This is a genomic window from Inquilinus sp. CA228 (assembly GCF_052078665.1).
Lineage (GTDB): Bacteria > Pseudomonadota > Alphaproteobacteria > DSM-16000 > Inquilinaceae > Inquilinus.
Genome location: NZ_JBQJIK010000002.1, coordinates 1 through 113,479, shown reverse-complemented (window position 1 = coordinate 113,479; position 113,479 = coordinate 1). Strand labels below are relative to the sequence as shown.

Annotated in this window: 99 protein-coding genes (1 of these 99 cut by a window edge); 44 read left to right on the top strand and 55 right to left on the bottom strand. The window is 70.0% G+C overall.

Annotation, left to right across the window (positions count from 1 at the left end; translation table 11 throughout):
* Window positions 1-1,307 carry the 5' portion of an alanine racemase gene (locus ACTOWL_RS01500; RefSeq protein ID WP_441319414.1) on the bottom strand. The gene continues 7 nt to the left of window position 1, outside the view, so the window shows 1,307 of its 1,314 coding nt (coding positions 1-1,307); its start codon is at window positions 1,305-1,307; its stop codon lies beyond the left edge, outside the window.
* 118 nt (window positions 1,308-1,425) lie between these two features.
* On the opposite strand from ACTOWL_RS01500, the gene ACTOWL_RS01495 reads away from it, so the two are divergent.
* Entirely contained in the window at window positions 1,426-2,331 is a 906-nt protein-coding gene (locus ACTOWL_RS01495; protein ID WP_441319413.1) for an amidohydrolase family protein, read from the top strand.
* Between the two features lie 16 nt (window positions 2,332-2,347).
* On the opposite strand, the gene ACTOWL_RS01490 is transcribed toward ACTOWL_RS01495, so the two are convergent.
* From ACTOWL_RS01490 to ACTOWL_RS01470, 5 genes are all read right to left on the bottom strand, one after another.
* The gene (locus ACTOWL_RS01490) at window positions 2,348-2,728 is read right to left on the bottom strand and encodes a RidA family protein (RefSeq protein WP_441319412.1); all 381 of its coding nucleotides are present in this window, start codon (window positions 2,726-2,728) and stop codon (window positions 2,348-2,350) included.
* A gap of 91 nt (window positions 2,729-2,819) precedes the next feature.
* Window positions 2,820-3,773: an ABC transporter permease gene (locus ACTOWL_RS01485; RefSeq protein WP_441319411.1), complete on the bottom strand. Its 954-nt coding sequence runs from the start codon at window positions 3,771-3,773 to the stop codon at window positions 2,820-2,822.
* Window positions 3,770-4,711, bottom strand: a complete 942-nt coding sequence (locus ACTOWL_RS01480; protein WP_441319410.1) for an ABC transporter permease — start codon at window positions 4,709-4,711, stop codon at window positions 3,770-3,772. The genes ACTOWL_RS01485 and ACTOWL_RS01480 overlap by 4 nt, the downstream gene beginning before the upstream one ends.
* The gene (locus ACTOWL_RS01475; RefSeq protein WP_441319409.1) at window positions 4,708-6,210 is read right to left on the bottom strand and encodes a sugar ABC transporter ATP-binding protein; all 1,503 of its coding nucleotides are present in this window, start codon (window positions 6,208-6,210) and stop codon (window positions 4,708-4,710) included. Before ACTOWL_RS01475 ends, ACTOWL_RS01480 begins: the two co-directional genes overlap by 4 nt.
* A gap of 23 nt (window positions 6,211-6,233) precedes the next feature.
* Window positions 6,234-7,286 (bottom strand): ABC transporter substrate-binding protein, encoded by a 1,053-nt coding sequence (locus ACTOWL_RS01470; RefSeq protein WP_441319408.1) that lies wholly within the window; start codon window positions 7,284-7,286, stop codon window positions 6,234-6,236.
* A gap of 186 nt (window positions 7,287-7,472) precedes the next feature.
* On the opposite strand from ACTOWL_RS01470, the gene ACTOWL_RS01465 reads away from it, so the two are divergent.
* Window positions 7,473-7,832, top strand: coding sequence for a hypothetical protein (locus ACTOWL_RS01465; RefSeq protein ID WP_441319407.1), 360 nt, complete (start codon window positions 7,473-7,475; stop codon window positions 7,830-7,832).
* A gap of 62 nt (window positions 7,833-7,894) precedes the next feature.
* Window positions 7,895-8,245: a hypothetical protein gene (locus ACTOWL_RS01460; protein WP_441319406.1), complete on the top strand. Its 351-nt coding sequence runs from the start codon at window positions 7,895-7,897 to the stop codon at window positions 8,243-8,245.
* Window positions 8,246-8,285: 40 nt separating this feature from the next.
* Here the strand turns inward: ACTOWL_RS01460 and ACTOWL_RS01455 are convergent, their stop codons facing one another.
* On the bottom strand, window positions 8,286-9,614 hold the full coding sequence (locus ACTOWL_RS01455) for a PAN domain-containing protein (RefSeq protein ID WP_441319405.1): 1,329 nt from the start codon (window positions 9,612-9,614) through the stop codon (window positions 8,286-8,288).
* Between the two features lie 568 nt (window positions 9,615-10,182).
* Window positions 10,183-11,148, bottom strand: coding sequence for a DUF2971 domain-containing protein (locus ACTOWL_RS01450; RefSeq protein ID WP_441319404.1), 966 nt, complete (start codon window positions 11,146-11,148; stop codon window positions 10,183-10,185).
* 274 nt (window positions 11,149-11,422) lie between these two features.
* Between ACTOWL_RS01450 and ACTOWL_RS01445 the strand changes: the two genes are divergently transcribed.
* Window positions 11,423-12,166: a hypothetical protein gene (locus ACTOWL_RS01445; protein WP_441319403.1), complete on the top strand. Its 744-nt coding sequence runs from the start codon at window positions 11,423-11,425 to the stop codon at window positions 12,164-12,166.
* An 18-nt stretch (window positions 12,167-12,184) separates the two neighbouring features.
* Here the strand turns inward: ACTOWL_RS01445 and ACTOWL_RS01440 are convergent, their stop codons facing one another.
* The 8 genes from ACTOWL_RS01440 to ACTOWL_RS01405 form a co-directional block, all read right to left on the bottom strand.
* On the bottom strand, window positions 12,185-14,047 hold the full coding sequence (locus tag ACTOWL_RS01440; protein ID WP_441319402.1) for a GH39 family glycosyl hydrolase: 1,863 nt from the start codon (window positions 14,045-14,047) through the stop codon (window positions 12,185-12,187).
* Window positions 14,048-14,284: 237 nt separating this feature from the next.
* Window positions 14,285-15,046 carry an SDR family oxidoreductase gene (locus ACTOWL_RS01435; protein WP_441319401.1) on the bottom strand — a complete coding sequence of 254 codons (762 nt, stop codon included), beginning with the start codon at window positions 15,044-15,046 and terminating at the stop codon, window positions 14,285-14,287.
* Complete coding sequence (locus tag ACTOWL_RS01430; protein ID WP_441319400.1) at window positions 15,043-15,891, bottom strand: 5-deoxy-glucuronate isomerase; 849 nt, start codon at window positions 15,889-15,891, stop codon at window positions 15,043-15,045. Before ACTOWL_RS01430 ends, ACTOWL_RS01435 begins: the two co-directional genes overlap by 4 nt.
* Window positions 15,884-16,939, bottom strand: a complete 1,056-nt coding sequence (locus tag ACTOWL_RS01425) for an ABC transporter ATP-binding protein (protein WP_441319399.1) — start codon at window positions 16,937-16,939, stop codon at window positions 15,884-15,886. Before ACTOWL_RS01425 ends, ACTOWL_RS01430 begins: the two co-directional genes overlap by 8 nt.
* Window positions 16,932-18,011: an ABC transporter ATP-binding protein gene (locus ACTOWL_RS01420; RefSeq protein WP_441319398.1), complete on the bottom strand. Its 1,080-nt coding sequence runs from the start codon at window positions 18,009-18,011 to the stop codon at window positions 16,932-16,934. The genes ACTOWL_RS01425 and ACTOWL_RS01420 overlap by 8 nt, the downstream gene beginning before the upstream one ends.
* The gene (locus tag ACTOWL_RS01415) at window positions 17,989-19,119 is read right to left on the bottom strand and encodes an ABC transporter permease (RefSeq protein WP_441319397.1); all 1,131 of its coding nucleotides are present in this window, start codon (window positions 19,117-19,119) and stop codon (window positions 17,989-17,991) included. Before ACTOWL_RS01415 ends, ACTOWL_RS01420 begins: the two co-directional genes overlap by 23 nt.
* Window positions 19,120-19,129: 10 nt before the next feature.
* The gene (locus ACTOWL_RS01410; protein WP_441319396.1) at window positions 19,130-20,116 is read right to left on the bottom strand and encodes an ABC transporter permease; all 987 of its coding nucleotides are present in this window, start codon (window positions 20,114-20,116) and stop codon (window positions 19,130-19,132) included.
* 31 nt (window positions 20,117-20,147) lie between these two features.
* Window positions 20,148-22,064, bottom strand: coding sequence for an ABC transporter substrate-binding protein (locus ACTOWL_RS01405; RefSeq protein ID WP_441319395.1), 1,917 nt, complete (start codon window positions 22,062-22,064; stop codon window positions 20,148-20,150).
* A gap of 146 nt (window positions 22,065-22,210) precedes the next feature.
* Between ACTOWL_RS01405 and ACTOWL_RS01400 the strand changes: the two genes are divergently transcribed.
* Window positions 22,211-23,239: a LacI family DNA-binding transcriptional regulator gene (locus ACTOWL_RS01400; RefSeq protein ID WP_441319394.1), complete on the top strand. Its 1,029-nt coding sequence runs from the start codon at window positions 22,211-22,213 to the stop codon at window positions 23,237-23,239.
* Window positions 23,240-23,275: 36 nt separating this feature from the next.
* Here ACTOWL_RS01400 and ACTOWL_RS01395 read toward each other — a convergent pair whose 3' ends face one another.
* Window positions 23,276-24,436 (bottom strand): alcohol dehydrogenase catalytic domain-containing protein, encoded by a 1,161-nt coding sequence (locus ACTOWL_RS01395; protein WP_441319393.1) that lies wholly within the window; start codon window positions 24,434-24,436, stop codon window positions 23,276-23,278.
* A gap of 91 nt (window positions 24,437-24,527) precedes the next feature.
* Between ACTOWL_RS01395 and ACTOWL_RS01390 the strand changes: the two genes are divergently transcribed.
* Entirely contained in the window at window positions 24,528-24,827 is a 300-nt protein-coding gene (locus ACTOWL_RS01390) for a putative quinol monooxygenase (RefSeq protein WP_441319392.1), read from the top strand.
* 4 nt (window positions 24,828-24,831) lie between these two features.
* Here ACTOWL_RS01390 and ACTOWL_RS01385 read toward each other — a convergent pair whose 3' ends face one another.
* Window positions 24,832-25,254, bottom strand: a complete 423-nt coding sequence (locus ACTOWL_RS01385) for a MarR family winged helix-turn-helix transcriptional regulator (protein WP_441319391.1) — start codon at window positions 25,252-25,254, stop codon at window positions 24,832-24,834.
* A gap of 295 nt (window positions 25,255-25,549) precedes the next feature.
* On the opposite strand from ACTOWL_RS01385, the gene ACTOWL_RS01380 reads away from it, so the two are divergent.
* The 7 genes from ACTOWL_RS01380 to ACTOWL_RS01350 all read left to right on the top strand — a co-directional run bounded on the left by ACTOWL_RS01380 (window position 25,550) and on the right by ACTOWL_RS01350 (window position 32,755).
* Window positions 25,550-26,497, top strand: coding sequence for a substrate-binding domain-containing protein (locus ACTOWL_RS01380; protein ID WP_441319390.1), 948 nt, complete (start codon window positions 25,550-25,552; stop codon window positions 26,495-26,497).
* 97 nt (window positions 26,498-26,594) lie between these two features.
* The gene (locus tag ACTOWL_RS01375) at window positions 26,595-27,836 is read left to right on the top strand and encodes an urea ABC transporter substrate-binding protein (protein WP_441319389.1); all 1,242 of its coding nucleotides are present in this window, start codon (window positions 26,595-26,597) and stop codon (window positions 27,834-27,836) included.
* A 14-nt stretch (window positions 27,837-27,850) separates the two neighbouring features.
* Complete coding sequence (locus ACTOWL_RS01370; RefSeq protein WP_441319388.1) at window positions 27,851-28,717, top strand: branched-chain amino acid ABC transporter permease; 867 nt, start codon at window positions 27,851-27,853, stop codon at window positions 28,715-28,717.
* A complete protein-coding gene (locus ACTOWL_RS01365) occupies window positions 28,714-29,763 on the top strand; it encodes an ABC transporter permease subunit (RefSeq protein WP_441319387.1) in 1,050 nt (349 codons plus the stop codon). The genes ACTOWL_RS01370 and ACTOWL_RS01365 overlap by 4 nt, the downstream gene beginning before the upstream one ends.
* On the top strand, window positions 29,763-30,491 hold the full coding sequence (locus ACTOWL_RS01360) for an ATP-binding cassette domain-containing protein (RefSeq protein WP_441319386.1): 729 nt from the start codon (window positions 29,763-29,765) through the stop codon (window positions 30,489-30,491). Before ACTOWL_RS01365 ends, ACTOWL_RS01360 begins: the two co-directional genes overlap by 1 nt.
* Entirely contained in the window at window positions 30,491-31,189 is a 699-nt protein-coding gene (locus ACTOWL_RS01355; protein ID WP_441319458.1) for an ABC transporter ATP-binding protein, read from the top strand. Before ACTOWL_RS01360 ends, ACTOWL_RS01355 begins: the two co-directional genes overlap by 1 nt.
* A 51-nt stretch (window positions 31,190-31,240) precedes the next feature.
* The gene (locus ACTOWL_RS01350) at window positions 31,241-32,755 is read left to right on the top strand and encodes an amidase (RefSeq protein ID WP_441319385.1); all 1,515 of its coding nucleotides are present in this window, start codon (window positions 31,241-31,243) and stop codon (window positions 32,753-32,755) included.
* Between the two features lie 9 nt (window positions 32,756-32,764).
* On the opposite strand, the gene ACTOWL_RS01345 is transcribed toward ACTOWL_RS01350, so the two are convergent.
* From ACTOWL_RS01345 to ACTOWL_RS01335, 3 genes are read right to left on the bottom strand one after another with little or no spacing between them, the layout of a single operon-like run.
* Entirely contained in the window at window positions 32,765-34,048 is a 1,284-nt protein-coding gene (locus ACTOWL_RS01345) for an aspartate aminotransferase family protein (RefSeq protein ID WP_441319384.1), read from the bottom strand.
* The gene (locus ACTOWL_RS01340; RefSeq protein ID WP_441319383.1) at window positions 34,041-35,075 is read right to left on the bottom strand and encodes a phosphotransferase; all 1,035 of its coding nucleotides are present in this window, start codon (window positions 35,073-35,075) and stop codon (window positions 34,041-34,043) included. Before ACTOWL_RS01340 ends, ACTOWL_RS01345 begins: the two co-directional genes overlap by 8 nt.
* Window positions 35,075-36,106 carry a histone deacetylase family protein gene (locus ACTOWL_RS01335; RefSeq protein ID WP_441319382.1) on the bottom strand — a complete coding sequence of 344 codons (1,032 nt, stop codon included), beginning with the start codon at window positions 36,104-36,106 and terminating at the stop codon, window positions 35,075-35,077. Before ACTOWL_RS01335 ends, ACTOWL_RS01340 begins: the two co-directional genes overlap by 1 nt.
* Before the next feature lie 143 nt (window positions 36,107-36,249).
* Between ACTOWL_RS01335 and ACTOWL_RS01330 the strand changes: the two genes are divergently transcribed.
* Complete coding sequence (locus ACTOWL_RS01330; RefSeq protein ID WP_441319381.1) at window positions 36,250-36,930, top strand: GntR family transcriptional regulator; 681 nt, start codon at window positions 36,250-36,252, stop codon at window positions 36,928-36,930.
* On the opposite strand, the gene ACTOWL_RS01325 is transcribed toward ACTOWL_RS01330, so the two are convergent.
* The 7 genes from ACTOWL_RS01325 to ACTOWL_RS01295 form a co-directional block, all read right to left on the bottom strand.
* The gene (locus tag ACTOWL_RS01325) at window positions 36,918-37,694 is read right to left on the bottom strand and encodes a class II aldolase/adducin family protein (RefSeq protein ID WP_441319380.1); all 777 of its coding nucleotides are present in this window, start codon (window positions 37,692-37,694) and stop codon (window positions 36,918-36,920) included. The two genes, ACTOWL_RS01330 and ACTOWL_RS01325, sit on opposite strands and share 13 nt — an antisense overlap.
* A gap of 26 nt (window positions 37,695-37,720) precedes the next feature.
* Complete coding sequence (locus tag ACTOWL_RS01320) at window positions 37,721-39,334, bottom strand: ABC transporter ATP-binding protein (RefSeq protein WP_441319379.1); 1,614 nt, start codon at window positions 39,332-39,334, stop codon at window positions 37,721-37,723.
* The gene (locus ACTOWL_RS01315; RefSeq protein WP_441319378.1) at window positions 39,331-40,158 is read right to left on the bottom strand and encodes an ABC transporter permease; all 828 of its coding nucleotides are present in this window, start codon (window positions 40,156-40,158) and stop codon (window positions 39,331-39,333) included. The genes ACTOWL_RS01320 and ACTOWL_RS01315 overlap by 4 nt, the downstream gene beginning before the upstream one ends.
* Entirely contained in the window at window positions 40,158-41,135 is a 978-nt protein-coding gene (locus tag ACTOWL_RS01310; RefSeq protein ID WP_441319377.1) for an ABC transporter permease, read from the bottom strand. The genes ACTOWL_RS01315 and ACTOWL_RS01310 overlap by 1 nt, the downstream gene beginning before the upstream one ends.
* Window positions 41,136-41,137: 2 nt before the next feature.
* Window positions 41,138-42,730 (bottom strand): ABC transporter substrate-binding protein, encoded by a 1,593-nt coding sequence (locus ACTOWL_RS01305; protein WP_441319376.1) that lies wholly within the window; start codon window positions 42,728-42,730, stop codon window positions 41,138-41,140.
* A 184-nt stretch (window positions 42,731-42,914) separates the two neighbouring features.
* Window positions 42,915-43,145: a DUF2783 domain-containing protein gene (locus ACTOWL_RS01300; protein ID WP_441319375.1), complete on the bottom strand. Its 231-nt coding sequence runs from the start codon at window positions 43,143-43,145 to the stop codon at window positions 42,915-42,917.
* A complete protein-coding gene (locus ACTOWL_RS01295; RefSeq protein ID WP_441319374.1) occupies window positions 43,142-44,716 on the bottom strand; it encodes an FAD-dependent oxidoreductase in 1,575 nt (524 codons plus the stop codon). The genes ACTOWL_RS01300 and ACTOWL_RS01295 overlap by 4 nt, the downstream gene beginning before the upstream one ends.
* A 130-nt stretch (window positions 44,717-44,846) precedes the next feature.
* Between ACTOWL_RS01295 and ACTOWL_RS01290 the strand changes: the two genes are divergently transcribed.
* Both ACTOWL_RS01290 and ACTOWL_RS01285 read left to right on the top strand, forming a co-directional pair.
* Window positions 44,847-45,797 (top strand): MBL fold metallo-hydrolase, encoded by a 951-nt coding sequence (locus tag ACTOWL_RS01290; RefSeq protein WP_441319373.1) that lies wholly within the window; start codon window positions 44,847-44,849, stop codon window positions 45,795-45,797.
* A 60-nt stretch (window positions 45,798-45,857) separates the two neighbouring features.
* Window positions 45,858-46,634: a helix-turn-helix transcriptional regulator gene (locus ACTOWL_RS01285; RefSeq protein WP_441319372.1), complete on the top strand. Its 777-nt coding sequence runs from the start codon at window positions 45,858-45,860 to the stop codon at window positions 46,632-46,634.
* Here ACTOWL_RS01285 and ACTOWL_RS01280 read toward each other — a convergent pair.
* Window positions 46,631-51,490, bottom strand: a complete 4,860-nt coding sequence (locus tag ACTOWL_RS01280; RefSeq protein ID WP_441319371.1) for a beta strand repeat-containing protein — start codon at window positions 51,488-51,490, stop codon at window positions 46,631-46,633. The genes ACTOWL_RS01285 and ACTOWL_RS01280 overlap by 4 nt on opposite strands.
* Before the next feature lie 260 nt (window positions 51,491-51,750).
* Between ACTOWL_RS01280 and ACTOWL_RS01275 the strand changes: the two genes are divergently transcribed.
* Window positions 51,751-52,392, top strand: coding sequence for a hypothetical protein (locus ACTOWL_RS01275; RefSeq protein ID WP_441319370.1), 642 nt, complete (start codon window positions 51,751-51,753; stop codon window positions 52,390-52,392).
* Between the two features lie 437 nt (window positions 52,393-52,829).
* Here the strand turns inward: ACTOWL_RS01275 and ACTOWL_RS01270 are convergent, their stop codons facing one another.
* Complete coding sequence (locus tag ACTOWL_RS01270) at window positions 52,830-57,008, bottom strand: beta strand repeat-containing protein (protein ID WP_441319369.1); 4,179 nt, start codon at window positions 57,006-57,008, stop codon at window positions 52,830-52,832.
* Window positions 57,009-57,260: 252 nt separating this feature from the next.
* On the opposite strand from ACTOWL_RS01270, the gene pdxR reads away from it, so the two are divergent.
* Complete coding sequence (gene pdxR, locus ACTOWL_RS01265; protein ID WP_441319368.1) at window positions 57,261-58,772, top strand: MocR-like pyridoxine biosynthesis transcription factor PdxR; 1,512 nt, start codon at window positions 57,261-57,263, stop codon at window positions 58,770-58,772.
* Window positions 58,773-58,779: 7 nt separating this feature from the next.
* Here the strand turns inward: pdxR and ACTOWL_RS01260 are convergent, their stop codons facing one another.
* Genes ACTOWL_RS01260 through ACTOWL_RS01225 form a run of 8 tightly spaced genes read right to left on the bottom strand, consistent with a single transcriptional unit; the run spans window position 58,780 to window position 66,858 of the window.
* Window positions 58,780-59,712: a dihydrodipicolinate synthase family protein gene (locus tag ACTOWL_RS01260; RefSeq protein ID WP_441319367.1), complete on the bottom strand. Its 933-nt coding sequence runs from the start codon at window positions 59,710-59,712 to the stop codon at window positions 58,780-58,782.
* On the bottom strand, window positions 59,709-60,677 hold the full coding sequence (locus ACTOWL_RS01255) for an ABC transporter ATP-binding protein (protein ID WP_441319366.1): 969 nt from the start codon (window positions 60,675-60,677) through the stop codon (window positions 59,709-59,711). Before ACTOWL_RS01255 ends, ACTOWL_RS01260 begins: the two co-directional genes overlap by 4 nt.
* A gap of 2 nt (window positions 60,678-60,679) precedes the next feature.
* Entirely contained in the window at window positions 60,680-61,696 is a 1,017-nt protein-coding gene (locus ACTOWL_RS01250; protein ID WP_441319365.1) for an ABC transporter ATP-binding protein, read from the bottom strand.
* Window positions 61,697-61,704: 8 nt separating this feature from the next.
* Complete coding sequence (locus ACTOWL_RS01245; RefSeq protein ID WP_441319364.1) at window positions 61,705-62,631, bottom strand: dihydrodipicolinate synthase family protein; 927 nt, start codon at window positions 62,629-62,631, stop codon at window positions 61,705-61,707.
* A gap of 15 nt (window positions 62,632-62,646) precedes the next feature.
* Window positions 62,647-63,531: an ABC transporter permease gene (locus ACTOWL_RS01240; RefSeq protein WP_441319363.1), complete on the bottom strand. Its 885-nt coding sequence runs from the start codon at window positions 63,529-63,531 to the stop codon at window positions 62,647-62,649.
* Between the two features lies 1 nt (window position 63,532).
* Window positions 63,533-64,492, bottom strand: coding sequence for an ABC transporter permease (locus tag ACTOWL_RS01235; protein ID WP_441319362.1), 960 nt, complete (start codon window positions 64,490-64,492; stop codon window positions 63,533-63,535).
* Between the two features lie 55 nt (window positions 64,493-64,547).
* A complete protein-coding gene (locus ACTOWL_RS01230; RefSeq protein ID WP_441319361.1) occupies window positions 64,548-66,116 on the bottom strand; it encodes an ABC transporter substrate-binding protein in 1,569 nt (522 codons plus the stop codon).
* A 25-nt stretch (window positions 66,117-66,141) separates the two neighbouring features.
* Window positions 66,142-66,858, bottom strand: coding sequence for a FadR/GntR family transcriptional regulator (locus ACTOWL_RS01225; RefSeq protein ID WP_441319360.1), 717 nt, complete (start codon window positions 66,856-66,858; stop codon window positions 66,142-66,144).
* Between the two features lie 85 nt (window positions 66,859-66,943).
* On the opposite strand from ACTOWL_RS01225, the gene ACTOWL_RS01220 reads away from it, so the two are divergent.
* A complete protein-coding gene (locus ACTOWL_RS01220; RefSeq protein ID WP_441319359.1) occupies window positions 66,944-67,915 on the top strand; it encodes a Gfo/Idh/MocA family protein in 972 nt (323 codons plus the stop codon).
* On the opposite strand, the gene ACTOWL_RS01215 is transcribed toward ACTOWL_RS01220, so the two are convergent.
* From ACTOWL_RS01215 to ACTOWL_RS01205, 3 genes are read right to left on the bottom strand one after another with little or no spacing between them, the layout of a single operon-like run.
* A complete protein-coding gene (locus tag ACTOWL_RS01215) occupies window positions 67,894-68,310 on the bottom strand; it encodes a DoxX family protein (protein ID WP_441319358.1) in 417 nt (138 codons plus the stop codon). The two genes, ACTOWL_RS01220 and ACTOWL_RS01215, sit on opposite strands and share 22 nt — an antisense overlap.
* On the bottom strand, window positions 68,307-68,744 hold the full coding sequence (locus ACTOWL_RS01210) for a tetratricopeptide repeat protein (RefSeq protein WP_441319357.1): 438 nt from the start codon (window positions 68,742-68,744) through the stop codon (window positions 68,307-68,309). The genes ACTOWL_RS01215 and ACTOWL_RS01210 overlap by 4 nt, the downstream gene beginning before the upstream one ends.
* 12 nt (window positions 68,745-68,756) lie before the next feature.
* Window positions 68,757-69,716 carry an MBL fold metallo-hydrolase gene (locus ACTOWL_RS01205; RefSeq protein WP_441319356.1) on the bottom strand — a complete coding sequence of 320 codons (960 nt, stop codon included), beginning with the start codon at window positions 69,714-69,716 and terminating at the stop codon, window positions 68,757-68,759.
* 127 nt (window positions 69,717-69,843) lie between these two features.
* Between ACTOWL_RS01205 and ACTOWL_RS01200 the strand changes: the two genes are divergently transcribed.
* From ACTOWL_RS01200 to ACTOWL_RS01140, 13 genes are all read left to right on the top strand, one after another.
* Window positions 69,844-70,401, top strand: coding sequence for a sigma-70 family RNA polymerase sigma factor (locus tag ACTOWL_RS01200; RefSeq protein ID WP_441319355.1), 558 nt, complete (start codon window positions 69,844-69,846; stop codon window positions 70,399-70,401).
* On the top strand, window positions 70,391-71,167 hold the full coding sequence (locus tag ACTOWL_RS01195) for an anti-sigma factor family protein (RefSeq protein WP_441319354.1): 777 nt from the start codon (window positions 70,391-70,393) through the stop codon (window positions 71,165-71,167). The genes ACTOWL_RS01200 and ACTOWL_RS01195 overlap by 11 nt, the downstream gene beginning before the upstream one ends.
* 27 nt (window positions 71,168-71,194) lie before the next feature.
* Window positions 71,195-71,569: a hypothetical protein gene (locus tag ACTOWL_RS01190; protein ID WP_441319353.1), complete on the top strand. Its 375-nt coding sequence runs from the start codon at window positions 71,195-71,197 to the stop codon at window positions 71,567-71,569.
* A 121-nt stretch (window positions 71,570-71,690) separates the two neighbouring features.
* Window positions 71,691-72,476 (top strand): GntR family transcriptional regulator, encoded by a 786-nt coding sequence (locus tag ACTOWL_RS01185; protein WP_441319352.1) that lies wholly within the window; start codon window positions 71,691-71,693, stop codon window positions 72,474-72,476.
* Window position 72,477: 1 nt separating this feature from the next.
* Window positions 72,478-73,977: an ABC transporter substrate-binding protein gene (locus ACTOWL_RS01180; RefSeq protein ID WP_441319351.1), complete on the top strand. Its 1,500-nt coding sequence runs from the start codon at window positions 72,478-72,480 to the stop codon at window positions 73,975-73,977.
* Window positions 73,978-73,979: 2 nt separating this feature from the next.
* Complete coding sequence (locus tag ACTOWL_RS01175; protein ID WP_441319350.1) at window positions 73,980-75,482, top strand: ABC transporter substrate-binding protein; 1,503 nt, start codon at window positions 73,980-73,982, stop codon at window positions 75,480-75,482.
* 19 nt (window positions 75,483-75,501) lie between these two features.
* On the top strand, window positions 75,502-76,428 hold the full coding sequence (locus ACTOWL_RS01170; protein WP_441319349.1) for an ABC transporter permease: 927 nt from the start codon (window positions 75,502-75,504) through the stop codon (window positions 76,426-76,428).
* Complete coding sequence (locus tag ACTOWL_RS01165) at window positions 76,425-77,279, top strand: ABC transporter permease (RefSeq protein ID WP_441319348.1); 855 nt, start codon at window positions 76,425-76,427, stop codon at window positions 77,277-77,279. Before ACTOWL_RS01170 ends, ACTOWL_RS01165 begins: the two co-directional genes overlap by 4 nt.
* Window positions 77,280-77,286: 7 nt before the next feature.
* Window positions 77,287-78,072: an SDR family NAD(P)-dependent oxidoreductase gene (locus ACTOWL_RS01160; protein WP_441319347.1), complete on the top strand. Its 786-nt coding sequence runs from the start codon at window positions 77,287-77,289 to the stop codon at window positions 78,070-78,072.
* Window positions 78,073-78,083: 11 nt separating this feature from the next.
* Entirely contained in the window at window positions 78,084-78,974 is an 891-nt protein-coding gene (locus ACTOWL_RS01155; RefSeq protein WP_441319346.1) for a polysaccharide deacetylase family protein, read from the top strand.
* A complete protein-coding gene (locus tag ACTOWL_RS01150) occupies window positions 78,971-80,524 on the top strand; it encodes a gamma-glutamyltransferase (RefSeq protein WP_441319345.1) in 1,554 nt (517 codons plus the stop codon). Before ACTOWL_RS01155 ends, ACTOWL_RS01150 begins: the two co-directional genes overlap by 4 nt.
* Entirely contained in the window at window positions 80,514-81,497 is a 984-nt protein-coding gene (locus ACTOWL_RS01145) for an ABC transporter ATP-binding protein (protein ID WP_441319344.1), read from the top strand. The genes ACTOWL_RS01150 and ACTOWL_RS01145 overlap by 11 nt, the downstream gene beginning before the upstream one ends.
* Complete coding sequence (locus ACTOWL_RS01140; RefSeq protein ID WP_441319343.1) at window positions 81,494-82,453, top strand: ABC transporter ATP-binding protein; 960 nt, start codon at window positions 81,494-81,496, stop codon at window positions 82,451-82,453. The genes ACTOWL_RS01145 and ACTOWL_RS01140 overlap by 4 nt, the downstream gene beginning before the upstream one ends.
* Before the next feature lie 28 nt (window positions 82,454-82,481).
* On the opposite strand, the gene ACTOWL_RS01135 is transcribed toward ACTOWL_RS01140, so the two are convergent.
* Window positions 82,482-83,834: an SLC13 family permease gene (locus ACTOWL_RS01135; RefSeq protein ID WP_441319342.1), complete on the bottom strand. Its 1,353-nt coding sequence runs from the start codon at window positions 83,832-83,834 to the stop codon at window positions 82,482-82,484.
* 55 nt (window positions 83,835-83,889) lie between these two features.
* A complete protein-coding gene (locus tag ACTOWL_RS01130; RefSeq protein WP_441319341.1) occupies window positions 83,890-84,573 on the bottom strand; it encodes a GntR family transcriptional regulator in 684 nt (227 codons plus the stop codon).
* Window positions 84,574-84,706: 133 nt separating this feature from the next.
* On the opposite strand from ACTOWL_RS01130, the gene mdcA reads away from it, so the two are divergent.
* The 8 genes from mdcA (at window position 84,707) to ACTOWL_RS01090 (ending at window position 92,184) form a co-directional block, all read left to right on the top strand.
* Window positions 84,707-86,347, top strand: a complete 1,641-nt coding sequence (gene mdcA / locus ACTOWL_RS01125) for a malonate decarboxylase subunit alpha (RefSeq protein ID WP_441319340.1) — start codon at window positions 84,707-84,709, stop codon at window positions 86,345-86,347.
* A 6-nt stretch (window positions 86,348-86,353) separates the two neighbouring features.
* Window positions 86,354-87,226 (top strand): triphosphoribosyl-dephospho-CoA synthase, encoded by an 873-nt coding sequence (locus tag ACTOWL_RS01120; protein WP_441319339.1) that lies wholly within the window; start codon window positions 86,354-86,356, stop codon window positions 87,224-87,226.
* Entirely contained in the window at window positions 87,214-87,507 is a 294-nt protein-coding gene (locus ACTOWL_RS01115) for a malonate decarboxylase subunit delta (protein WP_441319338.1), read from the top strand. Before ACTOWL_RS01120 ends, ACTOWL_RS01115 begins: the two co-directional genes overlap by 13 nt.
* Window positions 87,504-88,349 (top strand): biotin-independent malonate decarboxylase subunit beta, encoded by an 846-nt coding sequence (locus ACTOWL_RS01110; protein ID WP_441319337.1) that lies wholly within the window; start codon window positions 87,504-87,506, stop codon window positions 88,347-88,349. Before ACTOWL_RS01115 ends, ACTOWL_RS01110 begins: the two co-directional genes overlap by 4 nt.
* Window positions 88,346-89,176 carry a biotin-independent malonate decarboxylase subunit gamma gene (gene mdcE / locus ACTOWL_RS01105; RefSeq protein ID WP_441319336.1) on the top strand — a complete coding sequence of 277 codons (831 nt, stop codon included), beginning with the start codon at window positions 88,346-88,348 and terminating at the stop codon, window positions 89,174-89,176. Before ACTOWL_RS01110 ends, mdcE begins: the two co-directional genes overlap by 4 nt.
* 1 nt (window position 89,177) lies before the next feature.
* Entirely contained in the window at window positions 89,178-90,053 is an 876-nt protein-coding gene (locus ACTOWL_RS01100; RefSeq protein ID WP_441319335.1) for a malonate decarboxylase holo-ACP synthase, read from the top strand.
* Window positions 90,050-90,979 (top strand): malonate decarboxylase subunit epsilon, encoded by a 930-nt coding sequence (mdcH, locus tag ACTOWL_RS01095; protein WP_441319334.1) that lies wholly within the window; start codon window positions 90,050-90,052, stop codon window positions 90,977-90,979. Before ACTOWL_RS01100 ends, mdcH begins: the two co-directional genes overlap by 4 nt.
* A 272-nt stretch (window positions 90,980-91,251) precedes the next feature.
* Entirely contained in the window at window positions 91,252-92,184 is a 933-nt protein-coding gene (locus ACTOWL_RS01090) for a LysR substrate-binding domain-containing protein (protein WP_441319333.1), read from the top strand.
* Here the strand turns inward: ACTOWL_RS01090 and ACTOWL_RS01085 are convergent.
* The 12 genes from ACTOWL_RS01085 to ACTOWL_RS01030 all read right to left on the bottom strand — a co-directional run bounded on the left by ACTOWL_RS01085 (window position 92,079) and on the right by ACTOWL_RS01030 (window position 107,295).
* A complete protein-coding gene (locus ACTOWL_RS01085; protein ID WP_441319332.1) occupies window positions 92,079-93,542 on the bottom strand; it encodes an MmgE/PrpD family protein in 1,464 nt (487 codons plus the stop codon). The two genes, ACTOWL_RS01090 and ACTOWL_RS01085, sit on opposite strands and share 106 nt — an antisense overlap.
* Window positions 93,543-93,554: 12 nt before the next feature.
* Window positions 93,555-94,580, bottom strand: a complete 1,026-nt coding sequence (locus tag ACTOWL_RS01080; RefSeq protein ID WP_441319331.1) for a serine hydrolase domain-containing protein — start codon at window positions 94,578-94,580, stop codon at window positions 93,555-93,557.
* A 5-nt stretch (window positions 94,581-94,585) separates the two neighbouring features.
* Window positions 94,586-95,374: an ABC transporter ATP-binding protein gene (locus tag ACTOWL_RS01075; RefSeq protein WP_441319330.1), complete on the bottom strand. Its 789-nt coding sequence runs from the start codon at window positions 95,372-95,374 to the stop codon at window positions 94,586-94,588.
* Complete coding sequence (locus ACTOWL_RS01070; RefSeq protein ID WP_441319329.1) at window positions 95,371-96,237, bottom strand: ABC transporter ATP-binding protein; 867 nt, start codon at window positions 96,235-96,237, stop codon at window positions 95,371-95,373. Before ACTOWL_RS01070 ends, ACTOWL_RS01075 begins: the two co-directional genes overlap by 4 nt.
* The gene (nikC, locus tag ACTOWL_RS01065; protein WP_441319328.1) at window positions 96,230-97,150 is read right to left on the bottom strand and encodes a nickel transporter permease; all 921 of its coding nucleotides are present in this window, start codon (window positions 97,148-97,150) and stop codon (window positions 96,230-96,232) included. The genes ACTOWL_RS01070 and nikC overlap by 8 nt, the downstream gene beginning before the upstream one ends.
* Window positions 97,151-97,158: 8 nt before the next feature.
* Window positions 97,159-98,229: an ABC transporter permease gene (locus ACTOWL_RS01060; RefSeq protein WP_441319327.1), complete on the bottom strand. Its 1,071-nt coding sequence runs from the start codon at window positions 98,227-98,229 to the stop codon at window positions 97,159-97,161.
* Window positions 98,230-98,233: 4 nt separating this feature from the next.
* Window positions 98,234-99,868 carry an ABC transporter substrate-binding protein gene (locus tag ACTOWL_RS01055; RefSeq protein WP_441319326.1) on the bottom strand — a complete coding sequence of 545 codons (1,635 nt, stop codon included), beginning with the start codon at window positions 99,866-99,868 and terminating at the stop codon, window positions 98,234-98,236.
* Window positions 99,869-99,910: 42 nt separating this feature from the next.
* A complete protein-coding gene (locus ACTOWL_RS01050) occupies window positions 99,911-101,545 on the bottom strand; it encodes an ABC transporter substrate-binding protein (RefSeq protein WP_441319325.1) in 1,635 nt (544 codons plus the stop codon).
* Between the two features lie 102 nt (window positions 101,546-101,647).
* Window positions 101,648-103,075 (bottom strand): M20 family metallopeptidase, encoded by a 1,428-nt coding sequence (locus ACTOWL_RS01045; RefSeq protein WP_441319324.1) that lies wholly within the window; start codon window positions 103,073-103,075, stop codon window positions 101,648-101,650.
* Window positions 103,076-103,100: 25 nt separating this feature from the next.
* Entirely contained in the window at window positions 103,101-104,918 is a 1,818-nt protein-coding gene (locus tag ACTOWL_RS01040; protein ID WP_441319323.1) for a S9 family peptidase, read from the bottom strand.
* Window positions 104,919-105,088: 170 nt separating this feature from the next.
* Window positions 105,089-106,153, bottom strand: a complete 1,065-nt coding sequence (gene selD, locus ACTOWL_RS01035; protein WP_441319322.1) for a selenide, water dikinase SelD — start codon at window positions 106,151-106,153, stop codon at window positions 105,089-105,091.
* Window positions 106,154-106,173: 20 nt separating this feature from the next.
* The gene (locus ACTOWL_RS01030; protein ID WP_441319321.1) at window positions 106,174-107,295 is read right to left on the bottom strand and encodes a transglutaminase-like domain-containing protein; all 1,122 of its coding nucleotides are present in this window, start codon (window positions 107,293-107,295) and stop codon (window positions 106,174-106,176) included.
* 411 nt (window positions 107,296-107,706) lie between these two features.
* Between ACTOWL_RS01030 and fdnG the strand changes: the two genes are divergently transcribed.
* Genes fdnG through fdhE form a run of 4 tightly spaced genes read left to right on the top strand, consistent with a single transcriptional unit; the run spans window position 107,707 to window position 113,422 of the window.
* Window positions 107,707-110,796, top strand: a complete 3,090-nt coding sequence (gene fdnG / locus ACTOWL_RS01025; protein WP_441319320.1) for a formate dehydrogenase-N subunit alpha — start codon at window positions 107,707-107,709, stop codon at window positions 110,794-110,796.
* Window positions 110,797-110,809: 13 nt separating this feature from the next.
* Window positions 110,810-111,751, top strand: a complete 942-nt coding sequence (gene fdxH / locus ACTOWL_RS01020; protein ID WP_441319319.1) for a formate dehydrogenase subunit beta — start codon at window positions 110,810-110,812, stop codon at window positions 111,749-111,751.
* A complete protein-coding gene (locus ACTOWL_RS01015; protein ID WP_441319318.1) occupies window positions 111,748-112,452 on the top strand; it encodes a formate dehydrogenase subunit gamma in 705 nt (234 codons plus the stop codon). Before fdxH ends, ACTOWL_RS01015 begins: the two co-directional genes overlap by 4 nt.
* A 55-nt stretch (window positions 112,453-112,507) precedes the next feature.
* The gene (gene fdhE / locus ACTOWL_RS01010; protein ID WP_441319317.1) at window positions 112,508-113,422 is read left to right on the top strand and encodes a formate dehydrogenase accessory protein FdhE; all 915 of its coding nucleotides are present in this window, start codon (window positions 112,508-112,510) and stop codon (window positions 113,420-113,422) included.
* Window positions 113,423-113,479: the final 57 nt, after the last annotated feature.

Sequence of the window (113,479 nt, the reverse complement as noted above, 5' to 3'; positions counted from 1 at the left end):
AAGCAGGTGGGATAGGCGGCCTGGACGCGGCCCTGGCCGTCGATGCCCCAGATCACGCGCCAGCGGTCGAGGCAGGTGCAGGGGTGGGAGATGCCGAACTCGATCACGTCGCCGACCGCGACCGGGCTGCCGGCGCCGAGCGCCAGGAAGCAGTGCTGGTCGTTCAGCTTCATCACCCGCGCCTCCTCCGAACGAGCGAAGGCGGCCAGCGGGCGGCCGTCGCGGTGCAGCCGCAGCGGCGTCGGCAGGTCCTGGTCGGAGGAGACGTCGCGCATGCCCATGCCGCAGATGGCCAGGCCCGGCGCCGGGCGCGACAGCACCTCGGCCCAGATCCGCAGCGCCGGGCGGAACCCGTCCGACGCGCTCGCCGCCTCGCCGCCCAGGCGGAAGCCCTGGCGGGCGTCGAGCGCCGCCAGGCCGCGCCGGTAGAGGCCATGGTCGTGGAAGAAGATCGCGCCGCTGCGCAGCACCAGCCGGGCCTTGCCGTCGGCGGCGGCCACCGGGCCGAGATGCCGCACGACCAGGTCGAAATACACCGAGCCGCCGGCGGTCAGGATCAGCGGCGCCTGCGGCCCCGCGGCGGCGCGGACCTTACCGAAGGTCTCCGCCGCCAGCGCGGCGAGGTCGGCGATCGCCGTCCGCGTCCGCTCCGCATCCGCCGTCGCCGCCGCGCCCTCATAGGCGCCGACCCCGGCCAGGCGCAGCCGGCCCTCGCTGGCCTGGACCGCGGCGATCACCCGCTCCGCCGCCGCCAGGTCGCGGGCGCCGGCGCGGCCGGCCCCGACCTCGACCACCACCGGCAGCGGCGCCAGCCGCGCCTCGCGCCAGGCGGCGTCGAGCGCCGAAACGGCCTCGGGGGAATCGACGAAGGCGTAGATCTCGGCCCGGGGATAGGCCTCGTGCAGCCGGGCCAGGCGGCGGGCGCCGCCCGGGCCGCCGACCTGGTTGGCCAGGATCAGCCGGTTCAGCCCGGCGCGCAGCATCACCGCGGCCTGGCGGATGTCGGCCACCGTGGTGCCCCAGGCCCCGGCCGCGACCAGCGAGGCCGCCAGCGCCGGCGCCATCGGCGTCTTGGAATGCGGCGCGATCGCCGCCCCCTGCTCCGCCGCATAGCGCAGCATCAGCGCCCGGTTGCCGGCGAAGGCGTCCTCGTCCAGGGTCAGCACCGGCAGCGACATGGTGCCCTCGGCCGGGTGCCAGCCCTGCGCCGCCACCGCGTCCAGCGGGATCGGCCCGGCGCCCGGGGGCACGCCCCGGATGCCGTCATGCAGCATCTCCGCTTCCCGCACGATGATCCCGTCGGCCATGATCGCGCCGCTCCCCTTCCCTGTCCTTGGTCTTCCTTAAACGGCAGCGGCAGGCTATCTGTCAAGACAACGTTGTCATCGATCCGGCACAGGACGGACATCCTGCGGGAGAGCTTGCGTGACCCAGCCCTATGACGGCCCGATCGTCGACGCGCACCATCATCTCTGGGACCTCTCGATGGACCGCCATCCCTGGCTGCGCCCGGCACGGGGAGAGATGGTGTTCGGCGACAACGCGCCGTTGCGCCGCAACTATCTGCCGGCCGACTACCGGGCCGATGCGCGCAACCAGCCGGTGGTCGCGACCGTGCATATCGAGGCCAGCTGGGACCCCGCCGATCCGGTGGCCGAGACCGAGTGGCTGGAGACGCTGGACAAGGCGGACGGCATCGCCAGCCGTTACGTCGCCCATGTCCCGCTCGAGTCACCGGACGCGGCGGCGCTGCTCGAGCGCCAGGCGGCCTTTCCCTGCGTCGTCGGCATCCGCGACATCCTGAGCTGGCACCCCGACCCGGCGCGCAGCTTCGTCGCCCGGCCGGACCGGATGGACGACCCGGCCTGGCGCCGCGGCCTGGCCCTGCTGGCCGGGCATGGCCTGAGCTTCGACCTGATGATCTATCCGGGCCAGATGGCGGATGCGCTGCGGCTGGTGCGCGACTTTCCCGGCCAGGTCTTCATCCTGAACCATTGCGGCAGCCCGGCCGACCGCGACCCGGAGGGGATGGCCCGCTGGCGCGCCGGCCTGGCGGCACTGGGCCGCGAGCCGAACGTCCATCTCAAGATCTCCGACCTCGTGGCCTATGACCATGACTGGACGCCGGACAGCCTGCGCGACGTGGTGCTGGCCTGCCTGGACGCCTTCGGCCCCGGCCGGTCGCTCTTCGCCAGCGACTTCCCGGTGGCCGGGCTGCATGCCTCGTTCGACCAGGTCTGGGACGGCTTCAAGGCGTTCACCGCGGACCTGACCCCGGCCGAGCAGCGGGCCCTGTTCCACGACAACGCCCGCCGGCTGTATCGCCTTTGATATGTCTTGAAGGTCGCTACGCCTCGGCGATCATTGCGATCGAGACCTTGAGCCCGGGGATGCGGACAGGGAGCTTGGCTCCCTGTCGTGCCGGCGGGTCGGTCGGAAACCACCTCACCCATTCTTCGTTCATGCCTGGGAAGTCGTCCTCATCGGCGAGGATGACGGTGGCGCTGACAGCCTTGTCGAGCGTGGTTCCGGCGGCTTTCAGAATGGCTAAGATGTTCCGCAGGGCTTGCGCCGTCTGCTCCTGTATCGTCTCGCCGACGATCTTGCCCGTCGCCGCGTCGTAGGCGGCCGTCCCTGAGACGAACACCAGTCCCGCGCATGTGACCGCATGACTGTAAAAGGCTGGAGCCTTGGGAAGATCATCGGCGGAGACAATGGCCCGCGACATGTCGCTGCTCCTCATCCTCTGATGACTGTCTCCTCGCACCCGATTGCGGCGGAAATCCAGTCGATCGGAGAGCGCAGATCCTGACCGAATGCTAGCGCCGAGCCTCTCTGCCCGACAGCAGCAAGAGCCCCAGGATCAGCCCGCCGAACAGGATGCTGCGCCAGCCGGGCGAGGCGTTCACCACGGTGATCAGCGCGGTGATGGTGACCAGCAGGATCGCCCCCGGGATGGTGCCGGCATAGGTGCCGCGCCCGCCCAGGATCGAGGTGCCGCCCAGCACCACCGCGGCGATCGAGGTCAGCAGGTACGGGTCGCCGATGCCGACATAGCCCTGCCGGTTCATGCCCAGCACCAGCACCCCGGCGATGCCCGCCATCAGCCCGCTGAGGGTGTAGAGCAGCACCGTCGTCCGCCCGATATCGACGCCGGACAGCCGCGCCGCCAGCGGGCTGGTGCCGAGGGCGAAGATCCGGGCGCCCGCCGCGGTGCGGTGCAGCAGCACCAGCACCCCGGCCGAGACCACGAGCCACAGCAGGATGCCGACCGGCACCCCGGCCGGGCGGGCCGAGCCGAGCCATTCCACCACCGGGTTGCGCACGGTGATGGCGCTGCCGCCGGCGACGATCACCAAGAGGCCCTGCAGCAGCGTCGCCATCGCCAGCGTCATGATCAGCGGGGGCACCCGGAGAGCGGCGATGCCGAGCCCGTTGAGGAAACCGATGCCGGCCGCGACCAGCAGCGTCGCCGCCACCCCGACAAGGCCGGTCGGGTCCCAGGCCACCGACAGCAGCGGCAGCAGGATCGCCGTCACCGTGATCACCGCGCCGACCGCGAGGTCGATGCCGCCGCCGATCACCACCAGCGTCTGCCCGGCGGCGACCAGGCCGATCACGGCCGCCAGCTCCAGCAGGTAGCGCAGATGGCCATAGGCGCCGAAGCCGCGGGTCAGCAGGCTGGCGGCGATCCACACCGCGGCCACCACCAGCCAGGCCAGCACCACCTTGTGCCGCAGGATGGCGGGCAGCCTGGTCGCGAGTGCGCTCATGCCCGCCTCCAGCGGATCTGCGGCAGCGCCACGGCGCCGACGATGATCAGCCCCTGGGCGATGTATTGCGCCACGGGCGGAAAGCCCAGGAAGAACATGACGTTGATCATGACGCTGAGCAGCAGGCTGCCGGCGATGGCGCCGCGCATGGTGCCGGCCCCGCCGAGGAAGCCGACCCCGCCCAGCACCGCCGCGGCGATCGAGTTCAGGGTGAAGGGCGTGCCGATCACCGGGTCGCCCGATCCCGTCTGCGCCGCCACGAACAGCCCGGCCAGCGCCGCCAGCATGAAGCTGACCGCATAGGCTACGATCTTGGCGAGGTCGACCGGCACGCCGGAGCGGTAGGCGCCGACCGGGTTGTCGCCGGCGGCGTAAAGGCCGATGCCGATCGGCGTCGCCAGATACAGCTTCCAGCCGATCGCCAGCAGCACCAGCAGCAGCAGCGCCACCGGCTGGTTGCCCGCGAGAAGATCCGACAGCCAGTCCGGCACGTCGCCACCCGGCCGCGGCAGCACCAGCAGCGCCGCGCCGCCGAGGATGAAGGACCCGGCCAGGGTGACGATGATCGCCGGCAGCCGGAACAGCGCCACGATCGCGCCGGCCCCGGCCCCGACCGCGAGCCCGATCGCGGCCACGGCCAGCACGCCGCCGGGCACGCCGAGCAGCCCGTCGAAGCTGGTGGCGGCGACCACGGCGCCGAGGCTGACCATGGCGCCGACCGCGAGGTTGATGCCGCCGGTCAGCATGATCATCGCCTGGGCCATCGCCACCAGCGCCAGTGGGAACCAGTTCTGGGTGAATTTGGCGACGCCCTCGACGCTGACCAGCCCCGGGAACAGCGCGACATACAGCACCAGGAACAGCGCCACGATCAGGTACAGCCCGCGCAACCCCTGGTGCCGGCGGCCCTGGATCGCCCGATAGAGTGCGGTGCTCATGCCGCCAGCCCCGGCGCGGCGACGCCCATGGCGGCGCCGACGATCGCCTCCTCGCTGATCCCCGGCCGCTCCAGCGTCGCCACGGTGCGGCCGGCGAACATCACCGCCACCCGGTCGCAGAGATGGACCAGCTCGGGCGTGTCGGAGCTGAGCAGCACGATCGCCTTGCCCTGCGCCGCCAGCGCCCGCAGCATGACGTAGATCTCCCGCTTGGTCTCGACATCGACGCCGCGCGTCGGGTCGTTCAGCAGCAGCACGCGCGGCGCCAGCGGCAGCCACTTGGCCAGCGCCACCTTCTGCTGGTTGCCGCCGGACAGCGCCTGCACCGGCCGCGCCGTGTCGCCCTTGATGGTCAGGCGCTTGGCGAGGTCGGCCACCGTCGCCGCCTCCCCCGCCCGGTCACGCAAGCCACGCGAAGGCCGCGCCAGCGTCGGCAGCATCAGGTTGAAGGCGATGCTGTGCGGCAGCAGCAGCCCCTCCTTCTTGCGGTCGGCCGGCACATACGCCAGGCCGGCCGCCGTCGCCTCGGTCACCTTGCCGAAGGGCCGCTCGGCGCCGGCGATGCGCGCGGCAGCGGCCGCCGCCGGCAGGGCGCCGACGAGGCCGAGCAGCAGGTCCTCCAGCCCCTGCCCGACCAGCCCGCCGATGCCGACCACCTCGCCATAGCGCACGGTCAGATCGACCTCCCGCGCGGCCCCGGCGCGGAATCCCCGGATCTCGATCGCCGCCTCCTCCTGGGCGGCGGGCTGCCAGGCCGGGAACAGGTCGCCCGGGTCGCGCCCGACCATCAGCCGCACCAGCCCTTCCGGGTCGACGCCGGCCAGCGGCCGGTCGGCGGTGCGGCTGCCGTCCTTCAGCACGGTGGCGTAATCGCAGAGGTCCAGCACCTCGTTCAGCCGGTGCGAGATGTAGAGGATGGCCACGCCCTCGTCGCGCAGCCGCCGCACCAGCCGGGCCAGGGTCTGCGCCTCATGCGCCGACAGCGACGAGGTCGGCTCGTCCAGGATCAGCACCCGCGGCTTCCGGTACAGCGCCTTGGCGATCTCGACCATCTGCCGGCGGCCGAGCGACAGGGCGTCGACCGGCAGGTCCAGCGGCTCGTCCAGCCCGACCAGGTCGCAGGCCGCCCGGGCCCGCGCCACCAGCGCGCCGTAGTCGATCAGCCCGAGCCGCCGCGGATAGGCGCCGAGGCCGATATTCTCGGCGATCGACAGATGCGGCGCCAGGCTCAGCTCCTGCTGCACCACGGCGATGCCAGCACGCTGAGCCTCGCGCGGCGTCAGGTGGCTGGCGCCGCGGCCATCGACCGTCAGCGACCCGCCATCCGGCCGCAGCGCCCCGGACAGGATGTTGATCAGGGTCGACTTGCCGGCCCCGTTCTCGCCCAAGAGGGCATGGACCCGGCCGGGATGCAGCGCGATCGAGACGTTGCGCAGCACCGGATTGCCGAAGAAGGCCTTGGACACGCCCTCGGCAGCCAGGATGGGCGACGCCGTCACGGCGCCGCCCCCGCCCCCCAGGCTCACTTCGCCGCCAGCAGCGTGTCGAACAGCGCCGTGTCGTATTCCGAGAAGATGTAGCCATCGGCCGGGAACTTGTCGGCCCGCGCCAGATAGCCATCGATGCTGGCGTCGTCGATCACCGGCAGCGGCACTTTGACGAAGGCCGGCACGTCCTTGCCCGAAAGCGCCTGCACCGCGGTGTAGACCGCCAGCGCGCCCAGCCAGTTCGGCTGCATCGTCGCCCAGCCCTTCATCTCGTGCTGCTTCCACAGCTCGAGGAACTGGCGGTAGTTCTCGCCGGTGGTCGGCACGAAGGCGCGGCCCTGCCTGTCCATCGCCAGGATCGCGCCGGCCGACAGCGCGCCGCCCAGCGACAGGATGCCGTCGATCTCCGGGTTGGCGAACAGCAGGCTGGTCACCGCCTCCTGCGCCGGGGCGACGTTGTAGTCGGTGTTGGTCTCGGCCAGCACCTCGACCCCCGGATTGGCGGCCAGCACCGGCGTCGCGCCCTTGCGGCGGTCATCGCTGACCGAGATGCCGGCCGGGCCGTTCAGCACGATGATCTTGCCCTTGCCGCCGATCTGCTTGACCAGCCACTCGGCCGCCTGGCGGCCCCAGTCTGCTGAGTCGGTGTTGAGCTTGGCCGTCACCTTGTCGGTCTGCACCAGGCTGTCGAAGTTGATCACCGCGATGCCCTTGGCGCAGGCGTCGGCGACCACACGGTCCAGCGCCGTGGCCGAGCCGGCGATCAGGATGATCGCGTCGACATCGGCGTCGATCATCGACTGGACCTGCTGGATCTGGGTGTTGGCGTTGCCCTGGGCGTCGGTGATGACCAGCTTGTCGACCAGCCCCTTGCCCTTCAACTCGTCCACCATCGTGCTGATGGTGCCCTCGGTCTGCTTCATCCAGGTCGGCACGGAATAGATGTTGGCCCAGCCGACGGTGAAGGGCGGCTTGCGGTCGCCCTTGATGCAATTGGCGGCGGCATCGGCCGCGCCGGTGGCGGCGACCAGGGCCGCGATCGCGAGAACGGCACTGCCGACGGCGCGGCGCGCCAGAGTCTTCGTCATCATCCTCTCCCTGTTTGATCCGGACCGTCGCGGGCCGGTGCGTTGACGACTTCATCCCGCGCATAGAGAGACGGGCCGGCAAGACTCTGTCAAGACAACGTTGTCATCGGCAATGCGAGGCGGCAGATCTTGCCCCCTCGGCCGAAGGCGCGCATCACCATCGGGCCACAGCCGGGAGCCCGACTCATGCCCGCCAACGAACGCGACGACGAGCTGCGCTATGCGATGACCCAGCTGGAAGCCTGGCGGGTGCGATGGCTCGCGGGGCAGGCCCCGAACGGGCTCCAGCTGGCCGCGATCAAGCGGGCGGTCGGCGAGCTGCACATCGACGAGGGCGAGGTCCATGACGACGCCGAGCCCTCGGCGCATGAGGAGATCGCCAACCTGCTGGCCGCCGCGGACCCGGAGCATTCCGCCCTGATCGAGGCGGGCGATGCTGCCGCGGTCGACTACACCCTGCCGGAGTTCGAGCGCGACATGGAGCTGCTGCGACCGAAATACGAGTATCTGAGCTGGCACGGAGGCCGGCCCGTCGGGCACGCCTAGCGCCCTTGCCGGAAGGCCCGGCCGCCGCCATGTCCCTCGGGCGACCGAAGGGGAGAGAGGCGATGCCCGGCACCGACCGAGACGGCGAGCTGCGCTATGCGCTGGGCCAGCTCGAGCAGTGGCTGCAGCGCTGGCAGGCCGGCCACAAGATGACCTCGCGCGAGCGGTGGAACATCCGTTTCGCCGTCCAGCAGCTCCAGGCCGACGAGGGCGCGAGGCAGGCCCCGGACGTCGTCACCAAGGCGGACACCATGATCGACCCGATCCGGCGGATCGACCCGGCCCTGCCCGACCAGCCCGACGCCAGCGTTGCGCCCGAGATCGACTATCCCCTGGAGCAGTTCGAGCGCGACCTTATCCAACTGCGGCAGAAGTTCGCCTATCTCGGCGGCGATTTCGTCGGAAATGGCTGACGGACCAGCGGCGCGACGATGACCCGCTCGGAGCAGCGTGTTAACGCCTGACGCCCGACACGCAGCAGTCGTGGGCGACCGGAGCCGGGGCGGCGGATTTGAGCCAGCACCGGGCTTTGGGGCCTTGCACCCCGCCCCTGACATAGGTGTAGGCGACGCACATGTTGTCCGCCGCGCAGGCATCGCGGCACAGTTCCGGGATCTCCTGGATCAGGTCGAAATCCCTGAAGTCCAGACCGGGGCGATTGGTGTTCGGTTCAAGCGTGAATTCGACGCTGCCGTCACGGTGCGCGGTGCACCCGCCGGTCGCCGGGTTCCACAGGATGTAACCGCCCTCGAAGTCGCCGCGGCGACCACCCGCAACGTCGATCTCGTCGCTGACCGGCAAACCGAGCCAGGAGCCGGTTCCGCCCAAGCCCTGATAGGTCGCGCCGATGCAGCCATGCACTGCGAAGGATCTGCCGGCCAGGGGCCCGTCGCGGTGCCAGATGATGACGCCGCCCGTGAACGTCCCATAGCGCCCGGTCGTGCCGGATGGCGAACGGCCTGCCTCGTCCTCGTTGCCGGTCGCGCAGCCGAGGATTCCGGTCTCTCCCCCGAATTCCTGCCATTTGGCGAGGATGCCGGAGCCGAGCGTAAAGCCGCAGGCGCCGTCGCCGGTCACCACAGGCGGTTTGAAGGGCGTGTCGGTTCCGCCCTTGTAGAGATAGATGACCTGCAGCATCCCGGCACCGCGGAAGCCGAACTGAAGAACGAAATACGCATATGGGCGAGTATTGTTGTGATCGTAGACGTCGAGGCGGATGATCCGCGTCGTGCTCGTGCGGGCACCGCCGTCGTCGGCGCCGAAGGCAAAGCGGGTGTCTATCGTGTCGGGACCGGTATAGAACCGGTCCCCATCCGTGATCTTCATCTGCTCTTCGGACACGGCCGGGCTGCCGCCCTTGCTGCCGATGGCGGTCGTTCTGGCGTCCGCGGCGATCGCCCCGCCGCAGGGTGGCGTGATGTGCAGACGTTCGCCGTGCAAGCCCAGCTGCACGTCGGATCCTTCCGGCAGCTGCGAAACGTCTCCGAAAAAATCCCAGCTGAAGCGCACCTGCTCCGAGCCCCCCGGACAGCTGGACAACTGGTCGTCGCCGCTCAGTTGGAACTCGAGGAAGCCGCCCTTGCCGTCCAGGCGTTTGCTGATGACGGTCACGCTGCGGTAGAGCCTCTCGGTGTTGATCCTGATGTCCTGCAGCGTCCAGATGTCGTCTTTCGCGGCGAGCGCCGGGCCGCGCGGCCCGAGGCCGGCGAAAGCCGTCGCAAGGACGGCAAGAAGGACCGCTCTGAGCAGAAGATCGAATGCGCCGCGCGCTGACTGGATCATGATCCCCCTCCCGAGGATCATTCGCCGTTGCTATAATTGCATATTTCGAAGAAAAGCAACATGGCGTCCGAAGCAGTGAGCATTCGGAGGACAATCGCTGCGGGCAATCTGCCGCCAGCACATTGGCAGGATCATGAGAAATAAATCTCACGAGACTTTCGATCACATTATTGGGAATTACGGTGGACTGCACCTCTGGACTGAGACAGTGGAGTCTAGGAATTCCGGTGAGAGTCCACAATTGGCGTGGGTTGGTGAGCGTGAGACCTATTACGGTTCGACCTGGTCGGGCGAGGAATTTCCTCGATTGGCTGGGGCGTTGCGTGGGTTGAAGGGGCAATGGCTTCTCTCGATCAACGATACCGCCGAGATCCGCGCTTTGTTCGAATGGGCGAGAGTCGAGGCGGTTGCGACTGCCTGGTCGACCAATGGCAACGCTCGCGGTTGCGTCGGTGAGTTGATGATTCACAAGGTTTAAGGACGGGTCGACGGCGGCCCGCGGATCTTGAACAGGTGAATCGAAACGGAGGCGCGGTTCCTTCGCGCCGCGCCTCCGAGATTATGCACGTCAAGTCGCTCGGAACGGGATCTGAGATGCAACAACTCGATCGCACAGATGTGTTTTTCCGATCGACTCAAGCATTCTCTTTATTGATCGTATTGACAGGGCAGAGGAAATTGTTGGTCCAAGGATTATTTTGCGTACTAGATTGTCTATAGTAGCTTCTGGCGCGATTATTCCTTCCATTGGTGCAAGTTTTAGTTTGAGCTTCGGCTCAACTCCCCTATTGCCGATATGATAACTAAGCATATTGGTCAATTTATTTTCAGCATCCATTTCATTAAAGTAAGTAATCCTCCATTCTCTTTCTTCCTTAAATCCAGAATGCTTCGTATAGAGTGCAAATATTTTAATATGGTAAAATATAGCATACGCTGCGACGTATGCCTGATCTTCTGTAATTTGACATTCACTGATGATTTTTGCAAATATTGGTATCGCCTTTTTAGACCATCTAAGTCTACTATTTCCAGTTCCATAAATGACTTTTGACAGCTTCAATGGACTATGCTCTATCTCCGTCATATTTGAGGCATCGAAGATAAGGGCTGCTCCGTTTCCATTCGCCCCATATCCGCGCCACATGGATAGGAGCCCATCGTTGTTTGTTTTGCTGTGCTCCGAAAGGGAAAAAACGTATATATCAAACGCGTGCTTCGTGTGAAATTCGGCGAAATAGTGATCCAGCGAATCTAAAAATTTGTTGTAGACGCTCGCATTATCAAATGCCCTCTTTAACGCATCTGATTCTCTGCACAGTTTTGTCCCTTCAATGATCCCATACTTAACTTCTTCCAAATCATTCATGAATAGAGGGTTAGAAAACCACAATTCATCTCCAGATAGAATCTTCTCCAAACTCGAAATTGTAGTATAATGAGCCAAAAGCGGACGCTTGATAAAAAAATCTGCGCCGCCAGGTACATCGTAGGCCACAGACCCCAGCTTCGCCCACAAATCGTCGTTGTTCATATTCTCCCCCGAGCCAAACTTCTTCCTTCGGGGCCTTTCGCTCTTGTTCCATCCCAGGTGAGGCGACGCGAGGAGGTGCCGCGACAGACCGCACTGCACCCCGGCGGCTAAGTGGGAGGACGCACCAGCCGATGCCCCAATCGGTGCAGTCGGATGGTATCAGGTCCTCAAGCCATTTCGCGGCTCCAAATTGCGTCCCTTTGCCAGCTGCGATGCGGGTCACAATTTGTTGCGTGGCGATCCAAGTTTTTTGGCGCGCTACACCGAGATCGGCATGCAACTGGCCGAGGCCGCTGGTGCACGCGCCCTTGCCGCCGAGGCGGCAGAGGCTGAGGCCGAGCCCCAGGCTGCGGCTCCGGATCCTGGTCTCGCCTTCGCCCGCTACGCCCATCTGGTGCGCCAGACCCTGGCCCAGCGCGCCCGCGCCGTGCGGGACCTGAGCGTCCGCGACGGCGGCGGCGAGGCGCGCCGCGCCCGCCGCCGCCGCCGCCGTCGCCAGCAGGTCGTGACCCAGATCGACCATCTGGTCTGGGGCGATGTCGAGGATCGCGGCCGCGCCGCCGCCCTCGACCTGCAGGTCTCCCAGGCGTTTGCCGACCTCTATGGCGACCAGGAGGATCCGGTTGAGGACCGCCCGGTCGGCTCGGTCGTGGCCGGGCTCGTCTGCGGCCTCGGCTTGGCCGAAAAGTGGAGCCGCCGGGCGCCGCATCGTGTCAGCCGGCCGCGTCCGGGCCGGCCGGACGGCAGCCCGGACGAGATCCGGGCCGAGCACACCCGCCGCCGGGCCGCGGTCACCGCCTGCATCGACCACGCCATCGACGTCCACGCGGCGCCGGCCGTGGCCGCCGACATCCGGGCCGGGCTGGCTGTCCGGCTGCGGGAGCCCGATGTCGAGACGCTGCTCGACACCGAAAGCTTCGGCACCGTCGTGATCCGCCTCTGCCGCTCCCTCGGCTTCGACATCGAGAACGACCTCGACATTCCGCTCGATGACGACGACCCGCCCGACAGCAGTTGAGCGACCGAGCCTCGCCGGTCAGCCCGCCGCCACCGTCGCCGAGACCGAGAGCTCCCGGCCCGCCAGGTCGGTGGTGCGGATGCGGTAGAAGCCGCCCGGCCGCTCGACGGCGTGGAGATACATGCTGGACAGCAACCGGACCGGGTTGACCGGCTCGAACGGCCCCGCCTCCGAAGCGCTCCACAGCACGTCGAAGAGCTGAACGCCGCCGGCCGGCGGGTCCCAGAACAGCAGCTGGTTGGGGCCGTTCAGGCCGCGGTCGCGCCGCACCCGGAGGTTCGACGCCGGCGCGGACGCCGAGGCGTCCGCTTGCGCGGCCCCGTCCCGCACCAGCACGACCAGCGCCACCGAGGGCAGCAGCAGGTCGAGGTGGAGCGCCAGCCGGCCGTCGGCACCGACCTCGACCTCGCGCACGGTCAGCGCCGGCTCCTGCGCCTGGCGCATCGCCGTCAGCTGCCCGGCATTCGGCGTGCTCAGCGCCACCAGCTGGTCGGCATGGGTCGCGGTGGCGGCGGCCTGGGCTTCCCAGACCGAGAACGGGTCGCCCTTGTCCTGCGCGATCTCGAACAGGCCCAGCGTGTAGCGGCCGGGGGTGAGGCCCGCGACCTCCAGCTTCACCGGGCTGGTGCCCGACCGCCAGATCCGGTCGACGCTGTTGTACAGCAGCACCGTGGCGCCGTCGGCCGTCGGTGTGGCCATCACGCCGAGCCCGGTGCGGTCGGGGTCCAGCGCGCCCGGCGCATCGACCCGGCGGTCGCCGAGCAGGGCCAGCAGCTCCATCACCGTCAGCCCCGGCTTCTTGACGTAGTCGAAGGGCTCCGGGTTGGCGCGACGGTCCGCCAGCGCCGCCAGGTCGGTGACCCAGTCGCGCTGCGCCGCGTCGAACTGGCGGGCGCCGAAGAAGGCCAGGTGTGTGCGCTGGCCCCAGCGGCCGAGGAAGCCGTTGTCGTTGCTGAGGATGTCGTAGTCGACGCCCTCGGCCTCGACCAGCAGCCGCTGGTGCTGGTCGATCACCTTGGCGATCAGCCCGGCGAAATACGGCATGGCGTGCCAGCTGTGATAGTGCTCCCATCCGATCTGCGGGTCGCATTCATCGTTGATGAAGGGCAGGCTTGCGAAGCGCGGATGGTGCTCGCGGATATAGCTCACCGCCTCCATCTCGTGCCGGCAGATCCCGACCGTGTCCGGGGTCAGGTCCTCCGGATGCTTCACCGCCCCCTTCTCATGCACCGAGATGAAGTCGAGCCGCACCCCGGTCTCGCCGGTGAACCAGTTGGTGCCGGTGTCGCAATGGGCCAGGAAGCTGCGGAAGATCGGCGGCACCCGCCGCGCCACGCCCGGCCCGCCCAGGCGCAGCGCCGGGTCGACCGCCTTCAGCCCTTCCGAGCAGGCGTCGTAGTAGTTGTTGAAGCCGGTCTCGCCGCCCAGCTTCCACCAGATGTCCGGCTCGTTCCAGGTCTCGAAATACCAGGTGCGAACCTCCTCCGCGCCGTAACGCTCGACGCAGCGCCGCGCCAGGGCCTCGACCAGGTCGCGCCAGTGCCGCACCTGCGCATCCTGGTTGAGGTCGGTGAAGAGTTTGCCGGGGTTGCCCATCAGCTCGAAGAACGGCCGCAGCCGGTGGCTGACAATGGCGTCCAGCGCCTGGTCCAGCAGGGTCCAGTCATAGGCGCCGAGCCGCTCCGCCTTCACCAGGTCGAGCATGTAGTGGACCCGCAGATACTCGATGCCGCGGTTCGGCACGGCGCCGAGATGGGCCAGGGCCTGCTGCATCTCCGGCTCCAGCAGCAGCTCCGCCGGCGAGAAGCCGGTGCTGCGCCAGAAGCGCTTCCACGGGCGGGCGGGGCCGTTCAGGTCGACCCGGATCGGGGTGGCGGTCACGTGGTTCTCCCTCGTCTCTATTCTCGAGAATGGCTGGTTCACAAATCCACGGACGTTATCGGATTGCCTCTCCCGCTTGCGGGAGAGGTCGGAGACGCGAAGCGGCTCCGGGTGAGGGCTCTTTGTCGACGCCCGGGCCAGCCCTCACCCGGCCGTCCTGCGGACGTCCGACCTCTCCCGCCAGGCGGGAGAGGCAACGCAAATCAGCCGCCCGATCCCCTTGCTAAAGCCCGGGGACTAGACGGACGCCAGCAGGCCGCCATCGACATAGATGATCTGGCCGTTGACGAAGTCGGAGGCGCCGGAGGCCAGGAACACGGCGGCGCCGCCCAGCTCGTCCGGATGGCCCCAGCGGGCCGCCGGGGTGCGGCGCTTGACGAAGGCGTCGAACTCCGGGTCGTCCATCAAAGCGCGGTTCAGCTCGGTGGCGAAATAGCCGGGGCCGATGCCGTTGACCTGGATGTTGTGCCGCGCGAACTCGACCGCGAGGTTCCGGGTCAGCATGCGCAGCGCGCCCTTGGCCGAGGCGTAGGGGGCGATGGTCGGCCGGCCCAGCTCGCTCATCAGCGAGCAGATGTTGATGATCTTGCCGGCCTGGCGCTCGACCATCCCCGGCAGCACCGCCTTGGCGGCGACGACGCTGCCGATCAGGTGCACGTCGAGGATCATCCGCCAGTCCTCGAGCGCGAAGTCCAGAAACGGCTTGCGCAGCTGCACGCCGGCATTGTTGACCAGGATGTCGATCGCCCCGACCGACTGCGCCGCCTGGCCGATGGCGGCGGCGGCGGCCTCGGGCTCGGTCAAATCGAAGCGGGCGGCGTGGGCGTCGATGCCCTCGTCGCGCAGCTTGGCCACGGCCTGGCCCAGGGGCCCGTCGTCGCGGCCGTTCAGGATCACCGTGGCGCCGTGGCGGCCGAGCGCGGCGGCGACCGAGAAGCCGAGCCCGCGCGAGGAGCCGGTGACCAGGGCGCGCTTGCCGGTCAGGTCGAACAGAGTCATCGGAACTTCTCCCGCATCGCCTGGATGCCGGGGATCCGGTCCATCAGATGGGCGTGCGCGGGATCGAAATACTGCACCAGGCCGCGCTCCGTCTTCCCCACCATCACCGTGAAGATGTAGGCGCGGTGGCCCGGCGAGGTGACGGTCGGGTGATAGCCGCGGTCGACCGTGAAGGTGTCGCCGTCGCGGGTCAGCCAGGCCTTGGGCTCGCCGCTGTCCTCGTAGATCAGCTGGGCGCCGAAGCCGGAGGGCGGGTCGTAGCGGAAATGGTACAGCTCGTCATGCGCCGTCTCCTTCGGGCCGCCCTGGCCCGGCACGTCGGTGTCGTGCTTGTGCGGCGGATAGCCGTTCCAGCACCCGTCATCGGCATAGAGCTCGCTGACCAGCAGGCGCCCCGCCCGCCCCTGCCCGTTCTGGCCGAGGATGTGGAAGATCCGGCGATGGCTGTGGGTGTCGGACGAGCCGACATCGACCATCACCACCTCCTCCGGCGGGATGCGGAAGGCGGGGTGGCGCTCGCTGGTCACACCGCCGCCGATCGCGACCTCAGCCGGCTTCTCCCCCGCCGTGATGCGGATGGCGCTGCCGACCGGGGCGTAGACCGAATCCGCCGGGCCGAACCAGATGTCGGCGCGGCGGCCGACCGCGGCGAAGGCCTCGCCGTCGACCGCGATGTCGACCGTGCCGGACAGCACGGCGAGGATCGCCTCATGCTCCGGCAGCCGGGTCTCGAAGCTCTCGCCCGGTCCGAGCCTGACCAGGTTGAAATGCACGCTGGCCATGCGGGCGTCGTGATGCAGGATCGGCCGGTTGCCGTTGTCGTGGCGGCGGATGATGTCAGGCATGGGCAACCTGCGGGTTCGGGTCGGAGAGGACGCCGCGGAGATCGAGCTCCTCGGCGTAGTGGCAGGCGGCCGCATGGCCGCCGAAATGCTTGAGCGGCGGCGCCGTGGTGCGGCACAGCTCGGTGGCGAAGCGGCAGCGCGGATGGAAGGCGCAGCCGGAGGGCCGGTTGGCCGGGTCCGCCACCTCGCCCTTCAGCTGGATCCGCCGGCGCTGCCGCTGGCGCCGTGGGTCCGGCACCGGCAGGGCCGACAGCAGCGCCTCGGTGTAGGGGTGGCGCGGCCGGGCATAGAGCTCGTCGATCGGCGCGCTCTCGACGATCTGGCCGACATACATCACCACCACGCGGTCGCAGATGTACTGGATGACGCTGAGGTCGTGGCTGACGAACAGATAGGTCAGCCCGAACTCCTCCTGCAGATCCTTCAGCAGGTTCAGGGTCTGGGCCCGGACGCTGACGTCCAGCGCCGACACTGCCTCGTCCAGGATCACCAGCCGCGGCCGGGTGGCCAGCGCCCGGGCGATGCCGATGCGCTGGCGCTCGCCGCCGGAGAAGGCGTGCGGGTAGCGGTGGGCGTATTCGGGCCTGAGGCCGACCCTCTCCATCAGCCCGGCGACGATGCCGGGGATCTCGCGGCCGCTCGCCAGCCGGTTGACGCGCAGCACCTCGCCGACCAGGTCGACCACGGTCATCCGCGGGTCCAGCGAGGCCTGCGGGTCCTGGAACACGAAGCGCAGGTCGGTGCAGTAGGGCCGGCGCTGCTTCTCGCTCAGCGCCGCCAGGTCGACCACCCGCCCCTGCGGGTCGCGATAGGCGATGGTGCCGCCGGTCGGCTTGTAGGCGCCGAGGATGCAGCGGGTGACGGTCGACTTGCCGCAGCCGGATTCGCCGACCAGCCCCAGGGTCTCGCCGCGGCGGATATCGAAGGACACGCCGTCGACCGCGCGGACCGGGTTGGACATGCCGGAGCGGAACAGCCGCTTGCGCGGCGCGAACTCCATGCGCAGGTCGCGCAGCTCGACCAGGTTCTCGGGCGCGAGCTCAGGCATGCTGGACGCTCCTCGTCTGAACCTGCGGCCCGGCGGCGTCCTCCAGCAGAACGCAGCGCGCGCCGCGGCCGGGGCCGAGCGCCGTCTCCGGCGGGTCCTGCCGGTCACACAGCCCGGCCACCGCCTGGTCGCAGCGCGGGTGGAACGGGCAGCCGGGTGGCCGGTCGAAGGCCGACGGCACCATGCCGCGGATCGCCGCCAGCCGGTGCACGCGCTGGCGCGACAGGGTCGGCACCGACTGCAGCAGCGCCCGGGTGTAGGGGTGCTGCGGGTCGTAGAACAGCTGGTCGACCGATCCGCGCTCGACCACCCGGCCGAGATACATCACCGCCACCTGGTCGGCGACGTCGGCGACCACGCCCAGGTCGTGGGTGATGAACAGGATCGACAGGCCGTGCTCCGCCTGCAGCTTCTTGAACAGGTCGAGGATGTTGGCCTGGGTGGTGACGTCGAGCGCGGTGGTCGGCTCGTCGGCGATGATCAGGCGCGGACCGCAGGATAGCGCCAGGGCGATGCAGACCCGCTGGCGCATGCCGCCGGAGAACTCGAAGGGATAGCTGTCCAGCCGCTCGGCCGGCTTCGGGATGCCGACATCGGCCAGGCACTCCAGCGCCCGCTCGCGCCTCGCCTTGCGGCTCAGCCCCATATGCTGGCGGATCACGGCGTCGAGCTGCTGGCCGATGGTGTGGACCGGCGACAGCGCCGCCATCGGCTCCTGCGACACCAGCGCGATCTCGGCCCCGCGGATGGCGCGGATCGCCGGGCCGCGCGGCGGCAGGGCGGCGATGTCGACCACCGGGCCGGCCCCGGTGCGGTAGGCGATGCTGCCGCCGGCGATGTGCATCCGCTCCGGCAGCAGGTTCATCAGCGCCCGGCCGGTCATGCTCTTGCCCGAGCCGGATTCGCCGACGATGCACAGGGTCTTGCCTGCCGCCAGCTCGAAGCTGACGCCGTCGACCGGCCGGATCACCCCGTCATCGGTGCCGACCTGCACCCGCAAATCCTCGACCCGCAGCAGCAGGTCGGGGTCCAGACCCGCGGGCCGCGGCTCAGTTGTAGGGGTCGGCGGCATCGCGGATCCCATCCCCCAGGAAGTTGAGCGCCAGCACGGCGACGACGACGGCGATGCCCGGGATGAACAGCCAGGGCGCGGTGGTGACGGCCAGCAGGTTCTGCGCGTCCTTCAAGAGCACGCCCCAACTGATCACCGGCGGCTTGAGCCCGATGCCGAGGAAGCTCAGCGCGGTCTCGGCCAGGATCATCGCCGGGATCGCCAGCGTCACCGAGGCGATGATGTGGCTGGTGAAGGACGGCACCATGTGCCGCCAGATCACCCGCTGCTGCGAGCAGCCGTCGAGCCGCGCCGCCAGCACGAAATCCTCGGTCCGCAGCGACAGGAAGCGGCCGCGGACGACGCGCGCCAGGTCGGTCCAGCCGATCAGCGACAGGATCACCGTGATCCAGAAATAGACCATCAGCGGCGCGATGTTGGTCGGGATCGCGGCGGCGAAGCCCATCCACAGCGGCACGGTCGGGATCGACTTCAGCAGGTCGATGGTGCGCTGCACCACCTCGTCGATCCAGCCGCCGTAATAGCCGGACATGCCGCCGAGCAGGATGCCGAGGAACAGGCTGATCGCCACCCCGACCAGGCCGATCGACATCGACACCCGGGCGCCGTGGATGGTCAGGGACAGCACGTCGCGGCCCAGCCGGTCGGCGCCCCACAGGTAGAACGGCGCCTTCGGGTCGACCGGGCCGATCAGGTGCCGGTCCCAGGGGATCAGGCCGAGCAGATGGTACGGCTCGCCCTTCACGAACAGCCCGACCGGGATCACCGCCTTCGGGTCGCTGACATAGGTGCGCTGCACCGTCAGCGGGTCGACCGTGCTCTTGATGCCGTTGACATAGGCCAGCACGAAATTGCCCTGGGCGTCGCGGCCGCCGAACTTCAGCAGCTGCGGCGGCGCGTAGGTGTAGCGCGAGCTGTAGGTCTCCGGCCCGGTGGGCGCGACGAATTCGGCGAAGGCGGCGACGGCGTAGATCGCGATCACCACCACGCCGCTCCACCACGCCAGGCGGTGGCGGCGGAAGCGCCGGTAGATCAGCGCCCATTGCCCCTTCTCCGCGGTGGTGGCGCGGCGCGGGGCCGGGAGGGCGGTCGGGTCGGCGACGGTCATGACACCCTCCTCAGCCGTGCCGCACGCGCGGGTCGAGCCACGCCAGCAGCAGGTCGGAGATGAAGCTGCCGAGGATGGTCAGCGCGCTCAGCATCAGGATGAAGGATCCGGCCAGGTACATGTCCTGGGTCAGCAGCGCGCCGAGCAGCAGCGGCCCGGCCGTCGGCAGGCTGAGCACGACGCCGACGATGACGGTGCCGGAGACCAGGTTCGGCAGGATCCAGCCGATGGTGGAGACGAAGGGGTTGAGCGCGACCCGCACCGGATAGCGCAGCAGCACCGTCATCTCCGGCAGCCCGGCGGCGCGGGCGGTGGTGACATAGGGCTTGTTCAACTCGTCCAGCAGGTTGGCCCGCATGATCCGGACCAGCGAGGCGGTGCCGTGCACCGCCAGCACGAACACCGGCAGGTACAGATGCGCCGCCAGGTCGGCGACCTTGCCCCAGCTCCACGGCGCGTTGATGTATTCGGCCGAGAAGAAGCCGCCGACATCGGCCCCGAAGCTGCGCGACAGCACGAACATCAGCACCAGGGCCAGCAGGAAGCTGGGGACGGCGAGGCCGAGGAAGCTGAGGAAGGTGACCAGGTAGTCGAGCGTCGAGTAGCGCCGCACCGCGCTGTAGATGCCGATCGGCAGCGACACCGCCCAGGTCACGACCAGGGTGATGAAGGACAGCAGCAGGGTCATGCCCAGCCGGTCCCACAGCAGCACCGAGACCGGCCGGTTCCAGTCGAAGGACTGGCCGAAATCGCCCTCGAAGACGATGTTCGAGATCCAGCGCCAATACTGCACGTACCAGGGCTGGCCCAGCCCGTATTGCGCCCGCATCGACTCCAGCATCGCCGTGTCGACCGACCCGCCCTGTTCGGAATAGCGGGCGACGTAGCTGGTCAGGAAGTCGCCCGGCGGCAGCTGGATGACGATGAAGACGACGACCGAGACCGCGGCCAGCGTCACGGCCATGTAGGTCAGGCGGCGCAGCAGGAAGCGGAGCATCGCGGCCTCGGTTTCGTGGTCGGATGGGCGGCTATTCGTAGAAGTAGGTTTCCGGGTTGGTCGGCCCCGGGGTCATGTAGAAGACCGTGTCCGGCATCGCCTCCGGCACGTTGTGCATGTTGGTCTTCACCACCCCGACATTATCCGGCTGCATTACCGTGCCGATCACCCAGAACTGGTCGCGGGTGATGGCCAGCAGCTTCTTCATCACTTCGATCTGGCGGGCGGTGGTCGGCTGGGCCTTGAGCTGCTCGTACAGCTCCTGCTGCTCACGCGCCGGGCCGGTCGGCTCGACCCCGTTCGGGTCCTTCGGGTTCTGGTACCAGATGCCCCAGGCCGAGGCGAAGGCCGACTGGTTCTCGTAGGGGAAGTACCATTTCGGGTCGAGCAGCCCGAGGAAGTCGTAGCCGCCGCCGCCGAGCCAGACCAGGCCCTGCTGGTCGTTGGCCAACTGCCGGGCGAAGGCGAAGGAGGATTCGATCGCCTTGACCTGCATGTCGATGCCGACATCGCGCCAGTACTTGCGGATCAGCTCCAGCGCATCGACATGGTATTTGCGCGAGGCCAGGGCATCGATGGCGAAGGAGATGCGCTTGCCGTCGGGGCCGAGGCGGAACCCGTCGCCATCCTTCTTGTCGAAGCCGGCAGCGTCGAGTAGCTGGTTGGCCTTGGCCGGGTCGTATTCGGTGTACTGGGTGGCCATGGTCTCGTCATACAGCGCCATGTCCGGCCGCGGCGCCGCCTGGTAGGGCCGCGACAGGCCGGCATAGATCAGCTCGTTCAGCTCGTCGCGGTTGATCGCCAGCGACAGGGCGATGCGGAAATCGCGGTTCTGGAACACCTTCTGCAGGGTCTCGTCCTTTACCGTCTGGTTGAGGCAGATCAGCATCGAGTTGGAATAGGCCGGTCGGGCCCGGAACAGGCGGTAGCCGCCCTGCTCCATATGCTGGGCCATCACCGCCTGGTTCTCGATGCCGTCGAGCCCGTAGGCCTGCATGTCGAGGTCGCCGTTGATCGCCTTCAGCACCAGCCCCTGGGTGTCGCCGACCACGTCGTAGGTGACCCGGTCCATGTAGGGCAGCTGGTTGCCCTCGGTATCGACCTTGAAGAAATACGGGTTGCGGACGGCGACGACCTGGCTGGTGCCGCTGTAGCCCACGGTCAGCATCCAGGGGTCCAGCACCGGCCGGCCGACATCGCGCCAGCGGCTGGCGTTCTGATAGGCGGTCCGGTTCTGGAACAGCGTCGTCCAGTTCGGCGCACCGGCCGCCTTGACCAGGGCGTCGATGCCATCGGGGTTGTACTTCTTGTGGAACTTCTCGAGGTAGTGGCGCGGCGACGCCGCCAGGATGTCGGAGCCGAGATGCGTCGCCATCACCGGCAGGAACAGCCCGTTCGGCGCGGCGAAGCTGAAGCGGACGGTCTCGGCGTCGACCTTCTCCACCGTCACCGGCTTGCCGCCGGCCCGGAGCCAGCGCGGCGCCGAAGGCGTCAGCTCGGTGTTCATCAGCACGTCCTGGTACCAGAACATGATGTCGTCGGCGGTGAAGGGCGCCCCGTCCGACCATTTCATCCCCTTCCGCAGATGGAAGGTGAAGGCGGTGGCGTCGTCATTGACGTCGACGGATTCGGCGGCGTCGGGCACCACATCGGTCCAGGCCGGGTTCCAGCGCACCAGCCGGGTGTAGCCGATGGTCCGGTCCATCGAGCCGTCGGAGCCGCCGACCACCGCCTGCCGCCAGGTGCCGCCGTATTTGCCGACCTTCTCCAGCGGCGTCACCACCAGCGGATGCTCCGGCAGCCGCTGCGCCAGCGGCGGCAGCTTGCCGGCCGTCACCTCGGCCGCCAGGACCGGCGCCTCGCGGTACTCGGCGGCCGCGGCCGCCGTGGCAAAGAACAGCATCGGGATCAAAGCCGCGCCCCACAGCGCGCGTGTTCCGGCGCCCATTCCTGAGTCCTCCCTCTGGGTTGGTCTTCGACCTTATGTCCGACTCAATATCGTTAACGTTAACGTTCGTCAATCCCACTTGCGATCCAAGGAAATTCTACGTATTCAGTTGACTGAATGCCCAACCTCGCCAGAGACCCGCGAGAGTGACAGTTAACGATAACATGCAGAACGGCCCGAAACCCCTGCCCCGCGGCGCCACCCTGACGGATGTGGCGGCGGCGGCCGGCGTCTCGACCATGACGGCGTCGCGGGTGATGAACGGCCGCGGCGGCGCCAGCGAGGAGACCCGGGCCCGGGTGCTGGCAGCGGCAGCCCACCTGGCCTACCGGCCGAACACCTTCGCCAAGGGGCTGAAGGGCGACCGGTCCTACACCGTCGGCATCGTGGTGCCGGACATCGGCAACCCGTTCTTCCCGGAGGTGATCAAGGGCGCCGAGCTGGCGGCGCGGGCCCGCGGCTTCACCCTGCTGACCTGCAACGTGGTCGAGGACCCGGAGCGCGAGGCGGAGGTGCTGGCGACGCTGCTGGACCGCCGGGTCGACGGCGTCATCGTCTGCAGCGCCCGCCTCGAGGACAAACGGCTGCAGCAGGCGATCGAGCAGCACCGGGCGGCGGTGCTGATCAACCGGCCGATGCCGCGCCGGGTCGCCGGCACCATCGAGATCGACTTCCGCACCGGCTTGGCCGCCGCCACCCGGCTGCTGATCGGCCGCGGCCGCCGCCGCATCGCCTATATCGGCGGCCCGCCGACCTCCTACAGCGGCCGGATGCGCCGCGCCGGCATCCTCGACGCCCTGGCCGAGCACGGGCTGGATCTGGTCGCCGAGGAGTCGGCGACGCCCGACCTGGAGGGCGGCATCGCCGCCGCCAGGCGGCTGTCCGGCACGGGGACGCAGGTCGACGCGATGATCTGCTACAACGACCTGATCGCGATCGGCACCCTGTCGGTGCTTCGCGAGATCGGGCTGGCGGTGCCCGGCGACGTCGCCGTGCTGGGCTGCGACGACATCCTGGCCGCCCGGCTGGTGAACCCGCCGCTGTCGACCATCCATGTCGCCAAGCAGGACCTGGGCGACGCCGCCATGCGCATGCTGATCGACCGGATCGAGGGCCGCAGCCTGCAGCATTCGATCGTAATCGAGCCCGAGCTGATCGAGCGCGCCACGACCTGAAGCCCGCTCGCGGGACCTGTTCGGCTCCCCGGCTCGTCATCTCCGCGGCAGCGGGGATCTCGTCGCGCTTTGACCGGAAAGAGGGTCCCGCTTTCGCGGGAATGACGGCAAAGGGATGGGCTGCCGCCGTCCAGGATGCGGTGCAGCGGGGTTCCAGCCCTCCGCCCCGCGCAGGTCGAGCACCAGCCGCCCGACAACCTCTCCCCGGCGCAACCGCGAAAGCGCCTGGTTCACCTGGTCGAACGGCACCGTCTCGACCGCCGCCGCGACCAGACCGCGCGCCGCGAAATCCACCGCCTCCTGCAAGTCCTGGCGGGTGCCGACATTGGACCCGCGGATCGACTTCTCCCAGTTGGAGATGGCGGCGATCGACAGCCGGATCGCGTCGCGCTGGCCGCCCGGCAGGCCGATGAAGACGGCGGTGCCGCCGGGCCGGATCAGGGCCAGGCTCTGCTCGAAGGCGGCCGGCGCCGGGGCGGTGACGATCGCGGCCGCGGCGCCGCCGCCGGTCAAGGCGACCACGGTCCCGGCCGCGTCGGGCCCGGCCTCGACCACCGCCTCGGCGCCGAGCCGCCGGGCCAGGTCGAGCTTGGCCGGGTCGACGTCGAGCACGATCGGGCGGAAGCCCATGGCCCAGGCATACTGCATGGCGACATGGCCGAGGCCGCCGGCGCCGACGATGGCGACGAAATCCCCGGCCCGGGCCTCGCTGCGCCGGAGGCCGCGATAGGTGGTGACCCCGGCGCACAGGATCGGGGCGATGCGGACGAGGTCGACCCCATCGGGGATCAGGCCGACGAAATCCGCCCGCGCCACCATGTACTCGGCATAGCCGCCGTCGCAGCTGAAGCCGGTGGCGCCGCCCTCCGGGCAGATCGTCTCCATCCCCGCCCGGCACCAGGCGCAGCGGCCGCAGGCGCCGGCCATCCAGGGCACGCCGACGGCGGCGCCGAGCGCCGGACGGTCGACGCCCGGGCCGTGCGCCGCGACATGGCCCGCCACCTCATGGCCCGGGATCAGCGGCATCTTCGGCGGCTCGCCCCAGTCGCCGTCGACCGCGTGCAGGTCGGAATGGCAGACGCCGCACGCAACGACCCGGATCAGGATCTCGCCCGGCCCCGGCTCCGGCACCGGCGCGGTCCCGATCTCCAGCGGTTCTCCGACCCGGCGCAGCAGCGCCCGACGCATCAGCGGCATTCCGGCTTCCTTCGATGGTTCAGTTAATTGAATATTCAATAATCAGAAATTACGCTACAGAGGATAATCCAGCCATGGGAGCCCGGACAGGATGATCACGATCACGGCGATCCTGCGCGCGAAATCGGGAGCGGAGGCCGAGCTGCAGGCGGCACTCCTCGCCGTCGCGGCGCATGTCCGGGCCACCGAGCCCGACACGGTCGATTTCTTCGTCTCCCGCGACGCCGAGACGCCGGCGGTCTTCACCACCTATGAGCGGTTCCGCGACCGCGCGGCCATGGAGGCGCATAACGGCTCCGCCGCCGTCGCCGCCTTCTTCGCCGCGACGACGCCGATTCTGGACGGACCGGTCACACTGCATATCTGCGACGAGGTCAGCGCGAAACGCTGATCCCCTACTCCGCGATCAGGCCGCGCAGGATCTCGGTCAGCCGGGCGAGGTCGCCGGGAGAGAGGCGGTCGAGGACGCGCTTCTGCTGCTCGGTCGCGTAGCCGCCGATCTTCTGCCACAGCGCCTGGCCGCGCCTGGTCGCGTAGATCAGGACACGGCGCCGGTCGTTCGGGTCGGGCGCGCGGACCACCAGCGACTGTGCCACCATGCGGTCGATGATCTTGGTCAGGGTCGGCGCCTCGACGAAGACCTGCTCCGCCAGCTCGGTCATCGGCCGGCCCTGGCCGTCGGCGAGCAGGCCGAGGACCCGGGACTGCTCGATCGGCACCCCCTGGGGACGCAGCTTCTCCCTGAGCTCTTCCTCGAATTGACGGTTCACGCCGGCGATGAGGTAAGCCAGCTGGTCTTCCAGGCGTTCCGGCGTCACGGCGTTCCCCAACCATCGAAATTTCATTAGATGACTTTGACGGTAAATAGCCGGCCAGAGTCCGGCTTTCAAGGTCGGCGCGGGAGGCCGTGCCGCCGGTTGCGGATGCTGCCCAGAACGTAAGCACGCCCGACCACACCGCCGATTTTTGCGGCACGCCGGCGGCGGCCGGATCTCGCCCGCGGCACGACACCGGGATGGCATGGTCATTGCATCGTCTCGCCGATAGACTCGGATCCGCGCTCGACGGGCCAAGAGCGCTCCGTCGGCGCCCCCAGCCTCGGAAGGACGTGGCGTGAAAATCGGGTTGCTGCTGCCGCGGGACGGGCCGGCCGGCCTGTGGTCCCCTTCGACCGAAGCCAGCGCCCTGTTGGCGGTCGCGGAGATCAATGCCCAGGGCGGCATCCGCGGCCGTCCGGTCGACCTGGTGCTCGGCGATGCCGGCGGCACCGTGGCGGAGGCGGCGGAGGCGGCCGACGACCTGATCGTGCTGGACGAGGTCGACCTGCTGGTCGGCATGCATCCGAGCGACATGCGCGAGGCGGTGACCGCGGCGGTGCGCGGCCGCCGCCCCTATCTCTACACCCCGCAATACGAGGGCGGCCGGATCGAGGCCGGCGTGACGGCGACCGGCGTCACCGCGGCCGAGCTGCTGCGGCCCGGCCTGCACTGGCTGTCGGAGCGGCGCGACGCCCGGCGCTTCTTCATCGTCGGCAACGACTATGTCTGGCCGCAGGTGTCGGGCGCCGTCGCCCGGGCGCTGATCCGCGACGGCGGCGGCACGCTGGTCGGGCAGAGCTTCCTGCCTTACGGCATGCGGGACTATGACCCGATCTTCGCGGCGATCCGGCGGGCCCGGGCAGATGTCGTGATCCTGCTGCTGCTGGGGCAGGAGGCGATCGCCTTCAACCGCGAATTCGCCGAGGCCGGGCTCGACCGCCGCCATCTCCGCTTCGCGCTGGCGACCGACGAGACCGTGCTGTACGGCATCGGCGCCGAGGCCTCGGCCGGCCTCCACATCACCGCGACCTATCTGGCGACGCTGCGCTCGGCCGGCAACGACAGCTTCCTCGAGCGCTACCACGGCAGCTTCGGGGTCCAGGCGCCGACCCCGAACGCCTTCTGCCAATCCTGCTACGACGCGCTGCACGCTTTGGCGGGAAAGCCCCGGCCCGCGCCGCGCCGGGCCGTGCACCTGGCCGAGGCCGACGGCCTCGACTTCCGCGTCATCGCCAGCTTCTGAGCCGGCCCGGGCGCCGATCGATAAAACTATTGCCATATCATTAATTGCCGTTTCATATATCTCCAAATCAAAATACGAGCGACAGGAGAGGCGGCACATGCGGATCTCGCGGCGCGACGTTCTGAAGACCACGGCCCTGTCGGCGGCCGGGCTGCTGGCCAGCCCGGCGATCCTGCGCAGCGGCGCCCTCGGCGCCGACGACCCGATCCTGGTCGGCAGCCTGCACGACCAGTCCGGCCCGATCGCGGCCACCGGCGTGCCGATGGTCGCCAGCCTGCAGCTCGCGATCGAAGAGGCGAACGCCGCCGGCGGCCTGCTGGGCCGGCCGCTGAAGCTGGTGCATTACGACACCCAGTCGACGATCCAGATGTACAGCCAGTACGCCCAGCAGCTCGCGCTCAAGGACAAGGTCGCGATCGTGCATGGCGGCATCACCTCGGCCTCGCGCGAGGCGATCCGGCCGATCTTCGACCGGTTCAAGGTGCTGTACTTCTACAACACGCTGTATGAGGGCGGCGTCTGCGACCGCAACATCTTCTGCACCGGCACCACCCCGGCCCAGACGGTGGAGAAGCTGGTCCCCTCGGCGATGAAGAACTGGGGCAAGAAGGCCTACATCATCGCCGCCGACTACAATTACGGCCAGATCACCGCCAAGTGGATGACCAAATACGTCCAGGACAATGGCGGCGAGGTCCTGTCAACCGACTTCTTCCCGCTGGACGTGACCAATTTCGGCCCGACGATCAGCAAGATCCAGGCGGCCAAGCCGGACATCATCCTGTCGGCCCTGGTCGGCGGCAACCACACCGCCTTCTACCGGCAATGGGCCTCGGCCGGGATGAAGCAGGAGATCCCGATCGCCTCGACCACCTTCGGCCTGGTCAACGAGCAGACCACGCTCGACGCGCAGGAGAGCGACGGCGTCCTCGCCGCCTACGGCTATTTCGAGGAGCTGACGACCACGGCGAGCACGACCTACGTCAAGAAGCTGAAGGACAAGTTCGGCACCGACATCCCCTACATCTCCGAGATCGCCGCCGCGACCTATGAGGGCTTCTACCTGTGGCTCGAAGGGGTGAAGAAGGCCGGCTCGCTCGACCGCATGAAGGTGATCGAGGCGCTGGAGAGCGGCATCAGCTTCGACGGCCCGACCGGCAAGGTCGTGCTCGACCACGCCACCCATCACGCCACGCGCAACGCCTATCTCGGCAGCGTCAAGGACCGGCACTTCTCGGTGGTCGCGACCTATGAGCAGCAGCCGCCCTCCGACACCGCGGCGGTCTGCAACCTGATCGACAAGCCGACCGACAACCAGCAATACGTGATCAAGGTCTGAGCGGGGCCGGGCCGATGGATCTCGCCGCCATACTCGCGCTCGACGTCCTGAACGGCGTCGCGTCCCTGATCCTGCTGTGCACCGGCCTGGCCGTCATCTTCGGCATGATGCGCATCATCAATCTCGCCCATGGCGAGTTCCTGATGCTCGGCGCCTACGCCACCGTGGTCTCGACCAATGCCGGGGTGAACATCTGGGTGGCGATGCTGGTGGTGGCGCCGCTATTCGTCGGCGCGGTCAGCCTGGTGGTCGAGCGCTGTTTGATCCGCTTCCTCTACGGCCGGCTGGTCGACACCATGCTCGCCACCTGGGGCCTCAGCCTGTTCATCGTCGGGCTGGTGACGACGATCTACGGCAACACCATCCAGGGCGTGCCGACGCCGCTCGGCGGCTTCTCGATCGGCGCCTACCGGTCCAGCCTGTACACCCTGTTCCTGGTGGCGATGGCGGTGCTGCTGCTGGCAGCGGTGTGGGCGGTGCTGCGCTACACCCGCCTCGGGCTGATCGCGCGGGCGACGATGCAGAACCCGAACATGGCGGCCGCCCTCGGCGTCAGCCCGAACCGGGTCTACATGGCCACCTTCGCCGTCGGCGCCGCCATCACCGGCCTGGCCGGCGGCCTGCTGGCGCCGGTCTCCGGCGTGGTGCCGACGATGGGGGCAGCCTATGTCGCCAAGGCCTTCATCACCGTGGTCGGCGGCGGCTCGGCGATCCTGGCCGGCACCGCCTCGGCCGCCGGGCTGTTCGGCTTCATCAACCAGATGGCGGCCTATCTGACCACGCCGGTGTTCGGCGAGGTAACGCTGTTCGTCTCGGCGATCATCCTGATCCGGGTGCTGCCCCAGGGCATCTCCGGCCGCTTCTTCGGGCGCAGCCTATGACCGGGCACCCTCTCGCGAAACTGGCGCAGGCGGCGGCGCTGGCCGTGGCGATCGCCGCCGTCGTGGTGATGCCGCAGCAGGTCGATCTCTTCGACCTGATGCAGTACACGCTGTTCGCGGCGATGGGCATCCTGGCCCTCAGCCTGGGCTTCATCTGGGGCTTCGGCGGGATCCTGTCCTTCGGCCAGACCGCCTTCTTCGGCCTCGGCGCCTACGCCTATGCCGTCGCCGCGATCAATTTCGGCGACAGCACCGGCGCCGTGGTGCTGGCGGTGCTGGTGCCGGCTGGGTTCGCCCTGGTGCTCGGCTACTTCATGTTCTACGGCCGGATCAGCGACGTCTATCTCGGCGTGATCACGCTGACGGTGACGCTGATCCTGTTCAACCTGGTGAACTCCACCGCCGGCGACGAGTACCGTATCGGCACGGCGGCGCTGGGCGGCTTCAACGGCATGCCGTCGATCCCCGGCCTGAACGCCCCGGGCAACCCGGACTACATCCTCGACCCGGAGGAGCTGTGGTTCGTCACCGGCGGCGCCCTGATCCTGGTCTATGTCCTGCTGCGCCTCCTCCTGGCCAGCCGGTTCGGCCGGGTGGCAGTGGCGATCCGCGAGAACGAGACCCGGGCCGCCCTGCTGGGCTACGACCCGCGGCTGACCAAGCTCGCGGTGTTCGTGGTGGGCGGCGGCGTCGCCGGGCTGGCCGGCTGCCTCTACGCCAATTGGGGCGCCTTCGTCAGCCCGACGATCTTCAGCCTCGCCTTGTCGGCCGAGATCATCATCTGGGTCACGGTCGGCGGCCTGGGCACCCTGATCGGGCCGGTGATCGGCTGCGTCCTGATCCAGTACCTGGTGGCGCAGATCGGCACGCAGCAGTCGTTCAACGCCAACCTGGTGCTCGGCGTCATCCTGATCGCTTTCGTGCTGCTGCTGCGCAAGGGGCTGGTGCCGACGGTGCAGGATCTCTGCGGCCGGATGGTCGGCCTGGTCCGCCGGCGCGCCGGCCGGACCGCCGACAGGCTCGGCGCGCTGAAGGAGGCCGAGTGATGGCGACGCCGGTCCCCCTGATCGAGACCAAGGCCCTGACCATGCGCTTCGGTGGGGTCACCGCGGTCAGCGAGGTCGACTTCACTTTGCGCGAGGCCGAGCTGCGCTGCCTGATCGGGCCGAACGGCGCGGGCAAGAGCACCTTCTTCAAGATGCTGACCGGTCAACTCGCCCCCAGCGCCGGCGCCATCCGCTTCCGCGGCCGGCCGGTCGCCGGCGCCAGCCCGCACGAGATCGCCCGGCTGGGGGTCGGCATCAAGACCCAGGTGCCGAACGTGTTCAACGGGCTGTCGGTGCGCGAGAACGTCTGGCTCGGCGCCCGGCGCACCCACACGCCGCTGCGCACGGCGGCAGTGGTGGACGAGGTGCTGGAGAAGATCCGCCTGACCGAGCAGGCCGGGACCCTGGTCGGCCAGCTGTCGCACGGCCAGCGCCAATGGGTCGAGATCGGCACCGTGATCGCGGCCGATCCGGAGCTGATCCTGCTCGACGAGCCGGCGGCCGGCATGACCCATGACGAGGTGCTACGCACCGCCGAGCTGATCCGCGAGATCAACCAGTCCCGCGCGCTGGTGGTGGTCGAGCACGACATGCAGTTCATCCGCATGATCGCGCGCACGGTCACTGTGTTCCACCAGGGAAGGGTGCTGATGGAGGACACGGTCGACGTGGTGCTGCGCGACGGCCGGGTGCGCGACGTCTATCTCGGCAAGAAGGTCGCGGCGTGATGCTGAGGGTCCAGGGCCTGCATGGCGGCTACGGCCGCATCCCGATCCTGGCGGGGGTCAGCTTCGCGGTCGAGGCCGGGGAGTCGGTCGGCATCCTCGGCCACAACGGCATGGGCAAGACCACGCTGATGCGCACCCTGATGGGCTACCTGCCGGCCACGGCCGGGACGGTCAGCTTCGAGGGCCGTGAGATCACCAAGGCGCCGACGGCCGCGCGCGCCCAGGCCGGAATCGGCTTCGTGCCGCAGGGGCGCGAGATCTTCCCGAACCTGTCGGTCATGGAGAACCTGCGCATGGGCATGGCCGCCGCCCGCGAGGACCGCAGCGTGATCGAGGAGGTGCTGACCGAGTTCCCGCGGCTGCAGCGCCTGCTCGACCGGCGCGGCGGCGCCCTGTCCGGCGGCGAGCAGCAGCTGCTGGCCCTGGCGCGCTGCCTGTGCATGCGGCCGAAGCTGCTGCTGCTCGACGAACCGACCGAGGGCATCCAGCCCTCGATCATCGAGGAGATCGTGGAGACGCTGGACGGGCTGCGCGCCCGCCGCGGCCTGACCCTGATCCTGGTCGAGCAGAATCTCGACTTCATCGCCGCGCTGTCGCAGCGCATCCTGACCATCCAGAAGGGCCGGATCACCGGCAGCCTGGCGCCGGAGCAGTTCCGCGACCCCGAGTTGGTCGCCGAGTTCGTCGGCATGGCCTAGCCGCCCTCGCCGGCACCACCGTTTCGTCCACGCCCGATAGGGGAGAACAGCATGGCCGTCACCCGTCCGTCCGTTCCGCAGCTGGTCGACATCGCGGCCGGCCTCGGCATGCACCTGACCACCGACCAGGCGACGGAATACCTGTCGCTGATGGCCGGCAGCTTCGCCGCCTATGACGTCGTCGACGCGCTGCCGGACGAGGTGCCGGCGGTGAAATATCCGCGCACGCCCGGCTATCGGCCCGGCCCGGCCGAGAACCCGCTCAACGCCTGGTACTGGAAGAGCGAGGTGAAGGGTGCGGCGGGCGGCAAGCTGGCCGGCAAGACGGTCGCGCTGAAGGACAATGTCTGCCTCGCCGGCGTGCCGATGATGAACGGCGCCTCGACCCTCGAGGGCTATGTCCCGAACATCGACGCCACCATCGTCACCCGCATGCTCGACGCCGGCGCCACCATCCTGGGCAAGGCGGTGTGCGAGTATTTCTGCCTGTCCGGCGGCAGCCACACCTCCGAGCCCGCCCCGGTGCACAACCCGCGCAAGCGCGGCTATTCCGCCGGCGGCTCCTCCTCCGGCAGCGGCGCGCTGGTCGCGGCCGGCGAGGTCGACATGGCGATCGGCGGCGACCAGGGCGGGTCGATCCGCATGCCCGCCGCCTTCTGCGGCATCTACGGCATGAAGCCGACCCACGGCCTGGTGCCCTACACCGGCGTCATGCCGATCGAATCGACGATCGACCACACCGGCCCGATGACCGCGACGGTGGCGGACAACGCCCTGCTGCTGGAGGTGCTGGCCGGCCCCGACGGGCTGGACCCGCGGCAATACGCGCCCAAGGTCACCTCCTACACCGGCGAGCTCGACCGCGGGGTGAAGGGGATGAAGATCGCCGTCGTCACCGAGGGTTTCGCCGGCGCCAATCTGGAAGCGGATGTGAAGGAGAAGGTGCTGGCGGGGGCCGAGCGGTTCCGGTCGCTCGGCGCCGAGATCGCCGAGGTCTCGATCCCCGAGCATCTGGTCGCCGCCTCGGTCTGGACGCCGATCGCGCTGGAAGGCCTGCAATGGCAGATGATGCTGGGCAACGGCATGGGGATGAACTGGAAGGGCCTCTACAATGTCGGCCTGATCGACGCGCATGCGGCGTGGCGGGAGCGGGCCGACGATCTGTCCGAGAGCCTCAAAATTTCGATGCTCACCGCCCAGTACTTCATCAGCCACTACCGCGGCCGCTACTATGCCAAGGCGCAGAACCAGGCCCGCCGGATCAAGGCGGCCTACGACGCGGTCTTCGCCGGCTACGACCTGCTGCTGATGCCGACCCTGCCGATCAAGGCAACGCCGCTGCCGGAACCGGGCGCCTCGATCACCGAGATCGTCACCCGGGCCTTCGAGATGATCGGCAACACCTCGCAGTTCGACGTCACCGGCCATCCGGCGATGTCCCTGCCCTGCGGCCTCGGCGGCGGCCTGCCGATCGGGCTGATGCTGGTCGGCAAGGACTATGCCGAGGCCACGATCTACCAGGCGGCCGCGGCCTTCGAGGCCGGCGGCGACTGGAAGAATTTCTGATCGGGGGCGCTACGGCCCGTACGGGTCGGCGAGGGTGCGGTCGAGGGCGTCGACCAGGATCTCGGCATGCTCGCGGCCGAAGACCAGCGGCGGGCGCAGCTTCAGCACGTTGCCGTGCCGGCCGCAGCTGCTGACCAGCACCCGCCGGCGGCGCAGCCCGTTGACCACGCGGGCGGCCAGGGCGCCGTCCGGTTCGCGCGTCGCCCGGTCGCGCACCAGCTCGACCCCCAGGAACAGCCCCGCGCCTCGAACATCGCCGATGGCGGGGTGGCGGGCCGCCAGATCCTGCAACGCCTGACGCAGGACCGCACCGGTGTCGCGCGCATTGGCGACCAGACCCTCGCTTTCGATCACGTCCAGCACCGCCATGCCGACCGCGGCCGAGACCGGGTTGCCGCCGAAGGTGTTGAAGTAGCGGGTCCGGCGGCCGAACTCGGCCAGCACCTCCGGCCGCGCCGCCATGCCCGCGATCGGGTGGCCGTCGCCCATCGGCTTGCCCATGGTGACCATGTCCGGGACGAAGCCGTGCCGGGCGAAGCCCCACATGCCGTCGCCGGTGCGGCCGAAGCCGGGCTGCACCTCGTCGGCGATGACCAGCCCGCCCGCCGCCCGCATCGCCGCCGCCGCCGGGGCCAGGAAGCCGGCGGGATCGGCGAAGACGCCGTCGCTGGAGAAGATGGTGTCGACCAGCAGCGCCGCCGGTACGATCCCGTGCTGGCGCATATCCTCGATCGCGGCGGTCACCCGGGCGGCGAAGGCCTGGCCGACATCGGCCGGCTCGCGATAGGCTTCGGGCGGCGCGACCAGGCGGACATGGTCGCCGATCCGGACCGCGCTGCCGAGCGAGGGCGACATCTCCGCCAGCGCCACGGTGACGCCGTGATAGGCCCAGTCGGTGACGATCACGCCGGTGCCGCCGGTGACGGTGCGCGCCACCCGCAGGGCCAGGTCGTTGGCCTCGCTGCCGGTGCAGGTGAACATCACATGGCCGATCTCCGGCGGGAAGGTCGCCAAGAGCCGTTCGGCATAGTCGAGCACACCCTCCGAGAGGTAGCGGGTGTGGGTGTTCAGCACCGCCGCCTGCCGCGCCAGGGCGGCGACGACATGCGGATGGCAATGCCCGACCGAGGCGACGTTGTTGTAGGCGTCGAGATAGCGCCCGCCCTCGGCGTCGGTGAGCCAGACGCCCTCGCCGCGCACGACATGCAGCGGCTCGTCGTAGAACAGGCGGTAGGCCGGCCCCAGCAGCCGGTCGCGGCGGGTGCGCAAAGCGGCGGTGCGGTCGTCAGGCATCGGCGGTCTCCTCGCGGCAGATCCGGCGCAGACGATCGGCGACGGCCTGCCGGTCGAGGTCGGCCAGGCGCCGCAGCCGCGCCCAGGCCGTCCGGTTGTTGCGCAGGATGTAGTCCCGGTTCTCCGGATGGTGCCGGGCGCGCCAGGCGCCGATGACCACGATCATCACCAGCCGGGTCGCCATCAGGTCGCAGAGCAGGCCGATCTCCTCCGGCCGCAGCGGCAGCGCGGCGTGGTAGCCGGCGATCAGTTCCCCCACCGGGCCGAGCGGATCGTCCCCGTCCGACAGGTGATAGGCGGCGGCGACGGCGACATCGCTGGCCAGCACGGTCCGCACCGCGTCGCCGAAATCGATCAGGCCGGTGATCGTATCGGGGTCGGTGGGATCGACCAGGATGTTGCTGGGATTGGCGTCGGCATGGATCACCTGCCGACGCAGCCTCGGCAGGGCCGGCGCCACCACCCGATCGAACCGGTCGAGGCCGGCTTCGGCCAGGGCTCGGCTTTCCGCATCCTCGATCTCGCTCAGGAGGTCGCGCAGCCGCGCCGCACCGGCCATGTCCCAGATCAGCTCATGCTCGTCCGCCGGGTGGCGGAAGCCGGCGAGTGCCGTGCCGAGGCGGCCGAGCCTTTCGCCGATCCGCCGGCGCTGGCGCGGCGAGCGCGCGGCGACCGTCGCCAGCGGCGTCCCGTCCAGGAAGGACAAGAGTCGGGCGACCAGCGGAACGCCGGCGCCGATCTCGATCTCCGTCGCCCCTTCGGGCGTCCGCAGGATGCGCGGCGCCGGCAGCTCCGGATCCGCCTTCTCCAGATGCAGCAGCAGCCCGGTCTGGAAGTTGGTGACCTGCCGCTCCTCGGCCGGGTCGGCGATCTTGAGCAGCACGCGCCGCCCGGCCGCGGTCTCGATCCGGAAGTTCTGGTCACGCTCGCTGCTCAGGGCCCCGGCGCGCCCCGCGATCCCCCAGCGGGCACGGACCAGCCGCTCGGCGTCCTCCGGCGAGAGGCACCTGTCGTCGATCCCGGTCATCAGCCGGAGAAGCCGTCGAAGAAGCGCGTCAGCAGCCGGCCGAGGAAGTCGACGGCATAGCCGCCCTCCTGGATGATCGCCGTCGGCTTGCCCAGCGCCCGGATCTTCTCGCCGGCCCGGGCGAAGCCGTCCTCGGTCACCTGCAGCGCCGCCAGCGGCTCGTCCTTCGAGGCGTCGAAGCCGAGGCTGACCACCACCGCATCGACCCCCGCCCGCCCGACGGCCGCCACCGCCTGGTCGACCGCGGCGAGCCAGCCCTCGTCGCCGGTGCCGAGGGCGAGCGGCAGGTTGAGGTTGGCGCCCTCCCCCGCCCCGCCGCCGGTCTCGCCGGCATGGCCGACATACCAGGGGTAATAGCGGTTCGGGTCGCCGTGCACCGAGGCGACGAAGACATCCGCCCGGTCCCAGAAGATGCCCTGGGTGCCGTTGCCGTGATGGGCGTCGATGTCGAGCACGGCGACGCGCGCGGCGCCGCGGTCGCGCAGCCGCTGCGCCGCCAGCGCCGCATTGTTCAGGTAGCAATGGCCGCCGGCCCGGGCCGCATAGGTATGGTGCCCGGGCGGGCGCGCCAGCGCATAGGCGGCGCGGCCGGACGCCGCCTCATCGGCCGCGGCGACGGCGCAGGACGCGGCGGCGACGGAGGCCGCCCAGGTCTGCGGCCCGATCGGGCAGGAGGTGTCGGCGGTGTACCAGCCGAGTTTGCCGACGATGGTGCCGGACGGCCGGGCGCCCTGGGCCAGCATCTCCGGGCTCGGGTGGATGTTCGGCACCAGCTCGGGCCCATGGTCGGGCAGCGCCGACCATTCCGCCCAGGCCTGTTCCAGGAAGTCGAGATAGTCCGGCGCGTGGACCGATCGCAGTGCGGCGCGGTCGACCGCCGGCGGCTCGACCACCTCGAGCTTCATCTCGCGCACCGCGGCCAGCAGCGCCTCGGCCCGGGCCGGCACCTCGAAGTTGCGGCGCAGCTGGCCGCGCTGCAGGAAGAACTGCGGCGCGTGGCTGCGCTGGATGTCGTTCCAGAAGACCTTCATCTCGCTGTCCCATTCGTCGAAAGGCGGCCGGCCGGCCTCGACCGCCGCCGTAGCACTGATGTATGATGCATCATCGAGACCTTTCGCACCACCCCGCCCACATGGACAGCACGACACTCCCGACGACCGAAAAATCCCGCCCGGTGCCGGGCCTGGATGCGATCGACCACGAGAATCTGGGCGACATCGTCTACGCCAAACTGGGCGCGGCGCTGATGGAAGGCGCGCTGCGGCCCGGGGAGCGGCTGCGGATCCGCGACCTGGCGCAGCAGATGGGCACCAGCGTCACCCCGGTGCGCGACGCCATCCTGCGGCTGGTGCAGGAGCAGGTGCTGATCCTGCGCAGCCTGCGCGACATCCGCGTGCCGTCCCTGACCCTGGAGCAGTATCTCGAGATCCGCGACATCCGGATCGAGCTGGAGGGGCTGGCGGCGGAGCGCGCCGCGGCGCGGACGACGCCGAAGGACCTGAAGCTGCTGGAGCGGCTGATCCGCCAGAACGAAACGGCGATCCGCAAGGGCGACACCGCCGCCGCCATCGCGCTGAACGAGCAGTTCCACCTGGCGCTGCCGGCGATCGCCGGGCTGCCGACCCTGGCCGGCATCCTGAAGCCGCTGTGGATGCGGATGGGACCGCTGATCTCCGAGCTCTACGAGGCCGGCGGCCGGTCGATGATCGAGCATCACTATCCGGTCCTGGAGGCGATCCGCGCCGGCGACGGCCCGGCGGCGCGGCGGGCGATCGCGCAGGACATCCTGAAGGGCGGCGAGGTCATCCTGCGGCGCAAGCTGCTGGAGGCCGAGGCCCCGGCTCACGACCAGTAGGGCGGCTTCCCGTCCTCGACCAGGACCAGCGCGGCCTTCCACCCCTTCTCGCAATGCTCCAGCGTGGCGCCGCGGCGGAACTGCTCGGCGGTGTGCAGGCGCACCTCCTCCGGCGGCAGCACCAGCTCCGCCCCGCCGGCCAGGGCCTGGATCTGGGCCTGGCAGGCACGCTCCAGATAATAGATCTGGTTGAACGCCTCCGGGATGCTGCGCCCGGCCACCAGCAGCCCATGGTTGCGCAGGATCATCGCCTGGCGGTCGCCGAGGTCGCGCACCAGCCGGTCGCGCTCGTCGAGGTCGAGGGCGATGCCCTCATAGCCGTGATAGGCCAAGCGGCCGTAGAACTTCAGTGCATGCTGGCTGATCGGCAGCAGGCCCTGCTTCTGGGCCGAGACGGCGATGCCGGCGGCGGTGTGGGTGTGGATGACGCAGACCAGGTCGTGGCGGGCGGCGTGGATCGCGGAATGGATGGTGAAGCCGGCGGCGTTCACCTCCTGGTCCATCGTCGCATCGGCGCCGCCCACCACATGGCCGTCGAGGTCGATCTTGACCAGGTCGCTGGCGCGCATGCGCTCGAACAGCACGCCGTAGCGGTTGATCAGGAAATGGTCCTCCGGCCCCGGCACCCGGGCGCTGATATGGGTGTAGATCAGGTCGGTCATCCGGAAATGCGCGACCAGCCGGTACAGCGCCGCCAGGTCGCAGCGCGTCGTCCACTCCGCCTCGCTCATGCCGGGCGGCACTGCCGTCATGTGTCCGTCCATCCGGGCCTCCTGATGTCTTTGATCGCTCATGCTGCCGGCTCCATCGCCAGAGCCGGCGGCGTCCAGTGCCGGCCGGGGATGCTGTCCAGCAGCTCGCGGGTATAGTCATGGGCCGGGGCGGCGAAGACCGCGGCGGTCTCGCCCTGCTCGACGATCTCGCCGCGGCGCATCACCGCGATCCGGTCGCAGATCTGCGCCGCGACGCGCAGGTCATGGGTGATGAACAGCATCGACAGGCCGAGGCGCCGGCGCAGGTCGCGCAGCAGGTCCAGCACCTGGGCCTGGACCGAGACGTCGAGGGCCGAGACCGGCTCGTCCGCGATCAAGAGCTCCGGCTTCATCGCGAGGGCGCGGGCGATGCCGATGCGCTGGCGCTGGCCGCCGGAGAATTCATGCGGGTAGCGCGCGACGGCGCCGCGGTCCAGCCGCACCAGGTCGAGCAGCGCCAAGGCTTCGGCCTCGGCCTGGGCCCGGGGGGTGCCATGGGCGATAGGGCCCTCGCAGATGATCTCGCCCACCCGCCGCCGCGGGTTGAGCGAGGCGAAGGGGTCCTGGAACACCATCTGGATGCGCTTGCGATAGGGCTGCCAGCCGGACCGCGACAGGGGGCGCAAATCGGCGCCATCAAAGATGATGGAGCCATCATCCGGCCGCACCAGCCGGACCAGCGTCCGGGCCAGGGTCGACTTGCCCGAGCCGCTTTCGCCGACCAGGCCGAGCGTCTCGCCGCGCCGGATCTCGATCGTCGCGCCGTCGATCGCCATCGTCGCCGGCCGGCGGAACAGGCCGTGCGAGCGATAGGTCTTGCGGATGTCGCGCGCCGCGACCAGGACGTCCGACCCGACGGCCACGCCGCCCGGCGCCTGGCCCTCGAAGCGGGGCACGGCGCGGATCAGGGCCCGGGTGTAGGGATGGGCCGGCGCGTTCAGCACCTCCTGCGCCGTCCCGGTCTCGACGATGCGGCCGTGCTGCATCACCGCGACCCGGTCGGCGATCTCGGCGACCACGCCGAAGTCGTGGGTGATGAAGATCACCCCCATGCCGCGCCGGCGCTGGATCGACTTGATCAGCCGCAGGATCTGCATCTGGGTGGTGACGTCGAGCGCAGTCGTGGGTTCGTCGGCCACCAGCATCGCCGGCTCCAGCGCCAGGGCGATGGCGATCATCACCCGCTGGCGCTGCCCGCCCGACAGCTGGTGCGGATAGGACCGGGCGATCCGCGCCGGGTCGGGCAGGCCGACCGCGTCGATCAGCTCGGCCACCCGGTTGCCGGGGCGCACCCCGTGCACCTGCAGCACCTCGGCGATCTGGTCGGCGACCCGCATCAGCGGGTTCAGCGCGGTCATCGGCTCCTGGAAGATCATGCCGATGCGGGCGCCGCGCAGCTGGCGCAGTTGCTCCGGCTTCAGCGCCAGCAGGTCGCGCCCCTCGAACAGGACGCGGCCGGACCGGACCGGCAACTGCTTCGGCAAGAGGCCGGTGACCGCGGCGGTCGCGACCGACTTGCCCGACCCGCTCTCGCCGACGACGCACAGGATCTCGCCGGCCGCCAGGGTCAGCGACACGTCGGCGACGGCGTCCGGCCGGTCGCCGCCCGGCGGCAGGGCCACGGTGAGGCCGGTGATCTCGAGCAGGCTCATCCCCGCCTCCGCGCCAGGCGCGGGTTCAGGGCGTCGCTGAGCCCCTCCCCCACCAGGTTGAGCGACAGCACGGTTAGGAAGATGGCGACGCCGGGGAAGACGCTCATCCACCAGGCCAGGCGGATGACGCTGCGGCCGCTGCCGATCATGAAGCCCCAGGACATCAGGTTCGGGTCGCCGAGGCCGAGGAAGGACAGCGAGGATTCGAGCAGGATCGCGGTCGCCACCATCAGGCTGGCCAGCACCACCACCGAGGAGGCGACGTTCGGCAGGATCTCGCGGCAGATGATGGCGGCGTGCGACCGGCCCAGCACCTCCGCCGCCTGGACGAATTCGCGGTGGCGCAGCGACAGGCATTCGGCCCGCACCACCCGCGCCACCGGCGGCCAGGAGACCACGGCGATCGCCACCACGATCGACCCCAGGCTGGGCGTCAGGATGGCGACCACGACGATGGCCAGGACGAAGCCGGGCACGGTCTGGAAGATCTCGGTGAAGCGCATGATCAGATCGTCGACCCGCCCGCCGGCATAGCCTGCGAGAGCGCCGAGCAGCACACCGATGCCGACGGCCGCGAGGGTCGAGACCACGCCGATCAGCATCGAGACCGAGGCGCCGTAGGCGATGCCGGCGGCGACGTCGCGCCCGAGCGAGTCGGTGCCGAGGACGAAATGGTCCTCGCCCGGCGGGGTGAAGGGCGCGCCCTGCATGTCCCAGGGCGAGAACGGGAACAGCAGCGGCGCCAGCGCGGCGATGAGGCCGAGCGCGACCAGGAAGAGGAGGCCGATGACGGCGCCCTTGTGGCGCAGGAAGGCCCGGGCCATCACACCGCCTCCACCCGCGGATCGATCACCAGATACAGCAGGTCGGCCACCAAGTTGAACAGCACCACCAGCACCGAGGTGCAGAGGAAGACGCCGAGCAGCAGCTGGTAGTCCCGGGCCAGCAGCGCGTCGAAGGCCAGCCGGCCGATGCCGGGCCAGGCGAAGACGGTCTCGACCAGCACGGCGCCGCCGACCAGCTGCCCGGCCTGGATGCCGGCCAGGGTGACGATCGGCAGCAGGGCGTTGCGCAGCACGTGCCGGCGCAGGATCCGCCCCTCCGGCACTCCCTTGGCCCGGGCGGTGCGGATATGGTCCTGGTCCGCCACCTCCAGCATCGAGGCGCGGGTCATGCGGGCATAGACCGCCATGTAGAACAGGCCGAGCGTCACTGCCGGCAGGGTCAGGTACCACAGCGTGTCGAGCACCGCGGCGAAGCCGGTCAGGTCGGCGCCGACGGTCGAGCTGCCGAAGCTGGGCAGCCAGTTCAGCCAGACGCTGAACACCAGCACCAGCATCAGCCCGACCCAGAAGATCGGCGTGGCGTAGAAGCACAGGGCGACGACCGTGACCACGCTGTCGAGCCAGCGCCCGGCATGGCGCGCCGCAATGACGCCCGCGACCACCCCGGCCAGCAGCGCCAGCAGGAAGGCGGTGCCGGTCAGCAGCAGCGTCGCCGGCAGCCGCTCCAGGATCAGCGAGGCGACGCTGCGCTGCTGCGGGTAGGAGAAGCCGAGATCGAACTGCGCCACATGGCCGAGATAGATGCCGAGCTGGGTGATCAGCGGCTTGTCGAGGCCGAATTGCTGCCGCAGCTGGTCGACCAGCTGCTGGTCCGCCGCCCCGGACTGGCCGGCGATGACGCTGGCCGGGTCGCCGGGGGCGGCGTGGATCAGCAGGAAGCTGACCACCGCGACCGCCAGCACGACCAGCACCATCTTGACCAGGCGCCGGCCGAGCAGGAGCAGGAGCCGCGCCATGGTCAGGCGATGAAGACGTCGTCGAAACAGGCGTGCACGCCGGTTCCGGTGGTGATCAGGTTGGTCACCCGGCGGTCATGGATGGTCGGGAAGCTCATTTCCATCAGCCAGACCACCGGCACCTCCTCGGTCAGGAGCTTCTGCACGTCGGTGAAGGCCTGCTTCCGCGCCTCCGGATCGCCCGACATCCGCGCCGTCTCGAACAGCTTGTCGACCGCCGGGTTGGAATAGCCCTCGGTGTTGGCGAAGGTCACCTTCTTGATGTTGCTGCTGACATAGGTGCGCTCGACCCCCAGCGTCGGGTCGCCGTACTGATAGACGAAGTTGATCGCGGTCTCGTAGTCCCAGTCGCCGACCCGCTTGGCCCAGCTGCCGGCGTCGGTCGTCTCCAGCACCACCTGGATGCCGACCTTGCCGAGCGAGGCGCGGATATATTCCGACAGGCGCGACCAGATCTCGCCATAGGGGATGGCGAGATGCTTGATGGTGAAGCGCACGCCGTTGGCGTCGGGCTTCAGCCCGGCATCGTCGAGCAGCTTCGCCGCCGCCTCGAGGTCATAGGCCTGCAGCTTGGCGTCGGGATCGTGGTAGCGGGTGGCCGAGGCGATCGGGCTGGTCGCCGGCTTGCCGACGCCGAACCACAGCCGCTTGACGATGAAGTCGCGGTCGAGCGCATGGCTGATCGCCTGGCGCACGCGGACGTCGTCGAGCGGCTTCACCCGGTTGTTGAGGTCGAGCCACATCAGCGGCGCGAAATACTCCCAGCCCTTGGTCTCGACCATCACGGTCGGCAGCTGCTGGAACCGCGGCACGTCGAACGGCTCGATGTCGTTGAACTGGGTCATCTGGACCTGGCCGGTCTCCAGCGCCAGGGCCCGGCTCTGGCTGTCCGGCACGATCCGGTAGATCAGCTGGTCGAGATAGGGCTGCCCGGATTTCCAGTAATCGGCGAACTTCTTCAGCCGGATGAAGCTGCCGCGCTGCCAGGCGTCGAAGGCGAAGGGGCCGGTGCCGACCGGGTGCTGGTTCGCCGGGTTGTTGCGGTAGTCGGTGCCATCATAGAGGTGCTTCGGCACGATGGCGCAGGTGGTGACGTCGAACATCAGCAGGAACGGCTCGAACGGCGAATCCAGCGTCAGCTTGACGGTCTGCGGGTCCGGCGCCTCCGCCGCCTTGATCTTCTGGAACACGCCGCGGGCGCGCGGCGCCAGCTCCATGTGGAACTTCATGATCGAGAAGATCACGTCGTCGGCCGTCATCGGCTGGCCGTCGTGGAATTTCACGTTCGGCTGCAGATGGAAGGTGTAGGTCAGCCTGTCGTCCGACAGCTCCCAGCTCTTCGCCAAAGCCGGCAGGGGCGCCAGGTCGGGGGCGTAGCTGATCAGCCCCTGATAGATCTTGCTGGAGACGATCAGGGTCGGCCCCTGGTTGTTCACGCCGGGGACCAAGAGCGGCGGCTCCGGCGTGATCACGGTGGTCAGCGTGCCGCCGGCCTTGGGCGCCACGCCCTGGGCCCGGGCTTCGGCGAGGCTGAGGAGCGAGAGCGCCCCGGCAGTGGCGAGCAGATGCCGCCGCGTCAGACCATGGCTGTCCATTCTTCGATCGCCTCCTCTGCTGCCGGCCGGTCAGGTCCCGCCGCCCGAGATCCGGCTTCTGCAAATCCCGTGCCATTTGGCGCATCATGTTTGATGCATCATAATTCGACGGTCAAGAGCCGTGGAGAGCGGTCGGCGAGCGGGGCCGGCAGGATCGATCCGGGGCGGATTGCCCAGGAATTGATCAGGCAGATGCCGGGCGGGACGCGCCGCGAGGGTCAGGCCTGCGGGCGCGGTCGATGGCGGCGATCACCGCCTCCGGATCGCCGGCCAGATTGGCCAGGATCAGCACCAGCCGGGCGTTCAGCGCCGCGCTCTCGGCCGGCCCCAGCCCCTCATGCGCCTGCAGCAGCGCCGCATAGACGTCGTCGCCGCGGCCCGCCAGCCGGTCGCGGCCGAGATCATGATCGGTCATGAGACTTCTCCCTTGGCCCGCGCCAGCGCCGCTCGAATCTCCGCCGCCGAGGCGCCGGTCAGCCGGGCGGCGACATGCTGGTCGGGCCGGATCAGATACAGGGCCTCGCCGTAGCGGGCGGCGGCGAAGCCGTTCGGATCGCCGTCGGCATCCACCCGCAGCACCGGCAGGCCCATGCCCTCCGGCACCGCGACACCGCCGACGGCCAGCAGGCTGAAGCCGCCGCCGAGCCGGTCGAGCAGGAAGGTCTCGCCGTCCAGCCGGGCATCCGGGCACACCGCGCCCGGCGACAGCAGCCCGTCGGCGGCTTCGGCCGGCGTCTGCAGCGACAGCCCGCCCAAGGCGCAGGGCAGCGACAGCCGCCCGGAATTGACCAGCCGGCGGGCGAAGGCGTGGTCGGCGGCGAGGTCCAGCACGGCGGCGCGGAACACCCGCTCGATCTCGCTCTTCGGCGTCATGAAGCGGGTGGCGCGGGCCGAGTTCAGGATGTTCTCGTCCGCCGCCCGCACCCGTTCCTCGTCATAGCTGGCGAGGAGATCCGGCCGCGCCTCGCCCTGCAGCACCAGGGCCAGCTTCCAGGCCAGGTTGTCGGCGTCCTGGATGCCGCCATTGCCGCCGCGGGCGCCGAAGGGCGAGACCACATGGGCGGCGTCGCCCAGGAAGATCACCCGGCCGTGCACGAAGCGCTCCAGCCGGCGGCACTGGAAGCTGTAGACCGACACCCAGTCGAGCTCGAACGGCCGGTCGCCGACCATCGCCCGGATGCGCGGGATCACCCGCTCCGGCCTGCGCTCCGCCTCCGGGTCGGCGTCGGGGCCGAGCTGCAGGTCGATGCGGTAGATGTCGTCCGGCTGCTTGTGCAGCAGCGCCGACTGGCCGGGATGGAACGGCGGCTCGAACCAGAACCAGCGCTCCGGCGGGAAGCCCGCCTTCATCTCGACATCGGCGATCAGGAAGCGCTCCTCGAAGGCTTGGCCGAGGAAGTCGAGCCCCAAAGCGCGGCGGACGGTCGAGCGCACCCCGTCGCAGGCGAGGAGGTAGCCGGCCTCGATCGTGTAGCCGCCGTCCGGGGTCTCGACCTGGAGCCGCACGCCGTCGCCGCCCGGCTCGACCCCGGTGACGCGGTTCTTCCAGCGCAGGTCGATCAGCTCCGGGAAATCGGCGCAGCGCTCCACCAGGTACTGCTCGACGTAATATTGCTGCAGGTTGATGAAGGCCGGCATCCGGTGGCCGGGCTCGGGCTGCAGGTCGAAGGCATAGACCTCGCGGTCGCGGTGGAACAGCCGGCCGACCTTCCAGGTCACGCCCTTGGCCAGCATGCGCTCGCCGATGCCGAGCCGGTCGAAGATCTCCAGCGTGCGCTTGGACCAGCAGATGGCGCGGGAGCCAACCGAGACCACGTCGTTGTCGTCCAGCACCACGCTCGGCACGCCGTGCAGCGCCAGGTCGATCGCCGCCGCCAGGCCGACCGGGCCGGCGCCGACGATGGCGACGGGATAGCGCCGTCGGCCGCCGCCGGACAGCTCCGGCGGAGTGCGCACCACGAAGCGCTGAGTGGCGTATCGGGCCATAGGCCCTCCTCTGCTCGGCCGTTCGCCCAGGATGATGCGTCGGAAGGCCCGCGTCTGTCCTCAGATCTGAGGACAGCGCAGACGGCGCCATCGCCTTATGCTGACCGGAACAACGCGGGAGGAGCGTCCCATGACCAAGAGCTTCGCCTCGGCCGGCGACATGGCCGAGAAGTCGATCTCCTTCACCCGGCTCGGCGACGGCCTCTACGCCTTCACCGCCGAGGGCGACCCGAACACCGGCGTCATCATCGGCGACGACGGCGTCATGGTGATCGACGCCCAGGCCACGCCGGTGATGGCGCAGCAGGTGATCGAGCGCATCCGCGGCGTCACCGACAAGCCGGTCAAATACGTCGTCCTCAGCCACTATCACGCGGTGCGGGTGCTCGGCGCCTCGGCCTATGGCGCCGGCGAGATCATCGCCTCGGAGACCTGCCGGGCGATGATCCATGAGCGCGGGCAGGAGGATTGGGACTCCGAGTTCGGCCGTTTCCCGCGGCTGTTCCAGGCGGCGGAGTCGATCCCCGGCCTGACCTGGCCGACGGTGACCTTCAAGGACCGCATGACCCTCCATCTCGGCCGCCGGCGGGTCGACCTGCTGCATCTCGGCCGGGCCCACACCGCCGGCGACATCGTCGGCTGGGTGCCGGATGCCGGGGTGATGTTCTCCGGCGACATCGTCGAGTACCGCTCCGCCTGCTATTGCGGCGATGCCCATTTCAACGACTGGCCGGGGACGCTGGACGCCATCGCCGCCTTGCGGCCGGAGGCGCTGTCGCCCGGCCGCGGCGACGCCCTGGTCGGCGCCGCCAGGGTGGCCGAGGCGATCGAGCTGACTCGCGACTTCCTGGCCAGCACCTACCGGCCGGTCGCCCAGGTCGCGGCCCGCGGCGGCTCGCTGAAGGAGGCGTGGGATGCCTGCCGCGCCGCCTGCGACCCGAAATTCGCGAGCTACGCGATCTACGAGCACTGCCTGCCCTTCAACGTCGCCCGTGCCTATGACGAGGCGCTGGGCATCGACACGCCGCGGATCTGGACCGCCGCGCGGGACCGCGAGATGTGGGCCGCCCTGCAGGGCTAGCCCGGCACTATGCTAAGCTCCGCGCCAAAGGCGGGCACAGACGCCTGCGAGGGAGGAGCGATGGAGCGGATCGAAGCGCCGGACGGCCTGTGGGCGGCGGATGCCGATCTCCAGGCCGGCATCGTCGATGCGCTGGGCACGCCGGAATTCGGGCCGGCGGTGCTGCACGCCCTCGGCGCCATGGCCGGGGTGGAGGAGATCTTCGCCTTCCGCCGGACCGATGACGGTGCCCTGCCCGCGGTGATCCTGTCCGCCGGCGCCGGGTCGCAGGCGGGCGGCCGGGCCGAGGCCTATCGCCGCCACTATTTCCGCTTCGACCCGCTGAACACCGTCTTTCAGGCCGTCGACCGCAGCGGCCTCTGCCTGCGGGTGCGGCCGGACGACATCGCCGACCGCGACTACCGGCGCGACTGCTATGCCCGGCCCGGCTTCGTCGAGAAGCTGTCGATCCTGCGCCCCGGCCGCGGCGGCTGGACCACGCTCAGCCTGTTCCGCCATGGCGGCAGCGGCGCCTTCTCCGCCGGCGAGGCGCAGGACCTCCGCGCCTTCGGCCGCCTGCTGCTGCCGCTGATCGAGGCCCACGGCCGGGCTTTCGGCGCCGACCGACCGCCGCCCGGATCGGCTGCGGCGGTCGAGGCCCGGCTGCGCGCGCTCTGCCCGGCGCTGACCGGGCGCGAACGCGCGGTCTGCGCCCGCACGCTGATCGGCATGACCGCCGAGGGCATCGGCCTCGACCTCAGCATCCGGCCGACCAGCGTGCTGACCTATCGCCGCCGGGCCTATGAGCGGCTGGGCATCAGCACCGCCCTGCAACTCGCCGCCCGGCTGTTCCACTAGAGCAGGAAGTCGCTGGCCGTCAGGGCGTGGTCGGAGGTGACGTTGATGCTGAAGTCGGCGACCGTGTCGCCGTTGACGTCGGCAGAGACCACCTGGATCGAGCCCGCCGTCACCACCCGCAGCTCGCCGGCGGTGCCGGAAAAAGCGCCCGCGCCGATGAAGGTGAAGGCCGTGTCGCCGTTCGCGGAACTGCCGTCGGCGTCGATCGTCCGCACCCAGATCAGATCCCCGGCCTGGAAGTCCTGGATCGTGTCGGCGGCTGAAACCGTGCTGTCGGAGAGGGCGGTGTAGCTGAAATAGTCCACGCCGCTGCCGCCGTTCAGCACGTCGGCGCCGGCGCCGCCGCGGAGGGTGTCGCCGCCGCCGCCGCCGCTGAGCGTGTCGGCCCCGTCGAACCCGACAAGCTCGTTGGCCAGGACATTGCCGGTCATGACGTCGTTGTGGTTGCTGCCGTTGATGATCTCGATGTCGCTGTCGATGGTGTCGCCCTGGGCCGTGCCGCCGGTATTGACCCCGGTCTGCAGGTTGATGGTCACGCCCACGGTGCTGTCCCAGTAGCTCGCGATGTCGTTGTCGGCACCGCCGGTCAGGTGGTCGGCGCCGGCGCCGCCGCGCAGCAGGTCGCCGCCGGCGCCGCCCACCAGCTGATCATCGCCGCTGCCGCCCTCGAGGGTGTCCCAGCCGGCGCCGCCATTGAGCACGTCGTTGCCGACCATGCCCCGCAGCGTGTTCGCCGCGCCGTCGCCGGTCAGATTGTCGCCGAAGGCACTGCCCTGCACGTTCTCGACATTGGTCAGCGTGTCGCCCTGGGCGTAGCCGCCGGTGTTGATGTTGGTCGCCAGATTGACCGTGACCCCGACGCCGCTGCCGTTGTAGTCCGCAATGTCGATGCCGGCGCCGCCGTTGATCACATCGGCATCCGCACCGCCATTGAGCACGTCATTGCCGTCGCCGCCGTTGAGCGTATCGGTGCCCGCTTCGCCGATCAGCGCATCGCCGTCGGCGCCGCCATTGATCTGGTCGTTGCCGTTGCCGCCATAGAGGGTGTCGCTGCCGGCGGCACCGGCGATGGTGTCGTTGCCGCCCCCGCCATTGATCGCGTTGGCGCCGGCACTGCCGGTCAGGGTGTCGGCGAAGATGCTGCCGCCGAGATTCTCGATGTTGCTCAGGACATCGCCCTGGGCATCCCCGCCGGAGCCGGTGCCGGCCGCGAGGTCCACCGTCACGGCACCGCCGGACTCGAAGTAGCCGGCCCCATCCGTGCCGTTGCCGCCGTCCAGCACATCGGCGCCCCCGCGGCCGTAGAGCACGTCGTTGCCCGCCCCGCCGCTCAGCGCATTGGCGTCGGCCGAGCCGTACAGGGTGTCCGCGAAGCCCGAGCCGGTGACGGTCTCGATGGAGAACAGCGTGTCGCCCTGGGCATCGCCGCCCGTGCCCGTGCCGGCCGCGAGGTCGATCGTCACCCCGGCCGAGGACGTGCTGTAATCCGCCGTGTCCACCCCGGCGCCGCCGCCGATCCGGTCCGCCCCGGCGCCGCCGCGGATCACGTCGTCGCCGACATCGCCGCGCAGGTCGTTGACCCCGGCATCGCCGATCAACGTGTCGTTGAAGGCCGAGCCGGTGACGTTCTCGATGGCGAACAGCGTGTCGCCCTGGGCGTCGCTGCCGGTGCCGGTGCCCGTTGCGAGATTGATCGTCACCCCGACAGCGGAACTGCCGTAGGTCGCGGAGTCGATGCCGGCGCCGCCCTGCAGGATGTCCGCGCCGCCACGCCCGGCCAGCACGTCGTCGCCGGCGCCGCCGTCGAGTGTGTTGACCCCGGCATCGCCGTTCATGGCGTCGGCGAAGGCCGAGCCGACGAGGTTCTCGATGCCGCTGTAGGTGTCGCCCGCCGAATCGCCGCCCAGGCCGACGCCGGTGGTCAGGTTGGCGTTGATCCCGGCCGTCGAGGTGTTGAAGAACACCGTGTCGATGCCCGCGCCGCCGACGAAGCTGTCGGCGCCTGCATGGCCGTTGAACTGGTCGTTGCCGGCGCCGCCGTTCAAGGCATTGGCCCCGGCATTGCCGGTGAGCGTGTCATTGAAGGACGAGCCGATCAGGTTCTCGATGTTGGTCAGCGTGTCGCCCTGGGCGTCGCCGCCCGTGCCGGTGCCGGCCGAGAGATCGACCTGGACGGCCGCGGCCGAGCCGGCATAGCTCGCGGTGTCGACGTCGTTGCCGCCGCGCAGCTGATCCCCGCCGCCGCCGCCGAGCAGCACATCGTCGCCGTCGCCGCCAGCGAGGATGTTCGCCCCGGCATCGCCGGTGAAGGTGTCGGCGAAGAGGGTGCCGAAGAGATTCTCGATGCCGGACAGGGTGTCGCCCTGGGCGTCGCCGCCCGTGCCGGTGCCGGTCAGCAGGTTGACCGAGACCGCCGCCGAGCCGGTGTATTCGGCACTATCCACCCCATTGCCGCCACTGAGGGCATCGGCGCCGGCCCCGCCACGGAGCAAATCGTCACCATCGCCGCCGGCCAGTGAATTGGCGCCGCCGTTGCCGGTCAGCGTGTCGTTGAGGCCCGAGCCGACGAGGTTCTCGACACCGGTCAGCGTGTCGCCCTGGGCATCGCCGCCCGCACCGGTGCCGTTGGCCAGGTTGGCGGCCACCCCGACGGTCGAGCTGTCGTAATAGACCGTGTCGATGCCCGCCCCGCCGTCGATGGCGTCGGCGCCGCTATAGGCGTTGATCAGGTCGTTGCCGGTGCCGCCGCTGACGACGTCGTTCCCCGCGCCGGAGCGGATCGTGTCGTCACCGTCGGCGCCGGAGAGCGCATTGGCGCCGGCGTCGCCGATCAGGAGGTCGTTGAAGTTCGTGCCGTAGACATTCTCGATCCCGGTGAAGGTGTCGCCCTGGGCGTCGCTGCCCGTGCCGGTGCCGGTGGCCAGGTTGACCTGCACGGCCCCGGCCGCGGCGTCGTAATAGACGATGTCGATGCCGGCGCCGCCGTCGAAGGCATCGGCGCCGCCAAAACCGCCGAACTTGTCGTCGCCGGCGCCGCCGGAAAGGGCATTGTTCCCGGCGTCGCCGGTCAGGCTGTCGGCGAGGGCCGCGCCGACCAGATTCTCGATCCCGTAGTAGGTGTCGCCCTGGGCATCGGTGAAGGTGCCCTGGCCGCTGGTCAGGTTGGCGGCCACGCCGTTGGACGAGGTGGCGTAAGAGACGGTGTCGATGCCGGCGCCGCCCTGCAGGAAGTCGGCACCGCCGAGGCCGGTGAGCGTATCGTCGCCGGCGCCGCCGGACAGGCCGTTGGCGCCGGCGTTGCCGATCAGGATGTCGTTGAGGGCCGTGCCGACGACGTTCTCGACATTCTGATACGTGTCGCCCTGGGCGTCGCCGCCAAAGCCCTGGCCGGTCGCCAGGTTCACGGTCACCGCCACGACGTCGTAATAGATCGTGTCGACGCCGGCGCCGCCGTTGATGGCGTCGGCGCCGCCATAGCTGGCGATCTGGTCGTTGCCGCCGCCGCCGTCGATGACATTGGCCCCGTCATCGCCGCGCAGGGTGTCGGCGAAGCCCGAGCCGGTCAGGTTCTCGATGCTCTGCAGCACGTCGCCCTGGGCGTCGCCGCCCGCAAAGAAGCCGGCCTTCAGGTCGGCGGTGACCCCGGCGGCGGAGAAGGTATAGCTCGCCGTGTCGCTGCCGTTGCCGCCCTGCAGGGTGTCGGCGCCGACCAGGCCTTCGAGCAGGTCGTTGCCTTCGCCGCCGTCGAGGATGTTGTTCCCGGCGTTGCCGTACAGGGTGTCGGCGAAGTTCGAGCCGATGAGGTTCTCCATGTTGGCGAAGGTGTCGCCCTCGGCCCAGCCGAAGTGGCCGACGCCTTGCAGGTTGGCGAGGACCCCGGCGGTGGACCCGCCATAGGTCACCGCGTCGACGCCGGCGCGGCCGTCGAAGAAGTTGGCCGCGGCGCTGACGCCGAAGAAATCGTCGAAGGCCGAGCCGATCAGGTTCTCGACGCCGGTCAGCGTGTCGCCCTGCGCGTCGCCGCCGGACGCGACGCCGGTGTCCACGTTGACGATGACCCCGGCGCCGGAATACTCGTAGGCGGCGGTGTCGCTGTCGGCGCCGCCGTTCAGGATGTCGCCCAGCGCGCCGCCCTGGAGATAGTCGTTGCCGGCGCCGCCGCTGAGCGTGTCGTTGCCGCTGGTGCCGATGACGTTGAGGAAGTCGTCACCGAGCAGGACATCGTTCCCATCGCCGCCGTTGAGCGTGTCGTTGCCGCTCAACCCGCCCAGGGTGGAGCCGCCCGCGGCGGCGGTCAGGACGTCGTTGAAATTGGTGGCGATGACGCTTTCGAAGTTGGCGAAGGTGGTGCCCGCGGCCCCGCCGCCGCCGATGCCGGTGGCCATGTTGATGATCACGGCCGAGCCGGAGGTGCGGCAGTCGAGGAAGTCCCCGCCGGCGCCGCCGTCCAGAAAATCGGTGCCGCCGCTGATCGAGATGATGTCGGTGCCGGCGCCGCCGTTGATGGTGTTGTTCCCGGCATCGCCCCCGAAGATGTCGTTGAAGTTGGACCCGATGATGGCCTCGAAGCCGGTCATGGTGTCGCCCACGGCCTCGCCGCCGAAGGCGGCGCCGTTGATATTCACCCACACGCCGGCGGTGGCGGCGGCGAAGGAGAGCGTGTCGAAGCCCGCGCCGCCATCCAGGATGTCGGCGCCCAGGCCGCCCGAGATCGTGTCGTTGCCGCCCAGGCCGCTGAGCGTGTCGTTCCCGTCGAGCCCGTTGATGATGTCGATGCCGTCAGGATTGCCTGCGTTGCCCGGATCGGTCCCGGTAAGGGTGTTGTTGCCGGCATCGCCATTGAGGGTCTGGGTCACGGAACATCCTCCACTGTCGGGTCGGCGCCGCCCTTTCCGGGGAAGCGTCCGAATGAGCCCGGCGGGCCGGGCAGTCATGCGCTGAGGAGGATTTAGCAGGAATGCCACATATCCCGTTAGGTCCAGATCCGACAAACCATGGGTCCAGATGCGCATTCCATGGGTCCAGATGGCACCTATCGATGAGTCCAGACGGCCCCGCCGGGTCCGCCCGGCTGTGTAAACACATTGTGCTCTTGTATTAATCTGCGATCATGTTCATGCTACGTTCTATGGACACCGCGCAGACCGATTCGGCTTCGGAAGCCCCGGCCGCTCCCCAGGAGGAGCGGGCGGCGGAGGACCTGCGCATGCTCGCCCGGGCGGCCGAGATCCAGATGGAGATCATGGAGGCGACCCGCACCGAGGCGGTCGAGGCACCGCAGCCCGGCGTCGACTATTGCCAGCGGATCGCCGTCGTCGCGAAGTCGCTGCGGCTGACCCTGCTGCTGAAGCAGAAATTCGCCAATCATCGCGACGAGCAGCGCAAGGCCACGACGAAGCGTGAGGCGGCGCAGGAGGACAGGCACGCGCTGCGGGTGAAGCTGGCGATGCTGGCGGCGGCCTACGACGTGTCCGGGGACCAGGAGGAGGTCGACCGCCGCGGCACCGAGGTGTGCGAGCGGGTGGAGCGGCCGGAGGTGGTCGAGTTGATCGAAGCCAGCCGGGCCGAGGTCGCGGTGGCGGCGCTGTGCCGGCGCTGGGGCTATCCGCCGGATGTGGAGCGCTGGCTCGAAATGGCCGACGTCGCCATGGAGGAGCTGGGCTTCATCCCGCCGCAGGACGGCGAGGACGATCCTGAGGATGCGCCCGCACCCCGCCCGGCCGGCAGCCGCAGGCCCAAGCCCCCGGACACGGGGTGAGCCGCCGGCGAACTCACCCGCTTCACCAACCTTCAGCATTCGCGAACGCAACCATCCACACTCCCCCTCCCCTTGCGGGAGGGGGTTGGGGGAGGGGTCTGCGCGCGTCCGCGCGCCAATGCGCAGAAGACACCGTCATGGTCGAAGCGTCAGAGTTCAGGCCGGCCTCGATGGTGAAAACCCCCTCCCCCTGCCCCCTCCCGCGAGGAGAGGGGGAGAATAGAAGGGATGGATCGGCTCGAACGGCGGTATTCTGAAAAGGTCCCGCCCTGCTGGAGAGGTCGGAGGCGCTTGCGCCTCCAGGCCCTTTGTCGAGGCCCCGCTTTCACCCGTCGGCGCCAAAGACGCTCGACATCCCCTCAGCCCCTGCCCGGATGCACTCACCCGACCTCACTTCATTCCGCTCCAAATCCGCGGGGCGCGCTTCGCGATGATGGCTACAGCACGAAATCCGCCGCGGTCAGGGTATGGTCGGAAAACACGGTGATGATCGAGTCCTCCACCCGGTTGCCGCTGGTCTCGAGATAGACGCCGTAGCGGCCGTCGCCGAAAGCCAGGACCCGGACCTGGCCGGCGGCGGTGAAGGGGCCGGTGCCGAAGGCGAAGGCAGTGTCGCCCGGGCTGGCGCCATTGGCATCGATCGCCGACAGGTCGATCCTGTCGCCGGCCGAAAAGTCCCGGATCGTGTCCTTGCCGGCGGCCGCCACGGTGCTGTCGCCGATGGCGGCATAGACAAAGCGGTCGGCGCCGGCCCCGCCCTTCAGCACATCGGCCCCGCCGCCGCCGGTGAGCACGTCGCCGCCGCCCATGCCCCACAGCATGTTGGCGCCGGCATTGCCGGTCAGCGTGTCGGCCTGGGCCGAGCCCAGCACCTGCTCGATGCTGCTGAGCGTGTCGCCCGCGGCGCCGCCGGACACCGCACCGGTCGCCAGGTTGACCGACACCCCGCTGCCGGAGCCGGCATAGCTCGCCGTGTCGATGCCGGCGCCACCGATCAGCGTGTCGGATCCCACCGCGCCTTCGAGCGTATCGTTGCCGTCGCCGCCGTCGAGCCGGTCGTTGCCGTCGCCGCCCAGGAGGTTGTCGTCCCCGGCCTCGCCGAACACTTGGTCGGCCTCGCTGCCGGCGTCGACCGAATCATTGCCGATGCCGCCACGGATGGTGTCGATTCCGGCCCCGCCGACGAGCCGGTCGGCCCCGTCGCCGCCGCTGAGGCTGTCGTTGCCGGCCTCGCCGGAGAGCGCGTCGTCGCCGCCATTGCCGACGAGGGTGTCGTCGCCGAGCTCGCCGCCGAGGATGTTGCGGGCATTGCTGCCGGTCAGTTGATCGGCATTGCTCGACCCGTACAGGTTCTCGATGTTGTCGAGCTGGTCGCCCTGGGCGTCGCCGCCCGAGGCGGTGTCCGCCAGCAGATTGACCACGACTCCCGCCGCCGAGCCCTGGTAGTTGGCGAAGTCCGAGCCGGCGCCGCCGTCCAGGACGTCGGCATCCGCCCCGCCGCGGAGCGTGTCGTCGCCGCCGCCGCCGCGGAGATCATTGATGCCGGCGGCGCCGTACAGCCGGTCGGCGAAGGCCGAGCCGGTGAGGTTCTCGATCCCGCTCAGCGTGTCGCCCTGGGCATCGTTGCCCGTGCCGGCGCCGGTGGCCAGGTTGACGGTGACCCCGCTGCCGGACGCCGCGTAGTCCGCAGTGTCCACCCCGGCGCCGCCGATCAGGGCGTCGGCCCCGGCGCCGCCGCGGAGAAGGTCGTTGCCGGCGGCGCCGTTCAGGCTGTTCGCCCCGCTACTGCCGGTCAGGATGTCGGCCGAGCCCGAGCCGACGAGGTTCTCGATCCCGCTCAGGGTATCGCCATGGGCGTCGCCGCCCACGCCGGCACCGGTCGCCAGGCTGACCTGCACTCCGGCGGCCGAGCCGTCGTAATAGGCCGTATCGATGCCGGCGCCGCCGATCAGGGTGTCCGCGCCGCTTTCTCCGGCCAAGGCATCGTCGCCGGCGCCGCCGTCGAAGCTGTTGCTGGTGGTGTCGCCGGACAGGATGTCGGCGAAGGCCGAGCCGATGATGTGCTCGATGCCGGAAAGCCCGTCACCCTGGGCCCAGCCCCCCTGGCCGGGGCCGACGGCCAGCCTGATGACGATGCCGGCGGTGGACTGGGCATAGCTCACCCTGTCGAAGCCGGCGAGGCCGTTAAAGCCGTTGGCCGCGGCGCTGGCGAAGAAGACATCGTCGAAGGCCGAGCCGAAGACGTTCTCGATGTCGATCAGCGTGTCGCCCTGCGCATCGCCGCCGGTGCCGGTGCCGGTGTTCAGGTCGACGGTGACCGCGGCGGCGGAGCTGCTGTAGGAAGCGAAGTCGCCGCCGCCGGCGCCACCGTTGAGGGTGTCGGCGCCGCCGCGGCCTTCGAGCACGTCGCCGCCGCCCCCGCCGTCGATGACATTGTCCCCGCCATTGCCGCGCAGGGTGTCGGCGAAGACCGAGCCGATCAGATTCTCGACGCCGAGAAGCGAGTCCCCCTGGGCCCAGCCCCCCTCGGCGCCGCCGCCCAGATTGACGGTGACGGTGCCGGTGGACTGGGCATAGGTCACCGTGTCGATCCCGGCGCCGCCCTGGAAGCTGTTGGCCGCGGCGCTGGCGAAGAAGACGTCGTCGAAGCCGGACCCGACGATGTTCTCGATGCCGCTCAAGGTATCGCCCTCGGCATCACCGCCGGTGCCGGTGCCGGTGGCCAGGTTGACCTGCACGCCGACGGTCGAGCCGTCGTAATAGACCGTGTCGATGCCGTCGCCGCCATCGAGGGCGTCGGCGCCGACCAGGCCTTCGAGCACGTCGTTGCCTTCGCCGCCGTCGATGACATTGGCCCCGCCGTCGCCGCTCAGGGTGTCGTTGAAGTTCGAGCCGTAGACATTCTCGATCCCGATGAAGGTGTCGCCCTGGGCGTCGCTGCCGGTGCCGGTGCCGGTGGCCAGGTTGACCTGCACGGCCCCGGCCGCAGCGTCGAAGTAGACGATGTCGATGCCGGCGCCGCCGTCGAAGGCATCGGCGCCGCCATAGCCGGCGAACGCGTCATTGCCGGCGCCCCCGGACAGGCTGTTGGCGGCGGCGCTGCCGATCAAGGTGTCGTTGGCGGCCGCGCCGACGACGTTCTCGACATTCTGGAACGTGTCGCCCTGGGCGTCGCCGCCGAAGCCTTGCCCGGTGGCCAGGTTCACGGTCACCGCCGCGCCGTCGTAATAGACCGTGTCGACGCCGGCGCCGCCGTTGATGGCGTCGGCACCGGCATAGCCGGCGATGGCGTCGTTGCCGCCGCCGCCGTCGATGACATTGGCCCCGGCATCGCCGCGCAGGGTGTCGGCGAAGGCCGAGCCGGTCAGGTTCTCGATGCTCTGCAGCACGTCGCCCTGGGCATCGCCGCCCGCATAGAAGCCGGCGTTCAGGTCGGCGGTGACCGCGGCGGCGGAGAAGGCATAGCTCGCCGTGTCGCTGCCGTTGCCGCCTTGCAGGGTGTCGGCGCCGACCAGGCCTTCGAGCACGTCGTTGCCTTCGCCGCCGTCGATGACATTGGCCCCGCCGTCGCCGCTCAGGGTGTCGCTGAAGTTCGAGCCGTAGAGGTTCTCGATCCCGGTGAAGGTGTCGCCCTGGGCGTCGCTGCCGGTGCCGGTGCCGGTGGCCAGGTTGACCTGCACGGCCCCGGCCGCGGCGTCGAAATAGACGATGTCGACGCCGGCGCCGCCGTCGAAGGCATCGGCGCCGCCGAAGCCGCCGAACGCGTCATTGCCGGCCGCGCCGGAAAGGGCATTGTTCCCGAAGGTGCCGCTCAGGGTGTCGTTGAAGTTCGAGCCGTAGACGTTCTCGATCCTGGCATAGAAGTCGCCCGCGGCATCGCTGAAGCTGCCCCGCCCGGTGGTCAGGTTGGCGGCCACGCCGCCGGCCGACGCGTCGTAGTACACGGTGTCGATGCCGGCGCCGCCGTCGAGGACATCCGCGCCGCCAAAGCCGGCGAGCCCGTCATTGCCGGTCGCACCGTAAAGGACATTGTTCCCGCCGTCGCCGACCAAGGTGTCGTTGAGGTTCGAGCCGTAGACATTCTCGACCCCGGTGAAGGTGTCGCCCTGGGCGTCGCTGCCCGTGCCGGTGCCGGTGGCCAGATTGACCTGCACGGCCCCGGCCGCGTCGAAGTAATAGACCGTGTCGACACCGGCGCCGCCGTTGATGGCGTCGGCGCCGCCATAGCCGGTGATCAGGTCGTTGCCGTCGCCGCCGTCGATGACATTGGCTCCGTCATCACCACGCAGGGTGTCGGCGAAGGCCGAGCCGGTCAGGTTCTCGATGCTCTGCAGCACGTCGCCCTGGGCGTCGCCGCCCGCAAAAAAGTGGGAATGCAGGTCGGCGGTGACCCCGGCGTTGGAGTTCTCGTAGGAAGCGGTGTCGCTGCCGATGCCGCCGTCCAGGATGTCGGTGCCCAGGCCGCCTGAGATCGTGTCGTTGCCGCCCAGGCCGGTGAGCGTGTCGTTGCCGTCGAGGCCATTGATGATGTCGATGCCGTCGGGGTTGCCCGGATTGCCCGGATCGGTCCCGGTGAGGGTGTCGTTGCCGGCGGTGCCGTTGAGGGTCTGGGTCACGGAACATCCTCCACTGTCGGGTCGGCGCCGCCCTTTCCAGGAAGCGTCCGGATGAACCCGGCGGGCCGGGCAGTCACGCGCTGAGGAGGATTTAGCAGGAATGCCACATATTCCGTTAGGTCCAGACCAGACAATCCATGGGTCCAGATGCGGGTTTCATGGGTCCAGATGGGACCTATCGATGAGTCCAGATTGCGCCAGGGGATGAAATACGATCTTATTCAATCCAGGGTTGGTGTGCAGGAGAGGCCCGTGGCGGCCGACGATATTCTGTGGCGGCAATTGCTGACGCTGTCGCGCCGGCCCGACTTGACCCTGCAGGCGCAGCTGCGCGGCGCCATCGCCCAGGCGGTGCTGGACCGGCGGCTGCCGCCGGGCGCCGAGCTGCCGTCGTCGCGCCGACTGTCCGAGATCCTGGGGATCAGCCGCAACACCGTGATCCAGGCCTATGACCAGCTGACCCAGGAAGGCTTCATCTCGGCGCACAGCCGGTCCAAGCACATGGTCGACCCGGCGGCGCTGGAGAATGCGGCGCGGGCGGCCGGGGTGCGGAGCGACGTGCCGATTCGCCGGCCGGACTGGACCGGGCGGCTGACCAGCCGCCCGTCCCGCACCCGGCACGTGATGAAGCCGGTCGACTGGTACAATTACCGCTTCCCCTTCGTCTACGGCCAGCCCGACCCGACCCTGTTCCCGATCACGGAGTGGCGCGAGGTGGTGCAGCTGTCGCTGCGCTCGGTCGCCATCCGCGACTGGGCCGGCGACCGCGTCGACGCCGACGACCCGCTGCTGATCGAGCAGCTGCAGAAGCGGATTCTGCCGCGCCGCGGCATCTGGGTGTCGCCGGAGCAGATCCTGGTCACGATCGGGGCGCAGCAGGCGCTGTACCTCGCCGCCTCGCTGCTGCTGAAGCCGGAGCGGACGGTCGGAATCGAGCAGCCGGGCTATCCCGACATCCGCAACTTGTGCCGGCAGTTCGGCGCCCGCATCCTGCCCCTGGCGATGGACCATCACGGCCTGCGGCTGAGCGGCAGCCTGGCCGAATGCGACATGCTGTTCGTGCAGCCGAGCCACCAGAACCCGACCACGGTGACCATGCCGCTGCAGCGGCGGCAGGAGCTGCTGCAGGCCGCGTCGGTGCACGACCTGCTGATCGTCGAGGATGATTACGACAGCGAGCTGACCTTCGTCGGCGAGGCCACCCCGGCACTCAAGGCGCTCGATCGCGACGACCGGGTGATCTATGTCGGCAGCGTGTCCAAGACCCTGGCCCCCGGGCTGCGGCTTGGCTACGTGGTGGCGGCGCCGGAGTTCATCGCCGAGGCCCGGGCGATGCGGCGGCTGACGTCACGGCACCCGCCGGCCAACAACCAGCGCGCCGTGGCGCTGTTCCTGCAGCTGGGCCACCACGATTCCGCGATCAAGCGGCTGATCGCCGCCTATCGCGAGCGCGCCGACGCGATCGGCGAGGGCCTGCGCACCCATCTGCCGGAGTTCGACTTCCGGCTGCCGGCCGGCGGGTCGGCGATGTGGGCCGAGGGGCCGGCCGACGTGTCGATGACCGCGGTCGCCGCCGCCGGGGCACAGCAGGGGCTGCTGGTGGACCCGGGGGCTGTGTTCTTCGACCATCCGCTGCCGCCGGAGAATTTCCTGCGCTTCGGCTATTCCTCGATCCCGGTCGACCGCATCGACCCCGGCATCCAGCTGCTGGCCCGCCTGGTCCGCGCCGAGCGCCACGGCGCCCTGCAGGCCGGGGTGGGATAACCACCCCCTACGCCGCGAACAGCTCCGGCATCATCGAGCGTGCCACCGGGCGGAGGCGCTCGGCCTCGGCCTCGTCGATCCAGCGATAGGGGCGCCGCAGCCGCGTGCCGACCGGGCCCCAGCCGCCGATCGCGGCCAGGAGCTTGTCGAGCGCCGCGTTCGAGTAGCCGTGCACGGCCCGGAACGGCACGATGCGCTGGTCCATGAAGCGGCAGATCCGGCGTTCCAGGTCGAGCGCCGCATCCAGATCGCTCGCCATCCGGTCGGTCCAGGCCTGGGCGCCCGCCGGGCTGAGGCAGGCGACGTTGGAGAAGGCACCCGCCGCGACGCCATGCCTGATGCCGGTGGCGAGGTGGTGGCCCGGGACGAACAGCGCGGTGCCGGAGAGGTGCTGCTTCGCCGCCGCATACCAGGCGTCGTCGCCATCGGCGAGCTTGATCCCGGTCACCGCCGGCACGGCCCGCACCAGCCGGCCGAGCTCGTCCGGCGCCAGCACGCGCTTGGCGTGCGGCGGGTTGTAGAGGATCAGCGGCACCCCGCCGGCCGCCTCGGCCATCAGCTCGAGGAAGTCCAGCGCCTCCGGCTCGGTCACCGGCCACCAATCCGGCAGCACCACCTGGATCGCCGCCGGGCCGAGATCCCGCGCCAGCCGCACCCGCTCGCGCGCCAGGCTCGGGTCCGGCTGGCAGGCGCCGATCACGAAGGGCATGCCGGCGGCCCGGCATCTTTCGGCCAGCAGCGCCTGGATCGCGGCGTATTCCGCCTCGGTCTGGTTGTGCATCTCGCCGGCCGTGCCGTTGGAATAGATGCCGTCGACCCGCGCCGCGACCAGCAGGTCGATCTCCTCGGCCAGCCGGCCGAAATCGATGCTCTCATCCGCCGCGATCGGCAGCAGCAGCGTCGCCCAGTTGCCGCGCAGCATGGCGTCCCTCCCGATCATCGGCTGACATCCTGCCTGATGCAGGCCTTGAAGTGGCCGGGCTCGACCTCCTCCAGCACCGGCACCTCGCGGGCGCAGGCCTCGACCGCGTGCGGGCAGCGGGTGCGGAAGACGCAGCCCGAGGGCGGGTTGGCCGGGCTGGGGATGTCGCCCTTCAGGATCTGGCGCTGGCGCGGCCGGTCGGGGTCCGGCTCGGGGATCGCCGACAGCAGCGCCCGCGTGTAGGGGTGCTTCGGCGCGGCGTAGAGCCGCTCGCTCGGCGCGATCTCCATGATCCGGCCGAGATACAGCACGATCACCCGGTCGCAGATGTACTCCACCACCGCCAGGTCGTGCGAGATGAACAGCATGGTCAGGCCGAGGCGCAGCTGCAGGTCGCGCAGCAGGTTGACGATCTGCGCCTGCACCGAGACGTCGAGCGCCGAGACCGGCTCATCCGCCACCAGGAACTCCGGCTCCAGCACCAGGGCCCGGGCGATGCCGATGCGCTGGCGCTGGCCGCCGGAGAACTCATGGGCATAGCGCTCGACCGCGTCGGCCGGCAGCTCCACCGCCTCCAGCGCCGCCCGCGCTTTGGCCAGCCGCTCGCGGCCGGTGCCGATGCCCTGGATCGCCAGGCCCTCGGTCACGATCTCGCCGATCGTCATGCGCGGCGACAGGCTGGCGAAGGGGTCCTGGAAGATGTACTGCATCCGCCGCCGCTGCCGCCGCATCGCGCTACCGGACAGCTTGGTCAGATCCTGGCCGTCGAACACGACCTCGCCGGCGGTCGGCTCGATCAGCCGCAGCACCGACCGGCCGATCGTGGTCTTGCCCGAGCCGGATTCGCCGACCAGCCCGACCACCTCGCCGCGGCCGACCTCGAAATGGATGTCGTCGAGCGCGCGCACCACCGGCCCGCGGCCGAAGGTGCCGGGGCCGAAATGCTTGGCCAGGCCACGCACGGCGAGAAGCGGATCGGCCATGGTCAGAGCTCCTGCCATCGGATGCAGCGGCTGGTGTGGCCGGGGCCGACCTCGGCCGGCGCCGGGACGGCGGCGCGGCAGGCCTCGATCACATGCGGGCAGCGCGTGGCGAAGGCGCAGCCGGGCGGCATGGCAGCCAGGCTGGGCACCGTGCCGGGGATGGTGGCCAGTTTCTCCCCCGCCGCCTTCAGCCGCGTCGCCTCGCCCAGCTTCGGCACCGAGGCCAGCAGGCCGATGGTGTAGGGGTGGCGCGGGTGCCGGAACACCTCGCGCACCGGCCCGGTCTCGACGATCCGGCCGGCATACATCACCGCCACGCGATGGGCGATCTCGGCCACCACGCCGAGATTGTGGGTCACGAACAGCACCCCCATGCCGCGCTGGTCCTGCAGCCGGCGCAGCAGGTCGAGGATCTGCGCCTGGATGGTGACGTCGAGCGCGGTGGTCGGCTCGTCGGCCAGCAGCAGCGTCGGGTCGCAGGCCAGCGCCATGGCGATGGTGGCGCGCTGGCGCATGCCGCCCGACAGCTCGTGCGGATACTGCGCCGCCCGCCGCTTCGGGTCGGGGATGCCGACGCTGTCGAGCAGATCGACCGCCGCTTCCCAGGCCGACCGGCGGTCGCGGCCGAGATGGATGCGGACCGGCTCGGCGATCTGGTCGCCGATGGTGTAGACCGGGTTCAGGCTCGTCATCGGCTCCTGGAACACCATGCCGATGTCGTTGCCGCGGATCCGCCGCCGTGCCTCCCCGTCCAGCGTCGCCAGGTCTCGATCCCGCCCGTCCTTGCCGCGGAACCGGATCGACCCCGCGGCCACGCGGCCGGCCTTGGCCGGCAGCAGCCCCATGATGGAGAGGCTCGTCACCGACTTGCCGGAGCCGGACTCGCCGACCAGCGCGACCGTCTCCGCCGCGCCGATGGCGAGGTCGAGATCCGCCACCGCGGTCACCTCGCGCCCGCGGATGCGGAACACGGTCCGCAGCCCGTGGACGTCGAGGATGGGGTGCTGGGCCTCTACCATCAGGGTCCTCAGGCCAGCAGGCCGGTCGCCTGCAGGATCGCCTCGACCTTCGCGGCCTCGGCATCGTTCAGCGCCCGCTGCGGCCGGGCCATGACGTTGGTGTCGATGATGCCGAGGCGGCGCATCGCCGTCTTGAATCCGCCGACGCCGGCCGACCCGGCGCTGGTGCGCGGCAGGCTGACCCAGACGATCTCGAACAGGCGGCACAGCCGCTCCTGCTCCGCCCGCGCCGCCGCCCAGTCGCCCTTGCGGCACAGGTCGTAGAGGCGGACATAGCCGTGCGGGTCGACATTGGCGAGGCCGGGCACGATGCCATGGGCGCCGGCGGCGAGGGCGGAGTCGCAGACGATCTCCGACCCGGTCATCATCGCGATCTCCGGCTTGTCGGCCAGGTCCAGCAGGGCGAAGCGGAAATTGCCGTCGTCGCCGCTGGAATCCTTCAGCCCGGCGATGGTGCCCTCGCGGGCCAGCGTCACCACGCCGGCGCGGTCCAGCTTGACGTGGACGCAGACCGGGATGTCGTAGGCGATCACCGGAACGTCGATGGCCTCGCGGATGTAGCGGAAATGGTCGACCACCTCCGGCGCGCTGGTGCGGGCGTAGAACGGCGCCGTCACCACCACCGCGTCGACGCCGATCGACTGCGCCACCCTGGCATGGCCGATGACGCGGTCGGTGGTCGGGTCGATCACCCCGGCCAGCACGGGCACCCGGCCATTCGCGACCTTGACCGCATGCTCCAGGATCCGCCGCCGCGTCGCCTCGTCATGGAACACCACCTCGCTGGTGGAGCCGAGCACGAACAGGCCGTGCACGCCGCCGCCGATCAGATGCTCGAGCACGCGGGTGAAGGACGGATAGTCGACCTGGAAATCCGGGGTCAGCGGGGTGACGACGGGCGGGACGACGCCCTGGAAGGCTGGGGCTGATGCCATGACGGGTCTTTTCGGTCAGTTGAGTTCGGAACGGGGGTCGAAGGCGTCGCGCAATCCGTCGCCGACGAAGTTGATGGCCAGCACGGTGATCACCAGGGCGGCGCCCGGGAACAGCCATTGCCAGGGGTACTGCTCCAGCACCACGGTGCTGCGGGCGGCGTTCAGCATGTTGCCCCAGCTCGCCTCCGGCGGCGGCACGCCGAGGCCGAGGAAGGACAGACCGGCCTCGAGCAGGATGGCAGCGGCGATCTGCAGCGTGGCGTAGACCACCAGGATGTCGATCGAGTTCGGCAGGCCGTGCCGCCACAGCAGGTGGCCGAGGCCGGCGCCCATGCCGCGCGACGCCACCACGAAGTCGCGCTCGCGCAGCTCCATCAGCCGGGCCCGCACCATGCGCGCCAGCACCGGCCAGGACAGCAGCGAGATGACGATGATGGTCGGCACGATACCCGCGCCGGTGATCGAGGCCAGGACCAGCAGCGAGATCACCGGCGGCAGGGTCATGGCGAGGTCGACGAAGCGCATGATCGCGGCATCGGTGAAACGCCCGGCCATGGCCGAGATCGAGCCGACCAGGAAGCCGATCACCACCGAGATCGCCACCGAGACCACGGCGACCAGCAGCGAGATGCGCCCGCCCTGCAGCACGCGGGCCAGGATGTCGCGGCCGACCCCGTCGGTGCCCAGCCAATGCGCCGCGCCGGGGCCCTTGTTGAGCGCCAGCAGGTCGATCTCGTTCGGCTTGTGGCCGAGGATCAGCGGGTAGCAGACGATCAGCACCAGCATCGGCACCAGGATGGCGATGCCGGCCAGCGCCGCGCCGTTGGACGCGAAGCGGCGGAAGGCGCGGGCCAGCGGGCCGTTGCCGCCGCGGGAGCGGGAGGTTTCCACGACTGCCATGTCAGGCCACCTGGATCCGCGGATCGATCGCCGCATAGGCGATGTCGGTCAGCAGGTTGGCGACGATCACGCAGGCGCCGACCACGAGGGTCGCGCCCATGATCACCGGGTAGTCGCGGGTCTCGACCGCGCTGACCAGCAAGAGGCCCATGCCCGGCCAGTTGAAGACGCTCTCGAGGAAGATGGCGCCGCCGACGGCGATGCCGATGGTCGACCCGATCAGGGTGACGACCGGCAGCAGCGCGTTGCGCAGCGCGTGCTTCACGATCACCCAGAACTCCTTGACCCCCTTGGCGCGGGCCGAGCGGACATAGTCCTGGTTCAGCACCTCCAGCAGCGAGGCGCGCATATAGCGCATGATCAGCGCGGCGTGGCCGATCGACAGCAGCAGCGCCGGCAGGATCAGGTGGCTGACCAGGTCGCCGAGCGAGAACGGCGCCCCGGGGGTCAGCATGCCGCCGGACGGCGCCCAGCGCAGCAGCACGGAGAAGACATAGAGGCCGACCAGCGCGGTCAGGAAGGCCGGGCTGGAGATGCCGAGGAAGGCGGCGACCGACAGGCCGAGATCGGTCGCCGAATTGCGGCGGACGGCGCCGATGATGCCGGCGCCGATGCCGGCCACGATGGCGATCGCCAGCCCCGTCCCCATCAGCAGCAGGGTCGGGCCGATCCGCTGCGCCACCAGCCCCAGCACGGTCTCGCCGTTGCGCTGCAGCGAGAAGCCGAGATCGCCGCGCAGCGCCCCGCCCAGCCAAGCCAGGTACTGCACCGGCAGCGGCTGGTCGAGGCCGAGACGGGCGCGCACGGCGGCCATCTCCTCCTGCGACATCGCCACATTCGGGTTGATGTAGGCGTCGATCGGATCACCGGGCGCGAGCCGGAGCAGGATGAAGATCAGCAGGCTGAGCGCGATCAGCATGCCGACCCCGACCGCGAGGCGACGAAGGCAGAAGTTCAGCATGTCATGTCCCGGCGGAACGGCGCGGCCCGGCCGGCCGCGCCGCCCATGAAGGATGTCAGTTGCCGAGCGCCCATTTCTCCGGATGGGCGGCGAAGGGGCCGCCGGCCGGGGCGGGGATCCAGACGAAGTCCTTCAGCTTGGCGGAGGCGACGCCGTAGCGCTTGGCCACCCACATGGTCGCCCAGGGCAGGTTGGCGTTCATCGCCTTGCACACGGCCTGGTAGCGCTCGGCCCGCTTGGCATCGTCGGTCTCGTTCAGCGCGGCGTCGAAGGCGGCGGTCAGATCCGGCATGCGGATGCGCAGGAAGTTGGCGCCGGCCGGCGGGATCTGCTTCTCGTTCAGGCCGATGTTGATGGCGCTCGGATCCGGCCCGTTCTGCAGCCCGGCATAGACCAGCGGGAACTGCGACCAGTCCGGGCTCTGGGCGTAGATGGTGGCGTTGTAGGTCGGCGTGTCGACCGCCCGCGGCACCACGTTGATGCCCACTTGCGCCAGCATGGCCTGCACCGCGGCCAGCACGTTCGAGGCCAGCGGCGTGTTGTAGTAGGTCAGCAGCGGGATCGGCCTGCTGCCGTTGATCTGGTCCCAGCCGGCCTCGGCCAGCAGCTGCTTCGACTTCTCCGGATCATAGGCGTAGCTGTCGATGCCCGGGGGCAGCAGATGGTCGGCGACATAGCCGCAATTGGCGATCTCGGCGGCGCCCTTGTAGAGGCTCTGGACGATCGCATCGCGGTTGATCGCGTGCATCACCGCCTGGCGCACGCGCACGTCCTTCCACAGCGGCACCTCCTGGTTGAAGCCCAGGTAGTTGACGACGAAGGAGTTGCCCTCGATCACCTTGAAGCCGTCGTTGCCGGTGAAGGTCGCGACGTCGTCGGCCTCGACATAGCTGAAGGCGATCTCGCCGGAGCGCAGCGCCGCCACCGCCGCCGCGGTGTTGGCGAAGTAGCGGTTGATGATCCGGTCCGTCACCGGCTTGCCGCCGCGATAGTCGGCATTGGCGGCCAGCTCGACATACTGGTCGGTGACGTAGCGCGAGAACTTGTAGGGGCCGGTGCCGATCGGCGACTTCGACCACCATTCATGCTTGGCCAGCGCGTCGGCCGGGATGTCCTTTAGCGCGTGCTGCGGCAGCATCATCAGCTGGGTCAGCGTCGCCAGCAGGCCGGCATTCGGCGCCGACAGCTTCAGCACCGCGGTCTTCGAATCCGGCGTCTCGACCGAGGCGATGGCCCCGAGGCGGGCGGTGAAGACCGTGCCGGTGGCGCCGTTCTTCGCGGTGTCGATGGTGAACTTGACGTCGGCCGAGGTGAAGGGCTGGCCGTCATGCCATTTCGCGTCGGCCAGCTTGAAGGTGTATTGCAGCTTGTCGGCGCTGACCTCATAGCTCGACGCCAGGTCGCCGACGATGCTCTCCAGCTTGTCGTCGTTGATCACCAGCGGCTCGAAATACAGGCTGAGCCAGGTGAAGCCGCCGGTGGCGGAGAGCGGGTTGAAGTTGCCCTGGAAGCCGCCCGGGCCGACATCGAACCCGCCGGTGATCGTCGACGGCTCCTGCGCCACAGCGGGTGCGCCCGGCGCCCAAGCCATGGCGGCGGCAAGCGCCAGCGCGGATGCCAGCATCCCGAATCTCATCATGTCCTCCCTGTCAGTTTTCTGCTTTCGCGCCCTTCCGGGTCGCGAGAAGACGGGCGATCCCGTCATAGTGCTGGTCGAGCCGGCTGCGGGCCGCGGCCCCGTCGCGCGCCTCGATCGCAGCGTAGATTTCCTGATGGTCCCGCCAGGTCGCCATCGGGTCGGCATTGGCCAGGTTCACGAAGTCGGACGCCTTGTAGAAGGCCATCCAGAACACGTCGATCAGGCTGGTCAGCATGCGGTTGTTCTGGCAGCGGAACAGCAGGTGGTGGAACTGCTGGTCCTCCTCGGCGAAGCTCTCGTTCCGCTCGGCCCGGCGGCGCATGCGCTCGACCGTGTCCTTCAGCTCCGCCAGATCCGCCTCGCCGATCAGCGCGATGGTCTTGCCGATCAGCCCGACCTCCAGCACGCGGCGGATCTCCAGCACCTCCTCGACCTCGCGCAGCGCGCCGCCCAGGCCATAGGCCAGGTTGGCCAGCAGCGGCTCGAACGAGAACGCCTTCACGAACACGCCGATGCCGCGCCGCGTCTCGAGGATGCCGAGCGATTCCAGCGCCTTGATCGCCTCGCGCACGGAGTTGCGGCTGACCCCCAGCTGCTGCGCCAGATCGTTCTCCGGCGGCAGCGGCGCGCCGGGGGCCAGGGCGTTGTCGTCGATATAGCTCTTCAGGCTCTCCTGCACCGAGACATGGAGCAAAGGCGGCCGGGCGAGCGGCTTGATCTCCTTCATCATCGACATCCCCGGATCGGCATGGCTTGATGGTTGCCGACTTGTAGGATATCTGTCAAGGCCATAAGCCAAGAGGGAGGATGGGATGGCCCGGGTGGCCTTGGCGGGCGTGGGGCATTGGCATGCGGGCATGCATCTGGAGGCGGCCCGTGCGGCCGGCGCGGAAGTCGTCGCCGCCTGGGACCCTGAGCCCGCGGTCGCGGCCCGCTTCGCCGTGGAGCACGGCGTCCCCGATGAGGCTACGATCGAGGCACTGATCGCCGTGCGGCCCGACCTGACCGTCGTCATGGGCCGGCCGGACCGGGTGCCGGCGCTGGCTCTCGCCTGCATCGAGGCGGGCCTGCCGATCATGCTGGAGAAGCCGGCGGCGGTGTCGACCACCGCCCTGGAGCCGCTGGCCGAGGCGGCGCGCGGCCTGTTCGTCGCCGTCCCCCTGCCCAACCGCTGCGGCCCGATCTGGGCCGAGATCGAGGCGCTGCGCGGCACCGGCCGGCTCGGCCCGGTCTCGCATGCCCAGTTCCGCATCGTGAACGGCCCGCCGCAGCGCTACCGGCTGGACGGGGTGCCCTGGGTGCTGGACCCCGCCATCGGCGGCGGCGGGGCGCTGCGCAACCTCGGCATCCACGGCATCGACGCAGCCCTGGCCCTGGCCGGCGGCGCCGATCTCACCGTCGTCTCGGCCGCAGTCGACCGGCGCCTGCACGGCGAGGCGGTGGAGGAATACGCCATCGTCACCCTGCGGGCGCCGGACGGCCTGATCGCGACGGTCGAGGCCGGCTACACCTTTGCCTCGATGGCGCCCGGCGGTGATTTCGAATGGCGCGTCTCGGCCCGCAACGCCACTCTGATCGACCGCGGCGACAGCTGCCGCGTCGCCACGCTGGACGACGGGCGGGTGCGCGACCTGGCCCCGATCCTGCCGGCGGACCGGTACAAGGCCTTCATGGCCGACACGCTCGGGCGCCTCGCACAGGGTGTGGCGCCATCGGTCGGGATCGGGGACTATCTGCAGGCCATGCGGCTGATCGACCGGGCTTACGAGGTTGCCGGAGCCTGATCGGAGCCGGCGCGCCAGGCATCCAGCGAGAAGCGTCCGGCACCGCGGGCGCAGAGGATCAGGAACGCGCCGGCCAGGGCCAGGTCCTTCTCGAAATGGATCAGCTGGTTGCGGTCGCCGAACCGGGTGTGGAAGACCACGGCGGCAATGACGCAGAACGCTGCCAGGCAAAGCGCGGCGAGGCGCGTATGCCAGCCGATGATCACCAGCAGTCCGGCGCCGAGCTCCACGGCGATCGCCGCCGGCAGCAGCAGCGGCGGCATGCCGAAGGCGGCCATGTAGCCCGCCGCGGCGTCGTAGGCGCCGAGCTTGCCAAAGCCCTCCAGCACGAACAGCAGCCCCAGCAGCGCGCGGCCGGCGAGCTCGCCGGCCGGCCGCAGCACGCCGCAGGTCACGGCGATGCCCGGCTGATCGCCTGCTGCAGATCCGCCAGCTCCTCGCAGCCCTGCGGGCAGAGCGCCTTCAGCCTGGCCTCGTTCTGGCGGGCCCGGGCGACATCGCCCAGTTGCAGGTACAGCTCGCCGGAATATTCCAGCGCGCCCTTGTGGTCGGGGTCGAAGTCGAGGGCCTTCTGGTAGTAGGTCATCGCCGCCTGGGTGTCGCCGCTCTTGCGCAGGCTGAACCCCATCAGGTTGTAGACGTCGGCGTGCTGGACGCCGTCGTCGATCAGGGCGTTGAGATCGGCGATGGCGCCGCGATAGTCCTCCGCCTCGATCTTGTCGCGGATGCCGTCGAGCTCCGGCGCGTCACCCGGAAAGTTGATATCGACCGCCAGCGCCGGCGACGCGGCCAGCAGCGCGGCGAACACGAACGAGCGCAGGCCTGTCATCGTCGGCTCCTTTCAGGCGACAGAATCCGGCACGAAGGCATAGGCGGCGCCGTCCTTGGCGAAGCTGCCGGAGCCGGGGAACGGGAAATGCGCACCGCAGACCCGCATCCTGTCGGCGATCGCGCGATCGAGCAACGCCTTGCGGGTCTGGACCGCCAGCGGGCCGTCCTGGTCATAGGCGCCCTGCCACTCCGGATGCGGCGCCAGCAGCGCCGGCACATAGGCCGTGTCGTTCGAGATCAGCAACTGCTCCGATCCCGAAGACAGCAGGAAGGCGGAGTGGCCGGGCGTGTGGCCCGGCGCCGGCAGCAGGCGGATGCCCGGCGCGACCTCCTTTTCCTCCTCCACCAGGATGAAGTTTTTCCAGGTGGGGAAGACGGCATTGATGCGCTGGCCCAGCGGCCGGCGCGCCTCCGGCAGCTTCTCGACCCGGCCGGGCTCGGTCCACCACCGGTATTCGGCGGCGCTCACCACCAGCTCGGCATCGGGGAAGACCGGCTTGTTGGTGCCCTTCTCCATCAGCCCGGAGATGTGGTCGGGGTGGAAATGCGAGATCAGGATGGTGCCGACCTTGGCGGGATCGATGCCGGCCGCCGCCATGGGGCCGAGCACGCCCTGCGCGGTCGGCTGCCACTGCGCGCCCGAGCCGGAATCGACCATGACGTGCTTGCCGTCGATGGTGAGCACGACCACGGTCAGGGGGATGGTGACGTGGTCGGTCGGCAGCCCGGCCTTGCCCAACGCCGCCTTCGTCTCCTCGATCGAGGCGTTCTTGATGAAGGCGGCATCATGCGGCTTCGCCCACATCCCGTCATAGAGGGCCGTCACCTCGACCGAGCCGACCTTGTATCTGGTGAAGGGCGCGGCGGGCGCCTGCGCGAAGGCGGCGGGAACGGCGAGCCTGCCGCCGAGCCCGAAGGCTGCGGCGAGGGCTGACGACAGCACGAAGTCACGACGGGACGGACCGGGCATCGCATCTCTCCATCGGTGAAGGGGAGCACCTGCCGAGGAGATCCGGCCGGGGTCGCGTTTATTCCCGGAATAAACCGACGTCGATCGGGATCGATATCCGAGGAGCCAATTCGCTTAGACTGACCGCATGGCCGCGCCCCGGGACTTCGAACGGCTGTCGCTCGCGCATCTGGACGCCGCCTACAACCTTGCCTACTGGCTGCTGCGCGACCGCGACGACGCCCAGGACGTGGTGCAGGACGCCTATCTCCGCGCCTTCCGGGCCTATGACGGCATGGTCGGCGACGACATCAGGCCGTGGCTTCTGGCGATCGTGCGCAACGTCGCCTATCGCTGGCTGTCGGCGCGGAAGCGGACCGCCAATGTGATCTCCTTCGACGGCGGGCTGCCGCGCCACGACGAGGACGACCGCGCGCTGCAGGTGGCGAGCGCAGACCCGTCCGCCGAGGACCAGTTGCTGAGCCGGGCCGATCAGGCCCTGGTGCGCGGCGCCCTGGCGGAGCTGCCGCCGATCTTCCGCGAGGTGATCGTCCTCAGGGAATTCGAGGGCATGACCTATCAGCAGATCGCCGGCGTGACGGGCGTGCCGATCGGAACCGTGATGTCGCGCCTGGCCCGTGCGCGCGACCAGCTCCGCCTGCGGCTGCAGCGGCTGCTGGCGCAGGAGACCCGGAATGCGCTGTGACCAGGACCGCATCGCCCTGCTGGTGGACGGCGAGCTGCCGCCGGGCGAGCGCGAGGCGGTGTCGGCGCATGCCGCCGGCTGCCCGGACTGCGCCCGCACCCGCGACGAGCTGCTGCGGCTGCGCCGCCACCTGCAGCAGGCCCGCGAGCCGGCGCCGCCGAAGCTGCAGGACCGGGTGTCGGCGCGGTTGGCAATGGAAGAGGCCGGTCCCGCCTCCCCTGCCGCCGGGCCAGGCATCCGCCGCACCGTCGCCGACCGCGTCGTCCGAGGCCTGACCCCCGCCCTGCGCCGGGCCGCGGTGATCCTGCTGGCCTGCGTGCTGTCGATCGCGGGCACCGTCTGGTGGATGCAGCGGACGGGGGAGGAGACCGCCGTGTCGCGCGACGTGCTGGCCGCCCATGTCCGCTCGCTGCTGCAGGACGATCCGGTCCAGGTCGCATCGGCCAGCACCCACACGGTCAAGCCCTGGTTCGCCGGGCGGCTGGAATACTCGCCGGCCGTGAAGGATCTGTCGGCGGAGGGCTTCCAGCTGGTCGGCGGCAGGCTGGACTATGTCGACGGCCGGCGCGTCGCCGCCCTGGTCTACCGGCGGCGCCTGCACCAGATCAGCGTGTTCGTCTGGCCGGCGGACAGCGGCCCGGCCCTGTCCCTGTCGGCCAGGGTCGACGGCTACACCCTGCTCGGCTGGAGCCGGGCCGGCATGTCCTACTGGGCCGTGTCCGACCTCAACGAGGGCGAGCTGCGCGAGCTCCAGGGCCTGCTCTGACCATCCTGAACACACGGGAGTCGCACCATGCCCCTCATCCGGCCCGTGCCCGTCCTCGTCGCGCTCAACCTGATCACGCTCGGCGCGCTCGCCTGGAGCAACGCGCAATCGCAGGCCCGGCCCGAGGTGCAGGGCCACATCCGGGCGCGCGTCATCGACATCGTCGACGAGCGCGGCGAGATGCGGGTGCAGCTCTACGTCCAGGAGAATGGCGGCGGCGGCATCCGCCTGTACAGCGGCCGGGGCGAGATCCGGTCGAAATACGGCGCCCTGAACGAAGGCGGCGCCGGGCTTCTGCTGATGGATGAGAACACCAACCCGACCGTCGATCTCAGGAGCACCGCCGACGCCGCGGAGCTGAAGCTCACCGGTCCGGCCGGCGAGCGCGTGATCACGCCCTAAGCTCTCCGCCCTTTTCGCGACCGTCCGCTGGGCCGCAGCGGGCGATCAGATTATTGCGGGCAGATTTGTAAAATCTCAGATTCATCTTGTGAGATGTCACGTACAATGCGACGCTGCCGGCATGTACGATCCTGCCTCGCCCTTCGCCCAGGCCCGGGCGCCCGGCGCCGAGCCGAAGGCGGCCTTCGCCCTGAAGCGGCTGCGCCGGGCCGTGATCGAATGCGAGCTGCGGCCGAATGCCGAGTGCTCGGAGCCCGAGCTCGCCGCACGCTTCGGCCTCGGGCGCGCCGCCGTCCGCACCGCGCTGACCACACTGGCGGCCGAGGGGCTGGTCACGGTCGAGCCGCGCCGCGGCTGGCGGGTGGCGCCGGTCACCGGCGCGCTGGTCGGCGACGTGATCCGGGCCCGGAAGGCGGTCGAGCCCGGCCTGGCCGACCTCCGGCTGCCGCCGGACGCCGCCGCCCGGCTGACCGCCTTGACCCGCATGGGCGTTGCGCTGCAGGGGCGCGAGGACCACCAGGCCCTGGTCACACTGCGCAGCGCCGACCGCCAGATCCTGGACCAGCTCGCGGCCCGGGCCGGCGGGCTGGTCGGACACTGGCTGGACCAGGCCTGGAACCAGGCGGACCGGATCGCCGCCTTCTTCGACCTCGCCGGGCGGCACCACCGGCCGATCGGGCGGGAGCCGCTGATCGGGGCGCTCGCCGCCGGCGACGCGAACACCGCGCGCGGCGAGATCGCCGCGGCGATCGCGGCCTTCCAGGAATTCGCGACCGACGCCCTGTTCTCCCTGCCCTCGTCCCTCGACGTGGCGGGGAAGGGGAGCGGCAGGCGGCGGCGACAAACCGGACCGGAGACGACGGCGCCGCAGGCGCGTCCGCACCGGCCAACACAACAGGGGGCATGACATGACACGGATCAGAACCGGATGGCTCGGCGCGGCCTTGGGACTTGCGCTCCTGGCGGCGGCGCCGGCGATGGCGAAGGACCGCTTCGTCGTCGACCTGGTGAACGAGCCGTCCTCGCTGGACCCGCAGCTGCAATGGAACCCGGACAGCTACTTCGTCTACCGCAACGTCTTCGACAACCTGGTCACCCGCGACGACAAGGGCGAGATCGTCCCCCAGGTCGCGACCTCCTGGAAATACCTCTCGGACACCGAGATCGAGTTCCAGATCCGCGACGACATCACCTTCCATGACGGCCAGAAGCTGACGGCGGAGGACGTCGCCTACAGCGTCCGCCGCATCACCGACCCGAAATTCGCCAGCCCGCAGCTGGGCCAGTTCAACAAGATCACCGGCGCCGAGGCGACCGGCCCGACCACGGTTCGGCTGAAGACCGACGGCCCCTACCCCGCCCTTCTGGCCCAGCTGGTGAAGCTGTCGATCCTGCCGAAGCATGTGGTCGAGGCGGTCGGCAAGGACGCCTTCAACCTGGCCCCGGTCGGCAGCGGCCCGTACAAGTTCGAGGGCTGGCAGCGTGGCGTGGCCGTGACCCTGACCCGCAGCGACGCCTATTGGGGGCCAAAGGGGCCGTTCCAGACCGCGGTGTTCCGCGCCGTGCCAGACGCCGCCACGCGGGTGGCCGACCTGCAGGCCGGCACCGCCGACCTCGTCGTCACCCTCGACAGCGACCTCGCGGCGCAGATCCAGGGCTCGGACAAGATCAAGCCGCTGGTGGTGCTGACCGAGCGCGTCGCCTATCTGCGGCTGAACCCGCTGAAGCCGCCCTTCGACAACCCCAAGCTGCGCCAGGCCGTGGCCTATGCCATCGACAAGCAGGGGCTGACCGAAGGCATCCTGGGCGGCTACGACAAGCCGGTGGCGGAGCTGCTGACCCCCGCCCATGTCGGCTGGACCGAAGGGATCGAGGGCTTCCCCTATGATCCGGAGAAGGCCAAGGCGCTGGTGGCCGAGGCCGGCGAGGCGGCGAAGGTCGAGGCCGAGCTGGCCACCGCCCCGGTCTATGACCAGCGCATCGTCCAGGCAGTGCAGCAGCAGCTGACGGATGTCGGCCTCGACGTGAAGATCTCGATGAGCGACATGGCCAGCTACTTGAAGCGGTCGCAGGGCAACCCGCAGGAGGGTGCGAGCATCACCTTCGGCCGCTGGTCCTGTGCCTGCCAGGACGCTGACGGCGTGCTGTTCCCCCTGCTGCACAGCAGCAGCGGCTGGTCGAACTACCGCAACGCCGAAATCGACAAGCTGCTGGTCGAGGCGCGCTCGACCCTGGACGACGCCACCCGCCTCGACCGCTACGCCAAGGTCAACGAGATCGTCGCCACCGAGGTGCCATCGCTGCCGCTGTACCAGGCGGCCATCATCTACGGCGCGGCCAAGGGGCTGAACTGGCAGCCGACGCCGAACGAAAGCCTGTTCCTGAACCGCATGTCCTGGAACGACTGACGATGGCGAACGCGCTCAAGCCCGCCCTGCTGGGCGCGGCCCTGGCCCTCGCCTCCGCCCTGGCCCTCCCGGCCCCGGCGGAGGCCAAGGACCGGCTCGTGGTCGACCTGGTCAACGAACCGTCGACGCTGGACCCGCAGCTTCAGTGGAATCCGGACAGCTACTACGTCTACCGCAACATCTTCGACAACCTGCTCACCCGCGACGACAAGGGCGAGATCGTCCCGCAGATCGCGACGGCCTGGAAGGTGCTGTCCGACACCCAGGTCGAGTTCGAGATCCGCGACGGCGTCACCTTTCATGACGGCAGCACGCTGACGCCGGAGGATGTCGCCTTCAGCGTCGGCCGGATCACCGATCCGAAATTCGCCAGCCCGCAGCAGGGGCAGTTCGACAAGATCGTGAAGGCCGAGGCGACGGGGCCGCACAGCGTCGTGCTGACCCTCGCCGGCCCCTACCCGGCCCTGCTGGCGCAGCTGGTGAAGCTCTCGATCGTGCCCAAGCACGTGGTCGAGGCGATGGGCAACGACGCCTTCAACCTGCACCCGGTCGGCAGCGGGCCGTACAAGTTCGACGGCTGGCAGCGCGGCGTCGCCGTCACCCTGACCCGGAACGACGCCTATTGGGGCCAGAAGGGGCCGTTCGCGACCGCGGTGTTCCGGGCGGTGCCAGACGCCGCCACCCGGCTGGCCGATGTCGAGGCCGGCAGCGCCGACCTGGCGGTGTCGCTCGATTCCGACCTGGCCGGCCAGCTCGAGGCCTCGGGCCGGGGCAAGCGGCTCTACACCCTGACCGAACGCCTGGCCTATCTGCGCCTGAACCCGACCAAGCCGCCCTTCGACGACAAGCGGCTGCGTCAGGCCGTCGCCTATGCCGTCGACAAGGAGGGCATCACCGAGGGCATCCTCGGCGGCCTGGACAAGCCGATCGGACAGATGCTGACACCGGCGCATTTCGGCTGGTTCGAGGACATCCCCGGCCTGCCCTACGACCCGGACAAGGCCAAGGCCCTGGTCGCCGAGGTCGGCGGATCGCCGAAGGTCGAGATCGCCACCGGCGCCTTCTTCGACCAGCGGGTGGTCCAGGCGATCCAGCAGGAGCTGGCGGATGTCGGCTTCGACGCCAGCATCGCCCTGGTCGACACTCCGACCTTCCTGAAGCAGATCCAGCAGGGCGCGCAGGGCGGCCCGGCCCTGGCCGTCAGCCGGTCCTCCTGCGCCTGCCAGGACGCGGACGGCGCGCTGTACCAGCTGTTCCATTCCGGCAATCCCTGGACCATCGTCGAGAACCAGGAGCTCGACGCCTGGCTGGAAGACGCCCGGGCGACGCTGGACACCGACCGGCGGCTGACCGATTACCGCAAGATCAGCACCTTCATCGCCAAGGAGAACCCGGTGGTGCCGCTGTTCCAGACGGTGGCGATCTACGGCGCCGCCAAGCCGCTGCAATGGACCCCGACGCCGAACGAAAGTCTGTTCCTGAACCGCATGTCCTGGTCGGAATGAGGGAGGGTCGGCGCCCGGCATGACCGTCTTCCTGCTCCGCCGCCTGGGCCAGGCGCTGCTGACGATTTTCGGCGTCGCCACGCTGATCTTCTTCCTGCAGCGCCTGACCGGCGACCCGACCTACCTGCTGGTGCCGGACACCGCGACCCAGGCGGATATCGCGGCGCTGCGCCATGCGCTCGGCTTCGACCGGCCGCTGTGGGTGCAGTACCTGTCCTTCCTGGGTGAGATCGCGCGCTTCGACCTCGGCCGATCGGTGGTGCAGAACGTGCCGGTCCTGGACATCATCGCCTCGCGCCTGCCCTACACCCTGGCGCTGGCGGCCGGGGCGCTGCTGGTCGCCTGCGGCCTCGGCATCCCGGTCGGGGTGGTGCTGGCGCTGGGGCGTGACCGCTGGGTGGCCCGGCTGCTGGCCGGGCTGGTGCTGGCGGCGCAGAGCATGCCGACCTTCTGGAGCGGCATACTGATGATCCTGGTCTTCGCCGTCACGCTCGGCTGGCTGCCGCCCTCCTCCACCGGCGGGATCGACCATCTGGTGATGCCGTCGGTGGCGCTCGGCCTGCTCAGCATGGCGATCTTCGCCCGGGTCACCCGGACCGCGCTGCTGGAGGAGCTGTCGAAGGACTATGTCCGCACCGCCCGCGCCCGCGGCGCCGGCACCGGGCGCCTGCTGCTGCGCCACCTGGCCCGCAACGCCTCGATCCCGATCATCACCGTCGCCGGGTTGGAAATCTCGAACCTGCTGGCCGGCGCGGTGATCGTCGAGACGGTGTTCGCCTGGCCGGGGCTGGGGCAGTTGACGGTGCAGTCGATCCTGGCCCGCGACTTCCCGATCGTGCAGGGGGTGGTGCTGCTCGGCTCCTTCGTCACCGTCGCGCTGAACCTGCTGACCGACCTGCTGTACAGCGCCGTCGACCCGCGCATCCGGCTGGGGAACGCACGATGAGCGCCGCCGTCGACACCGCCCCCGCGGCGCGTCGGCCGCTGCGGCGCGCCGCACCCTTCATCGCGATCCTGGCCCTGTTCGCCCTGGCCGCGGTGCTGGCGCCGCTGGTCGCGCCCTACGACCCCAACGCCCAGAACCTGCTCGGCCGCCTCAAGCCGCCCGGCACCGTCGCCCGCAACGTGCACTACCTCCTGGGCAGCGACGAGCTCGGCCGCGACCTGCTGAGCCGCCTGGTCTGGGGAGCCCGGATCTCGCTCCTGGTCGCGGTGCTGTCGGTGCTGATCTCCGGCATCGTCGGCACCGTGCTCGGCATGCTCGCGGGCTATATGCGCGGGCCGGTCGAGATGGTGGTGATGCGGGTGGTCGACGTGTTCCTGTCGGTGCCGGCGATCCTGCTGGCCATCATCACCGTCGCCGTGGTCGGCCCCGGCCTGCTCAACGTCATCCTGGTGCTGGCCCTGACGCGCTGGCCGCGCTACGCCCGCGTCGCCTATGGCCAGACGCTGTCGATCGCCGGCCGGCCCTATGTCCGGCTGTCCGCCTTCATGGGCGCCGGGCCGCTGCGCGTGCTGTTCCGCCACATCCTGCCGAACATCCTGGGCGCCGTGACCGTGGTCGCGACGCTGGAGTTCGGGCTGATGGTGCTGTTCGAGGCCGGGCTGTCCTTCCTGGGCCTCGGCGTGCAGCCGCCCACCGCCAGCTGGGGTGCGATGCTGTCGACTGGGCGCAATTACGTCGCAACCGCCTGGTGGATCGCGACGTTTCCCGGACTCTGCCTGTTCCTGCTGGTGCTCGCCGCCAACCTGATCGGCGATGCGCTGCGCGACCGTCTCGACCCCCACAGCCGATGAGGTGGACATGAACATCCCCAACGATCTGGCCGGCAAGCGCGTGGTGGTGACCGGCGCCTGCGGCGTGGTCGGCAGCTGGATCGCCGCCGCCTTCGCCGAGGCCGGCGCCAGCCTGTGCCTGACCGACACCTCGGAGGCGGATCTCGACCGCCTGGCCATGAACCTCAAGGGCGACCGCTTCGCTTATGCGGCCGATTTGCGCCAGGACACGGAGATCGACGGCCTGGCCGCCGAGATCGCCCTGCGCTGGGGCACGGCGGACATCCTGGTCAACAACGCCGGGGTCTATCCCAGCGGCTTCCTGCTCGACATCGATGTCGAGGAATGGGACCGGATCTTTGCCGTCAACCTGCGCGCGCCCTTCCTGCTGACCCGCGTCCTGGCCAGGCAGATGATCGCGGCCCAGGCCCGGGGCAGCATCATCAACATCTCCTCCGGCGCCTCGCGCAAGATGCGGCGGACCGTGGTGCCCTACTGCGTGTCCAAGGCCGCGCTCGACCGGCTGACCAAGGGCTTCGCGCTGGAGCTGGCGGAGTTCGGCATCCGGGTCAACGCGGTCGAGCCCGGCTTCATCGCCGGCAGCAAGGTCAGCCTGCTGACCGAGGAGCATGTCGAGGCGACCAGCGGGTCGATCCCGCTCGGCCGGCCATCCTCCGCCGCCGATGTCGGCAACGCCGTGCTGTTCCTGGCCAGCGAGGCGGCCGGCTACATGACCGGGTCGACGCTGACCGTCGACGGCGGCAACTCGATCGGGTCGATGGCCGTCTACCAGGCCAAGAAGTCGCCGCTCTAGGAGATAACCCGATGGTCCAGCCCTGGCCGCGCTACCAATGGCCGCAAGGCCGCGACAGCGCCTTCTGCTTCACCGTCGATGTCGACGCGGATTCGCCCTATCTCTGGCAGCAGCGGGCGCCGGAGGCGACGCGCTCGCTGGGCCAGCTGGAGCAGCGCCGCTTCGGCCCGCGGCTGGGCATCTGGCGGCTGCTCGACCTGCTCGACCGCTTCGGCATCAAGGGCAGCTTCTTCGTGCCCGGCGCCGTGGCCGAGGCCAATCCCGAGCTGCTGCCGGCCTTCCTGGAGCGCGGCCACGAGATCGGCCTGCACGGCTTCTTCCACGAGATCGTGGCGCAGAGCAGCGATGCCGAGTTCACCGGCGCGCTGGAGGCCGCGATCGAGGTGTTCCGGCGCCAGACCGGCGCGGTGCCGAAGGGCTTCCGCTCCCCGGCCTGGGAGATGACCCCGCACATGCTGGCGGAGGTTCGCCGGCACGGCTTCTGGGACAGCTCGCTGATGGGCGCCGACCACCCCTATGAGATCGACGGCGTGGTCGAGGTGCCGGTGCAATGGGCGATCGACGACGCCGTGTTCTTCAAATTCTCCGGCGGCGGCACCGACCAGTGGCCGCCCGAGGCGCCGGGGCCGATCCTGGAGGGCTGGCTGGACGAGTGGGAGGGGCTGCGGCGCCTGAACGGCCTGTTCATGCTGACCGTACACGACTGGATCTCCGGCCGCGCCCAGCGGCTGCGGCTGCTGGAGCGCCTGCTGGAGCGGATCACTGCCGCGCCCGGCGTCTGGATCGCCACGGTCGGCGAGGTCGCGGCGTATCACGCCGGCTCGGCCAATGCCGGGCGCTTCGTCGCCGCCTCCGACATCCCCGGCCCGGTCGAGCCGCGCCGCTTCGGGCGCAAAGCATGAACCTGGCGTCGCGCAAGATCGAGATCCGCAGCCGCCACGGCCTGGTCGCCGCCCAGCACCGCTGTGCGGCGGAAGCCGGCGCGGCGGTGCTGGCCAGGGGCGGCAACGCCATGGATGCGGCGGTGGTGGCGGCGCTGGTGCTGAGCGTGGTCGAGCCCTGGCTGTCCGGCGTGGGCGGCGGCGGCTTCCTGCTGCATGCCGATGGCTTGAGCGGCACGGTCTCGGCGCTGGACTTCAACGTCCGGGCGCCCGCGGCGCTGGACCCGGCCGACTATCCGCTGGCCGAGGCGGACACCGGCAACTGGTTTCAGTGGCCGTCGGTGGTCGAGGACCGCAACCTGATCGGCGGCCCCTCAATCTGCGTGCCCGGCGCCGTCGCCGGCCTGGCCGTGGCGCTGGAGCGCTTCGGCAGCATCGGCTGGGCCGAGGCGCTGGCGCCGGCCATCGACCATGCCGAGCGCGGGCTGGAGATCGACTGGTACGCCGCCTTCTGCATCTCGATCGAGGCCCATGCGCTGGCCCGCTTCGCCCCGACGGCCGAACTGCTGCTCGATGGCAGCGAGGCCCCGAAGGCGGCCGAGGGCCGGCACCGCCCGATGCCGGCCAAGGCCCGGATGCTGCGGCGGCTGGCGCAGGCCGGCGCCCGCGACTTCTACGAAGGCGAGACCGCGCGCGACCTGGCGGCCGACCTGGCCGCGGCCGGGTCCCGCATCACCGCCGCCGACCTCGCCGCCTACCGGCCGCGCTGGGCCGAGCCGCTGTGCGGCCGCTATCGCGATTGGCAGGTATGGGCCATGCCGGGGCTAAGCGGCGGCCCCAGCCTGCTGGAGGCGCTGGACCTGCTGGCGCCGCGGTCCGGCTGGGGCGACAAGCCCGACGCGCGGGCGGCGCTGGCCTATGCCCGGGCGGCGCGGGAGGCCTATCGCCGCCGCCTGACCGGCATGGGCCATGCGAGCCTCTCCCGCGATCCCGGCTGCACCAGCCATGTCAGCGTGGTCGACGCGCGGGGCAACATGGTCTCGCTGACCAACACCCTGCTGTCCCGCTTCGGCTCCAAGGTGGTGCTGCCGCGGGCCGGGATGCTGCTGAACAACGGCATGATGTGGTTCGACCCGCGGCTGGGCCAGCCGAATTCGATGGCCGGGGGCGCCGCGCCGCTGGCCAATATGTGCCCGCTGGTCCTGGGCCGCGATGGCCGGCCGGAACTGGCGATCGGCGCCGCCGGCGGCCGGTCGATCTTCCCGGCCCTGCTGCAGCTGATCTCCTATCTGGTCGATTACGGCATGTCGCTGGAGGACGCCTTCCACGCACCGCGGGTCGATGCCAGCACCCCGACCATCAAGGTGAACGCGGCCGCAGCCCCCGACGTCGCCGCCGCCGTGGCCCGCGACTTCCCGGTGCAGATCGTCGAGGACACGCTGTATCCGGTGAACTTCGCCGTCCCCTCGGCCGCGCTCCGCGATCCCGCGACCGGCGAGACCATCGGCATGGCGCATCCGACCAGCCCCTGGTCCGGAGTCGCGGTCGGAGGACCGGCCGATGCCGCCTGAGACTCCCCTGCTCGCCATCGACGGGCTGCGGGTCGCGATCGGCGGCCGGTCCGTGGTCGACGGGGTGTCGCTGTCGATCGGCCGCGGCGAGGTGCTGGCCCTGGTCGGCGAAAGCGGCTGCGGCAAGAGCCTGACCGCCCTGTCGGTGCTGCGCCTGCTGCCGGCCGCCGCGCGCGTCGCCGGCGGCGCGATCGCCATGGAGGGTATCGATCTGCTGGCATTGGACGAGGCTTCTCTGCGCGACCTGCGCGGCAACCGCGTGTCGGTGATCTTCCAGGAGCCGGTGGCGTCGCTGAACCCGCTGGTCCGGGTCGGCGACCAGGTGGCGGAGAGCCTGCGGCTGCATCGCGGCGCCTCGGCCGCCGCCGCCCGGGCCGAGGCCGTGGCCATGCTGGCCCGGGTCGGCATCGCCGATCCGGAGCGGCGGGCCGGGCAGTTCCCGTTCGAGCTGTCGGGCGGCATGTGCCAGCGGGTGATGATCGCGTCGGCCCTGATCTGCCGGCCGGAGATCCTGATCGCCGACGAGCCGACCACGGCGCTGGACGTCACCATCCAGGCCCAGATCCTGGACCTGCTGAAGTCGCTCCGGGCCGAGGCCGGCAGCGCCATCCTGCTGATCACCCACGACATGGGCGTGGTCGCGGACATGGCCGACCGCGTGGCGGTGATGTATGGCGGCACGGTGGTCGAGAGCGGGCCGGTCGACGCCATCTTCGACGCCCCGGCCCATCCCTACACCAGGCTGCTGCTGGCGACCGTGCCGCGGCTGGACGGCCCGCGCCGAGAGGAGCTGAAGACCATCGCCGGCGCGGTGCCGGACGCGGCGAGCTGGCCGCAGGGCTGCCGCTTCCGCACCCGCTGCCCGCTGGCCGATGAGCGCTGCGCCGAGGCGCCGCCGCTGGAGCCGGCGCAGGGCGACTCCGGCCACCTCGCCGCCTGCTGGCACGGCGACCGCGTGGGGACGCTGGCATGACCCTGCTCTCGGTCCGCGACCTGGCGGTGCACTTCCCGGTCCGCGGCGCCGCCAAGGGCGCCGTGGTCAAGGCGGTGGACGGCATCTCGCTGGAGCTCGCGGCCGGCCGCACCCTGGCGTTGGTCGGCGAGAGCGGCTGCGGCAAGTCGACCACCGGCTACGCCATCCTGGGGCTGGAGCGGGCGACGCGCGGCACCGTCGCCTTCGAGGGCCGCGACGTCACCCACGCCGCCCCGGCCGAGCGCCGCGCCTTGGCCGGCGCCATGCAGATCGTGTTCCAGGACCCCAGCGCCGCGCTGGACCCGAAGATGCGGATCGATGCCAGCATCGCCGAGCCGCTGGCGATCCGCGGCACACCCGGTGCGGAGCGCCGTCGGCGCGTGGCGGAGCTGCTGGACCTGGTCGGCCTGCCGGCCAGCTATGCCCAGCGTTATCCCAACGAGCTGTCGGGCGGGCAGCGTCAGCGGGTGGTGATCGCCCGCGCCCTGGCGCTGTCGCCGAAGCTGCTGGTTTGCGACGAGCCGGTCTCGGCACTCGACGTCTCGATCCGCTCGCAGATTCTGAACCTGCTGGTGCGGCTGCAGGACCAGTTGGGCCTGGCCTATCTGTTCATCAGCCACGACCTGTCGGTGGTGCGCCACATCGCCGACCGGGTGGCGGTGATGTATCTCGGCACCATCGTCGAGCAGGGCGACACCGACGCGGTGTTCGCCGCGCCGCGCCACCCCTACACCGAGGCCCTGCTGTCGGCGATTCCGCTGCCCGACCCGCGGGCGCAGCGGCAACGCCGCAAGATCATCCTGTCCGGCGACCTGCCGAGCCCGCTGGCGATGCCGGCCGGCTGCCCCTTCGTCAGCCGCTGCCCGATCCGGGTGGAGGATTGCGCCGCCATCCGCCCGGCGCTGCGCCCGGCCGATGGCGGCACCGAGGCCGCCTGCCTGGTTCGGGCGGGGTGACGGCAGAACCATCATCGAGGGTCAAGGGCTACAGCAGCCCCGGCACCACCAGCACCAGCCAGGCCAGGAGTGGCCCGACCACCACGACGATCCCGCTGTAGATCAGCATCTGCCGGAAGAAGGCGTCGCGGTCGATGCCATGCGCATTGGCCACCACCAGCGCGCCGTTGGTCGAGAACGGGCTGACATCGACGATGGTGGTCGAGATCGCGATCGCCGCCACCATGCCGGGCACGCCGAGATGGCCCTGCATCAAGAGCGGCACGGCGAGCGGGATGGTGGCGCCCAGCACACCGACCGAGGAGGCGAAGGCCGAGACCACGCCGGCGACGTAGCACAGCAGCAGCGCGCCCAGCAGCGGCGCCGCCATGGTCGAGACGCCGCCGCCGACATAGTCGACCGCGCCGGCCTTCTGCAGCACGCCGATATAGGTGATGACGCCGCCGATCAGCAGCACGGTCGACCAGCTGATCTTGTCGACCGCGCCCTTCTGCCCGCGCGGGCACAGCAGGGCCAGGACCACGGCGACGCTCATCGCCACCAGCCCGACATTCAGGTTGAAGGCCAGCGCGGCGACGGCCAGCACCACCAGCCCGGCCAGGGTCAGCGCCTGCTCGCGGTCGAGCGCGACGTGATGGTCCTCGCCCTCGCGATGCACGGCATCCGGCCGCGGCGCCACCGGCCGCGCCGGCGTGCCGCCATGGCCGCGGACCGAAACCGAGGCGCCGGCCGGCACCGCGTCGACCAGGCCCTCGATATCCTCGGCCGGGCGCCGCATCGGCAGCCGGTGGCCGCCGAACACGAAGAAGATCACCAGCGCCACCGCGGCGTTGAAGGCCAGGCTGGACAGGAACAGCACAATCTCGTCGCCCGGCAGCCCGGCGCGCTGCACCACCTGGTTGGTGATGCCGCCATAGATGCTGATCGGGGAGAAGCCGCCGCCCTGGGCGCCGTGCACCACCATCAGCCCCATCAGCAACGGGTTGATCTTGTAGCGGGCGGCGAAGCGCAGCGCGATCGGCGCGATGATGGCGACCGCGCCGGGGCTGACCGCGCCGATGGCGGTCAGCACGGCCGTCACCCCGAACATCACCCAGGGGATCACCGAGATGCGGCCGCCGACCAGGCGCACCGCATAGTGCACCAGCCAGTCGACCGTGCCGTTGTTCTGGGCGATGGCGAAGAGATAGGTGATGCCGACCAGGGTGACGAACAGGTCGCCCGGGAAGCCGGCCAGGATCTGCGTGGCCGACATGTCGACGAAGGCGCCGCCGACCAGGAAGGCCGCCGCGAAGCCGAGGGCGCCCATGTTGATCGGCAGGGCGGTGGCGATGACGAACATCACCACCAGCCCGATGATGGATGCGATCTGCGCAGACACGTTTCCTCTCCCGTCGTTCTGGTTTTGCGGTAACCGTGCTCAAGTCCCCCGGACGTCAGCCCGGCCGGTCCGGCTCCAATGTCAGGAAGCGCGCCAGGGCGCTGCCGGCGTTCAGCATGTGCTCGCGCATGGCGAAGGCCGCCTCGTCCGGGTCGCCGCGGGTCATCGCCCGCAGGATTCGGCCGTGCTCGTCGCGCGACTGGACCAGGCGGTTGGGATAGCGCAGCTGGGTCCGCCGGAACGGCAGCAGCCGGGCGCGCAGCTGCAGCGCGTGCTCGACCAGGAAAGCATTGTGGGTGGCCCGGTAGATGCCTTCATGGAAGGCCAGGTTGAAGGCGTCGTAGCCGGCGATATCGCCGGACTGCAGCAACCCCTCCGACGCCTCGTGCAGCTCGATCAGCCCGCCGCGCTCCAGCGCCGTCATCCGGTTGGTCGCCATCCGCGCGCACATCGCCTCGATCTCGGCCGTGACCTCGAACATCTCGGACAGGGTCTCGATCGTCATCGGCAGCACGACGATGCCGCGGCGCGGCCGGATCTCGACCAGCCCCGCCGCCGCCAGATGGCGCACCGCGTCGCGGACCGGCGTGCGGGAGGCGCCGTAGGTCTCGGCCAGCTGCGCCTCGTCCAGCACCGTGCCGGGCGGCAGGCGGCCGGTGGAGATCTCGTCGGTCAGCGCCAGGCGGATCCGCTCCGACAGCGAGGCGCGATCGTCGATCGGCGTATCCTGAGGGGCCAAGGAGCGAGCCTCCCGTGCACGTTAATTGGATTTAATGGCACGAGCGTATTCCAACATCTTGCCACATGCAATCTCCGTATTCATATTCGATGGCGGAAACGGTATCTGTATACACCACCTGCGGAGAGACCTGATGGAAGCCGCACGGACCTGGTCGACCCTGGCCTCGCGCAAGCAGAGGCGCCTGGAGCGGGCCGCCGCCTTCGCCGACGGCCCGGTGCTGAAGCCGGAGCGGATCGGCGACGCGCTCACCGCGCTGATCGAGCCGGGCGACCGCGTCGCGCTGGAAGGCGACAACCAGAAGCAGGCGGACTTCCTGTCCCGCGCTTTGGCTGCGCTCGATCCCGCCAAGGTCCACGACCTGCACCTGCTGATCTCGACCCTCGGCCGGCCGGAGCATCTCGACCTGTTCGAGCGCGGCATCGCCCGCAAGGTCGACTTCTCCTTCGCCGGGCCGCAGAGCCTGCGCGTGGCGCAGCTGCTGGAGGACGGCAAGCTCGAGATCGGCGCCATCTACACCTATGTCGAGCTCTACGCCCGGATGTTCGTCGACTTGACGCCGCAGGTGGCGCTGGTCTGCGCCGAGCAGGCGGACCGGCACGGCAACCTCTACACCGGCGCCAACACCGAGGACACGCCGACCATCGTCGAGGCCACCGCCTTCCGCCACGGCGTGGTGGTGGCCCAGGTCAACGAGATCGTCGACGAGCTGCCGCGGGTCGACATCCCGGCCTCCTGGGTCGATTTCGTGGTCGAGGCCGACCGGCCCTTCGCGGTCGAGCCGCTGTTCACCCGCGACCCGCGCCACATCGGCGAGCTGCAGATCCTGATGGGGATGATGATCATCCGCGGGATCTACGAGCGGCACGGCGTCACCTCCCTGAACCACGGCATCGGCTTCGACACCGCGGCGGTGGAGCTGCTGCTGCCGACCTATGGCGAGAGCCTGGGGCTGAAGGGCAAGATCTGCCGCAACTGGGCGCTGAACCCGCATCCGACGCTGATCCCGGCGATCGAGAGCGGCTGGGTCGAGAGCGTCCACTGCTTCGGCAGCGAGGTCGGGATGGAGGACTATATCCGGGCCCGGCCGGACATCTTCTTCGTCGGCCGCGACGGCAGCCTGCGGTCGAACCGCGTGTTCTGCCAGCTGGCCGGGCAATACGGCGTCGACCTGTTCATCGGCTCGACCCTGCAGATGGACGCGGACGGCAACTCCTCCACCGTCACGCTGGGGCGGCTGGCCGGATTCGGCGGCGCGCCGAACATGGGCCACGACCCGCGCGGCCGCCGCCACGCCAGCGCCGCCTGGCTCAGCCTGATGACCTCCAAGGCGCCGGTCGCCCGCGGCCGCAAGCTGGTGGTGCAGACGGTCGAGACCTTCAAGGCGGGCGGCGTGCCGGCCTTCGTCGAGACGCTCGACGCGGTCGAGGTCGGCCGCAACAGCGGCATGCCGATCGCGCCGGTGATGATTTATGGCGACGACGTCTCCCATGTCGTGACCGAGGAAGGCATCGCCTATCTCTACAAGGCCGAGGGCGGCGAGGAGCGGCGCGCCGCCATCGCCGCGGTGGCCGGCGCCACCGGGATCGGCCGACGGGCGGAGGCGAAGCGGACCGCCGGGCTGCGGGCCCGCGGCATCGTCGCCTATCCCGAGGACATCGGCGTCAGCCGGCTGCAGGCCAACCGCTCGCTGCTGGCAGCCCGCTCGATCGACGACCTGGTGGACTGGTCCGGCGGGCTGTACCGGCCCCCCGCCCGGTTCCGCAGTTGGTGACCGGCCATGGGCATCACCCTTCCCCTTACCCTCGATCCCGCCGTCTCGGCTGATCCCGACGCGCTCGCCGATCTCGCCGCCTGGGCGCTGGTCGAGGAGGCGGAGCTGACCCCGAAGCCCGGGCTGGTCGACCGGCGCGGCCCCGGCGCACATCGCGACCTCGATCTGGAGACGCTGCGCCGCAGCGCCCGATCACTGCGGCCAGCCTTTCGCACCATGGCCGAAGCCGCCCAGGGCCGCGCACCGGACCGGGCACTGCGCGAGGAGCTGGCCGCGATCGGCCGGGTCGGGGAGATCCACATGATGGCGGCGACCGGCGGCAGCAACGCCCATCGCGGCGCGATCTGGGCGCTGGGTCTGCTGCTGGCCGGGACGGTGATCGTCGGCCCGGCCGGCTCCCGCCACATCGCCGGCACGGCCGCCGAGATCGCGCGCTGGCCCGACCGCTTCGCGCCACAGGCATCGAGCAACGGCGAGCGGGTGCGGCAGGCGCATGGCGCGGTAGGCGCCCGCGGCGAGGCCCAGGCCGGCTTCCCGCATGTCGTGGCGATCGCCCTGCCCGCCCTGCGGGCCAGCCGCGCCGCCGGGGCCAATGAGACCGAGGCGCGGCTGGACGCGCTGCTGGCGGTCATAGCGTCGCTCGACGACACCTGCCTGCTGCATCGCGGCGGCCGCCCGGCGCTGGCGGCGGCGCAGTCCGGCGCCCGCGCCGTGCTCGCCGCCGGCGGCACCGCCACCCCGGCCGGCCACGCGGCGCTGCTGGCGCTCGACGCCGACCTCCTGTCCCGCTGGGTGTCGCCCGGCGGCTCGGCGGACCTGCTGGCCGCCACCCTGTTCCTCGACCGCATCGACCGGAGCTTCGCCCCATGGAACGCCTGAGCTTCGACTACCCCGCCACCGAGACCGTGCCGCAGCGCGCCCATGTCGGCGTCGTCGGCTCCGGCAATCTCGAGGTGCTGATCGAGCCCTCGCCGGACGGCCAGGCCCATATCCGCGTCACCACCAGCGTCGACGGCTACGGCGCGGTGTGGCGGGCGGTGCTGGACCGGTTCATCGCCCGCCACGGCGTCGCCGCCGCGGTCGAGATCAACGATTTCGGCGCCACGCCCGGCATGGTGGCGCTGCGCCTGGAGCAGGCGGTGGAGGCCACCAGGTCATGAACGCCATCGCAACCCGCAACAGCTTCATCGAGCTGACCGCCCGCGACCGGGCCCGCGCGCTGCTGGATGACGGCAGCTTCCGCGAGATCCTCGGGCCGTTCGATCGCCTGGTCTCGCCCTGGCTGCCGCTGCAGGGCATCGTCGCCCAATCCGACGACGGGGTGGTGCTGGCCCGCGGCCGCATCGACGGCCGGCCCGCGGTCGTCGCCGCGATCGAGAGCGCCTATCAGGGCGGCAGCATGGGCGAGGTCGCCGGCGCCAAGATCGCCGGCGCGCTGGAGCGCGCGCTGGCCGACCATGAGCGCGGCATCCCGACCCGGCCGGTGATCCTGTTCGAGACCGGCGGCGTGCGGCTGCAGGAGGCCAATCTGGGCCTCGCCGCCATCGCCGAGATCCAGGCCGGAATCCTGGCGCTGCGGCCGCGCGTGCCGGTGGTCGGGGTGATCTCCGGCATGGTCGGCTGCTTCGGCGGCATGTCGCTGGCCGCGACGCTGTGCAGCACGCTGATCGTCACCCGGCAGGCCCGGCTCGGCATGAACGGGCCGGAGGTGATCGAGCAGGAGGCGGGGATCGAGGAGCTGGACTCCTCCGACCGCAAGCTGATCTGGAGCCTGATCGGCGGCGAGCAGCGCCGGGCCGCCGGCTTCGTCGACGCGCTGGTCGCGGACGATGCCGGGGCGATCGCCGACGCGGTGCGCGCGGCCTTCGCCGCCGGCCTGCCGCGGCAGCACCGCAGCGCTGCAGTCGAGCTGTACCGGGCGCGGCTGGCGGCGATCGACCCGGCCGCGCCGCCGACGCCGGAGAGGCTGCGGGAATTGTGGGGCGAGGAGAGCGTGTCATGAGCAGCATGTCATCCGACGGCCGGGGCCGGATCTGGCTCTCGGCCCTGGCCGGAACGGGAATGGCCGTCGACGGCACCTCGACCGTGCTGTCCGCCGACGCACCGCTGGGCGGCGAGGCGGCGCGCTTCATCGCGGTGGTGCCCGATCCGGCCAACCGCTTCCCGCGGGCCCGGCACGGCGAGGTCGGGCTGGACGAGGGCTGGGGCCTGGCGGCGGCGGTGCGCGAGGTCATCGACGCCGACCGGGACGGGACCCTCCGCCGCCCGATCGTCGCGGTGGTCGACGTCACCAGCCAAGCCTATGGACGGCAGGAGGAGATGCTGGGCATCCACCTGGCCTGCGCCGCGGCGGCCGACGCCTATGCCGCGGCCCGGCTGGCCGGCCATCCGGTGGTGGCGCTCCTGGTCGGCAAGGCGATGTCCGGCGCCTTCCTGGCCCATGGCTACCAGGCCAACCGGATTCTGGCCCTGGCCGATGACGGCGTGCTGGTGCACGCCATGGGCCGCGAGGCCGCGGCGCGCGTCACCCGCCGCACGGTCGCCGAGCTCGACCGGCTGGGCGAGCAGATCCCGCCGATGGCCTATGGCATCCGCGCCTATGCCGGGCTCGGCCTGCTGCATGGGCTGATCGAGGGCGTGTCGGCCGATGCCCCGGGCGCCGCGGATGTCGAGCGGGTGCGGGCCGAGCTGGCGGCGGCGGTGGCCGATATCCGGGCCGGTGGCTCCCGCGACCTGTCCTCTCGCCTGACCTCCCCGGCGGCCCAGCAGGGCCGGCCCGCCTCGATCGAGGTCCGCCGGCGGCTGGCCGAGCAATGGGACGCCGAGTGAGATGAGCGGCGGGCTCCCCGTCGTGTCGGCCTTTGGGCCGATCGATCTCTCTTACCCTCCCCCTCCCCTTGCGGGAGGGGGGAAGGGGGAGGGGTTTGGCGCCGCGGGAATTGATGGTGAGCGTCGGCACGACCTCGCAGATTTCCTGAGTGATCCCGAGCCGGTTCTCGCCGTCGACACCCCCTCCCCCTACCCCCTCCCGCGGGGGGAGGGGGAGGATGAAAAGCCACAGCGAGAGAGGCAACGCGAACGGTTCGTCACGGTCCCACACGACCTGCTGCGGATCGATGTCACTGCCATCGCGGAGTTCACGAAGGATCTGCCCGGCTGGGCAGCGTCGTCGCTGGCGGCGGCACCGTGGGTGGTGGTGCGCCGGGCGCTGCCCTTCGGCGGCCTGCTGCCGATTGGCATCCGCGGGTCGGGCCGCTCCGAACGGTGTGCCGCCTGGCTACCGCCGGGCGCAGTCGTCGAGTGCCGCACACCTGAGGATCTGGCCGCTGCCCGAGCCTGGGAGAAGCATCCGCGCCGGGCTGAAATCCCGGCCCTGACCGGGCTCGACGCCGTCGCTGCCCTGTTCTCACGATCGGATTGGGGGCCGGCCGGCAGCGTCGGCTTCGAGCTCGCTACCGGCCGCTCCACGGCAAACCCCGATAGCGATCTCGACATCGTCCTGCGTGCCCCGGGTCGGATTGGGCCCGACGCGGCCGGCCGCCTCCTGGCCGCTCTGGCGGCACTGCCGGTCCGCATCGACGTCGCGGTGGAGACACCGCTCGGCGCCTGCAGCCTGGCCGAGATCGCCGCCGGCGGCACCGTTGTGGTCAAGACCCCGACCGGGCCGCGGCTGGTCCGCGATCCCTGGGCCGAGCCGGTTGCATGAGCATCGCCTTCCTGTTCCCCGGCCAGGGGGCGCAGAGCCCCGGCTTCCTGCACCGGCTGCCGGACCATCCGGCCGTCGCGGCGACGCTGGCGGAGGCCACGGCCGTGCTCGGGCGGGAGGTCCTGGAACTGGACAGCGACGCCGCCCTGCGATCGACGGTGGCGGTGCAGCTCGGACTGCTCGTCGCCGGCGTCGCCACGGCGCGGGCGCTGGCGGCGGAGGGCGTCGTTCCGGCCATGGTCGCGGGCCTGTCGGTCGGGTCCTTCGCCGCCGCGGTGACGGCCGGCGCCCTCGCCTTCCCCGACGCGCTGCGCCTGGTCGACCGCCGGGCGCGGCTGATGGAGCAGGCTTGCCCGGCCGGATTCGGCATGCTCGCGGTGACCGGTCTGCCGCAGCGCCGGGTCGAGGCGATCATCGGCACCATCCACGACGCGGCCGCACCCCTCTACCTCGCCAATCTCAACGGGCCGGCGGAGTTCGTGCTGAGCGGCGCCAACGCCGCGCTGGACCGCGCGATCGAGGCCGCGCAGCAGGCCGGCGCGCGGCGGGCGGAGCGGCTGGCCGTGGCCGTGCCGTCGCACTGCCCACTGATGGACGGGGCCGCGGCGGCCCTGACGGCAGCGGTCGAGTCGGCACCGGTGACGGCGCCGTGCATTGCCATGGTCGGCAACCGGCGGGCCCGGGTTCTGCGCGACGCCGCCGCGGTGCGGGAGGAGCTGGCGACCAACCTGGCCCATCCGGTGCGCTGGTCCGACAGCGTCACCCTGATGGCAGAGCACGGCGCCGCGGCCTTCCTGGAGATGCCGCCCGGCACTGTCCTGACCCGGCTGGCCGCGGCGGAATTCCCCGACCTGCCCGGCCGGGACATGGAGAGCCTGTCGCTGCCGGGCGCCCGGGCTTTCGCCGCCCGCTCCGGAGACCGGTGAGAGCGTCCGCGGAGGACGCCCGTCCTCGGGGCCTCCTGCCCACGCCTTGATCACATCGCCGGATCGTGCCTGTCCCCTGGTCACCACCGGCCTGCCGGAGTATCCCGGCGGCCAGCGGATCTGCGGCTGGTACGCCACCTGCATGCGCTGCGGTTCCACAGTCGCCGCGGATGACGCAGTATCGCGCAGCGAGGACCGTCGTTTCCCGGCCAGTCCCCGGTCCCATCCGTCGAGATCGCGTGTCGGAGCTGCCCCGAACCCGGAGGCCCCTGATGGAAGTCAAATGGCTGGAAGATTTTCTCAGCCTGTCCGCGACATCGAGCTTCTCCCGATCCGCGGAGGAGCGCCACGTCACGCAATCCGCCCTCAGCCGCCGCATCCGGCAGCTCGAGACCTGGATCGGCGTGCCGCTGTTCGACCGCACCAGCTATCCGGTGCGCCTGACCCTGGAAGGCCAGGATTTCCTGCCGCGGGCGCGAAAGATCCTGGATCTCGTGCACCAGACTCGGATCGACCTGCGGCACCGGCACGACGCCGCGGCGGAGACCCTGTCCTTCGCCACGCTGAACACCCTGTCCCTGACCTTCTTCCCGACCTGGATCCGGCGGCTGGAGAGCCAGCTCGGCCCGCTGCGCACCCGCTTCGAGACGCGGCCGACCTTCGCCGGCATCATCGCCACGCTGCTCGACGGCCACTGCGACTTCCTGCTGACCTACGCCCATGAATCGGTGCCGCTGATGAGCGACATCGCCTATTGCGAGCACCGCTGCCTGGGCGAGGAGCGGGTCATCCCGGTCTCCGCGCCCGACGCCCGCGGCCGGCCGCTGCACGCGATCGACAGCGGCGGCGGGCCGATCCAGTATCTCAGCTACGGCACCGGCTCCTTCTTCGGCCATGGCCTGGTCAAGCTGTTCGCCGGGCGCCCGCTGCCGCTCGCCGTGGTCTATGAGAACGCGATGTCGGCCGGGCTCAAGGCGATGGCCCTGGCCGGGCGCGGCCTGGCCTGGATCCCGGAAAGCCTGATCGCGGAGGAGCTCCGCTCCGGCACCCTGGTCCGGGCCGGCAACCCGACCTGGACGCTGGATGTCGAGATCCGCCTCTACCGCGCCTCTACCGCCAGCCGCCCCTGCGTGGACCGGTTCTGGTCGGCCGTTCCCGACTGGCGGGAAGCGGTGCCGCCGCCCCGCCGCATCTCGGCGGTCTGACCGGCCAGCGCGAGCGGCTGTTCGAGGAACGTCAGGGTCTCCTGCTCGTCCAGCCGGTCGAGGCGGTCGTGCAGGCGGTCGACCTCACCAGCGTCGAGCGTGCCGCGGCAGCAATCGGCGAACTTGGCCCTTCGGTCGGCGTCGTCGAACGGGTCGGCGATGGTGCCCTTGGCCTCGCCGCGCTCGCCCGACAGCACCCGGCCGTCGGCGAGGCGGATGGTGACCCGGTGCGGCAGCGGTCGCCCGGCCGCCCGCTCCTCCTCCGCCGAATGGGATGTCATGCTGATTCGCGGCAGCAGGGCGCGCACCGGCCCGGCCCCGACCACCTCGGGGGTGAAGTCAGACAGCTCCAGCCGGTCCTTCAGCAGCGCCAGGGCGATGCAGTACTGCATCGAGAAGCGTGCCTGCATCTCGTCCTCCGGCCGCGGATAGGCCAGGTTGCGCCGGTTGACGATGCCGACCAGCGTCTCCACCGCCACCGCCTCGGCGGCCGCGAAGCCGTGCTGCGCCCGGAGGTCGAGAACGATGTCGACCGCGTTGTGGGTCGAGCCGCAGCAGGGATGGCGCTTCGGCATCAGCCCGTCGCTCTCGATCACATGCGGCGCGCCGATCGTGACACCGTTCCAGCCCGTGGCGTCCGGCCCGCCAAACAGCTCGCGGAAGCCCTGCGGCGCTTCGAGGATGTCGAGCCGGCCGGTCATGCCGCATTCCGCCAGCGCCGCCGCCTCGACCGCGTTGCGTGCGGCCAGGCCGGCATGCAGCGGCTTGGCCGGCGTGCCGAACTGCCCCTTGACCCCGGCGGCCATGCTGACCGCGAGGCTCATGGCCCGGGCGATGCCGGCCTCGTCGAGTCCGCGCAGCCAGGCGACGCCCGCCGCGGTGCCGATGCAGCCGACCGTCGAGGTGGAGTGCCAGCCCGCAGTGTAGTGCGACGGGTTGACCCCGCGCCCGACCGCGGCCTGCGCCTCCAGCCCGACCAGATAGGCGTCGACCAGCGCTCGCCCCGATACGCCGCGGGCCAGCGCCGGGCCGAGCAGCGCCGGCACCAGCACCGCCGAGGCGTGGCTGCAGGCCGGGCGGAAGTTGTCGTCGTAGTCGAGGGCATGCGCCGCCGTGCCGTTGACCAGGGCGGACAGCTCTTCCGCCGCCTGTCCGCCGCCGGCCAGATTGCAGCGCGGGCCGGCGGCGATCGAACCGGCGAAGGCGGCGCGCACCGCCTGCACCGTCGAGTCGCCGGCCCCGGCCAGCATGCAGCCGATGGTGTCGGCGATGGCGTGGCGCGCCCGCAGCCGGGCGAGATCGCCGAACTCGACCCCGGAGCGGCTCCAGCGTGCGATCGCCTCGATGATGCTGACCATGGTTCCTCCGGCTCAGGCGGCCATGCCGGCCCTGCGGGCGTCGAGGATCAGGGCGAGCAGCCGGCCGAACTGGAACCGGTCGATCTCCTTTCCCTTAACCTCGGTGTCGGCGCGGTGGACGATGACGAGGTCGAGCGGCGGGATGACGATGCAGACATGGCCGCCGGCGCCCTGGGCGCTGTAGCTGCCCTCCGGCACGATCACGCCCGGGAAGGCGATGCCCTGCCGCGCCACCCACCACATGTAGCCATAGGCGCCGCGCGGCCCGGCGTCGGAATAGGGCAGCACGCTCTCCGCCGCCCAGCTCTGCGGCACCACTTCGCGCTCTCCCCACCGGCCGTCGCGCAGGAACAGCAGGCCGAAGCGCGCGAGGTCGCGGGTCGACATCCGGAACGGATAGGCCGGGTGGACCGAGCACGGATCGGGCTGCAGCCAGCCATCCGCCCGTTCCGCATCGAAGCGGAAATCCTGCATGCCCAGCGGCACGGCGATCCGGTCGCGGAAGGCGGCGTGGATGCCGAGGCTGGTCAGTTGCGTGTAGATCGTGCCGAGCGCGTTGAAGTCCCAGTTGCTGTAGCACCAGACCGTGCCCGGCGCGTGGGCATGGCGCGGCGGCTTCAGCGACGTCATCCACGGCGTCTCGTAGCCCGCCGGATGGTAGATGCCGGACCGGGCGGTCAGCAGGTCATAGACCGTCGCCTGCTTCTCGCGCTCGCTCAGACCCTCGCGGTCGTCGATGCCGAGCTTGTCCAGGGTCAGCGACAGGTCGATGGCGCCGTCACCCCGATGCGTGCCGATCAGGGCGCTGAGGAAGCTCTTGCGGATCGAACGGCACAGATAGCGCCGGGTGACGTCGCCGCGGCTGGCGATCACCCGTCCGCCCTGCACGATCATCAGGGCGGCGGTGCCGATCCGGTCGGCCTGGGCCCAGACGCGGTCGAGGTGATCGAGCGACCATCCTGCGGACCGGATGTCCTCGACCATCTCCCAGATCGCGCCGGGCCAATGATCGGCCTCGGCCAGTTCGGCTGAGCTCAACAGTCTCACGATGCCACCGCCTCTTCCGCCACGGGCGCCGGCCGGTAGCCGATGCTCGCCTCCAGGAAGCTGCGCGTGTAGGCGTCCTGCGCCTGGCGGGCGCGGACGCCCTGGGCCGTCATCTCCTCGACGATGCGGCCGCCGTTCATCATGGCGATGCGATCGCAGAGATGGGCGATGACCGGGAGGTCGTGGGTCACCATCAGATAGGTCAGGCCGCGGTCGCGCCGCAGCGCCTTGAGCAGGTTCAGGATCTCGGCCTGGACCGAGACGTCCAGCGCCGAGGTCGGCTCGTCCAGCAGCAGGATCTCCGGCTCGATGATCAGGCTGCGGGCGATGGCGACGCGTTGGCGCTGCCCGCCCGACAGCTCGTGCGGATAGCGGTAGCGGAAGGCGCGGCCGAGACCGACCGCATCGAGCGCCGCGTCGATCCGCTGCTCCTGCCGGTCGAAGCCGTGGATCCTGAGCGGCTCGGACAGCACGGACCGCACCATCTTGCGCGGATGCAGCGAGGCATAGGGGTCCTGGAACACCATCTGGACCCGGCGGAAGAACGCCTTGTCGCGCTTGCGCGGCACCTCGCGGTCGCGGAACAGGATCGACCCGTCATAGCCGGTGTTGAGCCCGGCCAGGGCGCGCAGGACGGTCGACTTGCCGCAGCCGGATTCGCCGATCAGGCCGAAGGACTCACCCTGCCGAAGGACGAAGGACACGTCGTCGACCGCGGTCATCGCCGCCGCGCCGGAGCCGAAGGTGACGCGCAGGCCGACCGCCTCCAGGATCGTGTCGGTCATGCCGCGGCCCCCGCCTGGAAGGTCGGACCGTCGAGCCAGGCCGGATCGCGGCTCGGCACCTGCAGCGTGTCGACCGGCCGGTCGAGTTGCGGCAGGCTGTCGAGCAGCGCCCGGGTGTAGGGGTGGCGCGCCCGGTGCAGCTCCCGCGCCGGCAGGTCCTCCATGATCCGTCCGGCATACATCACCAGCACCCGGTCGCAGAAATCCGCCACCAGGTTGAGGTCGTGGCTGATGAACATCAGCCCGGTGCCGCGCCGGGTCACCAATTCGTCGAGGATGGTCAGCACCTGCCGCCGCACCGTGACGTCGAGCGCCGAGGTCGGCTCGTCGGCGATGATCAGGTCCGGCTCCGGGATCAGCATCATCGCGATCATGATCCGCTGCCCCATGCCGCCCGAGACCTCGTGCGGGAACAGGCGGAAGACGCGCTCGGGGTCGCGGATGTGGACGGCGTCCAGCATCTCCAGCGCCCGCGCCTTCGCCTCGCGCGCGCCGACCCGGTGGTGCAGCCGGTAGGCCTCGGTGATCTGCCGGCCCACCCGCATCAGCGGGTTCAGCGAGAATTTCGGGTCCTGCAGGATCATCGAGATGCGGTTGCCGCGGATCGCCCGCATCCGCCGCTCCGAGGCGGCGAGCAGGTCGATGCCGTCGAAGTCGAGCCGCCGCGCCGTCACCCGCGCCGCCTTGGGCGTCAGCTTCAGCACCGCCCGGCCGGTCAGCGACTTGCCGGAGCCGGATTCGCCGACGATGCCGACCTTCTCGCGCCCGATGGCGAAGGAGATGCCGCGCACGGCCTGGATGGTGCCGCGGCCTCCCGAAAAGTCGATGCGCAGATCCTCGACCTGGAGCAATGGTTCAACCATGGCGGGGATCCAGGATGTCGCGCAGCCCGTCGCCGAACAGGTTGAAGGCCAGGCTGGTGAGCAGGATGGCGCAGCCGGGGATCGCCGCGATCCACCAGCTGGTCAGCACGAATTCGCGGCCGCTGGACAGCATCGCCCCCCATTCCGGGCTGGGAGGCTGGGCGCCGAGGCCGAGGAAGCCGAGACCGGCGGCGGTGAGGATGATCGCCGCCATGTTGAGCGTGATCCGCACCACCACCGAGGGCAGGCACATCGGCACCACATGGGACAGGATGATCCGCAGCGACGACGCCCCCTGCAGCCGGACCGCGGCGATGTAGTCGGAGGACCGGATCGACAGCGTCTCGGCCCGCGCCAGCCGCGCGATCGGCGGCCAGGCGGCCAGCGAGATGGCGATGATCGCGTTCTGGATGCCGGGTCCGAGCGCGGCGACGAAGGCCAGCGCCAGCACCAGGCTGGGGAAGGCCAGGAAGATGTCGACGACGCGCATCAGCACGATGTCGACCCAGCCGCCGAGATAGCCCGAGGTGGTGCCGATCAAGAGGCCGATCGGCGCCACGATCAGCGCCGTCAGCACGGCGATGTAGAGCGTGATCCGGGCGCCGAAGACGATGCGGCTGAACACGTCGCGGCCGAGCTCGTCGGTGCCGAGGAAATGCGCGGCCGATGGCGGCTGCAACCGGGTGGCGAGGTCCTGGGCGTAGATGTCGTGGGTCGCGATCAGCGGCGCGAACACCGCCATCACCACCATGATCAGGAGGATGGCCAGCCCCAGCAGCGCCGGGGGGTTGCCGACCAGCCGCAGCAGCTTGAGCCAGAGCTGCTGGGCGCGGGCCTGCATCGGCGAGGCCGGGACCGGGGCATGCAGCCAGGCCCTGATCGAGCCGGGTCGTGAAGCGATGTCGCTGGGCATGTCCGCGCTCATCGGGTGCGAGGGTCGAAGATGCGGTACAGCAGGTCGCACACCAGGTTCAGCGTGACGAAGATGACGCCGATCAGCAGCGTGCAGCCGACCACCGCGTTCATGTCACCGGCCAGCAGCGTGTTGGTCAGGTAGCGGCCGAAGCCGGGCCAGGCGAAGACCGTCTCGGTCAGCACCGCCCCTTCCAGCAGGAAGGCGTAGGACAGGGCCACCACCGTCACCACCTGCACCGCGATGTTGCGGAAGGCGTGGATCCAGACGGTGCGGGCCCAGGACAGGCCCTTGACCCGCGCCGCCACCACATATTCCTGGCCCAGCTGCTCGATCATGAAGCTGCGGGTCATTCGGCTGATATAGGCCAGCGCGCTGAAGCCGAGGATCGAGGCCGGCAGGATGACGTGGCTGAAGACGTCGGCGAACGCCTCCCACTGCCCCTGCAGCGCGGTGTCGAGCAGCAGGAAGCCGGTCATCGGCTCGATGTCGTATTCGTACATGAAGTCGATGCGCCCGGGCCCGCCGACCCACCCCAGCGTGGCGTAGAACAGCACCAGCCCCATCAGCCCGAGCCAGAAGGTCGGCGCCGAATAGCCCAGCAGGCCGACCACGCGCACAATGTGGTCGACCGAGCTGTCGCGATACATCGCCGCCAGCACGCCGAAGGGGATGCCGAGGCCGGTGCCGATGAGGATGGCGACCGTCGCCAGCTCCAGCGTCGCCGGGAACACCCGGGCGATGTCCTCGACCACCGGCTTGCCCGTGGTCAGGGCCGTGCCGAGGTCGAGGCTGACGATGTCGCGCAGGTAGCGCAGGAACTGGATCCAGATCGGCTGGTCCAGCCCGAGCTGGCTATACATCGCATCATAGGCCGCCTGGGTGGCGTTGTCGCCGAGGATGGCGGCGACCGGGTCGAGCGGCAGCATCCGCCCGATGAAGAAGGTCAACGCGGCCAGCCCGAACAGCGTGACGGCGACGGACAGGACGGTCCGGCCGGCGGCCAGCGCCCAGGACGACAGCGCGGTCCGTCCTGGGGCCGCCAGCGGGCGGGGCGTGGCGATGGGGGCGTCGACCATGGCGCTACTTGGCGACGGTTTCGTAATAGGTCCGGAAGCCGTTCCAGCTCCAGTTCTTCAACGTCTTGCGGATGCCGGCGACATTGTACATCTGGAACATGATGGCGCTGGGACCCTGCTGCATCATCTGCAGCTGCAGGTCGCGATAGAGCGCGTTCCGCTTCTCCGGATCCTCCTCCAGCAGCGCCGTCTCGATCTTCCGGTTGGCCGCCTCGGAATAAAAGGAGGCGTTCCAGCTCGGATTCTGGGTCAGCTTCGCCTCGGCCCGATTGTCCGGGTTGTAGATCAGCCGGGAGGCGTTGCCATGCGCATCGGGCACGCTGGTCTGCCACGACGACATCGAGGTCTGGAAATCCCGGCCGCGCACCCGGCTGAACAGCTGGGCGTTGGCCATCCGCTCCACCGTCAGCTCGACGCCGATCCTGGCGGCGTTCTGCTGCACGCTCTGCGCAACCGGCGCGGCATGCGGCAGGGTGCCGATGAAGACGCTGGCCTTGAAGCCGTCGGGGTAGCCGGCCTCGGCCAGCAGCGCCTTGGCCTTGTCGAGGTCGAGCGAGAAGGGCTGCCCCTCGGCCTCGTCCAGCGCGCCGACCGCGCCGATCTGGGCGAAGCTGGCCCGCGGCACGCCGATATACGACATCACGGTCTTGCCGAGGCCGTCATAGTCGATCAGGTAGCGCATCGCCAGGCGCACCTTCTCGTTCGCGAAGATCGGGTCGGCGGTGTTGAAAGCCCAATAGAACAGCTGCGGCCTGAGGACCCGGACGATCGACACGTCCGGCGAGGACTCCAGATCCTTGAGGTCTTCCGGCGTCAGATCGCGCGCGACGTCGACATCGCCCTGGGTCAGCAGCAGGCGCTGGGTCCCTGCCTCCGCCACATGGCGGATCAGGATGCGCTTCAGGGCCGGCGCCGTGCCCCAATATGTGTCGTTGGCCTGCAGCACCACGGCCTCGCCGGCGTTCCACTGCACCAGCCGGTAGGGGCCGAGGCATTCGGTGCGGGTCGCCAGGTACTTGTTGCCGAGATCGCCGTTCACCTCGTTGGCCAGGATGGTCTTGCGATCATGGGTGAAGGAGACGCGGTTCGCGGCGATCCCCTGCAGGACCAGGTTGGTCGGATAGGGCTTGTCGAGCTTGAGGACGAGGGTGGCGTCGTCCGGGGCGGTGATCTGGGTGTCGACCTTATCCTTGGTGAAGCCGTACTCGTTCAGCGTCGCCGCATTGCCGAAGCCGAGCTTGACCACGCGCTGCATCGACCACGCCGTCTCGGCCGCCGTCGCCGGATTGCCGGAGGGAAAGACGGCGCCCTTGCGCAGATGGAAGGTGATCTGCTGGTGGTCGTCCGAGACGTCCCAGCTCTCGGCGAAAAGCGGGACCACCTTGGTCTCGTCCGCCGGATCGACATCGACCAGCGGGTCGCAGATGCCCTGCACGATCTCGTTGGTCACCACCTCGCCGATCTGGGCCGGGTCGAAGGTGCTGATCGCGTCGATGTTCCAGGCCATGACCAGCGCGTTCGACGGCGTGGCGGCCCCGGCGGCGAAGGGCGCCGCGAGGATGGCGGCGCCGCAGACCGCGCCGAGGATGAGACGAAGCGGATGGGATCCGGGCGGCGCCGGACTCGAAGCAGCGAGCATCGTGGAGCCTCCGTGCTGTTCTGAAATGATTGTCCGGCGTCGCTACTTGCTGACCGGATCGTAGTAGGTGCGGAAGCCGTTCCAGGTCCAGTTCTTCAGCGACTTGCGGATCGCGGCGGGGTTGTACATCTGGAACATGATCGCCATCGGCCCCTGCTGCATGATCTGCAGCTGCAGGTCGCGGTAGATCGCGTTCCGCTTCTCCGGATCCGGCTCCAGCAGCGCCGCGTCGACCTTCTTGTTCGCATCCTCGGAATAGAAGGCGGCGCGCCAGGCCGGGTACTGGGTCAGCTTCGCCTCGGCCCGGTTGTCCGGGTTGTAGACCAGCCGGGAGGCATTGCCATGGGCGTCGGGCACACCGGTCTGCCAGGCCTGCATCGCGGTCTGGAACTCACGGCCGCGGACCCGGCTGAACAGCTGGGCGTTGGCCATCCGCTCCAGCGTCAGCTCGACGCCGACCTTGGCGGCGTTCTGCTGCACGCTCTGCGCGATCGGGCCGGAATGCGGCAGGGTGCCGATGAACACGGTGGCCTTGAAGCCGTTCGGGTAGCCGGCCTCGGCCAGCAGCGCCTTGGCCTTGTCGAGGTCGAGCGAGAAGGGCTGCCCCTCCTTCTCGTCCAGCGCGCCGACCGCGCCGATCTGGACGAAGCTCGCCCGCGGCACGCCGGTGTAGGTCATCACCGTCTTGGCCAGGCCGTCATAGTCGATCAGGTAGCGCATCGCCAGGCGGACCTTCTCGTTCGAGAAGATCGGGTCGGCGTTGTTGAAGGTCCAGAAGAACAGCTGCGGCTTGATCACCCGGACGATCGACACATCCGGCGAGCCTTCCAGGTCCTTCATGTCCTCCGGCGTCAGGTCGCGGGCGACGTCGACATCGCCCTGGGTCAGCAGCAGGCGCTGCGTCCCGGCCTCCGCGACATGACGGATCAGCACGCGCTTCAGCGCCGGCGGCTCGCCCCAATACTTGTCGTTCGCCTGCAGGACCACGGCCTCGCCGGCATTCCATTGCGCCAGCCGGTAGGGCCCGACGCATTCGGTGTGGGTCGCCAGATACTTGTTGCCGAGGTCGCCGTTCACCTCATTGGCCAGGATGGTCGTCTTGTCCATGGTGGCGGAGACGCGGTTGGCGGCGATCGCCTGCAGCACCAGGTTGGTCGGGTAGGGCTTGTCCAGCTTCATGACCAGCGTGGCGTCGTCGGGCGCGGTGATCTGCGTCTCGACCTTGTCCTTGGTGAAGCCGTATTCGGTCAGCGTCGCCGCATTGCCGAAGCCGAGCTTGACCACGCGCTGCATCGACCAGGCGGTCTCGGCCGCGGTGACCGGGTTGCCGGACGGGAAGGTGGCGCCCTTGCGCAGATGGAAGGTGATCTGCAGCCGGTCGTCCGAGACGTCCCAGCGTTCGGCGAAGAGCGGGATCACCTTGGTCTCGTCCGCCGGGTCGAAATCGACCAGGGAATCGCAGGTGTTCTGCACGATCTCGTTGGTCACCACCTCGCCGATCTGGGCCGGGTCGAAGGTGCTGATCGCGTCGATGTTCCAGGCCATGACCAGCGCGTTCGATGGCGTGGCCGCCCCGGCGGCGACAGGCGCCGCAAGGATGGCGGCGCCGCAGACCGCGCCGAGGGCGCGGCGGAGCGGGCGGGATCCGGGCGGCGCCGGGATCGGACGGGCGAACATGGATCGAGCCTCCGTGCTTGTTCTGAGATTGTTGTCCGGCGCCCTCCGCGACCTTCGTCCGGGATGCCGGCCTCGTTCCCCGGGCCGGCTTGTCCCGCGGGATCAGGCCGCCTTCGGCCGCGGCTGCAGCGGCGGCTGGACCTCCGCCGGGATCGGGCAGACATAGGGCGTCGCCGCAACCCGCTCCTGGTGGTCCTGCTTGGCCCGGGCCATCAGCAGCTCGTCATTCATCACATCCAGCGCCGTGCCGGCCATGACCTTGGCGGCGTGGACCATGCCCTTGTGCGCGGCCGGCGCCATGCCCTGGGCGGTGATCTGCCAGGAATGGCCCGGCGTGCCGATGGCATGGGTGGCGACCCGCGCCTGCACCGTCGGCACCACCCAGCTGACATCGGCGACGTCGGTCGACCCGATCATCGGCTCGCCCCTGGAGTCCTTCGGCACGATGAAGTCGCACAGCGGCAGGTCCTTGCGCGGCGGCACGCCGACGCGGCGATAGTCGGTGAGGATGTCCTCCTCGCTCAGCGTCGCCTGGATCTGGGCGGCGTAGTCGCGGTCCGCCGCGTCGAAGGGCACCGGGCCGAGGCGCAGCAGGTGCTGGTGCATGGCCTCCTCCAGCGGCGTGTTGCCGAGCATGTTGGAGACGGCGCTCATGATCGAGATCGCGACCGAGGTCTCGGTCATCATCGCGGCGCCGTGGGCGATCTTCCTGACCCGCTCGTTCAGCGCCAGCATGCCGGCCAGGTCGCGGGCGCGGATGGCGTAGCGGACCTTGGCCGAGGCCTGCACGACATTGGGCGCGATGCCGCCGGAATCGATCATGGCGTAGTGGATGCGGGCGTCGGACGGCATGTGCTCGCGCATGTAGTTGACGCCGACATTCATCAGCTCGACGGCATCCAGCGCGCTGCGGCCGAGATGCGGCGCCGCGGCGGCATGCGAGGCGCGGCCGGTGAAGTGGAAATCCATCCGGGTGTTGGCCAGCGACAGCGCCTCGTCGACCCGGGTCAGCGACGCCGGATGCCAGGTGATGGCGATGTCGACATCCTCGAAGGCGCCGGCGCGCACCATGAAGGCCTTGGCCGCCCCGCCCTCCTCCGCCGGGCAGCCATAGTAGCGCACCCGCCCGGGCCGGCCGGTCGCAGCCAGGAAGTCTTTCACCGCGGTGGCGGCCAGCAGGGCGGAGGAGCCGAGCATGTTGTGGCCGCAGCCATGGCCGTGGCCGTTGCCCGGCAGCGGCCGGGGCTCGGCGATGTTGGCCTCCTGGCTCAGCCCCGGCAGGGCGTCGTATTCGCCGAGGATGGCGATCACCGGCCCGCCCTCGCCCGCCTCGCCCATCACCGCGGTCGGGATGCCGGCGAGGGTCTCGGTCACGCGGAAGCCCTGGGCCTGCAGCATCGCCGTGTGCTCGGCGACCGAGCGGTACTCGGTGTAGGCGATCTCGGGCATGCCCCAGATCCGGTCGCTCAGCCCCACGAACTCCGTCCGCTTAGCGTCGACCAGCTGCCAGATCTTGTCGGAATTCTGCATGGTCTTCCCTCTTTCGATCCTGGAATCAGAGATGGCGGTCGAGGAAGGCGGCAACGGCGCCAAAGACCTTATGCCGATTGTCCAGCCGCGCGAAGCCGTGCCCTTCATGCGGCACGCGGATGTAGTCGACCGGGCGGCCGAGGCCGCGCAGGGCGGAGTAGATCATCTCGCTCTCGCCCGGCGGCACCCGCGGGTCGTCGAGGCCCTGGGCCATCAGCAGCGGCACACAGATGCGGTCCAGCTTGTGGATCGGCGAGATCCGCTCGAGCAGGTCCTTATCGGCGACCGGGTCGCCGTATTCCGCTGCCCGCAGGCGCCGGCGCCAGGGGCCGGTGGTCTGCAGCAGGGTGTGGAAGCTGGCGATGCCGTAGAACTCGATGCCGAGGCGCCACAGCTCGGGGTATTCGGTCAGCGCCGCCAGCACCATGAAGCCGCCATAGGACCGGCCGAAGACGCCGATCCGGGCCTCGTCGACATCCGGCTGAGCGCCGAGCCACAGCCGCACGGCCCGAAGGTCGGCGACGCTGTCCATGCGCAGCCCGACATCGTCGAGCTGATGGTAGGGCCGGCCGTAGCCGGTGCTGCCCCTGACATTCGGCGCCACGACCATGATGCCGCGGGCCAGCATGTACTGGATGTCGGCCCGGAAGGTCGGGGTCCACTGCGCCTCCGGCCCACCATGGACGACGATCATCGCGCGGAAGCCACCTTCCGGCGCCTCGCCCTGCGGCCGGTACAGCAGGAACGGCACCTGCAGCCCGTCGAAGCTGGCGATGCGCTGCACCTCCGGCTCGGCGAAGCCATCGATCATGTCGCTCGCGGGGGTGTCGGTCAGCCGGCTCACGGCGCCGGTGGCGATGTCCCAGCTCCAGATGCCCGGCGGAGTCGCGGCACCTTCCAGCGGGAAGACCAGGCCGCTGCCGTCCGGCCGCCAGGAGACGGAGCCGATCACTCCGGGCGGCAGCCCCGCCACCGCCGTCTCCGCACCCGTGTCGAGGTCGCGGATCAGGAGGCGGTTCCAGCCCTCCTCGTTGAGGACATAGGCAATGCGGCCCTGGTCGGGCGACAGCGCCATCGCCTCGACATCCTGGTCCTCCGGCGCCACCACCCAGCCCAGGCTGCGGTCGGCGAAGGACAGGAAGGCGATGCCCTGGAAGTCCCGGCCCTGGTCGGTCAGCAGATACAGGCCGCTGCCGTCCTTCCGGGTCTTGGCGGCGACGTAGCGCGCCCGGCCGTCATGTGGCAGCAGCGGCTCATAGGCGCCGGTCTCGAGGTCCAGCCGGAACAGGTCCTGGTCCATCGTCGCCCGGGTGGAGTCCCGCACCAGCAGCGCCTTGCCGTCCGGCAAGAAGGCCATGACCTCGCGGAACAGCTCGCCCCGATAGATGCAGGTCGCCTCTCGGGTCGCGACCTCCATCACATGGATGTCCATGTGGAAGCGGTCGCAGGCGTTCGCGGCATAGGCGATCCGCGTGCCGTCCGGCGACCAGGCGCCCCAGACATGGACCACGGTCGGGTCTTCGGTCAGCGCCACCGGCGCGCCGTCGGCGCCGGGGATCAGCCAGAGCTGGTGCCGCTCGTCGCCGCCGCAATCCATGGTGAAGACCAGGTCGCGGCTCTTCGGGCTGAAGGCCAGGGCGCCGACCGGCTCCGGCGTTTCCGCCGCTCGCCAGGCGGCGCCGCCTTCCGCGGGCTGCAGCCAGATCTGTAGAAAGCCGGTCCGGTCGCCGAGGAAGGCCAGCAGCCCGCCATCCGGCGACAGCGCCGGGCTCTTGGCGCCGGGGATGTCGAGATAGGGGCGGATCGTCGCCGGATCCGCCTGAATGGCGCCGTTGTCAGACACTTGACTGCCCCCTGCCCGAGCCGCCGGCCTTGGCGGCCGGCCCTGCGCCCATCAAATGGGCACGCCCAAATTATGGTCATGATGTCGTCCGGCAGAGGGGACCGGCCAATTCATAATTTTCCTTGGTCTATTCCGCTTCGGCATAAGGTTTCGCGATGCCGATCCAGGTTTCACGCCTCGATGCGCACGCCGGCCGGGCCGGCCTCGACCGTGCCGATGCGGCGGGCGGCGGGGTGGCCGGCGGCGGTGATGCGGGCCAGCAGGGCGTCGGCCCGGTCCGGCGCGCAGGCGACCAGCAGCCCGCCGGAGGTCTGCGGATCGGTCAGCAGGTGGCGGCGCCACTCCGGCTGGCCGGGCGGCAGCGTCACCTCGGCCCCGTAGCTGGCCCAGTTGCGGTGCGAGGCGCCGGTGACGAAGCCGTCCCGCGCCAGCGCCTCGGCCTGGGCGAACAGCGCCGGCGCGCCGTCCCGGATCGCCAGGGTGACGCCGGCGCCGCGCGCCATCTCCAGCGCATGGCCGAGCAGGCCGAAGCCGGTGACGTCGGTGACGGCGTGCACCGCCTCCTCCCGCCCGAGCTCGGCGCCGATGCGGTTGAGCTGTGTCGTGCTGGCGATCAGCTCGGCATAGCCCTTGGCCGACAGCGCCTCCTTCTTGAAGGCGGCGGAATAGATGCCGACGCCGAGCGCCTTGGTCAGGATCAGCGCGTCGCCGGGCCGGGCGCCCGAGTTGCGGCGCAGCTCCGACGGCCGGCAGGTGCCGATCACGGCGAGGCCGTAGATCGGCTCCGGCGCGTCGATCGAATGCCCGCCGGCGACCGGGATCCCGGCCTCGGCGCAGATCGAGGCGCCGCCGGCCAGGATCTCGCGCACCGTCTCCGCCGGCAGCTTGCCGAGCGGCATGCCGAGGATGGCGAGCGCGAAGATCGGCTGGCCGCCCATGGCGTAGACGTCGGAGATCGCGTTGGTGGCCGCGATCCGCCCGAAATCGCGCGGGTCGTCGACCACCGGCATGAAGAAGTCGGTGGTGGCGATGACGCAGCGATCGTCGTCGAGCTGCCACACCGCGGCGTCGTCGCCGGTCTCGGTGCCGACCAGAAGCTGGCGGAACGGCGCCGTGGCCGGCTGGCCGGCCAGCAGCTCCTGCAGCACGGCGGGCGCCAGCTTGCAGCCGCAGCCGCCGCCATGCGCCAGGCTGGTCAGCCGGACGGGATCGCTGTCGCGGGTTGCCAGGACCATGGCGCCTTCCTTTCGATCGATCAGGCCGAGATCTCGGCCGCTTCCATACTGTAGGCGAAGGTGTCGGCGTCGAGGCAGTCGAGCCGGACGCCGGCGACCTCGGCCTGAGGATACATCAGGAAGCCGATCGCGGGGCCGGCGCTGCCGGGCAGCGCGACATCATGCGCGTCGTTGTAGGCGATCCAGTTGCCCTCCCAGGCGCCGAACAGGCCGCCTCGGGCTGCCGCGACCTTCGGGTCGTCGAGGGCGAGTCCGCCCGGCGGCTCCTCCAACGCCACCTTGCGCACATCGGCGGGATCGACCGGGACCCAGCCGAAATCCGCCAGATGGACCTCGGCCCGGCAATGCTGCGCCTTGGTCACGGTGGGGCTGTTGGCACCGAGGCTCTTGTAGCCGAAGCGCGACGGCGCGACCCGCAGCCCGTAAACGTCGCGCGCCGGGAGGCCGGAGGCTCTCGCCAAGCCGACATAGAGAGCATTGAGATCGGCGCATTTGCCGCCGAGATAGCCGGTGTGCAGCATCGAGGCGATATCGCCGATGCCGCAGCCGCGGACGGCGGCGTCGCGGAAGGTGTTCAGCACCACCCATTCATAGATCGCACGGGCCTTGGCGAGATCGCCATCGGCGCCGGCGGTGATCCGGTCCGCCGTCTCGCGCACGATGCCATCCGTCGGGATCAGCGCCGTGGGCTGGAGATACAGCTGCCGCTCCGCATCGGTCAGTGGCTGCGCCGGTCCCGGCGCCGCCAGATCCACCGCACGGTCGCGCAGCGTGGCGGAGCTGATCACCTCCGCCCTGGGCGACGCCTCGTCTTCGGCCCAGACCAGATGCAGCATGGCGGCGCCATAGGCCGCATCGCGCTCGATCGTGGCGGACGCCGCATTGGTGGCCCACCGGGCGTCGCCGGGCCGGATCCAGGCCGCCTCCTCGATCGACGGCAGCGGCACCCAGGCCTGGATGCGGCCGACGCTGCCGGTGGGGCGCGGAATGGCGACCCTGGTCGTCAGCGTGAATTGCCGCCAGTCGCCCGGCGCCGGGGCGAAGACGACATCGGCCGCCATGGCCCGCCCGGCCAGGGCGGGGACGGCCAATGCGGCGGAGAGGGCGACGCCCGCCCGGAGGACATCACGACGGCTGGTCATGGTTCGGCTCCCTGTCGGCATGCATGGGCGGGCAGTCCGGCATGGCCGGCCGCTGGACTCGGAATTGGCGGAAGGGGGTACGAATGGCGTGTCGATGTCGCGCCACCCTCGAGGGCGACCGAACCGGCCTTGCCTGTCGACATCGTGCGGCCCCGGCACGCGGGAGCGCTGGTGAATGCCACGGACGGATTAAACGGCGAAGGCCGGCGCAGGGTCAATCCGGGACTGCGCGGCCGCATGCCCGACAAAGGGTCGCAGCCGCCCCTTGCGAGTCATTATTAAGTCGTTGAAAAATTTGTTCTATCCATCGGCCCGGCGAGCCACCGGTCGTTTGACATTGGAACCCTTCCAAGCGTAGCATTTTTCCTAATTTGGTATGTCTTTTGCGGAACGGCTTCCGGGAGGTCCAGGATGGACATGAAGCTCTCGCGCCGCGGCTTCCTGAAAGGGGCCGGCGCGGGTGTGGCGGGCACGACGCTCGGGGCCTTCGGCTTCGGCGACATCGAAGCGGCCTACGCCGCGGCGATCAGGCCCTTCAAGCTCGCCAACACCACCGAGACCCGCAACACCTGCACCTATTGCTCGGTGGCCTGCGGCATCATCCTCTACTCCAAGGGCGACCTGCGGAAGGGCGAGACGGCCGAGATCACCCATATCGAGGGCGACTCGGACCATCCGACCAACCGCGGCACGCTGTGCCCGAAGGGCGCGGCGCTGCTGGACACGGTCCGGTCCGCCACCCGGCTGCAGCACCCGATGCTGCGGCGCGCTGGCAGCGACAAGTTCGAGCAGGTCTCCTGGGGCGAGGCGCTGGACAAGATCGCCCGGGCCATGAAGGACGACCGCGACGCGAACTTCATCGCCAAGAACAAGGACGGCACGACGGTCAACCGATGGCTGACCACGGGGTTCCTCGCGGCCTCGGCGACCACCAACGAAACCGCCTTCGCCACCTACAAGGTGGTGCGCAGCACCGGTATTCTGGCATTCGACAATCAGGCGCGCGTCTGACACGGCCCGACGGTGGCGAGTCTCGCCCCGACATTCGGCCGTGGAGCCATGACGAACTCCTGGACCGACATCAAGAACACCGATCTCGTCGTCATCATGGGCGGCAATGCCGCCGAAGCCCATCCCTGCGGCTTCAAATGGGTCACGGAGGCCAAGGCCAACCGCGGCGCCAAGCTGATCGTCGTCGACCCGCGCTTCACCCGCTCGGCATCGGTGGCGGATTTCTACGCGCCGATCCGGCAGGGCACGGACATCGCCTTCCTGCTGGGGCTGATCAACCAGTGCATCCAGAACGACAAGGTGCAGTGGGAGTATGTGAAGGCCTTCACCAACGCCACCTTCCTGGTGAAGGAGGGCTTCACCTACAGCGACGGCCTGTTCACCGGCTATGACGAGCAGAAGCGCGACTACGACCGGTCGACCTGGGACTACGAGATCGGCACGGACGGCTTTGCCGTGGTCGACGACACGCTGCAGCATCCGCGCTGCGTCTGGAACCTGCTGAAGCAGCACGTCGCCATCTACACGCCGGAGATGGTCGAGCGCATCACCGGCACCCCGAAGGACAAGTTCCTGAAGGTGGCCGAGATGGTCGGCGAGGCCTCGTCGCCGACCAAGGCGATGACCTCGATGTACGCGCTGGGCTGGACGCAGCATTCCAAGGGCGCCCAGAACATCCGCACCATGGCGATGCTGCAGCTGATCCTGGGCAACATCGGCATCCGCGGCGGCGGCATGAACGCGCTGCGCGGCCATTCCAACATCCAGGGGCTGACCGATATCGGGCTGCTGTCCAACGCGCTGCCGGGATACATGACCCTGCCGCGCGACACGGAAAAGGACTTCGCCACCTATATGTCGACCCGCGGCTTCAAGCCGCTGCGGCCGAACCAGACCAGCTTCTGGCAGAACTACAAGAAGTTCTTCGTCAGCTTCCAGAAGGCGATGTTCGGCGCGGCGGCGACGCCGGAGAACGACTTCGCCTATGACTGGCTGCCGAAGCTCGACGTGGCCAACTACGACATCCTGCGGGCCTTCGAGCTGATGAAGCAGGGCAAGGTGAACCTGTATTTCTGCCAGGGGTTCAACCCGCTTCAGGCCTTCCCGAACAAGGCCAAGCTGGCCGACGCGCTGGCCAAGCTGAAGCTCCTGGTGGTGATGGACCCGCTGGAGACCGAGACGGCGCGGTTCTGGGAGAACCACGGCGTCTACAACGATGCCGACACCGCCTCGATCCAGACCGAGGTGATCCAGCTGCCCACCACCTCCTTCGCCGAGGACGAGGGGTCGCTGGTCAATTCCGGGCGCTGGCTGCAATGGCACTGGCCCGGCGGCACGCCCCCCGGCGAGTCGAAGACCGATGTCTGGATCATGTCGCAGATCCATCTGCGCCTGAAGGAGCTGTACAGGACGGAGGGCGGGGCCTTCCCCGACCCGATCCTGAACCTGAACTGGGCCTACGCCGACCCGAACGAGCCGACGGCCGAGGAGCTGGCCAAGGAGATGAACGGGTCCGCTCTCACGGACCTGTTCGATCCGACGGACCCGAGCAAGAAGATCCTCGACGCCGGCAAGCAGGTGCCGGGCTTCGGCGTGCTGCGCGACGACGGGTCGACCGCCAGCGGCTGCTGGATCTATGCCGGCTGCTTTACCGAGGCCGGCAACATGATGGCGCGGCAGGACAATTCCGACCCGGACGACACCGGCACCTTCCCGAACTGGGCGTTCGCCTGGCCGGCGAACCGGCGGATCCTGTACAACCGCGCCTCCTGCGACGTCTCGGGCAAGCCGTGGGATCCGTCGCGCAAGCTGATCGAGTGGAACGGCAGCAAATGGGCCGGCTACGACGTCCCCGACATCTCGCCGACGGCGAAGCCGGAGGATGTCGGGCCGTTCATCATGAACGCGGAAGGCGTCTCGCGGCTGTTCGCCCGCGGCATGATGCGCGAAGGCCCGTTCCCGGTGCATTACGAGCCGTTCGAGAGCCCGGTCGCCAACGTCATCGCGCCGAAGGTGCGGGGCAACCCGGCGTCCCGGGTGTTCGCGGATGATTTCGCCCAGTTCGCGGACATCGGATCGCCCGACTTCCCCTACGCCGCGACCTCCTACCGCCTGACGGAGCATTTCCACTACTGGACCAAGAACAACCACGTGAACGCGGTCCTGCAGCCGGAATTCTTCGTCGAGATCTCGGAGGAGCTGGCGAAGGAGAAGGGCATCGCCAAGGGCGGCTGGGTGCGGGTCTGGTCGAAGCGCGGCTCGGTCTTCGCCAAGGCGGTGGTAACCAAGCGGATCCGGCCGCTGATCTGTGACGGCAAGACCGTCCACATCGTCGGCATCCCGATCCATTGGGGCTTCATCGGCGCCGCGAAGAAGGGCTTCGGGGCGAACGTCCTGACGCCGTTCGTCGGCGACGCCAACATCGAGACGCCGGAGTTCAAGGCCTTCTGCGTCAATATCGAGGCCTCGTCCGGGCCGCCGGTGGCGTGAGGGAGAAGAGACCATGTTCGCCCCGATCCCCAACCCCACCGTCGCCCCGACCGCCCCGAAATTCGGCGATCAGGATCTGATCCGCCGATCGGCCTCCACGATCACCCCGGCCGCCGTGCGGCAGGTCGAGGTGGCCAAGCTGATCGACGTGTCGAAATGCATCGGCTGCAAGGCGTGCCAGTCCGCCTGCATCGAGTGGAACGACACGCATGAGCCGGTCGGCGAGAATTTCGGCGTCTACGACAATCCGCACGACCTGACGCCGGACATGTTCACGCTGATGCGCTTCACCGAATGGGAGAACCCGGAGACCCAGAACCTGGAATGGCTGATCCGCAAGGACGGCTGCATGCATTGCGAGGACCCGGGCTGCCTGAAGGCCTGCCCGGCGCCGGGCGCCATCGTGCAGTACTCGAACGGCATCGTCGATTTCGTGCACGAGAACTGCATCGGCTGCGGCTATTGCGTCAAAGGCTGCCCCTTCGACATCCCGCGCATCTCGAAGACCGACCACAAGGCCTACAAATGCACCCTGTGCTCCGACCGGGTCGCGGTCGGCCAGGGCCCGGCCTGCCAGAAGGCGTGCCCGACCCAGGCCATCGTGTTCGGCACCAAGGACGAGATGAAGGAATGGGCCGATTTCCGGATCAAGGACCTGAAGTCCCGCGGCTTCGAACATGCCGGGCTCTACGATCCGCCCGGCGTCGGCGGCACCCATGTGATGTATGTGCTGCACCACGCCGACAAGCCGGAGATCTATGCCAACCTGCCGAACAACCCGACCATCAGCCCGATCGTCGAGGCCTGGAAGGGCGTGACCAAGGTCGTCGGCCTCGGCGCCATCGGCCTGGCCGCGGTGGCCGGCGTGCTGCACCACCTGTTCGCCGGCGCCAACCGGGTGTCGCCGGAGGATGAGGAGCACGCCGAGGAGCTGGCGGGGAGAGACCGGACATGACCACCAGCCGCGTTCCGGACGACATCCAGCCGGGCGACGACGTCCATCCCGGCAAGCCGGTGACGGTCGACCGCTACTCGGTCGGCGCCCGGATCAACCATTGGATCACCGCGGTCAGCCTGGTGCTGCTGGCCCTGTCCGGCCTGGCGCTGTTCCATCCGAAGCTGTTCTTCCTGACCGCGCTGTTCGGCGGCGGGCAGATGACGCGGACGCTGCACCCCTGGATCGGCGTGGTCCTGTTCTTCTCCTTCGCCGGCCTGTTCATCCGGTTCTGGAAAGCCAATCTGTGGAAGAGCGAGGACAACACCTGGCTGCGCCGGGCGCGCGACGTGCTGGCCGGGCGCGAGGAGAACCTGCCCGAGCTGGGCAAGTACAATGCCGGGCAGAAATTCGTGTTCTGGGGCATGTCGATCCTGATCATCCTGTTGATCGGCAGCGGCATCGTCGTCTGGGACCAGTACTTCTTCCCGTTCACCACGATCGAGCAGAAGCGGATCGCGATCCTGGTGCATGCGGCAGTGGCGGTGATCGCCATCTGCGTCTGGATCGTCCATGTCTATGCGGCGATCTGGGTCCGTGGCACCATCGGCGCCATGACCAAGGGCCGGGTGACCGGCGGCTGGGCCTGGCGCCACCACCGCAAATGGCTGCGCGAGCTGGTGGCGCGGCGACCCGGCACCGACAAGACAACGGCCCCTTAGGCCAGGCAGAGACGAGTCCGCGTCACGTGGCCCGTCGGGTTCGTGAGAGGATCAGATGACCGAGGATACGGACCGGCCCGACCCGACCGTGATCGGCGACGTCGCGGCCCCGCCCTTTGCCCGCCTGCCGGACCCGCACCAGATCTTCATCGACCGCGCCCTGCGCCTGCGGGCCCTGGCCGAGCGCAGCGAGATCGGCCCCTATCTGCGCTTCCTGTCCGACCTCGCCGAGCTGCAGTACCGGATCCAGGACGACCTGCCCGAGCCGGCGATGCCCGACGAGGCGGCGCTGGCGCGCGCCCGCACCCATGGCATGCCACCGCTCGACCGGACCGGCTTCACGCCCGACGCCGCCTTCGCGGCGACCTTCGACCGCTTCACCGGCGCCGCGGCGGAGATCGCGATGCCCCCGGCGGCGGCCGAGGCGCTGGAGCGGGTGTGCGCGGCCGGCCGGGCACAGGGCGAGGGCATGGTGCGGGCCGTGCTGGCCGGCACCATCCCGGCCGACGCCCTGGCCGAGCACGTCTATGTCGCGGCGATTCTGCAGGTCCATTTCGTCCGGCTGGCGGCGCGGCTCGACGCCGCGGCGCTGGGGCCGGTCGGCGACGGCGCCTGCCCCTGCTGCGGCGGGCCGCCGGTCAGCACCATGGTGGTCGGCTGGCGCGGCATGCACAGCACCCGGTTCTGCGCCTGCAGCCTGTGCGGCACCTACTGGCACCAGGTCCGCATCAAATGCGTGCTGTGCGGCAGCACCAAGGGCATCGGCTACCAGGAGGTCGAAGGCGGCGCCGGCACGGTGAAGGCCGAGACCTGCGACAGCTGCCACCGCTATGTGAAGGTGCTGTACCAGGTGAAGCAGGCGGATCTCGAGCCGGTGGCGGACGACGCCGCCAGCCTCGGCCTCGACCTGCTGATGCAGCAGGGCGAGTACGAGCGCGGCGGCTTCAACCCGTTCCTGCTGGGCTACTGACATGGCCGGCGACGCCGCCCGCCCCCAGCCCTCGCGGCTGCGCGACCTGCCCTCGGT

Excerpts from the sequence above, each read along its gene's own strand:
- ACTOWL_RS01490 (WP_441319412.1), bottom strand. The coding sequence starts at position 2,728 with ATGTCGCGGGCCATTGTCTCCGCCGATGATCTTCCCAAGGCTCCAGCC.
- ACTOWL_RS01485 (WP_441319411.1), bottom strand. The coding sequence starts at position 3,773 with ATGAGCGCACTCGCGACCAGGCTGCCCGCCATCCTGCGGCACAAGGTG.
- ACTOWL_RS01480 (WP_441319410.1), bottom strand. The coding sequence starts at position 4,711 with ATGAGCACCGCACTCTATCGGGCGATCCAGGGCCGCCGGCACCAGGGG.
- ACTOWL_RS01470 (WP_441319408.1), bottom strand. The coding sequence starts at position 7,286 with ATGACGAAGACTCTGGCGCGCCGCGCCGTCGGCAGTGCCGTTCTCGCG.
- ACTOWL_RS01465 (WP_441319407.1), top strand. The coding sequence starts at position 7,473 with ATGCCCGCCAACGAACGCGACGACGAGCTGCGCTATGCGATGACCCAG.
- ACTOWL_RS01460 (WP_441319406.1), top strand. The coding sequence starts at position 7,895 with ATGCCCGGCACCGACCGAGACGGCGAGCTGCGCTATGCGCTGGGCCAG.
- ACTOWL_RS01455 (WP_441319405.1), bottom strand. The coding sequence starts at position 9,614 with ATGATCCAGTCAGCGCGCGGCGCATTCGATCTTCTGCTCAGAGCGGTC.
- ACTOWL_RS01450 (WP_441319404.1), bottom strand. The coding sequence starts at position 11,148 with ATGAACAACGACGATTTGTGGGCGAAGCTGGGGTCTGTGGCCTACGAT.
- ACTOWL_RS01445 (WP_441319403.1), top strand. The coding sequence starts at position 11,423 with ATGCAACTGGCCGAGGCCGCTGGTGCACGCGCCCTTGCCGCCGAGGCG.
- ACTOWL_RS01435 (WP_441319401.1), bottom strand. The coding sequence starts at position 15,046 with ATGACTCTGTTCGACCTGACCGGCAAGCGCGCCCTGGTCACCGGCTCC.
- ACTOWL_RS01430 (WP_441319400.1), bottom strand. The coding sequence starts at position 15,891 with ATGCCTGACATCATCCGCCGCCACGACAACGGCAACCGGCCGATCCTG.
- ACTOWL_RS01425 (WP_441319399.1), bottom strand. The coding sequence starts at position 16,939 with ATGCCTGAGCTCGCGCCCGAGAACCTGGTCGAGCTGCGCGACCTGCGC.
- ACTOWL_RS01420 (WP_441319398.1), bottom strand. The coding sequence starts at position 18,011 with ATGCCGCCGACCCCTACAACTGAGCCGCGGCCCGCGGGTCTGGACCCC.
- ACTOWL_RS01415 (WP_441319397.1), bottom strand. The coding sequence starts at position 19,119 with ATGACCGTCGCCGACCCGACCGCCCTCCCGGCCCCGCGCCGCGCCACC.
- ACTOWL_RS01410 (WP_441319396.1), bottom strand. The coding sequence starts at position 20,116 with ATGCTCCGCTTCCTGCTGCGCCGCCTGACCTACATGGCCGTGACGCTG.
- ACTOWL_RS01405 (WP_441319395.1), bottom strand. The coding sequence starts at position 22,064 with ATGGGCGCCGGAACACGCGCGCTGTGGGGCGCGGCTTTGATCCCGATG.
- ACTOWL_RS01395 (WP_441319393.1), bottom strand. The coding sequence starts at position 24,436 with ATGCCGCTGATGCGTCGGGCGCTGCTGCGCCGGGTCGGAGAACCGCTG.
- ACTOWL_RS01390 (WP_441319392.1), top strand. The coding sequence starts at position 24,528 with ATGATCACGATCACGGCGATCCTGCGCGCGAAATCGGGAGCGGAGGCC.
- ACTOWL_RS01375 (WP_441319389.1), top strand. The coding sequence starts at position 26,595 with ATGCGGATCTCGCGGCGCGACGTTCTGAAGACCACGGCCCTGTCGGCG.
- ACTOWL_RS01370 (WP_441319388.1), top strand. The coding sequence starts at position 27,851 with ATGGATCTCGCCGCCATACTCGCGCTCGACGTCCTGAACGGCGTCGCG.
- ACTOWL_RS01365 (WP_441319387.1), top strand. The coding sequence starts at position 28,714 with ATGACCGGGCACCCTCTCGCGAAACTGGCGCAGGCGGCGGCGCTGGCC.
- ACTOWL_RS01360 (WP_441319386.1), top strand. The coding sequence starts at position 29,763 with ATGGCGACGCCGGTCCCCCTGATCGAGACCAAGGCCCTGACCATGCGC.
- ACTOWL_RS01355 (WP_441319458.1), top strand. The coding sequence starts at position 30,491 with ATGCTGAGGGTCCAGGGCCTGCATGGCGGCTACGGCCGCATCCCGATC.
- ACTOWL_RS01350 (WP_441319385.1), top strand. The coding sequence starts at position 31,241 with ATGGCCGTCACCCGTCCGTCCGTTCCGCAGCTGGTCGACATCGCGGCC.
- ACTOWL_RS01345 (WP_441319384.1), bottom strand. The coding sequence starts at position 34,048 with ATGCCTGACGACCGCACCGCCGCTTTGCGCACCCGCCGCGACCGGCTG.
- ACTOWL_RS01340 (WP_441319383.1), bottom strand. The coding sequence starts at position 35,075 with ATGACCGGGATCGACGACAGGTGCCTCTCGCCGGAGGACGCCGAGCGG.
- ACTOWL_RS01335 (WP_441319382.1), bottom strand. The coding sequence starts at position 36,106 with ATGAAGGTCTTCTGGAACGACATCCAGCGCAGCCACGCGCCGCAGTTC.
- ACTOWL_RS01325 (WP_441319380.1), bottom strand. The coding sequence starts at position 37,694 with ATGGACGGACACATGACGGCAGTGCCGCCCGGCATGAGCGAGGCGGAG.
- ACTOWL_RS01320 (WP_441319379.1), bottom strand. The coding sequence starts at position 39,334 with ATGAGCCTGCTCGAGATCACCGGCCTCACCGTGGCCCTGCCGCCGGGC.
- ACTOWL_RS01315 (WP_441319378.1), bottom strand. The coding sequence starts at position 40,158 with ATGGCCCGGGCCTTCCTGCGCCACAAGGGCGCCGTCATCGGCCTCCTC.
- ACTOWL_RS01310 (WP_441319377.1), bottom strand. The coding sequence starts at position 41,135 with ATGGCGCGGCTCCTGCTCCTGCTCGGCCGGCGCCTGGTCAAGATGGTG.
- ACTOWL_RS01305 (WP_441319376.1), bottom strand. The coding sequence starts at position 42,730 with ATGGACAGCCATGGTCTGACGCGGCGGCATCTGCTCGCCACTGCCGGG.
- ACTOWL_RS01300 (WP_441319375.1), bottom strand. The coding sequence starts at position 43,145 with ATGACCGATCATGATCTCGGCCGCGACCGGCTGGCGGGCCGCGGCGAC.
- ACTOWL_RS01295 (WP_441319374.1), bottom strand. The coding sequence starts at position 44,716 with ATGGCCCGATACGCCACTCAGCGCTTCGTGGTGCGCACTCCGCCGGAG.
- ACTOWL_RS01290 (WP_441319373.1), top strand. The coding sequence starts at position 44,847 with ATGACCAAGAGCTTCGCCTCGGCCGGCGACATGGCCGAGAAGTCGATC.
- ACTOWL_RS01285 (WP_441319372.1), top strand. The coding sequence starts at position 45,858 with ATGGAGCGGATCGAAGCGCCGGACGGCCTGTGGGCGGCGGATGCCGAT.
- ACTOWL_RS01275 (WP_441319370.1), top strand. The coding sequence starts at position 51,751 with ATGCTACGTTCTATGGACACCGCGCAGACCGATTCGGCTTCGGAAGCC.
- ACTOWL_RS01260 (WP_441319367.1), bottom strand. The coding sequence starts at position 59,712 with ATGATCGGGAGGGACGCCATGCTGCGCGGCAACTGGGCGACGCTGCTG.
- ACTOWL_RS01255 (WP_441319366.1), bottom strand. The coding sequence starts at position 60,677 with ATGGCCGATCCGCTTCTCGCCGTGCGTGGCCTGGCCAAGCATTTCGGC.
- ACTOWL_RS01250 (WP_441319365.1), bottom strand. The coding sequence starts at position 61,696 with ATGGTAGAGGCCCAGCACCCCATCCTCGACGTCCACGGGCTGCGGACC.
- ACTOWL_RS01245 (WP_441319364.1), bottom strand. The coding sequence starts at position 62,631 with ATGGCATCAGCCCCAGCCTTCCAGGGCGTCGTCCCGCCCGTCGTCACC.
- ACTOWL_RS01240 (WP_441319363.1), bottom strand. The coding sequence starts at position 63,531 with ATGGCAGTCGTGGAAACCTCCCGCTCCCGCGGCGGCAACGGCCCGCTG.
- ACTOWL_RS01235 (WP_441319362.1), bottom strand. The coding sequence starts at position 64,492 with ATGCTGAACTTCTGCCTTCGTCGCCTCGCGGTCGGGGTCGGCATGCTG.
- ACTOWL_RS01230 (WP_441319361.1), bottom strand. The coding sequence starts at position 66,116 with ATGCTGGCATCCGCGCTGGCGCTTGCCGCCGCCATGGCTTGGGCGCCG.
- ACTOWL_RS01225 (WP_441319360.1), bottom strand. The coding sequence starts at position 66,858 with ATGAAGGAGATCAAGCCGCTCGCCCGGCCGCCTTTGCTCCATGTCTCG.
- ACTOWL_RS01220 (WP_441319359.1), top strand. The coding sequence starts at position 66,944 with ATGGCCCGGGTGGCCTTGGCGGGCGTGGGGCATTGGCATGCGGGCATG.
- ACTOWL_RS01210 (WP_441319357.1), bottom strand. The coding sequence starts at position 68,744 with ATGACAGGCCTGCGCTCGTTCGTGTTCGCCGCGCTGCTGGCCGCGTCG.
- ACTOWL_RS01205 (WP_441319356.1), bottom strand. The coding sequence starts at position 69,716 with ATGCCCGGTCCGTCCCGTCGTGACTTCGTGCTGTCGTCAGCCCTCGCC.
- ACTOWL_RS01200 (WP_441319355.1), top strand. The coding sequence starts at position 69,844 with ATGGCCGCGCCCCGGGACTTCGAACGGCTGTCGCTCGCGCATCTGGAC.
- ACTOWL_RS01195 (WP_441319354.1), top strand. The coding sequence starts at position 70,391 with ATGCGCTGTGACCAGGACCGCATCGCCCTGCTGGTGGACGGCGAGCTG.
- ACTOWL_RS01190 (WP_441319353.1), top strand. The coding sequence starts at position 71,195 with ATGCCCCTCATCCGGCCCGTGCCCGTCCTCGTCGCGCTCAACCTGATC.
- ACTOWL_RS01185 (WP_441319352.1), top strand. The coding sequence starts at position 71,691 with ATGTACGATCCTGCCTCGCCCTTCGCCCAGGCCCGGGCGCCCGGCGCC.
- ACTOWL_RS01180 (WP_441319351.1), top strand. The coding sequence starts at position 72,478 with ATGACACGGATCAGAACCGGATGGCTCGGCGCGGCCTTGGGACTTGCG.
- ACTOWL_RS01175 (WP_441319350.1), top strand. The coding sequence starts at position 73,980 with ATGGCGAACGCGCTCAAGCCCGCCCTGCTGGGCGCGGCCCTGGCCCTC.
- ACTOWL_RS01170 (WP_441319349.1), top strand. The coding sequence starts at position 75,502 with ATGACCGTCTTCCTGCTCCGCCGCCTGGGCCAGGCGCTGCTGACGATT.
- ACTOWL_RS01165 (WP_441319348.1), top strand. The coding sequence starts at position 76,425 with ATGAGCGCCGCCGTCGACACCGCCCCCGCGGCGCGTCGGCCGCTGCGG.
- ACTOWL_RS01160 (WP_441319347.1), top strand. The coding sequence starts at position 77,287 with ATGAACATCCCCAACGATCTGGCCGGCAAGCGCGTGGTGGTGACCGGC.
- ACTOWL_RS01155 (WP_441319346.1), top strand. The coding sequence starts at position 78,084 with ATGGTCCAGCCCTGGCCGCGCTACCAATGGCCGCAAGGCCGCGACAGC.
- ACTOWL_RS01150 (WP_441319345.1), top strand. The coding sequence starts at position 78,971 with ATGAACCTGGCGTCGCGCAAGATCGAGATCCGCAGCCGCCACGGCCTG.
- ACTOWL_RS01145 (WP_441319344.1), top strand. The coding sequence starts at position 80,514 with ATGCCGCCTGAGACTCCCCTGCTCGCCATCGACGGGCTGCGGGTCGCG.
- ACTOWL_RS01140 (WP_441319343.1), top strand. The coding sequence starts at position 81,494 with ATGACCCTGCTCTCGGTCCGCGACCTGGCGGTGCACTTCCCGGTCCGC.
- mdcA (WP_441319340.1), top strand. The coding sequence starts at position 84,707 with ATGGAAGCCGCACGGACCTGGTCGACCCTGGCCTCGCGCAAGCAGAGG.
- ACTOWL_RS01120 (WP_441319339.1), top strand. The coding sequence starts at position 86,354 with ATGGGCATCACCCTTCCCCTTACCCTCGATCCCGCCGTCTCGGCTGAT.
- ACTOWL_RS01115 (WP_441319338.1), top strand. The coding sequence starts at position 87,214 with ATGGAACGCCTGAGCTTCGACTACCCCGCCACCGAGACCGTGCCGCAG.
- ACTOWL_RS01110 (WP_441319337.1), top strand. The coding sequence starts at position 87,504 with ATGAACGCCATCGCAACCCGCAACAGCTTCATCGAGCTGACCGCCCGC.
- mdcE (WP_441319336.1), top strand. The coding sequence starts at position 88,346 with ATGAGCAGCATGTCATCCGACGGCCGGGGCCGGATCTGGCTCTCGGCC.
- ACTOWL_RS01100 (WP_441319335.1), top strand. The coding sequence starts at position 89,178 with ATGAGCGGCGGGCTCCCCGTCGTGTCGGCCTTTGGGCCGATCGATCTC.
- mdcH (WP_441319334.1), top strand. The coding sequence starts at position 90,050 with ATGAGCATCGCCTTCCTGTTCCCCGGCCAGGGGGCGCAGAGCCCCGGC.
- ACTOWL_RS01090 (WP_441319333.1), top strand. The coding sequence starts at position 91,252 with ATGGAAGTCAAATGGCTGGAAGATTTTCTCAGCCTGTCCGCGACATCG.
- ACTOWL_RS01085 (WP_441319332.1), bottom strand. The coding sequence starts at position 93,542 with ATGGTCAGCATCATCGAGGCGATCGCACGCTGGAGCCGCTCCGGGGTC.
- ACTOWL_RS01075 (WP_441319330.1), bottom strand. The coding sequence starts at position 95,374 with ATGACCGACACGATCCTGGAGGCGGTCGGCCTGCGCGTCACCTTCGGC.
- ACTOWL_RS01070 (WP_441319329.1), bottom strand. The coding sequence starts at position 96,237 with ATGGTTGAACCATTGCTCCAGGTCGAGGATCTGCGCATCGACTTTTCG.
- nikC (WP_441319328.1), bottom strand. The coding sequence starts at position 97,150 with ATGCCCAGCGACATCGCTTCACGACCCGGCTCGATCAGGGCCTGGCTG.
- ACTOWL_RS01060 (WP_441319327.1), bottom strand. The coding sequence starts at position 98,229 with ATGGTCGACGCCCCCATCGCCACGCCCCGCCCGCTGGCGGCCCCAGGA.
- ACTOWL_RS01055 (WP_441319326.1), bottom strand. The coding sequence starts at position 99,868 with ATGCTCGCTGCTTCGAGTCCGGCGCCGCCCGGATCCCATCCGCTTCGT.
- ACTOWL_RS01050 (WP_441319325.1), bottom strand. The coding sequence starts at position 101,545 with ATGTTCGCCCGTCCGATCCCGGCGCCGCCCGGATCCCGCCCGCTCCGC.
- ACTOWL_RS01045 (WP_441319324.1), bottom strand. The coding sequence starts at position 103,075 with ATGCAGAATTCCGACAAGATCTGGCAGCTGGTCGACGCTAAGCGGACG.
- selD (WP_441319322.1), bottom strand. The coding sequence starts at position 106,153 with ATGGTCCTGGCAACCCGCGACAGCGATCCCGTCCGGCTGACCAGCCTG.
- ACTOWL_RS01030 (WP_441319321.1), bottom strand. The coding sequence starts at position 107,295 with ATGACCAGCCGTCGTGATGTCCTCCGGGCGGGCGTCGCCCTCTCCGCC.
- fdxH (WP_441319319.1), top strand. The coding sequence starts at position 110,810 with ATGTTCGCCCCGATCCCCAACCCCACCGTCGCCCCGACCGCCCCGAAA.
- ACTOWL_RS01015 (WP_441319318.1), top strand. The coding sequence starts at position 111,748 with ATGACCACCAGCCGCGTTCCGGACGACATCCAGCCGGGCGACGACGTC.
- fdhE (WP_441319317.1), top strand. The coding sequence starts at position 112,508 with ATGACCGAGGATACGGACCGGCCCGACCCGACCGTGATCGGCGACGTC.